The sequence below is a fragment of the Neobacillus sp. FW104-15D2 genome (assembly GCF_058790155.1).
This window is the reverse complement of sequence record NZ_JBYTCJ010000002.1, coordinates 1-115,343: the sequence shown is the minus strand read 5'-3', so window position 1 is coordinate 115,343 and position 115,343 is coordinate 1. Positions and strand designations below refer to the sequence as shown.

The 115,343-nt window shown below is 39.2% G+C and carries 112 protein-coding genes, 1 other RNA gene, 5 pseudogenes and 3 other annotated features (1 of these 121 running past the window's edge); of the genes and pseudogenes, 104 read left to right on the top strand and 14 right to left on the bottom strand.

The annotated features are described in order from the left end of the window. From hemL to ysxE, 3 genes are all read left to right on the top strand, one after another. Nucleotides 1-328 carry the 3' portion of a glutamate-1-semialdehyde 2,1-aminomutase gene (hemL, locus tag AC3WR0_RS02345; RefSeq protein ID WP_492550808.1) on the top strand. The gene continues 959 nt to the left of window position 1, outside the view, so only the last 328 of its 1,287 coding nucleotides appear in the window; its start codon lies off the left edge, out of view; it ends in the stop codon at nt 326-328. A gap of 408 nt (nt 329-736) precedes the next feature. Beyond that, the gene (spoVID, locus tag AC3WR0_RS02340; protein WP_492550807.1) at nt 737-1,870 is read left to right on the top strand and encodes a stage VI sporulation protein D; all 1,134 of its coding nucleotides are present in this window, start codon (nt 737-739) and stop codon (nt 1,868-1,870) included. A 235-nt stretch (nt 1,871-2,105) separates the two neighbouring features. After that, nucleotides 2,106-3,140, top strand: a complete 1,035-nt coding sequence (gene ysxE, locus AC3WR0_RS02335; protein ID WP_492550806.1) for a spore coat protein YsxE — start codon at nt 2,106-2,108, stop codon at nt 3,138-3,140. Nucleotides 3,141-3,154: 14 nt separating this feature from the next. On the opposite strand, the gene AC3WR0_RS02330 is transcribed toward ysxE, so the two are convergent. Continuing rightward, entirely contained in the window at nt 3,155-3,346 is a 192-nt protein-coding gene (locus AC3WR0_RS02330; protein WP_492550805.1) for a YszA family small membrane protein, read from the bottom strand. Nucleotides 3,347-3,517: 171 nt separating this feature from the next. Then, nucleotides 3,518-3,754 (top strand) — a binding site (T-box leader). Nucleotides 3,755-3,827: 73 nt separating this feature from the next. Here AC3WR0_RS02330 and AC3WR0_RS02325 point away from each other — a divergent pair. From AC3WR0_RS02325 to AC3WR0_RS02315, 3 genes are all read left to right on the top strand, one after another. Beyond that, nucleotides 3,828-6,449, top strand: a complete 2,622-nt coding sequence (locus AC3WR0_RS02325; RefSeq protein WP_492550977.1) for a valine--tRNA ligase — start codon at nt 3,828-3,830, stop codon at nt 6,447-6,449. A 69-nt stretch (nt 6,450-6,518) separates the two neighbouring features. Then, nucleotides 6,519-7,841 carry a bifunctional folylpolyglutamate synthase/dihydrofolate synthase gene (locus tag AC3WR0_RS02320; RefSeq protein ID WP_492550804.1) on the top strand — a complete coding sequence of 441 codons (1,323 nt, stop codon included), beginning with the start codon at nt 6,519-6,521 and terminating at the stop codon, nt 7,839-7,841. A 78-nt stretch (nt 7,842-7,919) separates the two neighbouring features. Next, entirely contained in the window at nt 7,920-9,638 is a 1,719-nt protein-coding gene (locus tag AC3WR0_RS02315) for a sensor domain-containing diguanylate cyclase (RefSeq protein WP_492550803.1), read from the top strand. Between the two features lie 250 nt (nt 9,639-9,888). Here AC3WR0_RS02315 and AC3WR0_RS02310 read toward each other — a convergent pair whose 3' ends face one another. The 3 genes from AC3WR0_RS02310 to AC3WR0_RS02300 all read right to left on the bottom strand — a co-directional run bounded on the left by AC3WR0_RS02310 (nt 9,889) and on the right by AC3WR0_RS02300 (nt 11,700). Beyond that, nucleotides 9,889-10,749: a hypothetical protein gene (locus tag AC3WR0_RS02310; protein WP_492550802.1), complete on the bottom strand. Its 861-nt coding sequence runs from the start codon at nt 10,747-10,749 to the stop codon at nt 9,889-9,891. 63 nt (nt 10,750-10,812) lie between these two features. Further along, complete coding sequence (locus AC3WR0_RS02305; RefSeq protein WP_492550801.1) at nt 10,813-11,271, bottom strand: PilW family protein; 459 nt, start codon at nt 11,269-11,271, stop codon at nt 10,813-10,815. Nucleotides 11,272-11,280: 9 nt separating this feature from the next. Continuing rightward, the gene (locus AC3WR0_RS02300) at nt 11,281-11,700 is read right to left on the bottom strand and encodes a type IV pilus modification PilV family protein (RefSeq protein ID WP_492550800.1); all 420 of its coding nucleotides are present in this window, start codon (nt 11,698-11,700) and stop codon (nt 11,281-11,283) included. A gap of 149 nt (nt 11,701-11,849) precedes the next feature. On the opposite strand from AC3WR0_RS02300, the gene AC3WR0_RS02295 reads away from it, so the two are divergent. From AC3WR0_RS02295 to pheA, 28 genes are all read left to right on the top strand, one after another. Continuing rightward, entirely contained in the window at nt 11,850-12,542 is a 693-nt protein-coding gene (locus tag AC3WR0_RS02295) for a hypothetical protein (RefSeq protein ID WP_492550799.1), read from the top strand. Between the two features lie 33 nt (nt 12,543-12,575). Continuing rightward, nucleotides 12,576-13,928: a G5 domain-containing protein gene (locus tag AC3WR0_RS02290; protein WP_492550798.1), complete on the top strand. Its 1,353-nt coding sequence runs from the start codon at nt 12,576-12,578 to the stop codon at nt 13,926-13,928. Between the two features lie 23 nt (nt 13,929-13,951). After that, nucleotides 13,952-15,610 (top strand): GspE/PulE family protein, encoded by a 1,659-nt coding sequence (locus AC3WR0_RS02285; protein ID WP_492550797.1) that lies wholly within the window; start codon nt 13,952-13,954, stop codon nt 15,608-15,610. Between the two features lie 12 nt (nt 15,611-15,622). Then, complete coding sequence (locus tag AC3WR0_RS02280) at nt 15,623-16,663, top strand: type IV pilus twitching motility protein PilT (protein WP_492550796.1); 1,041 nt, start codon at nt 15,623-15,625, stop codon at nt 16,661-16,663. Nucleotide 16,664: 1 nt separating this feature from the next. Then, nucleotides 16,665-17,879: a type II secretion system F family protein gene (locus tag AC3WR0_RS02275; protein WP_492550795.1), complete on the top strand. Its 1,215-nt coding sequence runs from the start codon at nt 16,665-16,667 to the stop codon at nt 17,877-17,879. A 137-nt stretch (nt 17,880-18,016) separates the two neighbouring features. Then, the gene (locus AC3WR0_RS02270; protein WP_492550794.1) at nt 18,017-18,448 is read left to right on the top strand and encodes a type II secretion system protein; all 432 of its coding nucleotides are present in this window, start codon (nt 18,017-18,019) and stop codon (nt 18,446-18,448) included. Continuing rightward, nucleotides 18,448-19,203, top strand: coding sequence for a prepilin peptidase (locus tag AC3WR0_RS02265; RefSeq protein ID WP_492550793.1), 756 nt, complete (start codon nt 18,448-18,450; stop codon nt 19,201-19,203). Before AC3WR0_RS02270 ends, AC3WR0_RS02265 begins: the two co-directional genes overlap by 1 nt. Nucleotides 19,204-19,283: 80 nt before the next feature. Beyond that, a complete protein-coding gene (gene pilM, locus AC3WR0_RS02260) occupies nt 19,284-20,279 on the top strand; it encodes a type IV pilus biogenesis protein PilM (protein ID WP_492550792.1) in 996 nt (331 codons plus the stop codon). Next, on the top strand, nt 20,280-20,939 hold the full coding sequence (locus AC3WR0_RS02255; RefSeq protein ID WP_492550791.1) for a hypothetical protein: 660 nt from the start codon (nt 20,280-20,282) through the stop codon (nt 20,937-20,939). Then, nucleotides 20,936-21,781, top strand: a complete 846-nt coding sequence (locus AC3WR0_RS02250; protein ID WP_492550790.1) for a hypothetical protein — start codon at nt 20,936-20,938, stop codon at nt 21,779-21,781. The genes AC3WR0_RS02255 and AC3WR0_RS02250 overlap by 4 nt, the downstream gene beginning before the upstream one ends. A gap of 108 nt (nt 21,782-21,889) precedes the next feature. Then, the gene (locus AC3WR0_RS02245; RefSeq protein ID WP_492550789.1) at nt 21,890-22,918 is read left to right on the top strand and encodes a hypothetical protein; all 1,029 of its coding nucleotides are present in this window, start codon (nt 21,890-21,892) and stop codon (nt 22,916-22,918) included. 304 nt (nt 22,919-23,222) lie between these two features. Next, entirely contained in the window at nt 23,223-23,795 is a 573-nt protein-coding gene (locus AC3WR0_RS02240; protein ID WP_492550788.1) for a Maf family protein, read from the top strand. A 42-nt stretch (nt 23,796-23,837) separates the two neighbouring features. Then, complete coding sequence (gene radC / locus AC3WR0_RS02235; RefSeq protein ID WP_027320153.1) at nt 23,838-24,527, top strand: RadC family protein; 690 nt, start codon at nt 23,838-23,840, stop codon at nt 24,525-24,527. Nucleotides 24,528-24,710: 183 nt separating this feature from the next. Then, nucleotides 24,711-25,733 (top strand): rod shape-determining protein, encoded by a 1,023-nt coding sequence (locus AC3WR0_RS02230; protein ID WP_492550787.1) that lies wholly within the window; start codon nt 24,711-24,713, stop codon nt 25,731-25,733. Between the two features lie 25 nt (nt 25,734-25,758). Continuing rightward, entirely contained in the window at nt 25,759-26,640 is an 882-nt protein-coding gene (gene mreC / locus AC3WR0_RS02225; RefSeq protein ID WP_492550786.1) for a rod shape-determining protein MreC, read from the top strand. After that, nucleotides 26,637-27,155 carry a rod shape-determining protein MreD gene (gene mreD / locus AC3WR0_RS02220; RefSeq protein ID WP_027320150.1) on the top strand — a complete coding sequence of 173 codons (519 nt, stop codon included), beginning with the start codon at nt 26,637-26,639 and terminating at the stop codon, nt 27,153-27,155. The genes mreC and mreD overlap by 4 nt, the downstream gene beginning before the upstream one ends. Before the next feature lie 62 nt (nt 27,156-27,217). After that, a complete protein-coding gene (minC, locus tag AC3WR0_RS02215; protein WP_492550785.1) occupies nt 27,218-27,892 on the top strand; it encodes a septum site-determining protein MinC in 675 nt (224 codons plus the stop codon). Between the two features lie 47 nt (nt 27,893-27,939). Continuing rightward, nucleotides 27,940-28,743, top strand: coding sequence for a septum site-determining protein MinD (gene minD, locus AC3WR0_RS02210; RefSeq protein ID WP_492550784.1), 804 nt, complete (start codon nt 27,940-27,942; stop codon nt 28,741-28,743). 214 nt (nt 28,744-28,957) lie between these two features. Further along, complete coding sequence (locus AC3WR0_RS02205; protein WP_492550783.1) at nt 28,958-29,743, top strand: peptidoglycan DD-metalloendopeptidase family protein; 786 nt, start codon at nt 28,958-28,960, stop codon at nt 29,741-29,743. After that, nucleotides 29,736-30,599, top strand: a complete 864-nt coding sequence (locus tag AC3WR0_RS02200; protein ID WP_492550782.1) for a M50 family metallopeptidase — start codon at nt 29,736-29,738, stop codon at nt 30,597-30,599. The genes AC3WR0_RS02205 and AC3WR0_RS02200 overlap by 8 nt, the downstream gene beginning before the upstream one ends. A 53-nt stretch (nt 30,600-30,652) precedes the next feature. After that, nucleotides 30,653-32,140 (top strand): Rne/Rng family ribonuclease, encoded by a 1,488-nt coding sequence (locus AC3WR0_RS02195; protein WP_492550781.1) that lies wholly within the window; start codon nt 30,653-30,655, stop codon nt 32,138-32,140. 47 nt (nt 32,141-32,187) lie between these two features. Next, nucleotides 32,188-32,267, top strand: a sequence feature (ribosomal protein L21 leader region). Between the two features lie 12 nt (nt 32,268-32,279). Further along, entirely contained in the window at nt 32,280-32,588 is a 309-nt protein-coding gene (rplU, locus tag AC3WR0_RS02190; protein WP_027320144.1) for a 50S ribosomal protein L21, read from the top strand. Between the two features lie 12 nt (nt 32,589-32,600). Continuing rightward, complete coding sequence (locus AC3WR0_RS02185; protein ID WP_492550780.1) at nt 32,601-32,936, top strand: ribosomal-processing cysteine protease Prp; 336 nt, start codon at nt 32,601-32,603, stop codon at nt 32,934-32,936. A gap of 12 nt (nt 32,937-32,948) precedes the next feature. Further along, the gene (rpmA, locus tag AC3WR0_RS02180) at nt 32,949-33,242 is read left to right on the top strand and encodes a 50S ribosomal protein L27 (RefSeq protein WP_027320142.1); all 294 of its coding nucleotides are present in this window, start codon (nt 32,949-32,951) and stop codon (nt 33,240-33,242) included. 179 nt (nt 33,243-33,421) lie between these two features. Further along, nucleotides 33,422-33,961 carry a Spo0B C-terminal domain-containing protein gene (locus AC3WR0_RS02175; RefSeq protein ID WP_492550779.1) on the top strand — a complete coding sequence of 180 codons (540 nt, stop codon included), beginning with the start codon at nt 33,422-33,424 and terminating at the stop codon, nt 33,959-33,961. 72 nt (nt 33,962-34,033) lie between these two features. Beyond that, complete coding sequence (obgE, locus tag AC3WR0_RS02170) at nt 34,034-35,326, top strand: GTPase ObgE (RefSeq protein ID WP_492550778.1); 1,293 nt, start codon at nt 34,034-34,036, stop codon at nt 35,324-35,326. Between the two features lie 26 nt (nt 35,327-35,352). Next, a complete protein-coding gene (locus tag AC3WR0_RS02165) occupies nt 35,353-35,808 on the top strand; it encodes an ACT domain-containing protein (RefSeq protein ID WP_492550777.1) in 456 nt (151 codons plus the stop codon). Nucleotides 35,809-36,052: 244 nt separating this feature from the next. After that, nucleotides 36,053-36,901: a prephenate dehydratase gene (gene pheA, locus AC3WR0_RS02160; protein WP_492550776.1), complete on the top strand. Its 849-nt coding sequence runs from the start codon at nt 36,053-36,055 to the stop codon at nt 36,899-36,901. A gap of 45 nt (nt 36,902-36,946) precedes the next feature. Here pheA and AC3WR0_RS02155 read toward each other — a convergent pair whose 3' ends face one another. Beyond that, complete coding sequence (locus AC3WR0_RS02155; RefSeq protein WP_492550775.1) at nt 36,947-37,483, bottom strand: transcription repressor NadR; 537 nt, start codon at nt 37,481-37,483, stop codon at nt 36,947-36,949. A 193-nt stretch (nt 37,484-37,676) separates the two neighbouring features. On the opposite strand from AC3WR0_RS02155, the gene safA reads away from it, so the two are divergent. The 4 genes from safA (at nt 37,677) to AC3WR0_RS02135 (ending at nt 42,174) form a co-directional block, all read left to right on the top strand. Then, entirely contained in the window at nt 37,677-39,593 is a 1,917-nt protein-coding gene (gene safA / locus AC3WR0_RS02150; protein ID WP_492550774.1) for a SafA/ExsA family spore coat assembly protein, read from the top strand. After that, nucleotides 39,583-40,563, top strand: coding sequence for a phosphotransferase (locus AC3WR0_RS02145; protein WP_492550773.1), 981 nt, complete (start codon nt 39,583-39,585; stop codon nt 40,561-40,563). The genes safA and AC3WR0_RS02145 overlap by 11 nt, the downstream gene beginning before the upstream one ends. A gap of 176 nt (nt 40,564-40,739) precedes the next feature. Beyond that, nucleotides 40,740-41,399: a YhcN/YlaJ family sporulation lipoprotein gene (locus tag AC3WR0_RS02140; protein WP_492550772.1), complete on the top strand. Its 660-nt coding sequence runs from the start codon at nt 40,740-40,742 to the stop codon at nt 41,397-41,399. A 214-nt stretch (nt 41,400-41,613) separates the two neighbouring features. Then, nucleotides 41,614-42,174 (top strand): BofC C-terminal domain-containing protein, encoded by a 561-nt coding sequence (locus tag AC3WR0_RS02135; RefSeq protein ID WP_492550771.1) that lies wholly within the window; start codon nt 41,614-41,616, stop codon nt 42,172-42,174. A 73-nt stretch (nt 42,175-42,247) separates the two neighbouring features. Here AC3WR0_RS02135 and AC3WR0_RS02130 read toward each other — a convergent pair whose 3' ends face one another. After that, on the bottom strand, nt 42,248-42,781 hold the full coding sequence (locus AC3WR0_RS02130) for an endonuclease (RefSeq protein ID WP_492550770.1): 534 nt from the start codon (nt 42,779-42,781) through the stop codon (nt 42,248-42,250). Nucleotides 42,782-42,916: 135 nt separating this feature from the next. Here AC3WR0_RS02130 and ruvA point away from each other — a divergent pair, with 135 nt between their 5' ends. From ruvA to yajC, 5 genes are read left to right on the top strand one after another with little or no spacing between them, the layout of a single operon-like run. Next, a complete protein-coding gene (gene ruvA, locus AC3WR0_RS02125) occupies nt 42,917-43,528 on the top strand; it encodes a Holliday junction branch migration protein RuvA (RefSeq protein WP_027320133.1) in 612 nt (203 codons plus the stop codon). Nucleotides 43,529-43,538: 10 nt separating this feature from the next. Continuing rightward, nucleotides 43,539-44,540, top strand: a complete 1,002-nt coding sequence (gene ruvB / locus AC3WR0_RS02120; RefSeq protein WP_027320132.1) for a Holliday junction branch migration DNA helicase RuvB — start codon at nt 43,539-43,541, stop codon at nt 44,538-44,540. Between the two features lie 39 nt (nt 44,541-44,579). Further along, entirely contained in the window at nt 44,580-45,608 is a 1,029-nt protein-coding gene (gene queA, locus AC3WR0_RS02115) for a tRNA preQ1(34) S-adenosylmethionine ribosyltransferase-isomerase QueA (protein WP_492550769.1), read from the top strand. Nucleotides 45,609-45,647: 39 nt separating this feature from the next. After that, the gene (tgt, locus tag AC3WR0_RS02110) at nt 45,648-46,787 is read left to right on the top strand and encodes a tRNA guanosine(34) transglycosylase Tgt (protein WP_492550768.1); all 1,140 of its coding nucleotides are present in this window, start codon (nt 45,648-45,650) and stop codon (nt 46,785-46,787) included. Nucleotides 46,788-46,823: 36 nt separating this feature from the next. Further along, nucleotides 46,824-47,099 carry a preprotein translocase subunit YajC gene (gene yajC, locus AC3WR0_RS02105; RefSeq protein ID WP_027320129.1) on the top strand — a complete coding sequence of 92 codons (276 nt, stop codon included), beginning with the start codon at nt 46,824-46,826 and terminating at the stop codon, nt 47,097-47,099. Between the two features lie 68 nt (nt 47,100-47,167). Here the strand turns inward: yajC and AC3WR0_RS02100 are convergent, their stop codons facing one another. Beyond that, the gene (locus tag AC3WR0_RS02100; protein WP_492550976.1) at nt 47,168-47,653 is read right to left on the bottom strand and encodes a TIGR04086 family membrane protein; all 486 of its coding nucleotides are present in this window, start codon (nt 47,651-47,653) and stop codon (nt 47,168-47,170) included. 125 nt (nt 47,654-47,778) lie between these two features. Here AC3WR0_RS02100 and AC3WR0_RS02095 point away from each other — a divergent pair, with 125 nt between their 5' ends. Further along, on the top strand, nt 47,779-48,426 hold the full coding sequence (locus tag AC3WR0_RS02095) for a DUF421 domain-containing protein (RefSeq protein ID WP_492550767.1): 648 nt from the start codon (nt 47,779-47,781) through the stop codon (nt 48,424-48,426). Nucleotides 48,427-48,785: 359 nt separating this feature from the next. Here AC3WR0_RS02095 and spoVB read toward each other — a convergent pair whose 3' ends face one another. Next, on the bottom strand, nt 48,786-50,348 hold the full coding sequence (gene spoVB / locus AC3WR0_RS02090) for a stage V sporulation protein B (protein WP_492550766.1): 1,563 nt from the start codon (nt 50,346-50,348) through the stop codon (nt 48,786-48,788). A 135-nt stretch (nt 50,349-50,483) separates the two neighbouring features. Here spoVB and AC3WR0_RS02085 point away from each other — a divergent pair, with 135 nt between their 5' ends. The 6 genes from AC3WR0_RS02085 (at nt 50,484) to dtd (ending at nt 59,335) form a co-directional block, all read left to right on the top strand. Then, nucleotides 50,484-50,780, top strand: coding sequence for a post-transcriptional regulator (locus tag AC3WR0_RS02085; protein ID WP_492550765.1), 297 nt, complete (start codon nt 50,484-50,486; stop codon nt 50,778-50,780). A 131-nt stretch (nt 50,781-50,911) separates the two neighbouring features. After that, complete coding sequence (secDF, locus tag AC3WR0_RS02080; protein ID WP_492550764.1) at nt 50,912-53,170, top strand: protein translocase subunit SecDF; 2,259 nt, start codon at nt 50,912-50,914, stop codon at nt 53,168-53,170. A 256-nt stretch (nt 53,171-53,426) separates the two neighbouring features. After that, nucleotides 53,427-55,790, top strand: a complete 2,364-nt coding sequence (gene recJ / locus AC3WR0_RS02075; RefSeq protein WP_492550763.1) for a single-stranded-DNA-specific exonuclease RecJ — start codon at nt 53,427-53,429, stop codon at nt 55,788-55,790. Further along, a complete protein-coding gene (locus AC3WR0_RS02070) occupies nt 55,781-56,293 on the top strand; it encodes an adenine phosphoribosyltransferase (protein WP_492550762.1) in 513 nt (170 codons plus the stop codon). Before recJ ends, AC3WR0_RS02070 begins: the two co-directional genes overlap by 10 nt. 381 nt (nt 56,294-56,674) lie before the next feature. Beyond that, entirely contained in the window at nt 56,675-58,873 is a 2,199-nt protein-coding gene (locus AC3WR0_RS02065) for a RelA/SpoT family protein (RefSeq protein ID WP_492550761.1), read from the top strand. Nucleotides 58,874-58,891: 18 nt separating this feature from the next. Continuing rightward, nucleotides 58,892-59,335 (top strand): D-aminoacyl-tRNA deacylase, encoded by a 444-nt coding sequence (dtd, locus tag AC3WR0_RS02060; RefSeq protein WP_492550760.1) that lies wholly within the window; start codon nt 58,892-58,894, stop codon nt 59,333-59,335. A gap of 66 nt (nt 59,336-59,401) precedes the next feature. Here the strand turns inward: dtd and AC3WR0_RS02055 are convergent, their stop codons facing one another. Next, the gene (locus AC3WR0_RS02055) at nt 59,402-61,156 is read right to left on the bottom strand and encodes an N-acetylmuramoyl-L-alanine amidase family protein (protein WP_492550759.1); all 1,755 of its coding nucleotides are present in this window, start codon (nt 61,154-61,156) and stop codon (nt 59,402-59,404) included. Between the two features lie 178 nt (nt 61,157-61,334). On the opposite strand from AC3WR0_RS02055, the gene AC3WR0_RS02050 reads away from it, so the two are divergent. From AC3WR0_RS02050 to AC3WR0_RS02020, 7 genes are all read left to right on the top strand, one after another. Then, a complete protein-coding gene (locus AC3WR0_RS02050) occupies nt 61,335-61,511 on the top strand; it encodes a hypothetical protein (protein WP_027319933.1) in 177 nt (58 codons plus the stop codon). Nucleotides 61,512-61,576: 65 nt separating this feature from the next. After that, nucleotides 61,577-61,810, top strand: a binding site (T-box leader). 103 nt (nt 61,811-61,913) lie between these two features. Beyond that, complete coding sequence (gene hisS / locus AC3WR0_RS02045; protein ID WP_492550758.1) at nt 61,914-63,197, top strand: histidine--tRNA ligase; 1,284 nt, start codon at nt 61,914-61,916, stop codon at nt 63,195-63,197. 2 nt (nt 63,198-63,199) lie between these two features. Beyond that, nucleotides 63,200-64,975 (top strand): aspartate--tRNA ligase, encoded by a 1,776-nt coding sequence (gene aspS / locus AC3WR0_RS02040; RefSeq protein WP_492550975.1) that lies wholly within the window; start codon nt 63,200-63,202, stop codon nt 64,973-64,975. A 61-nt stretch (nt 64,976-65,036) separates the two neighbouring features. After that, nucleotides 65,037-65,223: non-coding RNA, 6S RNA (gene ssrS / locus AC3WR0_RS02035), on the top strand. A 283-nt stretch (nt 65,224-65,506) separates the two neighbouring features. Beyond that, complete coding sequence (locus AC3WR0_RS02030; RefSeq protein WP_492550757.1) at nt 65,507-66,271, top strand: tRNA threonylcarbamoyladenosine dehydratase; 765 nt, start codon at nt 65,507-65,509, stop codon at nt 66,269-66,271. A gap of 580 nt (nt 66,272-66,851) precedes the next feature. Next, a complete protein-coding gene (locus tag AC3WR0_RS02025; RefSeq protein WP_492550756.1) occupies nt 66,852-67,778 on the top strand; it encodes an ABC transporter ATP-binding protein in 927 nt (308 codons plus the stop codon). Continuing rightward, nucleotides 67,771-68,715: an ABC transporter permease gene (locus AC3WR0_RS02020; protein WP_492550755.1), complete on the top strand. Its 945-nt coding sequence runs from the start codon at nt 67,771-67,773 to the stop codon at nt 68,713-68,715. Before AC3WR0_RS02025 ends, AC3WR0_RS02020 begins: the two co-directional genes overlap by 8 nt. A gap of 30 nt (nt 68,716-68,745) precedes the next feature. Here the strand turns inward: AC3WR0_RS02020 and AC3WR0_RS02015 are convergent, their stop codons facing one another. Continuing rightward, nucleotides 68,746-70,017, bottom strand: coding sequence for a replication-associated recombination protein A (locus AC3WR0_RS02015; RefSeq protein WP_492550974.1), 1,272 nt, complete (start codon nt 70,015-70,017; stop codon nt 68,746-68,748). Nucleotides 70,018-70,246: 229 nt separating this feature from the next. Here AC3WR0_RS02015 and AC3WR0_RS02010 point away from each other — a divergent pair, with 229 nt between their 5' ends. From AC3WR0_RS02010 to AC3WR0_RS01900, 23 genes are all read left to right on the top strand, one after another. Next, nucleotides 70,247-70,930 (top strand): YczE/YyaS/YitT family protein, encoded by a 684-nt coding sequence (locus AC3WR0_RS02010; RefSeq protein ID WP_492550754.1) that lies wholly within the window; start codon nt 70,247-70,249, stop codon nt 70,928-70,930. After that, entirely contained in the window at nt 70,927-71,346 is a 420-nt protein-coding gene (cymR, locus tag AC3WR0_RS02005; protein WP_027319941.1) for a cysteine metabolism transcriptional regulator CymR, read from the top strand. Before AC3WR0_RS02010 ends, cymR begins: the two co-directional genes overlap by 4 nt. Nucleotides 71,347-71,434: 88 nt before the next feature. Further along, on the top strand, nt 71,435-72,577 hold the full coding sequence (locus tag AC3WR0_RS02000; RefSeq protein WP_027319942.1) for a cysteine desulfurase family protein: 1,143 nt from the start codon (nt 71,435-71,437) through the stop codon (nt 72,575-72,577). A 36-nt stretch (nt 72,578-72,613) separates the two neighbouring features. Further along, nucleotides 72,614-73,732 (top strand): tRNA 2-thiouridine(34) synthase MnmA, encoded by a 1,119-nt coding sequence (gene mnmA, locus AC3WR0_RS01995; protein ID WP_027319943.1) that lies wholly within the window; start codon nt 72,614-72,616, stop codon nt 73,730-73,732. Nucleotides 73,733-74,033: 301 nt separating this feature from the next. Then, entirely contained in the window at nt 74,034-74,690 is a 657-nt protein-coding gene (locus AC3WR0_RS01990) for a tetratricopeptide repeat protein (RefSeq protein WP_492550973.1), read from the top strand. Nucleotides 74,691-74,724: 34 nt separating this feature from the next. Continuing rightward, complete coding sequence (gene recD2, locus AC3WR0_RS01985) at nt 74,725-77,136, top strand: SF1B family DNA helicase RecD2 (protein ID WP_492550753.1); 2,412 nt, start codon at nt 74,725-74,727, stop codon at nt 77,134-77,136. Between the two features lie 188 nt (nt 77,137-77,324). Beyond that, nucleotides 77,325-77,804 (top strand): HIT family protein, encoded by a 480-nt coding sequence (locus AC3WR0_RS01980; RefSeq protein ID WP_492550752.1) that lies wholly within the window; start codon nt 77,325-77,327, stop codon nt 77,802-77,804. Nucleotides 77,805-77,882: 78 nt separating this feature from the next. After that, nucleotides 77,883-78,356, top strand: coding sequence for a PRC-barrel domain-containing protein (locus AC3WR0_RS01975; RefSeq protein ID WP_492550751.1), 474 nt, complete (start codon nt 77,883-77,885; stop codon nt 78,354-78,356). Nucleotides 78,357-78,367: 11 nt separating this feature from the next. After that, the gene (locus AC3WR0_RS01970) at nt 78,368-78,559 is read left to right on the top strand and encodes a YrzR-like zinc ribbon domain (RefSeq protein WP_027319948.1); all 192 of its coding nucleotides are present in this window, start codon (nt 78,368-78,370) and stop codon (nt 78,557-78,559) included. A 47-nt stretch (nt 78,560-78,606) separates the two neighbouring features. Continuing rightward, complete coding sequence (locus tag AC3WR0_RS01965) at nt 78,607-78,741, top strand: YrzQ family protein (protein WP_492550750.1); 135 nt, start codon at nt 78,607-78,609, stop codon at nt 78,739-78,741. Nucleotides 78,742-78,847: 106 nt separating this feature from the next. After that, complete coding sequence (locus AC3WR0_RS01960) at nt 78,848-79,927, top strand: AI-2E family transporter (RefSeq protein WP_492550749.1); 1,080 nt, start codon at nt 78,848-78,850, stop codon at nt 79,925-79,927. Nucleotides 79,928-80,647: 720 nt separating this feature from the next. Further along, nucleotides 80,648-83,281, top strand: coding sequence for an alanine--tRNA ligase (gene alaS, locus AC3WR0_RS01955; protein ID WP_492550748.1), 2,634 nt, complete (start codon nt 80,648-80,650; stop codon nt 83,279-83,281). A gap of 67 nt (nt 83,282-83,348) precedes the next feature. Continuing rightward, entirely contained in the window at nt 83,349-83,615 is a 267-nt protein-coding gene (locus AC3WR0_RS01950; protein WP_027319951.1) for an IreB family regulatory phosphoprotein, read from the top strand. Nucleotide 83,616: 1 nt separating this feature from the next. Then, on the top strand, nt 83,617-84,033 hold the full coding sequence (gene ruvX / locus AC3WR0_RS01945; protein ID WP_492550747.1) for a Holliday junction resolvase RuvX: 417 nt from the start codon (nt 83,617-83,619) through the stop codon (nt 84,031-84,033). Nucleotides 84,034-84,045: 12 nt separating this feature from the next. Further along, the gene (locus tag AC3WR0_RS01940; RefSeq protein ID WP_027319953.1) at nt 84,046-84,336 is read left to right on the top strand and encodes a DUF1292 domain-containing protein; all 291 of its coding nucleotides are present in this window, start codon (nt 84,046-84,048) and stop codon (nt 84,334-84,336) included. Between the two features lie 268 nt (nt 84,337-84,604). Then, the gene (mltG, locus tag AC3WR0_RS01935; protein WP_492550746.1) at nt 84,605-85,726 is read left to right on the top strand and encodes an endolytic transglycosylase MltG; all 1,122 of its coding nucleotides are present in this window, start codon (nt 84,605-84,607) and stop codon (nt 85,724-85,726) included. A 281-nt stretch (nt 85,727-86,007) separates the two neighbouring features. Continuing rightward, nucleotides 86,008-86,652, top strand: coding sequence for an O-methyltransferase (locus tag AC3WR0_RS01930; RefSeq protein WP_492550745.1), 645 nt, complete (start codon nt 86,008-86,010; stop codon nt 86,650-86,652). Beyond that, complete coding sequence (locus AC3WR0_RS01925) at nt 86,652-87,581, top strand: peptidase U32 family protein (protein ID WP_492550744.1); 930 nt, start codon at nt 86,652-86,654, stop codon at nt 87,579-87,581. The genes AC3WR0_RS01930 and AC3WR0_RS01925 overlap by 1 nt, the downstream gene beginning before the upstream one ends. A 36-nt stretch (nt 87,582-87,617) precedes the next feature. Continuing rightward, on the top strand, nt 87,618-88,886 hold the full coding sequence (locus AC3WR0_RS01920; RefSeq protein WP_492550743.1) for a peptidase U32 family protein: 1,269 nt from the start codon (nt 87,618-87,620) through the stop codon (nt 88,884-88,886). A 3-nt stretch (nt 88,887-88,889) separates the two neighbouring features. Further along, nucleotides 88,890-89,525: a uridine kinase gene (gene udk / locus AC3WR0_RS01915; RefSeq protein WP_027319958.1), complete on the top strand. Its 636-nt coding sequence runs from the start codon at nt 88,890-88,892 to the stop codon at nt 89,523-89,525. Between the two features lie 161 nt (nt 89,526-89,686). After that, a complete protein-coding gene (greA, locus tag AC3WR0_RS01910) occupies nt 89,687-90,163 on the top strand; it encodes a transcription elongation factor GreA (protein WP_492550742.1) in 477 nt (158 codons plus the stop codon). A gap of 122 nt (nt 90,164-90,285) precedes the next feature. Further along, nucleotides 90,286-92,043 carry a peptidoglycan D,D-transpeptidase FtsI family protein gene (locus AC3WR0_RS01905; RefSeq protein ID WP_492550741.1) on the top strand — a complete coding sequence of 586 codons (1,758 nt, stop codon included), beginning with the start codon at nt 90,286-90,288 and terminating at the stop codon, nt 92,041-92,043. A gap of 88 nt (nt 92,044-92,131) precedes the next feature. Continuing rightward, nucleotides 92,132-92,827: a YrrS family protein gene (locus AC3WR0_RS01900; protein WP_492550740.1), complete on the top strand. Its 696-nt coding sequence runs from the start codon at nt 92,132-92,134 to the stop codon at nt 92,825-92,827. 53 nt (nt 92,828-92,880) lie between these two features. Here the strand turns inward: AC3WR0_RS01900 and AC3WR0_RS01895 are convergent, their stop codons facing one another. After that, nucleotides 92,881-93,087, bottom strand: coding sequence for a DUF2536 family protein (locus tag AC3WR0_RS01895; RefSeq protein WP_492550739.1), 207 nt, complete (start codon nt 93,085-93,087; stop codon nt 92,881-92,883). A 314-nt stretch (nt 93,088-93,401) separates the two neighbouring features. Between AC3WR0_RS01895 and mtnN the strand changes: the two genes are divergently transcribed. The 9 genes and pseudogenes from mtnN (at nt 93,402) to AC3WR0_RS01850 (ending at nt 100,895) form a co-directional block, all read left to right on the top strand. Further along, entirely contained in the window at nt 93,402-94,097 is a 696-nt protein-coding gene (gene mtnN / locus AC3WR0_RS01890; protein WP_492550738.1) for a 5'-methylthioadenosine/S-adenosylhomocysteine nucleosidase, read from the top strand. 485 nt (nt 94,098-94,582) lie between these two features. Further along, nucleotides 94,583-94,843, top strand: a complete 261-nt coding sequence (locus tag AC3WR0_RS01885; protein WP_492550737.1) for a YrhC family protein — start codon at nt 94,583-94,585, stop codon at nt 94,841-94,843. Between the two features lie 517 nt (nt 94,844-95,360). Beyond that, complete coding sequence (locus AC3WR0_RS01880; RefSeq protein WP_492550736.1) at nt 95,361-95,501, top strand: YrzI family small protein; 141 nt, start codon at nt 95,361-95,363, stop codon at nt 95,499-95,501. Nucleotides 95,502-96,075: 574 nt separating this feature from the next. Next, nucleotides 96,076-96,276 (top strand): annotated as a pseudogene (locus AC3WR0_RS01875) (RNA polymerase subunit sigma-70); the annotation flags it as partial. Between the two features lie 240 nt (nt 96,277-96,516). Next, entirely contained in the window at nt 96,517-96,789 is a 273-nt protein-coding gene (locus tag AC3WR0_RS01870; protein ID WP_492550735.1) for a hypothetical protein, read from the top strand. 102 nt (nt 96,790-96,891) lie between these two features. Beyond that, nucleotides 96,892-97,227: a hypothetical protein gene (locus AC3WR0_RS01865; RefSeq protein WP_492550734.1), complete on the top strand. Its 336-nt coding sequence runs from the start codon at nt 96,892-96,894 to the stop codon at nt 97,225-97,227. A 901-nt stretch (nt 97,228-98,128) separates the two neighbouring features. Next, complete coding sequence (locus AC3WR0_RS01860) at nt 98,129-98,830, top strand: hypothetical protein (RefSeq protein WP_492550733.1); 702 nt, start codon at nt 98,129-98,131, stop codon at nt 98,828-98,830. 176 nt (nt 98,831-99,006) lie between these two features. Further along, entirely contained in the window at nt 99,007-100,347 is a 1,341-nt protein-coding gene (locus AC3WR0_RS01855) for an amidohydrolase family protein (RefSeq protein WP_492550732.1), read from the top strand. A 224-nt stretch (nt 100,348-100,571) separates the two neighbouring features. Beyond that, nucleotides 100,572-100,895, top strand: a complete 324-nt coding sequence (locus tag AC3WR0_RS01850) for a hypothetical protein (RefSeq protein WP_492550731.1) — start codon at nt 100,572-100,574, stop codon at nt 100,893-100,895. A gap of 447 nt (nt 100,896-101,342) precedes the next feature. On the opposite strand, the gene AC3WR0_RS01845 is transcribed toward AC3WR0_RS01850, so the two are convergent. After that, nucleotides 101,343-101,645 (bottom strand): hypothetical protein, encoded by a 303-nt coding sequence (locus tag AC3WR0_RS01845; RefSeq protein WP_492550730.1) that lies wholly within the window; start codon nt 101,643-101,645, stop codon nt 101,343-101,345. A gap of 331 nt (nt 101,646-101,976) precedes the next feature. Here AC3WR0_RS01845 and AC3WR0_RS01840 point away from each other — a divergent pair, with 331 nt between their 5' ends. The 3 genes from AC3WR0_RS01840 to AC3WR0_RS01830 all read left to right on the top strand — a co-directional run bounded on the left by AC3WR0_RS01840 (nt 101,977) and on the right by AC3WR0_RS01830 (nt 104,819). Next, a complete protein-coding gene (locus tag AC3WR0_RS01840; RefSeq protein WP_492550729.1) occupies nt 101,977-103,257 on the top strand; it encodes a hypothetical protein in 1,281 nt (426 codons plus the stop codon). Between the two features lie 13 nt (nt 103,258-103,270). Beyond that, complete coding sequence (locus AC3WR0_RS01835) at nt 103,271-103,432, top strand: hypothetical protein (protein ID WP_492550728.1); 162 nt, start codon at nt 103,271-103,273, stop codon at nt 103,430-103,432. 763 nt (nt 103,433-104,195) lie between these two features. Further along, complete coding sequence (locus AC3WR0_RS01830) at nt 104,196-104,819, top strand: hypothetical protein (protein WP_492550727.1); 624 nt, start codon at nt 104,196-104,198, stop codon at nt 104,817-104,819. A gap of 520 nt (nt 104,820-105,339) precedes the next feature. Here the strand turns inward: AC3WR0_RS01830 and AC3WR0_RS01825 are convergent. Then, the gene (locus AC3WR0_RS01825) at nt 105,340-105,483 is read right to left on the bottom strand and encodes a hypothetical protein (RefSeq protein ID WP_492550726.1); all 144 of its coding nucleotides are present in this window, start codon (nt 105,481-105,483) and stop codon (nt 105,340-105,342) included. 125 nt (nt 105,484-105,608) lie between these two features. On the opposite strand from AC3WR0_RS01825, the gene AC3WR0_RS01820 reads away from it, so the two are divergent. The 9 genes and pseudogenes from AC3WR0_RS01820 to AC3WR0_RS01780 all read left to right on the top strand — a co-directional run bounded on the left by AC3WR0_RS01820 (nt 105,609) and on the right by AC3WR0_RS01780 (nt 113,657). Further along, nucleotides 105,609-106,304, top strand: a complete 696-nt coding sequence (locus AC3WR0_RS01820; protein ID WP_492550725.1) for a hypothetical protein — start codon at nt 105,609-105,611, stop codon at nt 106,302-106,304. 258 nt (nt 106,305-106,562) lie between these two features. Further along, nucleotides 106,563-106,694: pseudogene (locus AC3WR0_RS01815) on the top strand (FMN-binding negative transcriptional regulator); the annotation flags it as partial. A 314-nt stretch (nt 106,695-107,008) separates the two neighbouring features. Next, nucleotides 107,009-107,536 carry a hypothetical protein gene (locus AC3WR0_RS01810; protein WP_492550724.1) on the top strand — a complete coding sequence of 176 codons (528 nt, stop codon included), beginning with the start codon at nt 107,009-107,011 and terminating at the stop codon, nt 107,534-107,536. A 638-nt stretch (nt 107,537-108,174) separates the two neighbouring features. Then, nucleotides 108,175-108,567: a hypothetical protein gene (locus tag AC3WR0_RS01805; protein ID WP_492550723.1), complete on the top strand. Its 393-nt coding sequence runs from the start codon at nt 108,175-108,177 to the stop codon at nt 108,565-108,567. A gap of 229 nt (nt 108,568-108,796) precedes the next feature. After that, nucleotides 108,797-109,327 carry a hypothetical protein gene (locus AC3WR0_RS01800; RefSeq protein WP_492550722.1) on the top strand — a complete coding sequence of 177 codons (531 nt, stop codon included), beginning with the start codon at nt 108,797-108,799 and terminating at the stop codon, nt 109,325-109,327. 133 nt (nt 109,328-109,460) lie between these two features. Beyond that, nucleotides 109,461-110,918 carry an HIRAN domain-containing protein gene (locus AC3WR0_RS01795; RefSeq protein WP_492550721.1) on the top strand — a complete coding sequence of 486 codons (1,458 nt, stop codon included), beginning with the start codon at nt 109,461-109,463 and terminating at the stop codon, nt 110,916-110,918. Between the two features lie 417 nt (nt 110,919-111,335). Then, nucleotides 111,336-111,578 (top strand): hypothetical protein, encoded by a 243-nt coding sequence (locus tag AC3WR0_RS01790; protein WP_492550720.1) that lies wholly within the window; start codon nt 111,336-111,338, stop codon nt 111,576-111,578. 415 nt (nt 111,579-111,993) lie between these two features. Further along, a complete protein-coding gene (locus AC3WR0_RS01785; RefSeq protein ID WP_492550719.1) occupies nt 111,994-112,833 on the top strand; it encodes a hypothetical protein in 840 nt (279 codons plus the stop codon). A gap of 200 nt (nt 112,834-113,033) precedes the next feature. Then, the gene (locus AC3WR0_RS01780; RefSeq protein ID WP_492550718.1) at nt 113,034-113,657 is read left to right on the top strand and encodes a DUF2441 domain-containing protein; all 624 of its coding nucleotides are present in this window, start codon (nt 113,034-113,036) and stop codon (nt 113,655-113,657) included. A 41-nt stretch (nt 113,658-113,698) separates the two neighbouring features. Here the strand turns inward: AC3WR0_RS01780 and AC3WR0_RS01775 are convergent. Further along, nucleotides 113,699-114,009: pseudogene (locus AC3WR0_RS01775) on the bottom strand (IS1595 family transposase); the annotation flags it as partial. Nucleotides 114,010-114,194: 185 nt separating this feature from the next. On the opposite strand from AC3WR0_RS01775, the pseudogene AC3WR0_RS01770 reads away from it, so the two are divergent. From AC3WR0_RS01770 to AC3WR0_RS01760, 3 genes and pseudogenes are all read left to right on the top strand, one after another. Further along, a pseudogene (locus AC3WR0_RS01770) lies at nt 114,195-114,670 on the top strand (DinB family protein). 225 nt (nt 114,671-114,895) lie between these two features. Beyond that, the gene (locus AC3WR0_RS01765; RefSeq protein WP_492550717.1) at nt 114,896-115,024 is read left to right on the top strand and encodes a hypothetical protein; all 129 of its coding nucleotides are present in this window, start codon (nt 114,896-114,898) and stop codon (nt 115,022-115,024) included. Nucleotides 115,025-115,161: 137 nt separating this feature from the next. After that, nucleotides 115,162-115,343: pseudogene (locus tag AC3WR0_RS01760) on the top strand (class I SAM-dependent methyltransferase); the annotation flags it as partial.

Here is a 115,343-nt window from a genome sequence, read left to right as displayed (position 1 = left end):
TGATGATTATAAAGAGTTTATTCGCAAAGCAGATAGGCTTGAAAAAGGAATCAGTGCTGCGGCTGAAAAGTATGAAATCCCACTTACTTTCAACCGTGCTGGGTCCATGATTGGCTTCTTCTTCACAAATGAAGATGTAATCAATTATGAAAAGGCTAAAACAGCTAACTTGGACTTTTTTGCCTCTTATTACAAGGAAATGGCAGACCAGGGTGTTTTTCTGCCGCCATCCCAGTTTGAGGGCTTATTCCTTTCAACAGCGCACTCTGATGAAGATATTGAAAAGACAATTCAGGCAACAACCACTGCCTTCTCAAAGCTTAAGTAAGTAAAAGAGCACTCGTACAAAAAGTACGGGTGCTTTTTTGATTTAAAAACCTATTCTTAAGTCCCTTAAACTTTTAGCCCAATATTGTTCTTGAACCGTTTGAAAGTGGATATTTTCTTGTGGCTCAATCGAAATCAGGTATTCATAACAAAGTTTTCTGTGTTCGGACCTTCATAACCGGATGAAAATCGTTTTTCTTGTGGCCCTGTCCCAGTTTGTTTTTTTAGAACCAAGAACTGTCCCTGCGAGGTTTTTCAATTATCTAACTAGAAATTTGAATGCTATTTTCCTAGTGGTGCGAAATTTTCTGCCCTCTATATGGCTTTTTTATCATAAAAAAAAGGAAATGTTCATAGAGTGTAAGTGACATAGTGATTTTACGTGAAGGAAACGAAAGGAGGAGTCGCTTTGTCTCAGGAGAATCAATCATGCCTTCGATTTTCTTTGGAGGAGTCTTTATGGTTCCGAAAAGGACAGGAAGTCACTGAGCTAGTTTCCATCTCGCTTGATCCTGATATTACAATTCAGGAAAATGACCAGTATGTTACGATACGAGGATCATTAGAATTAACAGGTGAGTATGTGTGCAATAATGAAAATTCAGAAGAGGAAGAGGGGGCAAACCCCGGACACAAATATGTCCAAATCGTACAGGACCGAGAAAGCGGCACTTGCCAATTCTCACACAGGTTTCCTGTGGACATCACCATACCCAATAACCGAATTAAAAGCATCTATGATATTGATGTAGTAGTAGAATCATTCGACTATTCTTTTCCTGAAAGGAGCTGCATGAAGCTTACTTCTGATTTAACCATCAGCGGATTATACGGCGAACAGCAGCATGAGAGGGAAGAGGAGAAGGTTGAAGAGTTGGCTCGCGGCCAGGAAGAACAAGCAGAGGAAGAACAAGCAGAGGAAGAACAGGAAGCTTTTGAAGAAGAGACTGCCTTAGTTCATGAGGAGGAGGCTTATCCAGTTCTTGAGGAAGAAGATACTTTTCAGGCAGAAGCTAGAAAACAAGTTACAGAAGAAGCTCCAGTGGAAGTAACTGAAATCCCTTCATTCGCGTATCAAGCATTAAAGGAAAACTTTCACCAAGACTTTCTTGCTCAATTTGCAAGAGGAGAAGAAAAGCAGGAACCAGAAACTGCAAGGAGCGAGGTAAAGCAGGAAGTAGTAGTACAAGAGCAAGCACAGCCTGAAATGATAACCGTGATTGAAGAAGAGCCTGATAAAGCAGAACTAGAGCCAGAAAGTTCATCCAGCCCTCAAATGGTTCAGGAACCAGAACCGAAAAAGAAAAAACAGGGCAAAAAGAAAAGCATGAGTCTCACTGAGTTTTTTGCAAGGAGAGAAGAAACAAACGATAGTGCAAAGCTTAAGGTATGCATTGTTCAAAAGGGAGATACTTTAAATCTTCTTTCAGAAAGATATGATATTCCCGTTCAAAGTCTTGTACGTGTAAATCATTTGGAAATAAATAAGGATGTTTATGAAGGCCAGGTGCTTTACATTCCAGTAACGATGGCAAAAAAATAACATAGAAAAGACATGATGAGCGGGTCTTCGTGCCTGCTCAACTGTTTTTTTAGGCTAATCAGAATTTATATCCATAAATTCTGAACGCATAAGCAAAACTAAGGCATCCGCCAAAAAGGACTTGGCGAATGCCAAGTTTTTCTAATGTATTACTGTGCGTGATATTCAGGTATTCATGCTGCTGTTGAATTTAACGTCTGTTTACGGTTTTTTAATGAAAGTGAGCTGAGTTTCGGTGAATAAACCAAATCGAATTGCAGCGGTCGCCCCTATTTTAAATAGTTATAATATTGAGCCTTATTTTGTTGAAGATTTTGGGAAAATCCAAAAAATTTATTCCAATAAAGGCACCTTTGGCCTTAAAAAAATTCCTCCTCAAAGAGGAACAGATTTTATTCGGCATGTCCATGAGCTTTACCAAAAAGGATTTAATAGGATTGTTCCTGTATATCCTACCCTGGATGGCCGTTATGCTGTTCTAAATGATCAAAGCTTGTATTACTTAATGCCATGGCTACCCAATGAAGAAAGGGAGGACAGGAAGGAAAAAAATCAGCAGCTTTTTCGTGAACTGGCCAGACTTCATACCTTGTCCGCCAAAGAAGTAACTGTAAAAAAGGAAGACCGTACTGAGCATTATGAAAAAACCATACAGCAGTTAGAAAAAAATCAGGAATTACTTGACGGTATGATTGAACAATGTGAAAAAAGATCCTATATGTCGCCATTCGAATTGCTTTTTTCGATGTATTACTCGGAAACAAGTCAGGCTATCCGTTTTTCAAAGGAAAAATTTGAAGAGTGGTATGAGAAAACAAAAGATCAGGAAAAGGCAAGAATGGTGATCACACACGGAAAAATATCATCTGACCATTTTTTATATGATGAAAGAGGATATGGGTATTTTATTAACTTTGAAGAGGCCGGTTATGGATCGCCTATTCATGATATGCTTCCTTTTTTAGCCAGAACCCTAAAAACCCAGCCTAAACGAAATGAAGAGGCAATTGACTGGGTTTATTATTATTTTAAGTACTTTCCCTACAAGCCAGATGAAAAGTTATTGTTTTTAAGTTACTTGGCCCACCCAGCCCCTATTCTGCAAGTCACAGAAAGATATCTTCAAAAAAAGAGAACTTCTAATGAGATGAAATTTGTTCAGCAGCTGCAGCGGAAATATTGGCACTTAAAAAATACAGAATATGTAGTCATGCGGATTAGTGAAATAGACAGTCAGGAACAAGCGGCAAAAGAAACAGGAGCCCAGTAGCAAAAGCCGGGCTCCTAAATGTATTCCGTTTGGATGGCAATAAACAGGCCAATAAAAATGATTAGAAGCAAAACATCGAAAATCGTAGGAATAAGGATGGTACGCACTGCCTGAAAAATGCAAAAAGGAATAATAAATTGAGCGCATACGGCCCTTACCTTCCTTAACCATGGCGGCATAGAGTATTTATTAAACATCCTTTTCATCAGAACACTCTCCCCCCTCAGTTCTTTCTCCTCATATTATGTATATTCCACACAATAAGTGTTTAAGCTAAAAGGAACTATTTTGCTTCAAATGTATAATATATAAAAAAGTTGGCTATCATTGTTGACTACAATCCCCTTTTTTAGGTAGTATATCTTATATAATTAAATGAAAAGGCAACGATAGGGAAGAGTACAATTTGATACTGTTTCAAAGAGAGGGATCCATTTGCTGAAAGGCTCCCAGACAGTCAGTTGGAAAGTCACCCTTGAGCTTCTTCCGCCAAAGGATATTAATTCAAGTAGTGGAAGACGGATCGAATCCGTTATCCTGTTAAGAGCCAGCCTCTTTTATATTAAGGCTGGAAAAAAGGTGGTACCGCGAAGCAAACTCCATTCGTCCTTTTATGACGGATGGGGTTTTTTTGTATTTATTTTTTAAAACTAAGGAGGAATTTCAGTGGAGACAAATGACATACAGATGCCGACAAAATATGATCCAGCCTCGATTGAACAGGGACGTTATGATTGGTGGGTAAAAGGAAAGTTTTTTGAGGCGAAAGATGATCAGGAAAAACAGCCTTACACAGTAGTAATTCCACCGCCAAATGTAACTGGGAGGCTGCACTTAGGGCATGCCTGGGATACTACCCTGCAAGATATTATGACAAGAATGAAAAGGATGCAGGGATATGATGTACTTTGGCTTCCGGGAATGGACCATGCAGGAATCGCGACTCAGGCGAAGGTTGAAGCAAAGCTACGTGAAGAAGGAAAAAGCAGATACGACTTGGGCCGTGAAAAGTTTGTTGAAGAAACTTGGAGCTGGAAGGAAGAATATGCAGCCCATATTCGCCAGCAGTGGGCCAAGCTGGGGCTTGGACTTGATTACAGCCGTGAACGCTTCACTCTTGATGAGGGACTCTCAGATGCCGTTAATGAAGTATTTGTAACTCTTTTTAATAAAGGTTTAATTTATCGCGGCGAGTACATTATCAACTGGGATCCATCCACCAAAACAGCATTATCAGATATTGAGGTAATTTATAAAGACATACAAGGTGCCTTTTACCATATGAATTACCCACTTGCTGACGGAAGCGGGCATATTGAAATAGCCACAACACGCCCAGAAACGATGCTTGGTGATACGGCTGTAGCGGTACATCCGGAAGATGACCGGTATAAGCATTTAATCGGCAAAACCGTTACTCTTCCAATTACTGGACGTGAGATCCCAATTGTAGGTGATGATTACGTTGAAATGGAGTTCGGTTCCGGCGCAGTTAAAATAACTCCAGCCCATGATCCTAATGACTTTGAAATAGGAAACCGCCACAATCTTGAGCGCATTCTAGTTATGAATGAAGACGGCACCATGAATGACAGGGCAGGAAAGTATAAAGGCTTGGACCGTTTTGAATGCCGCAAGCAAATTGTAAAAGACCTTCAGGAGCTTGGCGTTTTATTTAAAATTGAAGATCATATGCACTCCGTTGGCCACTCTGAACGGAGCGGAGCAGTAGTTGAGCCTTATCTTTCAACACAGTGGTTTGTTAAGATGGCGCCTCTTGCCCAGGAGGCTATTGAGCTTCAGCAAAAGGAAGACAAAGTAAATTTTGTTCCTGGACGCTTTGAAAATACCTACCTTCGATGGATGGAGAATATCCGCGACTGGTGTATTTCCAGACAGCTTTGGTGGGGCCACCGCATCCCGGCCTGGTACCATAATGAGACAGGAGAGGTTTATGTAGGACTTGAGGCTCCTTCAGACGCTGAGAAATGGACTCAGGATAAGGATGTTCTTGATACATGGTTTAGTTCAGCACTGTGGCCATTTTCTACAATGGGCTGGCCTGATAAGGAAGCAGCTGATTTTAAACGTTACTTCCCTACTGATGCTCTTGTTACAGGGTATGATATTATCTTCTTCTGGGTATCAAGAATGATTTTCCAAAGTCTTGAGTTTACCGGAGAGCGTCCATTCAAGGATGTTTTAATTCATGGATTGGTTAGAGACTCTCAAGGCCGTAAAATGAGTAAATCACTTGGCAATGGTGTTGACCCAATGGAAGTAATTGACCAGTATGGAGCTGATTCCCTGCGCTACTTCCTTTCTACAGGAAGCTCACCTGGCCAGGATCTTCGCTATATTCCTGAAAAGGTTGAAGCAACATGGAATTTTGCTAATAAGATTTGGAATGCATCCCGATTTGCTCTTATGAATATGAATGGAATGTCTTTTGAAGAAATTGATCTTAGTGGTGAAAAGTCCGTTGCAGACAAATGGATTCTAAATCAATTAAATGAAACAATTGAAACGGTTACGCGCTTATCTGAAAGATACGAGTTTGGAGAGGTTGGCCGTGCTCTCTATAACTTCATTTGGGATGATTTGTGCGATTGGTATATTGAAATGGCAAAGCTTCCTCTTTATGGTGATGACGAGGCTTCTAAAAAGACAACACGTTCAGTTTTGGCACATGTCCTAGATCAAACAATGAGACTTCTTCATCCGTTCATGCCATTTATTACAGAAGAAATCTGGCAAAACCTTCCGCACTCCGGAGAGTCAATTACAATTGCTAAATGGCCTGAAGTAAATCCAGAATTTACGGATGAGCAGGCAGCATCAGAAATGAAAATGCTTATGGAAACCATTCGCGCCGTTCGTAATATCCGTGCGGAAGTTAATACACCAATGAGCAAGAAAATCAAAATGCTTGTTAAAGCAAAGGATGAAACCATTCTTGCTTCGCTTGAAAGAAACAGTGGTTATATTGAACGTTTCTGCAACCCAGAGGAATTAGAAATGGGAACCGAGATGGATACACCTGATAAAGCCATGACAGCCGTGATTACCGGCTTGGAAATCATTCTGCCGCTTGAAGGCCTGATTAACATCGATGAAGAAATCGCCCGTCTTGAAAAAGAATGGGAAAAATTGAATAAAGAAGTAGAAAGAGTTCAAAAGAAACTTGGCAACGAAGGCTTTATGAAAAAAGCGCCAGAAAATGTAATTGCAGAGGAACGTGCAAAAGAACAGGATTACACGGAAAAGAGAAATGCAGTGGAAGCCCGTATGAAAGAATTAAGAGGCTAAAATGGGTGGAGGCGAATCCGGACAGGTGGATTCGTCTTTGTCTGTATGAACCTGGAATAGAGGTGCAAGATGTTTAATACTTACGAAGAGGCGCTTGATTGGATTCATGCCAGATTAAGACTTGGTATTAAGCCAGGATTAAAAAGGATGCAATGGATGATGGAAAAGCTGGACCATCCGGAAACAAAAATTAAAACGGTTCATATTGGCGGAACTAACGGAAAGGGATCCACTGTCACTTTTCTACGTTCGATTCTTGAGGCGGCAGGCTATAGAGTCGGGACCTTTACTTCCCCTTACATAGAGCATTTTAATGAGCGGATTAGTGTTAATGGCAAGCCTGTTAGCGATGAAGACCTAGTGGAGCTAACAAATGCAATTAAGCCTCTGGCAGATGAACTGGAAGAAACTGATCTAGGCGGACCTACAGAGTTTGAAGTGATAACAGCTATGTCCCTGCTGTACTTTGTTAAACTGGCAAAGGTGGACATTGTTCTGTATGAAGTCGGGCTTGGCGGGCGATTTGATTCAACCAATATCATTTATCCCTATCTTTCTGTGATTACAAATATTGGCTTGGACCATACAGCTATACTTGGAGATACCCATGAACAGATTGCTTTTGAAAAGGCCGGGATTATAAAAAAACACACTGCAGTTGTAACTGGAGTTAAAAGAGAGGACGCACTGAAGGTTATTACGGCAAAGGCAGAAGAGGAGAAATCGGCTCTGTTTCGGATAGGCAAAGATTTCTCTATTTCGGAGCATGCCTCTCTTTCAAATGGAGAGGAATTCAGCCTTAGCTCTCCATTTGGAATTCTGGATAATTTAAAAATTGGAATGATTGGGCAGCATCAGACAGAGAATGCCTCGTTAGCAGTTTTAGCTGCTCAGTACCTTAAGGAAAATCATGGATACCGTATAGGCGAACTTGCGATTCGGGAGGGGCTTAGGGAAGCCTTTTGGCCAGGCAGGTTTGAAGTGATATCTGAAAAACCGCTTGTTATTTTGGACGGTGCCCATAATGATGAAGGCATTCAGGCCTTGGCAAATGAACTTAAAAATAGGTTTAAAGAAAAAAAGGTACATGTGGTCTTTACTGCATTAAAAGATAAAAAGCTAGACAAAATGATAGCCCAGTTGGACGAGACAGCAGATAAGCTTATTTTTGTGTCCTTTGATTTTCCGCGTGCCTCTTCTGCAGCTGACTTAATGGCACTCTCCAAGTCGGAAAATAAGTCCTTTAATGAGGACTGGAAAACCGCAATAATAGCAGAAATAGATGAATTGGGAGAAGAAGATGTTCTTATTATTACAGGCTCTCTTTACTTTATTTCTGAAGCAAAACCAACTTTAAGGGAATTTTTTAAAAAATGTGACGATTTACTGTGACAAACCGTTAAAGGAGTGCTAAAATTATTGTAAAATCGTGACTATTTTACTAACAAATCTGCGGGAGGAGGCTGTCCTGTGAATATTAAGCCCATTGTAAAAAGATACATTTTACTAATATGGATTTTGTTAGTCCCGGCAGGACTTTGGTATTCCCTTCAGGCATATCCCCCGCATCTTTCAGGACATATTCCTGACCTGACGGCATTCTTATTGTTGACATGTATTGTGTCTATAATGCCTATGGTTATTAACAATAACCCTGTTTTTTTAGTGCAGTGGGTGTTATTGGCTGTATTTTTAAACTACGGACTTTTCGTTGAAACGGTTCTTTCTCAGGCTGCTTTTATCGTGGTACTTCTTAGGTTAAGAGTAGGAAGGGAAGGCTGGTTCCGTTATCTGCTTAACTCTTTAATGTTTTTCTCCGTATCCTTTGGGAGTGGAATCATTTATTATTCCATTGGCGGGGAAACCGGTATAGATATTCTTAATGGACCACTTTCCTTTATTCTAGCAGCCGTTTATGCTGTTTTAAGTTATCTGATAAATCAAATAGTTCTTTTTGTTTACTTTAAAGTTGTATATAAATATACCGAGAAATTTTTTGATAAAAGCTTATTGTGGGAAACAGTAACAGCCATTATCATCTTCCCAATCGGTTTTGTCCTGTATACCTTATACAGGGAAGTTGGAGTCTCGGCTTTATTCTTTGTTGGAATTCCATTTGCCAGCTTGTCTATTATTCTAAATCTCTACTATTCCAGTCAAAATGTTAATGAGTATCTTCAGAAAGCTGCTGAAATTGGTCACCAGCTGGCAGAACGTGTTCATGTAAATGATGTAATGGATCTGTTTGTCCAGAAGTTAATTGAAATGCTTCCTGTGGATAATGCGTATGTCCTGGATGTTGTTGATCGGGAAGAGCTTGTACTCATCAGAAGGATTGAGAACGGTAAGGTCAAGCCTAATGACCTGCCGCCATTACGAAAAAATCAGGGCATCAGCGGGATAGTCTGGTCATCAAAAAAATCATATCTTTTTTCTACAAAAAAAGAGTGGTGGCACTATGAAATTGGTTATCTTCCTACTTCTGTTGAAAGTGTAATGGGTGTTCCAATTGTTCGAAACAATGAAGTAGTAGGCGTGCTGATCCTCGCTTCACGAAAAAAACGTGCATTTGAAAAAATGCAGCTTATGATTGTCGATATCCTTTGTTCCCATTTTGCTGTTGCCATTGAAAATGCTAAGCATTATGAGATAACAAAAGAATACAGTGAACGCTGTCCGCTTACCAAACTGTATAACTACAGATACTTTGAAAGTATGCTTTCTGCAGAGTTTACAAAGCTTCATCAGTTTGAACGAAATCTGTTGTCATTGATTATTCTGGATATTGACCATTTCAAAAAAGTTAATGACACTTATGGACACCAAAGCGGAAATGAGATCCTGTGTGAGTTGGCCCGACGACTTGAAGGGCTAGCTGGCGGCAGGGGAACAGTTGCACGGTACGGCGGGGAAGAATTTGTCATCTTATTGCCTGATATGGAGAAAGAAGATGCCTATGATATGGCAGAGAGAATCAGGAAGGCAATTGCAGACAAGCCATTTACTTTAAAAGAGCATCTCGAAGAAGAAAAACTCCCTCTCCTTGTTAACATCACAGCATCTATTGGTGTTGCCACAGCCCCTCAGGATGCAGACGATTCACTAGCTTTAATAAGGCATGCCGACAGGGCTCTCTATGTAGGTGCGAAACGAGCGGGCCGTAATAGAGTTGCAGAATACGTTAAATAAAATGAAAGCCGATTCCTCTTTTGGAATCGGCTTTCCGTTTTTCCAGGCTAATCAGAATTTATATCCATAAATGCTGAACGCACGACGGACAGGAAGTCCTAGTCAGGCGAAAGGCACAGGACAAGGAAAGGTACGTCAGCTTTGCCTCGCACGAAGAAAAAGCATAGCTTTTTTGAGGAGGTGCCGATTTGAGCGTGATAAGAAAATCTAAGGCATCCGCCAAAAAGGACTTGGCGAATGCCGGGTTTTTCTAATAATCTACGGATAAACCATTTTCTGCATCAATATACCAATCAGCATTAGAATTAACACAAGTGTTGGTAAAGTAGTTCGAGAAATCGGTGTACTCCCTGATTTGGCTGTTAACAACTTTATATATATTACCTTTTATGCAGATGGCGGGATGGCCTACAAATTTTTCGATAATAGGGGTGTCTTGGAAAAATGCATCTCCCTCCACCATTAAGAGGGTATTTCCATTCATAGAAGTTATTTGCTGAAACACAGCATTTCCTCCGATTAAAACCTCAGCATTTCCATCAAGTGTAAGGCTTGTAAAATAAGCGTTCTTTTCTATCTTTAAAGAACGGCCCCCATTTATTTTAAAATTATTGGCTGTAAAGTTAACTGGACCTGTTAAAGATAAATCTTTATTTAATTTATCGTCCTCATATTTCTCATAAGTAGAATTGTCCGGTCTTACAGAAGCTTTTCTTTTTGATATTTTTAAATGGCCAATAATAGCTTTTTCCTCCTTTCCTGTTTTCCCTGTACTTATAAAATTAAGGAGAACCTCGTTTGGATTACCTATGCATGGTGGAAAGGCAGGAGAACTAATTTGGTATTTGTTACTGTCTTCAACAGTCTTGGTGTCATAAATCCCCACCTGTCTGTCGTGCAGGCTTTTTAACTCCTGACAAAAGGTAGTCTTGTTAGTTCTTGCTGCCGCAACAGCAGATGGGATTAGACTGTTAATTGCCGTTTTATAATAAGTTGCCCCCATTTCTGCAAGATCCGTAGCACGGTTGAGGTGGTCTGTTTTATGAAATTGTTTATTTGCTGTGAGGGCCATTGCGCTTAAGGCAAGCCCGAAAACAATCACTAGGGTCATCACGACCATCACTAAAACCAGTGTATAACCTTTTTCGTTTTTAATGGCCTTCGCCCTCCACTCTTAATATCTTTTGACACTTGTATTTACTTCGTAGGTTTGTCCCTGTTCGTTTTTTAATTTAATACAGATAAACAACTGTTTTTGTGATGGAGGTATAACAGTGAGATTGCCTATATCTAAGATACTGTTATCATTGCATTCAAAATAGTTGTTTCCTGCTTTAAAACTGATAACAGTTATATCATTTCTGTGAAGGGGCAGATTAGCATCAGATTTTCCAATAAAGGCTTTGTTCTTAGAAGAATCATAGCTAAGCAGGTAACTATCTTCCTTTTGTTGATAATTTTTTATAGTCGTAATCATCAAATTAGCTTCCTGCTGTAAGCTTGATTTGTCCGAAAACCGGCTGTAATTTTTCTTAGTGTCAAAAAATACCCCATATATAAGTAAAGAAACAACCATCATAATTGAAAGTACAGCAAGCAGTTCTATTAAAGTAATTCCTTTTTCGTCCCTCATAGATACAGCTCACTTTCTTATATATGTATAGGTAACAGACTTATTTTTTGTATCGCTTGGATCCTGAACGATAATTTTAAACTGAGTAAGCCCTTTGGGCGTGTCAGTAGTTATAAATCCGTTTATTCTAAATGAAGTACTGTCAATGGATTTATTAGTAGTCTTTAATATCAGCTGATCAATAGCCTTCTTATCAATCTCTGTTCCTATTGGAATATTGTTTAGGTCAGAAAGTCCTACATTTCCCTCTATTAAATTAATATATTTCTGGGCAATTTGCATGGTTCCTAGCTTTTTCTCATTTGAATGAATAAACATTGCAGACTGGGAAAAAAAGCTTAGAAAAGAAGTCAAAATAATAAAAAGCAGTATAATTGAAACCAGTACCTCAACTAAAGTAAACCCTTCTTCTTTCAGGCTTTTCCACATAATCTTTTTTCCGCCTTCTTTTAAAATCCATGTAATTATTATACAATATTAGATAGTATATCATGTCAAAAATTCCAATAATTGCTCATATTAATATAGAATTTGTATGAAAAATTTACCGGTACGTTCGGCTTATGGAGAGTGAGTAAATGGAAAATGTTGTTTTGGCCGTTCTATCATTAGTTATTTTGGCTCCCATTCTATTTTTTTTACAGCTTGGGATTACTGTTAAAGGAAAAATATCAATCATAATTTTAGCTCTTTTAATTTCTTTTATATCTGAGGCAGCAGGAAAAACATTTAATCTGCTTTTTGCCATTCCTGTGCTGATTATTCTTGTTTTCCTGTCTGTATACATAATAGACAAACGGCTTTCTTCTTCTTTATATAAAAAGGGTTTATCGCAAAAAAACCTTGATAAAGAAATACATATTGATTTTCAGTCCCGTCCCATCAACGCAATTATTGAGACTCCTGCTTATGAAAGGGAAGCCGAAGAGGGTGAGAGAGTTATTTCGCTCCATTCACCTTTGGAGAAATATGAATCTATACAAGTGAAAGAGACAGTTCAGCTGACCGAAGATTCGCTGGAGGATTTATCTTTTTTATTTGATCGCAGCATAGAACAGGATGACAAAGGCAAAGTACCGAATCACTATATGAAAACCCCATCTCAACAAGAAACGGGGCTTTCGCCAGAGGTATGGGCCCAAATGGAGGAACTTGAAGTCCTTACCACCTATGCTTCATCTCCTGCCTTACTGGAGGCTGCTGCTGGAAAGCAGGAAACAAGTTTCGAATGGGAGACACTTGAGCCTTTAGATGAAAAGAAAGTTAGATAGCCAAAATCATGGCTCGTTTAAGGAGGCGTCAATGTGAAGAAAAACAACCAGACTATAAAGCTATTTTTCGTATTACTGTTATGCACAGCATATATCTTTGCTTTTTCACATTTTGGCGTTCTAGCTTTTGAAAAGTATTATAAACAGCCAGGTGTTTTTTCTGTTGGAACGGAAATTGGACCTGTAAGCGTTGGGGGAAAAAACCGAAATGAGACGCTTACATTGATTAATCAGCAATATTCAGACTGGATGAAAAACACAAAAATAATTATTCATTATAAAGAAAAAGAAGCTGCAATTGACCTTAATCAATTCCAATTTAATTTGGAGGACTCTGTTTCAACAGCCAAAGATGGGCTGCATAATCCTCTTATGGCAGGGATTGGGAAGGACCACGCTGAAGGAATTGCCGCACTTGCGTTCCCAGGTATTGATATAAATGTGAATGCTTTTACAAAGAAACTTAACATCGTCGCTTCTTCTTTATCAAAAGGAGAGAATGTTATTAATTTAAAGGAGTTTATTAAAAACAGTGACGAGTCATCCACAATTAGCGAGTCGGTATTAACACCCAAAACAGCCCCGGATGAAGTAGTAAGGGCAGTGGGACAGTTGGCAAAGATACAGGTCCACGCCAACTCCACCTTTTCTTTTAATGATTTATTAAAGAAAGAAAGGCTAAACAATTTATCTGGAAAAGCTCTTAGTTTTATTGCCTCGGGAATATACAAAGCCATTCTTCCAACAAACTTTTCGATTATTGAGAGAAACATCGGCCGAGAATTGCCGGAATATGCAGAATTAGGTTATGAAGCAAAAATTGATCCTGCCCAAAATGATGATTTCGTTTTTTCTAATCCTAATGAATCTGACTTTAACATTGAGATAAGTTGGGATGGCAAACATCTTAAAACAAGCCTGCTCGGACAAAAACTTTATTACGAGTACCAATTAACTGAAACTGACAAACAGCAATTTAAGCCGAAAACCATACTTCAATACAGCCCACTTCTTGCAGACAACCAAAAGGAGGTACTGCAGGAGGGCTCTGAAGGATATTTGATTAGAATTACGAGGGAAATCTATGAAAATGCAAATCTTAAAAAATCAGTTCTTCTTTCAGAGGACTATTATGCCCCGGTACCTAAAATTACTGTAAAAGCTATCACTGGTGTAGTGGAGCCTGCGACAGATATTTCCCAACAAGGAACAGACGAAACTACGATAGATCAAACAAATAAGAATGCAAATACTACAGGTATAAATGCAGGGCTGGGAAATTCCGACCCACAAAGCAAGACTGAATTGCCGTCAAACCAACAAAAATCTGGCCAAGTGGAATCAACTGAAAATTTATGGGGTAAGCCAAACGAGCAGCCAAAATAATCTTTAGAACAGGGAGGAAGATCATGCTTTTACGAAAACGGCTGGGTGATTTACTGGTTGAATCAGGATTAATTAGCATGGAACAGCTTCAGACAGCTTTAAAGGAGAAAGGGAGCAGTCAAAGGCTTGGTGATGCCCTGCTCCAAAGAGGATACATTACTGAACAGCAATTAATCGAAGTTCTTGAATACCAATTAGGAATTCCCCATATTAGCTTGTACCGTTACCCGTTTGATACTAATTTATTTACACTTATCCCAAAAGAAATGGCTAGAAGGAACCTGATTATTCCTTTAAAAAAAAATGGAGAAAAGCTATTTGTTGCAATGGCAGACCCAATGGACTTTATAGTTATAGACGATTTACGCCTTTCAACAGGATTTCAAATTGAAACAGCCATTGCAACCAAAGATGACATTCTGCGGGCCATTAATAAATTTTACAACATTGATGAGGGCTTTGAAGAACTTATTGGAGACACTCTTCAAAGAGAAAACGCAAGAGAAGAGGATGTAACGGATCAAAACTCACCGGTTGTCCGCCTTGTCAATCAGATACTCTCCAATGCAGCAGTCCAAAGGGCTAGTGATATCCATATCGACCCTCAGGAGACAAAGGTGGTTATTCGCTACCGAATAGATGGTTTTCTTCGAAGCGAGCGTGTTTTACCAAGGCATATGCAAAGTGTACTGACAGCGCGAATTAAGATTATGGCCAATATGGACATAACTGAACATCGGGTGCCTCAGGACGGAAGAATTAGAATAAACCTGGATTTTCAGCCTATTGACCTGCGCGTTTCGACCCTACCAACCGTCTTTGGTGAAAAAATAGTAATGCGGCTTCTCGATATGAGCGCCAATTTAAATGATATTTCAAAACTTGGTTTCAACCAGTTAAATTTAAATAGATTCAAAGAAATGATAGAAAAGCCCACCGGTATTGTTCTGATTACAGGGCCAACCGGTTCTGGAAAATCGTCCACGCTTTATGCAGCCTTAAATAAGCTGAACAGTGAAGAAGTAAATATTATAACGATTGAGGACCCGGTTGAATATCAGCTAGAAGGAATCAATCAAATTCAGGTAAACCAGAATGTTGGCATGACCTTTGCGGCTGGCCTTCGTTCTATCCTCCGGCAGGATCCGAATATCATTATGGTTGGGGAAATCAGGGATAAGGAAACAGCAGAAGTGGCGATTAGGGCATCACTAACAGGCCATCTGGTACTCAGCACGCTTCATACAAATGATTCAATCGGTACGGTAACTAGATTGCTTGATATGGGGGTTGAGCCCTTCCTTCTGGCATCATCCCTGAGTGGAATTGTATCTCAGCGCCTTGTCAGAAGGGGATGCCGGGATTGTATGGAAGTCCATGAACCATCAAAGCGGGAACAGGAGATTTTTTTGCGAAGAGGAATAAAAATTGACAGGATTAGCCGGGGCAGAGGCTGTTCTTCCTGCAATATGACGGGCTATAAGGGAAGAATTGCCCTTCATGAGGTTCTGATTTTAAATGATGAAATTAGACGGGTTATTATGAACGGGGATTCACTACAAACCCTTCGAGAGCTTGCTGTGAAAAATCAAACCATTTTTCTTATCGATGATGGCTTGTTAAAAGTCAAGCAGGGTTTAACAACAACAGAAGAAGTGCTTAGGGTTGCAACCCTGGAGTAGGAGTAGGGAAAAATGAAAGAAAAAATAGACTTAATCTTGAGAGCGGCATTTGAATTTAAGGCATCCGATATTCATCTGACAGTTGGGGTGCCTCCAATCATGCGTATTAACGGGGAACTGAAGCGCTATGGGCAGGAGGCTCTCAAGCCGGCAGATACCGAAGAGATGGCCCGTGCAATCGTTCCAGCTAATATGTGGGAGGTATTTAAGGAGAAGGGGGAACTAGACTTTTCATATGGCCTGCCTGGGGTTTCCCGTTATCGTGTGAATACGTACCATCAGAGGTCTTGTGTATCGATGGCACTGAGAATTGTGCCTTCTACAATCCCAACCATTGAAGATTTGAATATGCCAGAAACGTTGAAAAAAATTGTGGAAAAGCCACAGGGCCTGCTTTTAGTAACAGGACCAACGGGCAGTGGAAAATCAACCACACTAGCAGCAATGATTAATTATATGAATCAGTCAATGCGTAAGCATATCATCACACTTGAAGATCCGATAGAGTACCTGCATAAACATGGACAATGTATTATAGACCAGCGGGAAGTGGGATTTGATACGAAAAATTTTGCCAATGGCCTAAGGGCGGCTCTAAGGCAGGACCCGGATGTCATCCTTGTCGGAGAAATGAGAGACCTTGAAACCATCCAAACAGCCATAACGGCAGCAGAGACAGGCCATTTGGTTCTTGGAACACTTCATACTTCAAGCGCTCCTGCAACAATTAATAGAATTATAGACGTCTTTCCGCCAGCACAGCAGCCGCAAATCCGGATTCAGCTTGCAACAGTACTTGTAGGCATTATCTCTCAAAGGCTATTTCAAACAGCGGACAGGCAGGGAAGAAGAGCTGCAACGGAGATTATGATCAATAATCCAGCCATTTCCAACCTGATTCGGAATGAAAAAAATCATCAGATTCCAAGCATCATGCAAACATCCCGAGCCCAGGGAATGCATACACTTGATACAAGCATTAAAGATCTAGTGGAAAACGGAATTGTTACCAGGGATGCTGCACTGCCATTTCTTCAGGAGAAGATGAGCTAATATGGCCAGGTTTAAGTATTCCGGTAGAGATAAAAGGGGAAAACGCCAGGGAACGATTAACTCAAGCTCAAGACGCGAAGCGCTTCTAAAGCTGAAAGAGGAAGGCATTAGGGTTAGTGACATCACCGAAATTCCTGAATCGATCTTAACAAAGGATATAACTTTCGGTAATCCAGTAAAGCTAGAACACTTTGTTATTTATCTAAGACAATTTTCAACTCTCCTTAAAGCGGGAGTAACTGTGGTTGATGCTACTGCTATCTTGGCTGAGCAGACAGAAAGCAAGGCTCTTAAGAAAGCATCAATAGGCATCGAGCAGGACCTGAGAGAAGGAAACCCGCTTTCTGAGGCAGTAAGAAGACATAAAAAAATATTTTCACCGATATTTGTGAGTATGATTAAAGCTGGTGAAGCAGGCGGAAACATGGACGAAACACTGGAACGTTTGGCCGGGCATTTTGAAAAACAGCATCATACACGCCAAAAAATTATTTCTGCCTTGACTTATCCGCTTGTCATTGGATTTATTGCCATTGCAGTTGTCATTTTTCTTCTCGTTTCAATTGTCCCGACCTTTGTGAAAATGTTTGCGGATATGGGGGGAGAGCTTCCTGCCATTACAAAGTTTGTTCTAAATGCAAGTGGCTTTATGCAAAAGTTTTGGTGGCTGCTTGCCCTCTTAATGGTTCTGTTTTCAGTGCTCATCGTCTACATGAGAAAAAGCAAGGAAACTAAGTTTTATCTGGATTACGCAGCGTTGAGGATACCTATTTTCGGAAAAATGCTTCAAAAGGCTGTTCTTGCGAGGATGACGAGGACACTAAGCTCCCTGTTTTCAAGCTCGGTCCCCATTCTTCAGGCAATGGCAATCGTTGAGGAGGTTGTCGAGAATGAAGTGATTGCAAGAGTGATTCGAGATTCAAGGGACTCATTGGAAAAGGGACTGTCGATGACCCTTCCGATGAAGCGCCATTGGGCCTTTCCTCCCCTTGTTACCCAAATGATATCCATTGGAGAAGAATCAGGTTCACTGGACAGTATGCTGGATAAGATAGCAGACTTTTACGAAAAAGAAGTGGATATTGGAACCGATCGATTAAAATCATTGATTGAACCTATTATGATTGTGGTCCTAGCAGGTCTTGTCGGCTTAATTGTGACATCCATCATGGTGCCAATGTTTGATATGTTCAACCAATTTGACAAGAAATATTAAAACAGTATATTTTATAGCAAATTTTAATAAAAACAGACAATATTTAGCATATTGAAGTTCCCTTTATACTGACAAATTTAGTATAATCAAAGGGTACATACTAATAGGTTAAAAGAACCATAGGGAGAGTGATAAATTTGTTGATAAGCTTGCAAAAGAAAATGAAAGAACAAAAAGGTTTTACACTTGTTGAACTATTGGCCGTTATTGTTATTTTGGGAATTATCGCTGCAATTGCAGTGCCGTCGATTGGGAATGTAATTAACAGATCTAAAGATAAAGCAACGGTACAAGAAGGACTTCAAATCGTAAACGCGGCAAAAATGTATGTCGCAAATAATGGTACTTTAACTTTTGATATTAATGGTAATACGACAATAACTCAGACTAATCTTACTCAATACCTAGATCATGTAAAGGCAGCTGCTTTTACGGTTACAGTAAACAAAGATGCAAATGGAAAGTTGAGTTATTCATTGAGCGGTGGACATCCTGCCATTCCAATCGCAAACACTACTGCAGGTCAGACTTCAGCATCGGAACAACAGCTAATTAGTGCAGCTGAATAATGATTTATTTTCTAGTTAGTTTATACGGTCTCCTCTTCGGCTCTTTCTTTAATGTAGTGGGCCTAAGGGTGCCGTTAAACCAGTCAATTATCAAACCACGTTCTGCTTGTCCGAAATGCGGACATCAGCTTCGCTCATGGGAATTGATTCCGGTAGTTTCATATGTAATCCAGAGGGGGAAATGCCGCGGCTGTGGGTCGCGAATTTCCCCCATTTATCCGATTACAGAGTTAATAACCGGAATCCTTTTTGCTCTTGCTCCCTTTTTCGTAGGCTGGGGAAGTGAGCTTATTGTTGCCTGGACGTTTATCTCCCTATTTATGATTATATTTGTCTCAGACATTCACTATATGCTGATACCCGATAAAATTCTGCTTTTCTTTGCAGGAGTTTTTTTATTAGAGCGCTTTATTTGGCCTCTTACTCCCTGGTGGGATTCTCTGCTCGGAGCGGCTGCCGGTTTCTTACTCTTGGCTTTAATTTCGTTTATAAGTAAAGGCGGTATGGGCTTTGGGGATGTTAAACTGTTTGGCTTGATTGGCTTGGTGGTTGGCACCAAACTGATGCTGCTTTCCTTTTTTCTCGCCACATTATTCGGTGCTGTGTTTGGGATTTTAGCCCTCCTCCTTAAGCTAGTAAAGAAAAGGGAGCCTATTCCATTTGGTCCGTTTATAGCAATCGGAACACTAACTGCTTATTTTTACGGAAACCAGCTTATAGAGATGTATTTACAATTTATTACTAATGGATTGTAAAGAAATACTGTTAAGCTTTCTAGATTCAGAAACGCAATTCGAGGGAAATATCTGATTTGCAAAATTAAGGGGTAGTCATTATGCATTTTTCACTCCAATTACGAAAAAATCGTATAGCTAACATTATATTAAATGACCATTCCATTCGTTATGTAGAATTGAAGCAATCCCATCCTCCAGCTGCCCAAAGGTGGGGAGAACGATTTCTTCCGCCGGGCATTATTTCAGACGGTAAAATTACTGATCTGGACGCACTTGAAAACATTCTGGATGAGTGTATAGAAGACTGGAAACTCCACAAGCGTCAGGTCCGATTCCTAGTCCCTGATTCTCTTGTTATTATCAGAAAAGTAGCTATACCTGCAGATGTGGAAGAAGACGAGTATAGAAGCTATCTTTATTTGGAGCTAGGGTCAAGCATTCACCTTCCCTTTGAAGATCCGGTTTTTGATATTTTCCCACTTTCAAACGAGGGGCAGCAAAAAGAAATTTTGCTTTTTGCATCTCCTGAAAAATCTGTGATGGAGTATGCCGATCTGTTTTCATCTCTTAAACTGAAACCCATTGCTGCAGACATTTCGCCATTGGCTGTATACAGAATCTATCACTCGCTCGACCTTGCAAGAAACGGGGAAAGGCTTTTCCAGGTCCAATTCTCGCTAACACAGGTGACGATGAGCATTTTTGCAGATCAAATTCCACAGTTTATGCGGCATTTCCCTTTGGATTTTGATTGGGAAAAGTGGTCTATTCAAATGGATTCTGAAGAAACCAGCAGTTATAAATATAACGGGGATCTAGAGGTATTAAAGCTTCAGTTAGAGGAAATCTTCAGGGAAATGACTAAATTGATGGATTACTATCGTTATTCTCTTCACAATGGCAAGGAAGAAGTCACAAAAATCCTTTTGACAGGAGACCATCCTATGCTGGATTTAATAATTGAGGAGATGAATCATCGTTATGAGATTCCTGTACAAACTCTTGCTGCAGAATCCTTATCAACTAACAGGACTAAGAGCTTACCATCATCCCAATTTCTGGGTTTGGGTCTTGCATTAAAAGAGGTGGAATAAATGCTTGTCGAAATCAACCTGCTTCCAAGGAAGGAAAAAAGGAACTCAGCTTTTATTCTAGCTGTATCAATTTTAGCCAGTTTCTTTTTGATAGCTGCTTGTTTGTTTATCTGGAAGGTCTACACTATTGATCAACAAGCCAGCCAAATTAGCAGAGAAACAGCACGCACTGAGCAAATAACTACAAAGCAGCAAAAGTCAGTCTCTGCTTTTGAATCCTCTAATTCTATTACAAAGCTGGAAACCTCTGCTGACTGGGTAAAAAAATATCCAATAAAAACAGTTCCATTATTGAGAATTTTGACCGCTATGCTTCCTGATAGAGGATTTATCCAAAATTTCGCCTATGATGAAACAGGAATTCTCTCTCTTACTATCCAGTTTGATACAAGCCAGGAGGCAGCTTACTATCTTGCCAGAATGAATGGTGCGGAATGGATTAAAGAGGCAAATCTCAAGTCACTGTCTGCGCAGGACACTTCCACTCAGCAAACGGCAGGTTCTGCTGTTTCAGACACTCAAAATGACACTGAAATAGAATCGTACTTGCCTCGTTTTCTTGGAGTTTATGAAATTAAATTGGATAGGGAAGCAGCCAAAAAGAATGATGTCATCAAATGGGAAGGTACGCCAGCATCAGAAGGAGACAGCAGCAAATGAAATTTTATTTCTCAAAAAAAGAAAAAATGATAATGTCTGCTCTCTTTATATTGCTAATAGCTTTTGTGACTTTTGGGTATATATTGTTTATTCAGCCAGCAAAGGCGGATCTTCAAATAAAACAGCAATCGCAGCAAACACAAAAGCAGCTATTAAACGTCGTATTGGAAAAAAGGGCAAGCGTGAAAAATAATACAGTTAAAAGCACTACTGAGCTGCAGAAATTGCTGCCTGTAAAGCCTTTTGAGGAACAGCTTGTTTTGGATCTGGGAAAAGCTGAGGTCGTTTCGAACAGCACAATAAAAACAATGGCCTTTAGCGAAGGATCAGGGGCTCTAAGTCAGGGTAATAGTGGACAGGAAACAGCAACAAATAGTACTGCTGACCCTGCATCAAATAATGCGAGCACCACACAGTCAACTACTGTATCCGGCAATCTGGTAGTGGCGCCAAATACAACCGTACAAGGTCATTCATCTAATCAACAGCAATCAAACACTTCTCTTCCAGATGGAATTAAAAAGATAACTGTTGATATGAATATAGAATCTCCTACTTACGAAGACCTTGAGAAATTCCTGACAACCCTGGAAAATCAAAAAAGGATCATCGTTATTGAAAAAATCAATTTCACTGGCACAAAAGAAATTACTAGTCTTGAGGATACAGAGGGGCCCTTAAATTATAATGTAACGTTTTCTGCCTTTTATATGCCCGGGTTAAAAGACCTGGGGGACGGGATTCCAAAATTTGATATTCCTCCCCAGTCAAACAAACGAAATCCTCTCAGCAAGTTTGCAGATACGCATAACCCGGAACAGAAAGGTTCGCAGAATAACTAATAATATGACGAAATCATTCGATAACAGGACGACAAAAGTCTTGTTATTTTTTTTTGCCCTTATGGTAGGATGAAACAAAACTAGCCGGTTAGAAGAGGGGGGATAAGAATGGACAAGCCGAAAAATAACAGGATTATCATTAAATTAAATGGCAATGAGCAAAGCTACATAGAAAATAAAAAAGAACCAGACGAGGATTCCATTGAAACGGGCAGTCCTGAACCCGGTTATCTGGAAACTGCAGCTGGGGAAGCAGCAGAAGAAAGCTTTGATTGGATTCTTCCAGAGATAAACCAAAATGATATAGAAGAAATAAAAACGGTTAAACCAGAAAAGAAAAAAGATCACAATTTTAATCAGTTGATATTCAATCCCGGCAAAAAAAATAAGGGCTTTCTAAAATCAATTCTATTGGCATCAATTTTCGCCGTTCTTCTTGGGACAAGTTTTGGTATTGTGATGCTTAAATTGGTTCTGACAAATCACAGCAATCCAAATGGTACGGAGACGATTGAAGCGGTAGCACAGCCAAACACAGTTGAAAACCCAGCACCTGCTAAAAATGTATACATATTCAGCCCGATATCACTATTTGTTGTTCAGGAAGGTGTCTACTCTTCCAAGGAAACTGCCAACAATGCCGCTGATCTAGCAGAGCAAAAAGGGGTTGCTTCCATTGTGGATGTGTTGAATGGAAAAACTTATCTGTTTCTAGGAGTGGCTGGAAGCATTGAAGATGCTAAAAAACTTGGAGGCTTATACCAGGAAAAGGGTGTAGATTTTTATGCAAAAACATTGGAAACTCCGGAAAAAGAGTTAAAGAATTTGTCTTCAGATGAAAAGACTTTTCTAAAATCAGTACCTGTCCTCTTTAACGGTTTATCAGCAGCTTCCTCAAGCGTGCTAATTAATCAATCTTTATCCAAAGAAGCGGCAGCTAATCTTGAAGGAATTCAAAAAGTAACAGAAAAAGCTGCAGAACTAAAAATTGATGGTGAGGCTATTAAGCAGTTAAGAAAAGAATTGACAGCAGCTTCAGAAAAAATGAAGTCTTTTCAAAAGGACGGGGAGAATAAACAGGCTGCAAGCGCACAACAGCATTTATTGAACTCACTTGCAATAATCTCTTCAATATAAGTAGGTTTCGACAAATTATTTTCCGGGGAATGATGGCCGTCTTTAATAGGACGGTCTTTTTATGTTTAAAGAATAATATGGATACCTTATCAATACTGCCTAGCCTTTTAAAAAGTAGAGTAAAGTTCACTTATCATTGGATTTCTTAACGATTAATTCTCTTCTGTTTAGACAATGGAAGAAGATGTTTGGCATAATTCGACATTATTTTACCAACTTTAATTGATATAAATTGTTTGATGAGTGAAAGTCTGATACGATTAAAATGTATCTCCCTAAAACGAATAAAAGGTATGGTGATGGAATGCATAACCTCATTTTAGCCTCTTCTTCTCCCCGGCGAAAAGAGCTCCTAGAAAATCTCCAATTACAGTTTATTACCTCCAGCAGTGAAGTGGATGAAAGTTTTGAACCAGGCCTACCGCCGGAAAAAGTAGTTGTAGAATTGGCCCAACGGAAGGCAACTGTTGTTTTCCGAGAGTATCCTGATTCGTATGTAATAGGTTCCGACACCATTGTTTCAGCCGATGGAAAAATTCTTGGCAAACCAAAGGATAAAGCCGAAGCCTTTCAAATGCTAAGGCAATTATCCGGAAAAAGCCATAATGTTTACACAGGGGTTTCGATTATTGCTCCTGAAAAGTCTGTTGCTTTTTATGAAAAAACGGAAGTTATATTTTGGGAGCTGAGTGATGAAGAAATAAACTGGTATGTGCAGAGTGGGGAACCGTTTGATAAAGCTGGCTCCTATGGCATTCAGGGTCTAGGCAGCATGTTTGTTAAGCAAATTTCAGGTGACTACTTTGCGGTGGTGGGGCTTCCTGTTTCCAGGACCATTCGTGAATTGAAAAAAGCCGGTTTTCAGCTGCCATACTAACTATTTGTACATTTAATGGCTCCCGTAAAGGGAGGAAAAAAAATGAATGCAAATACGCTTATGATCCGCGACTTCCCCCAGGATGAGAGACCTAGAGAAAGATTTATTCAGCACGGCCCTTCTAGCCTTTCAAACAATGAGTTAATTGCCCTTCTGCTTAGGACTGGAACAAAGGATGAGTCTGTCCTTCAATTGTCGAATCGCCTGTTGACCCAATTTGAAGGCTTGCGTCTTTTGAAATCCGCCACCCTTGAAGAAATAACAGAAATCAAAGGAATAGGAATGGCTAAGGCAATTCAGCTTTTGGCGGCTGTAGAATTGGGCCGAAGAGTAGCGAATTTATCGTATAACGATCGATTTGTTATCCGTTCCCCTGAAGATGGAGCCAAGTATGTCATGAATGATATGCGTTTCCTATCACAGGAGCATTTTGTCTGTCTTTATTTGAACACCAAAAACCAGGTCCTTCATAAACAAACCATCTTTATTGGAAGCTTAAATGCCTCGATTGTTCATCCTCGCGAGGTTTATAAAGAGGCAATTCGGCGGTCTGCTGCCTCCATTATCTGTATCCATAATCATCCTTCAGGAGATCCCGCTCCGAGCAGAGAGGATATTGAGGTTACCAAGAGGCTAGCCGAATCAGGGAAAATTATCGGGATTGATTTACTTGATCATTTAATAATAGGTGAGAACAAATTTGTAAGTCTTAAAGAAAAAGGCTATTTATAATGCTATGTTTTTGATTGATGTTGCGTTATAATATTGTTTATGATTTTTCGGGGATATTACACACCGGATTAACTTATTTTATACAAAATTAACGTTCCGCTTCCGTGAGTGGAGAAATGGACTAATTTATCATTAAACCTTATCGCAAATAATGCATTCGTATCAGAAAGGGAGATACAATTTATGTTTGGAATTGGAACTAGAGATCTGGGTATTGACTTAGGCACAGCCAATACTCTCGTATATGTAAAAGGAAAAGGGATTGTTTTAAGGGAACCGTCAGTGGTGGCACTTCAAACAGATAACAAAAACATCGTAGCAGTTGGAAACGATGCTAAAAATATGATTGGCCGTACTCCAGGAAATATAGTCGCTTTAAGGCCGATGAAGGATGGAGTCATTGCAGATTATGAAACTACTGCTACAATGATGAAGTATTACATTCGCCAGGCTACCAAAAACAAAGGATTGTTTGCAGGTAAGCCTTATGTAATGGTTTGTGTTCCATCAGGAATTACTGCAGTTGAAGAAAGAGCAGTTATTGATGCAACCAGACAGGCTGGAGCTAGAGATGCATTTACTATTGAAGAACCGTTTGCCGCAGCAATTGGTGCAAATCTTCCTGTTTGGGAACCAACTGGCAGCATGGTTGTTGATATTGGCGGAGGTACAACTGAAGTAGCAATCATTTCTCTTGGCGGCATTGTAACCAGCCAGTCTATTCGGATAGCCGGAGATGAAATGGATGATGCTATCGTCCATTATATCCGTAAAAATTATAATCTCATGATTGGTGACAGAACTGCTGAAACCATTAAGGTTGAAGTGGGCTCTGCCGGAGATGCTGAGGGTATTCCAAATATGGATATACGCGGGCGCGACCTATTGACGGGACTTCCAAAAACAATTGAGATTACAGCAAAAGAAATTGCGGCTGCTCTTCGTGATACTGTATATGCAATTGTGGACGCGGTTAAAAACACATTGGAAAAGACTCCGCCTGAACTTGCTTCTGATATTATGGACCGAGGCATTGTTCTGACTGGCGGTGGTGCGCTTTTGCGGAATTTGGACAAGATTATTGCTGACGAAACAAAAATGCCTGTCCTGATTGCCGAAAATCCATTGGATTGTGTAGCCATTGGAACAGGAAAGGCACTTGACCATATCAACTTATTTAAAACAAAAGCGAAAGACTCTCGATAAAAGACAAAATTTAGAGGTGTAGATCATGCCACAATTCATTTTGAATAAACGCCTGATTGTTTTGCTTGTCAGCATCATTATTCTCGTGGCATTGATTGGGTTTTCTTTGAGGGAACGTTCTGAATTGACCTGGCCGGAAAAGTTTGTAAAGGATACAACCGGCTGGGTTGAGTCCCTCGTTTCCAAGCCTGCCCACTTTTTTTCAGGCTTTTTTCAAAATCTCGAGGACTTGCAAAATACATATCATGAAAATAAAGAGTTAAAAACACGCGTAGAAAAAATTGCAGAGCTTGAGAAGCAGGTTCAAATTCTTGAAAAAGACAATAAAGAACTGCGTGTGATTCTTGATAAAAAGAAAACACTGAGAGATTTTAAACCATTACAGGCTACGGTAATTGGCAGAAACCCTGATCGCTGGCAAGAGATGATCATCATTGATAAAGGAAAAACAAGCGGATTAAAACAAAACATGGCTGTTATTGGATCCAACGGCAGCCTTCTTGGAAAAATAAAGCATGTGAATCAATTTAGTTCTACCGTTCAGCTTTTAAGTGCAGCTGATCCTAAAAACCAGATATCGACTATTATTCTAGGGGATACAAGTTCTTATGGTCTTGTTGATGGCTATGATAAAGAAAAAAGGCTTATGGTTAAAAGGATACCAGCAGATGCAAAAATTAAGAAAGGCCAACTGGTAGTAACCTCAGGTTTGGGCGGGGTCTTTCCAAAAGGACTATTGATTGGAAAAGTAGTAGAGGTCAAGCCGGATCAATATGGTTTAAATCAAACTGCTTATGTTAAACCTGGAGCCAATTTTTATGATATCGAAAATGTTATGGTCGTTAAGAAGACAATGAGAGTGCCAGAGGCCTCGGACTACATGGAAAGTAAGGGGGAGGGACAGTGAGCCGACTCCTGCTTCCCATTCTATTTGGTGCTTTGTTTATTGTGGAGAGCCTGTTTGTCCAATATACCCCTGCGGATTTATTTGGAGACGGGAAAGTATCCTCTCCGCACTTTTTGCTTGCCGGCATTATTTTTCTAAGTGTCTTTGGCAGCAAAAAGCATGGTATTATTTACGGATTTGTTTTTGGAGCATTATTTGATATCGTCTATACGGAAATTCTCGGAGTTTATTTATTCCTATTTCCATTGACTGCTTATTTTGCTTCAAAAACTATGAGGGTTATCCATGCAAACCTGTTTACAGCTTCGGGTGTTTCCCTAATTGCGATTGCTCTTGTGGAAATAGCCGTTTACTGGATAAACTTACTTATTAACGTTACAGATCTCAGCTTTGTCAACTATTTAGAGATCCGTTTTTACCCTACTATTTTGCTGAATCTTGCCTTTGTTATTTTGGCGGCCTTCCCCCTTAAATGGCAATTTGAAAAATTTGCAGAAGAGCTGGGGAACGATTAATTGCAAAAAAGGAATTTTGACTTTTATGTCGAATTCCTTCCTTATTGAGGTGAAATTTCTCCATGAAAAAAAGGCAAAACGTAATTATAAAAGGAACCAAGGACGGATTAACCCTCCATCTTGACGATTCCTGTTCCTATCAGGACCTGAAAAGGGAGCTGGACCTGAAACTTGCCGCTAATACCAGGGCCAGTGGTCAGAATCAGCTTATCCCTGTTCATGTCCAATTAGGAAACCGCTATCTTTCTGAAGAACAGAAAGAGGAAATAAAGGCACTTATCCGCCAGAAAAAGAATTTAGTAGTGGATAAAATTGATTCCAATGTTCTTACTAAAGAGGAAGCGGAATCAATTCGGGGCAAGGCTGAAGTGTCGACGGTAGCCAGAATAATCCGCTCAGGCCAGATTCTCGAGGTTACTGGCGATTTGCTTCTTGTTGGTGATGTGAATCCGGGAGGTACGGTAAGAGCCGGAGGAAATATTTTTATTATGGGTGCCTTAAAAGGAATCGCCCATGCTGGGTGCGAAGGAAATGAACAAGCTATTATAGCTGCTTCGAGCATGAAGCCTTCACAGCTGCGAATCAGCGATTGCATCAATCGGTCACCTGATATCGTGGAATCAGAAGAGAAGCACGAAATGGAATGTGCATACATAGATGATAACCGGCAAATAGTTGTTGATAGATTACAGGGTTTAATCCATCTTAGGCCTAATTTAACTAGATTAGAAGATTAGAAGATTAGAAGATTAGAAGATTAGAAGATTAGAAGGGGGACATTAGCGTGGGAGAAGCAATTGTAATTACATCCGGTAAAGGCGGCGTCGGGAAAACAACCACTTCGGCTAATTTAGGAACGGCTCTGGCTCTCCAGGGAAAAAAAGTCTGCCTGGTTGATACAGACATTGGCCTGCGCAATCTTGATGTGGTAATGGGGCTCGAAAACCGTATTATCTATGATTTAGTCGATGTGGTAGAGGGAAGATGTAAAATCCATCAGGCTCTTGTTAAGGATAAGCGTTTCGAGGATTTATTGTATCTGCTTCCTGCAGCCCAAACAACCGATAAATCAGCTGTGACCCCTGAACAGATGAAAAAGCTGATTGACCAATTAAAACAGGATTATGATTATATTGTCATTGACTGTCCTGCGGGAATTGAGCAAGGCTTTAAAAATGCAGTTGCGGGTGCAGACAGGGCAATTGTGGTAACGACACCTGAAGTATCTGCTGTAAGAGATGCAGACCGGATTATCGGTCTTCTTGAAAAAGAGGAAAATATCGAGCCGCCAAAATTAATCATCAACAGAATTCGTAATCATTTAATGAAAAACGGAGACATGCTGGATGTGGATGAAATCACAACACACTTATCCATTGATTTAATTGGGATTGTAGCTGATGATGATGAGGTTATTAAGGCGTCAAACCATGGTGAACCTATTGCCTTAAACCCAAACAGCAAGGCTTCGGTTGCTTACCGCAATATAGCCAGGAGAATTCTCGGTGAATCCATTCCTCTTCAGCCTTTAGAAGATAGCGGAAAAGGAATGTTCTCTAAAATTAAAAAATTCTTTGGTGTTAGATAAATAAAAACGGGTGCTGCAATTGTGCAGCATCCGTTTTTATTTTGCAATATTTTTCCTTGCCCACTCGGAGAGCCGCTGTTCTGCTGCCGATATGCTGGGAAGTATATCTTCAGAAGGCCATGATCATGTGCACTTCACTTTTGCTTTTCTTGGTAATACTCCTATTGGACAACTCATAAACTTTTAGAAAAAGGAATAAGGGCTGGTGGGTGCAGTGAATTCAAGATCGGATGATATCCGCAAAAGAATAGCAAAAAGGAAGAAGGAAAAAGAACGTAAGGAGAAGTTCAGTCCTAGTCGGGTTAAGTGGGCAGCAGATGAAGAGAAATACGGATTTGGCAGCCAGGTAGCTTCCTTTGATGCCGGAAGGCAGGAAGAGAATCATCCATTATTTAAAAAGGAAGTATTTTTATTTAAAATATTGGCTTCAGCCTTCCTCTTTTTACTCGTAGCAATTCTTTTTAAAAATCATAACAGCATGTTTGATACAGCAAAGTCTACAATAAGAAAATCAATGAATGAAGAATTTCAATTTGCAGCTGTATCGGATTGGTATGAACAGAAATTCGGGAAACCTCTGGCGCTGCTTCCAGTACCCGGAAAAAAAGAAAATAAGGATACTGCTTTGAATGAACCGGAATATGCCCTTCCTGCAGCGGGGAAAATCCTTGATAAGTTTGAGAAGAATGGACAGGGTATCATGATTGAGACAGGTAAAGGGGACCCTGTTAAAGCCATGAATGAAGGTATTGTTCGGTTTGCCGGTGTTAAAGAGGGCATTGGCAAAACAGTTATTATTCAGCATTCAGATAAAACAGAGTCGTGGTACGGAAATCTGGAAAATATTAAGGTAAGTCTCTATGAATATATAGAAAAGGGTAAGGAAGTTGGTACAGTCTCTCCTTCTAAGGGAGAGGATTCAACAAAAGGAGAGTTTTACTTTGCGATCAAAAAGGGAGAAGACTTTATAGATCCTATCCAGGTGATCCGTTTTGAATAAAGCAAAAAACTTAATCAGCAAGATTCACTTTCATCCCCTTCTATGGATTGTGATAGCGGCGGCAGTGGCAACAGCGCGGTTTCTGGAGGTATGTCTGCTTCTTGGCATTATTTTTATTCATGAAATGGGTCATGCTGCCGCAGCTTCATGTTTTAACTGGAGAATCAAGAAAATATCTCTGCTTCCTTTTGGAGGGGTGGCAGAGATGGATGAGCATGGAAACCGTCCTTTAAAAGAAGAAGCGATTGTAGTACTAGCAGGACCCGCCCAGCATTTATGGATGATCGGACTGGCATACTTATTTTCCAATTTATCTATACTGCCTGAAAGTGCAATCAATTTATTTATTCAATATAACATTATGATACTTATCTTTAATCTTTTCCCTGTCTGGCCTCTTGATGGAGGTAAATTGGTATTTATGCTATTTTCTTTAAAAATGCCGTTTCTTAAAGCGCATTTGTGGGCCCTCAGAATCTCTTTCATCTATTTGACTGCTTTCCTTCTGCTTTTTTTAATAAGGTATCCGCTGAATTTAAATATCTGGATTGTTTCAGGATTTTTATACTTTTCTCTTTATCACGAATGGAAACAAAGGCATTATGTTTTTATCCGCTTTTTGCTGGAACGATATTATGGGAGAAAAGAGAGTATTGGCTTGTTAAAACCCTTGATTGCTGGGGATGATGAATTACTACTGGATGTTTTAACAAGGTTTCAGCGTGGATGCAAACATCCTGTTAAGGTAAAGGGGTCTGAAGAGAATTTGTTTTTAGATGAAAATGAATTGCTGCATGCCTATTTTACTGAAAAAAGAGTAACCGATAAAATAGGGGACCTCTTTTATATGTACTGAAGTTTTTTTCGGTATAATAGAAGAAATTACTCAGAAAAAGTAGGGATACTTCTTTGCAAAGACTAATTGTAAATTATGAATCAAGAGAAAAAAGATATGCATTGCTTAGCGGTAAGACTGTTGACAAGTTAATGATTGACCAGCCGGATCAGATATCCCTGGTAGGAAATATATATTTGGGAATAGTGACTAAGGTATTGCCTGGGCTGAATGCTGCTTTTATTGATATTGGTGAGGAAAAAAGCGGGTTTTTGCCAAGAAATAAAGTGGCTGCGTTTATCCATTCTGCCGATCCAAAAAAAGAATTGAAAGGAATATCTTCTTTTTTACATCAAGGGGAAAAGCTTCTGGTGCAAGTAGAAAAGGACGCAACTGGAACGAAGGGGCCCCGTGTTTCAGGAATACTTGAATTTTCCGGCACAAATGTAGTTTATATGCCGGAAGGACGATATATTGCAGTGTCAAAAAAAATAGATGATGAAGCAGAAAGGGAGCTTCTCAGAAAGCTTGGTGCCACCGCAAAAGATGAACACGAAGGAATTATCTTTCGTACATCTGCAGCGATGATGACAGAGTCTTCGCTCCTCAGTGAAATTGAAGCTTTAAGAAAAGAGAGCAGAGAGCTTTCTGAAAAAGCTTCTGGCCTAAAAAGAACAGAACTGCTTTCGCGAAAAGATCTATTTTGGGAGACTCTTCTTGATGAAATCAGAAAAATGGATGCAGGAGAAGTCGTGATTGATAATCTCGCGCTAAAACTGAGACTTGAAGCCCAAGGATCAAAAGAAAATAAAGAGGAGCTTCATTTTGCTTTTTATAACGGAAAAGAAAATGTTTTTTCATTTTATAAAATCGAACAAGAAATAGATAAAGCATTAAAGAGAATTGTCTGGCTGGAAAATGGAGCATATTTGATCTTTGATGAAGCAGAAGCCTTGACGATTATTGATGTAAATACCGGGAAATTCTCTGGGAATTCCAGCCTTCGTGAAACGGTTAAAGAGACCAATATGATGGCAGCACGAGAAATTGCCCGGCAGCTAAGTCTCAGGGATCTTGGAGGTATTATCCTAATTGATTTTATTGATATGAAGTTTGAAGAGGACAGGCAGGCCATTCTGGAACGAGTAAAATCAGCAATGGCGGGCAGCGGAAGACAAACTAAAGTAATAGGGTTTACTCCACTCGGCATCCTTCAGCTGACAAGAAAAAAAACAAAAGTAAGTCTGTCTGAGGCACTTACAGAAAGATGCCAGACATGTGAAGGTACAGGGCGAATCCTTAGTGCTGAGACAATTGCTTTTCGTCTCGAGAGAGAGCTATGGGAACATCGGAACTCGGAATATGAAGCGGTTCTGATCGAAACCACAGAGGAAGTAAAAAAGATGTTTACTGGTGGGCATTCCAGCCATCAAGCTGTTCTTGAAGAAGCAGCAGGGTTTAAAATATTCTTTGTTATTCGTCCATCCTGCCATCACTTCTATTCAATCAAGCAATTTGGAGATCTAGATGCAATAGAGCATAAAACAAAGGAATTGTATTGACACTATCATGCAAATTATGATAGTATTTTCATGTTATGTTTGTAGCACCCGTGCTACAACCGCTCAGAACAGGTACTAAGATTTTGCCATGAGCAAAACGCCTGGGTTGGCGAGTCTGAGTTTATAAGGAGGTGCAGTTATGTACGCAATTATCGAAACTGGCGGTAAGCAAATCCGTGTAGAAGAAGGCCAAGCCATCTACATCGAAAAACTTAACGCAGAAGCAGGCGAAACGGTTACTTTTGACAAGGTTCTTTTCGTTGGCGGAGAAAATGTAAAGGTAGGCAGCCCTGTTGTTGAAGGCGCGTCTGTTACAGCTACTGTTGAAAAACAAGGCCGTCAAAAGAAAATTATCGTTTTCAAGTACAAAGCAAAGAAAAACAACCGTAAAAAGCAAGGTCATCGTCAGCCGTACACTAAAGTTGTTATTGGCAAAATCAACGCGTAAGGCGTAGATAAAATGATTGATGTTGTTATTAATCGAACGAACTCCGGGTCTATTCAATCTTTTGAAATCAGCGGGCATGCATTTTTCGCAAACAAGGGAAATGATATTGTCTGTGCAGGTGTTTCAGCTGTTTCCGTTGGGACTGTTAATGCCATTCACATGCTGACCGGCATTACTCCTGAAATTGAGCATAATTCAGGCTTGCTTGAATGTGTTATCCCGGAAAACATTCCGGAGCAGCACATGGAGAAAGTTCAGATTCTTCTCGAGGGAATGGTTGTATCACTTCAGACGATTGAAGAAGAGTACGGAAAGCACATAAGAATAAGAATTACCTTCAAAAAATAGGAGGTGGAATACATGTTATTAAAATTGGATCTTCAGTTGTTTGCTTCCAAAAAGGGAGTAGGTTCAACTAAAAACGGACGTGACTCAATCTCTAAGCGCCTTGGTGCTAAGCGTGCAGACGGTCAATTCGTATCTGGTGGTTCTATTCTTTACCGCCAGCGCGGAACAAAGATTTACCCAGGTGAAAACGTTGGCCGCGGAGGAGACGACACTCTATTTGCAAAAGTAGACGGCGTTGTAAAATTCGAACGCTTCGGTCGTGACCGTAAAAAAGTGAGCGTTTATCCAGTAGTTCAAGAAGCTTAAGCTATTGCATAAGAACTCTAACCTGACTTGGTTAGGGTTCTTTTTTTTCAAATAAGAGGGTTCCTATATTCTCCCTTATTGGCCAAACTTATCATTTCTGCATAAATTTGCTTACTATGGGTTGCTTTTTTGTTATACTTACAGCAAAAGCTTTCCGACTTTTATAACAGGAGTTAAGTATGGAAAAAGAATGGGATATAATAGAAGTGCTAAGGCACTCACGCCACGATTGGCTTAATAAGCTTCAGTTAATTAAAGGGAATATGGACTTAAACAGAATAGAACGGGTAAAAGAAATTGTTGAAGAGATTATTATTGAAGCACAGCAGGAATCAAAGCTTTCAAATATTAAGCTTCCCCTGTTCGCTTCTTTATTATTAACAGCTAACTGGGAAAGCCACCAATTTCAGCTCGAATATGAAGTTCTTGGCGAAGGCGGTTTACCAGCTCTTAATGAAGATCTTCTTACCTATTGGACAAAATCCTTCTTTGCCTGCCTGGATACCTCCGTGGAACCATTTCAGGAGAATCATTTGTCAGTGGGCATTGAAAAGCAGGATGAAGGTGCCCGATTCTTTTTTGATTTTAGAGGAATAATAAAACAAGTTAAACTGATTGAACAATTCCTGGCAGATTCGAATAATCAGGAGATGGAAATCGTTGTCGAGGAATTCTCCGAGAATGAGTTTGCCCTGGAAATTTTTATGCCAGTTGTTTAGAAGAGGTATAAAAACAGCGATTCTCGTCGCCAAATCAGTTTATGCTGCAGAAAGCAGACGGGAGGAACAAAAATGTTTGTCGATCAAGTCAAGATATATGTAAAGGGTGGAGACGGCGGTAATGGAATGGTCGCATTCCGCCGTGAAAAGTATGTACCAATGGGCGGCCCTGCAGGCGGAGATGGCGGTAGTGGAGCAGATGTCATATTTGAAGTCGAAGAAGGTTTGCGAACCCTTATGGACTTCCGGTATCAGCGCCATTTTAAAGCCCCTCGGGGTGAACATGGCATGTCTAAAAACCAGCATGGCAGAAATGCAAAAGATATGGTGGTTAAAGTGCCGCCTGGTACAGTAGTTATGGATGATAAAACAAAAGAAGTTATTGCTGACCTGGTTGAACATGGGCAGCAGGCCGTGATTGCCAGAGGCGGGCGCGGAGGACGAGGAAATTCACGTTTTGCCACTGCTGCGAATCCAGCGCCTGAACTTTCGGAAAACGGAGAGCCAGGACAGGAGCGGGATGTTATCCTTGAATTAAAACTTCTTGCCGACGTAGGGCTTGTAGGTTTCCCGAGTGTTGGAAAGTCAACTCTTTTATCGGTTGTATCATCTGCCAGACCCAAGATTGCAGAATACCACTTTACAACCATTGTCCCAAATCTGGGGATGGTTGAAACAGAGGATGGCAGAAGTTTTGTTATGGCTGATCTTCCAGGATTAATTGAAGGAGCCCATCAGGGGGTAGGTTTAGGTCATCAGTTTCTCCGTCATATTGAAAGAACAAGGGTTATTGTTCACGTGATTGATATGGCGTCAATGGAAGGCCGAGACCCTTATGAGGATTATCTTACAATTAATAAAGAATTACAGGAATACAATTTGCGTCTTACTGAACGTCCACAAATTATTGTAGCCAATAAAATGGACATGCCTGAAGCAGAAGAAAATTTAAAAGCCTTTAAAGAAAAGCTAAACGGGGAACATCCAATTTTCCCTATTTCAGCTGTAACACGTACAGGATTAAGGGATCTTCTTTTTACAATTGCTGATACAATTGAAAGAACACCTGAATTCCCACTTGAACATGAAGAAGAAGAAGAGACTGGTGTACACCGTGTCCTATATAAACATGAAGCAGATCCCGATGCCTTTAAAATTACAAGAGATCCAGATGGTGCTTATGTAGTTTCCGGTGAAAAGGTTGAAAAGCTGTTTAAGATGACTGATTTCTCAAGAGAAGAGTCTGTTCGACGTTTTGCAAGGCAGCTTCGTGGGTTTGGTGTGGATGAGGCACTGAGACAAAGGGGCGCCAAAGATGGCGACACTGTAAGACTATTGGAATTTGAATTCGAATTTGTGGAGTAAACCATAGAAGTAAATGGGTGAGAGAGATGAGAGCCAATAAATCCGATAAAAAGTTTTATTTAGTCAGGGAAGATGTCCTTCCGGAAGCTATGAAGAAAACACTTGAAGTAAAAGAAATGATTGACCGTGGTAAAGCTGAGTCCGTGTGGGAAGCTGTACACAAGGTAGACTTAAGCAGAAGTGCTTTTTATAAGTACCGGGATACCGTGTTTCCCTTTTCAACTGTCAGCAAAGAACGGTTAATCACACTTTTCTTTCATCTGGAAGACCGGTCTGGAACGCTTTCCCATTTGCTTAGTGTGGTTGCATCTTCAGGCTGCAATCTTCTTACTATTCATCAAACTATTCCTTTACAGGGAAGGGCTAATGTTACCCTTTCATTAAACACAGCTGGAATAGTAATGGAGATTGATGATCTTCTGACTCAATTAAGAAGGCTGGAATTTGTGGAAAAGGTTGAGGTGCTGGGTACGGGCGCATAATGCTCGGAGGCCAGGCCTAGTTTTTCCTTGGAAAATTGAAACTCGGCAAACGCCGGGTTTTCTTCTTTATTTCTATATAATTCGTTATGATCTCATACAAAGATTAATCCATGAGACAATTTCTCGAAGCTATTTCAATTCGTCAAAAATCATTCATACGGGTTTTATCGGAAAAAGATACAAAAGATCAAGAGAAGTGTAGATAGGCCAAGGGAGAATAATGGTTGTTAAAGGGGGATATAGGATGAGAATTGGGTTTTTAGGTCCGAGGGCTACATTTACAGAGATAGCAGCAAGAAGCTTATTTCCGGGAGAGGATCTTCTGCCTTATCAATCTATACCAGATTGTATGGATGCTGTTTCTGACGGAAGTGTTGATATTGGAATAGTACCACTTGAAAACGCCATTGAGGGGTCTGTTAATATTACACTGGATTATTTAATACATGAAACCGATTTGCCAATTGCAGGAGAAATGACTTTGCCCATCAGGCAGCATATGATGGTTAACAGACAAAATCGAGGTAAAAAAAACGAGATCACACAAATCTTTAGCCATCCTCATGCCCTTGCACAATGCCATAAGTTTTTGCATACATACTTTAATGGAGTAGTGCTGGAGAGCGCTGCATCCACAGCTGCGGCAGCAAAAAAGGTACAAGAGAATCCTGACCTAGTAATTGCTGCTATAGCAAATGAGTTGGCAGCAGAGGAATATGGACTTGAAATTGTCGCTGAAAATATACATGACTATGAATTTAATCATACGAGATTTGTAGTACTCACAAGACAAGGTGAGGCAAAGCTGAAGGTGAATAGGGGATTCGAAGGATTTAAAACCAAAATAATGGTGACATTGCCATCTGACCAGGCCGGAGCTCTTCACCAGGTTCTTGCAGCCTTCGCCTGGAGGAAGCTTAATCTTTCCAAAATAGAATCCAGACCAATGAAGACTGGAATTGGCAATTATTTTTTTATAATTGATATTGAAATGAAAATAGATGAGGTTTTAATACCAGGAGCCATTGCCGAACTAGAAGCACTTGGCTGTTCGATAAAGATCCTTGGAAGTTATCCCTCCTATAGATATTAGTAAGAAAAAGGATGCCCGCAAGCTGCGGAGCATCCTTTTCTTACCTTAAGACTCAATTAAAAATCCTGCCTTCAATAGAACCTGTTCCGCACGAACTAAATTAGCTTCTGATGAAGCAGTTAATGTATGTAAGTGATATCCGCCGGTTAATTCAGACAGGAATGCTGCCTTGGTTGATTTTATTTTTGCCATAAACTCGTGAACCTCAAAACGGTTAGAAACCATTATAGAAGCTGTTAAATCACCATAAACGGGATGCTCTATTTTTACATCTTTTACTGTCACTCCATTTTCAACTAATAGAGTAAGTTCTTCCTCTGTTTTGTCTGGCGAATGGAAACAGGCGATTATTTTTTCAAAAGAAGGGATTGCGTTATTAGGGTTAAAATACATGTATCCCTGACTCGTGGCAATGATAGGTTCATTCTTAGCCTTTAAAAGGGTGATATCCCCGACGATGACCTGCCTGCTGACGTTTGTTCTTGCAGCTAATTCGCTGCCCTTAATAGGCACTGCACTGTCTTTGAGGAGCTGCAAAATCAGTGACCGTCTTTCGTCACCCAGTATTTTTTTATCATCCATTTCTCTTTACTCCCCTTAAAAACCAGTTTTCAACCAATTTTATCATACAAGCACTAAGAGGAAAAAGGACTTACCCTTGGAAAGGGGTAAACATATTTTTTTGGATGAAAGCATAAGTTTTTATGTAGATTATTAGCACTTTGCCCATTTTGACATACAATGTATGGACTTATGCCATAGGAGGGAAATCAGAGTGAAAATCCATATCGTACAGAAAGGGGATACTCTTTGGAAAATCGCCAAGAAGTACGGCGTGAATTTTGAAGAGCTGAAAAAAATGAATGCCCAGCTCAGCAACCCTGATATGATTATGCCCGGTATGAAAGTGAAAGTTCCTACTTCAGGAGGGATGGTAAAGAAAGCAAACCCTAAGGTGGGATCAAATCCAGGTACAATCAATGCGGGCACAAAGAAAGAAATGCCCATTGCTGAGCAACACCCAATAAAAGAGCAGCCAGTACCGCATCCAATTGCAGTAACACCTGTAAAGGAGGCACCAATGCCGCCAATCGTAAAAGAAGCTCCAATTGCGCCCGTTCCGCCAATGCCACAGCCAGTGGTCCCTGAAATTGATATTAACAACTACTACATGCTGAACATGGCTAATATGTCTGTACAGCAGCCGCAGCAGCCACCGCTCCAGCCAGCTCCAGCACCTATTCTTCCAGCGAAAGAAATGCCAAAAGAGGTATACCCGGAGTCACCTGTTCAAATGCCAATTCAAGCACCAATTCAACCACCAATTCAAGTACCGATTCAAATGCCCTGTGAAGGAGGAGTCGAACAGCCAATGTGTCCAGAATTTTGCGTACCCGTTACACCAGTTATGCCAGGGCCTGGCTTTAATTATCCATGGGGGTATCCTCAACAGCCAATGCCATATGCACCAGTTCAGGGGGCGATGATGCCGCCGGTCAGTCAAGGAATGTATCCTGCTAATCCTGGGGTAATGGGAGCTGCACCAATGCCTGCACAAGTTAGTCCGGGTATGGTTCAGGGTGGAGCACCTTATATGCCATATTATCAAAGTGATGAATCTTCATCATTTATGCCGCAAATGCCAATGGGCCAAATGGGTCAAATGGGTCAAATGCCAATGGGCCAGATGCCGATGGGCCAAATGGGTCAAATGGGTCAAATGCCAATGGGCCAAATGCCAATGGGCCAAATGGGTCAAATGCCGATGGGCCAGATGCCAATGGGCCAAATGGGTCAAATGCCGATGGGCCAGATGCCAATGGGTCAAATGGGTCAAATGCCGATGGGCCAGATGCCAATGGGTCAAATGGGTCAAATGCCGATGGGTCAGATGCCAATGGGTCGAATGAGTCAAATGCCGATGGATCAGATGCAAATGGGTCAGATGCAAATGGGTCAAATGCCGATGGACCAGATGCCAATGGGTCAAATGGGTCAAATGCCGATGGATCAGATGCCAATGGGTCAAATGGGTCAAATGCCCATGTACCAAAGACTTGAAAAGGAAGCTCCATTTGTTCAGCAGCCAATCTTACAGCCAGCTCCAGCTCCAGTCCCACCACCTGCGCCTGTTATGCAGACACAAGTACCAGCTCCAGTAATGCCGGAGCAACAGGTTGCTCAAATGCCGGTATATCCTGAAGCCCCTATGGCACCATTAGCACCCGTTGGAGAGGAGTGTTATCCTGTTTCTCCGGTTATGCCTGGGCCAGGTTTCACAGGGCCAGGTTACGCAGGGCCAGGTTACGCGGGGCCAGGTTACGCAGGACCAGCGATGGAAAATCCTTACACACCAATGAGCTATGGTTATCCTCAAATGGGTCAGGTACCTCAGGGGACCGTAATGAACCCAGGAGAATCGTCTGATATGATGGGAATGAATCCAGGAATGCAAATGCCGATGGAAGGGTATCCTTCAGGAATGCAAATGCCCTCACCGATGATGGCGAATCCACAGGCCGGAGGAATGCAGTCACCAATGGTAATGCAGGGTAATCCGCAAGTGTATTCAGCTCCATACGGAGGACAAATGTATCAGGCTCCCTATATGAGCCCATATGGAATGTCTCCAATGGGAACTACTCCTTACGCAATGCCACGCCTAGAGGAAGGCAGTGAATATGACGATTAATAAAAGGGGAGACGATGGTTATTTTAATCGTCTCTTCTCCTATTTCCAAGAACAATTCCAAGGCCAAATTAAACATATCACTCCAATCCGAAAAAAAGTTTATTTAGTTGAAACATCAAAGAAAAAGTATATTTTAAAGGGATATTCAAGCTATAAAAAACTAAAGCTTCAGGAAACGTTTACTTCGACTCTCCGAAAGGAAGGCTTTCTGGACACCTATGTTTTTGAATATCCAGCGGGCACAAAACCCTTTGCGCATGAGGGTCTGTACTTCGGATGCATAGAATATCTTGAGCCACATCGTGTTTCCTTTTCCTATAAAACACAAGGTGAACGAAAGGAAGGCCTCCAGCTATTGCGCGAGTTCCATCAGGTTACTTCTGGTTTTGAAAAAAGGTACAGGACACTTATCCCGAACGCGGACCTTCTTGGAAAGTGGAAGGATCGGGCTCAATACTTTTCCCACCAGCGTCCTATATTGGAATCCTTTTTAAAAAGAGACGTAATTGACGAATTAATGGAATGGGCGTATTGGAGTATGGAAGGCATGGAGAAAAATAAAGAATACTTCACAAAAAAACCACATGTTATCCTGCATGGGGACGTAGCACATCATAACTTTTTGCGCAGTTCTTCTGGGAAATTAATGCTGATTGATTTTGATTTAATTGGAATAGGTCCTGATTCTCTCGATCTTTTACAGTATGCAAACAGAATACTCCCCTTTATGCAATGGTCTTATGGGGATTTAAGGAAGTATCCGTTCTTTAAAAACAAAATGGAAAGTCCTGCTTTTCTTTATTCACTGGCTTACCCTGCGGATATTTTCAGGGAATGGAATAGGATTATAAAGGACCAAACCTATATTCATTCCAGTCAATCAAGACAGGTGTACGATCTTACAGTTGGACAATGGAGCTTAAGGAAGCAATTTTTTAAGATCTTAAAAAAGCGAATAAGCAGCGATTAAATTTTGAACCTTTGGTGATCTCAATATTGCGTAATTTATTACGCCTACTAAAGGCGGTGCGGCGGAAAGGGAGCTCATCAGGCTGGCAGCACTTTCCGGAATGAAAAGTCCCCCATGATACACGCTAAGAATGGGCATATAGTTGCCTATTCTTTATAAAGCGAGGGGATGTTCGCTTGAAAAAAATAGTAATAATGGCAGTCATTATTTCATTGTCAGCTACTTTGGGTGGCTGTACGGGCAATGAAAGACAGGGTGCCAAAAGTACAAATAGAAATAATGCAAGCCCAATGGGATATTATTCAAATGAAAACGATCAGGGCGGAAATGCAAGACTCCTGGACGAAAATGATGGGCCAATAACAGAAATGATGGACCACACCCTTGGCGGAGAGGGAAAACGGGCTCAGGAACAACAGCAAAGAATGCTGCAGGTAAGGGATGAGAATGGTAACCCGCCAAATCCTACTGTCCCTTTGGCTAAAAGCGACAAAAATTTTTATGAAAAAGATAATCAATTTAGCACAGGTGATACTAATTACCACGGCCATCTGAACAACCACTTGCAAAAAGGTGGTTCAAATGCAGCGAATATTGAACGCGCTGCGGCCTCAGTTGGAAATGTAAAAGATGTACATTCGGTTGCCTATGGTACTTCAGTTGTTATAACAGTCGACCTGAAGGATGAAAGTAAGGCTAAAGATACAAAGAGGAAAATACAAAAGGCAGTAAGGCCTTATCTTGGCAAAAAATCATGTACAGTTATAACAGACGAAGGAACTTTTACACGAAACCGAAACAGGCATAATGATATACGTGAAGGCGGAGCCAGATAGTGCAGTGCGTCTTCAGAAAAGGACAAAGCGGCTGCTTTGTCCTTTTGTCGTGTGTTTATTGGTGCGTTCTCTGCTTTGTGTTATTTCGCATTTTCATATAAGGATAAATCTAGTTAAAAAGGACAGAATAAAGTTAAGAACAAGTAAAAGTCTTGCTCCAGCTTTGGGGCCAGTAATATTAAAACATGATTCAGAACAAAAGAGGTGGCCATGGATGAGTGACAATTGGAGAGCAACGATTAAGTCTGGTATTGGAGCAGCCGTAGTATTTTTCATCATACAATCAGGGTATGCCGGCACCGTTCATGGGCAAGTTGATTTGGGACCTCCATTAACTCAGGAAGTAGGGAAACACCCTGATAGGTTGACTGTCATCCTTGAACGGATCTATCTTGATGGAGAAATTAGTGAAGAAGTAGTGAAGGAAAAGGTATGGTCAATGGCAGAATTTTGGGCAAAATATGACCAATGGCAGCTTGCAGACAGGGATGGCGCTAAATTTGTTTTTAAAAAACAAGTTGATGATATTTCCCCATTGTTAAAGGTTAATGGATACTTTGGTATTAACGGAAAAGGGATATTGACCATTTATTTTGGGAAACCTGATGAGTCAAAAATCATACAATCTTTTTTTCAGATTGATATGAAAAAGCTGGAGAGTACGAAGCAGGCGGAATTGCGGAAAGGGATACCGATAAAAACAAAAGACCGGTATGTTGAAGTGCTTGAAACCTTTAAAGCTTATTCCGTGAACGAAGGTAAATTAGATAAGTAAGCAGTATAGACTGCTAGTTAAGAATACATTAAAAAGGCAAAGCTGAATGAATCAGCCTTGCCTTTTTTGTTGATTATTTTTCGTAACCAGTCACAATATAGTTACCGTCTTTTTGTTCAACAGTATATGTACCGTGATCAGTTGTTTTTAGAGTGCCTTTATTTGCATCTCCTTCAAATGTTACATCTGCCTGTTTAGTTTCAAGGAAAGATGGATTAAAGAAAGGATCAGCCTTTACAACAATTTGGCCCTCTTTAGTTTTTTGTCCAGTTGTATAAGAAGCAACAATTTTCTTTGCAAGATCTGCGGAGTAATACTTAGATAAGAAAGATTCAGCAGCTGCTTCATCAGCAAAGCTAGCATTTAATACTGGAGTCGTACCATCTGTACCTACATCATGAGCAAATACCTGAGCAACCTTCAATTCACCCATGCGGACCGCATTGTACATCTTTGCTTTCACTTCATCAGTTAAAGCATTTTTGTCTTCTTTTTTCTCTGTTTTTTCTGTTGTTCCCTTGTCTGCTTTATCTTCATTTGCAGAAGAGCAGCCTGCTACTGAAAAAATCAGTGTCAAAACAGCAAGAAGTGCTAATAATTTTTTCATTTTGAAACCCCCTTGGTCAGAAAATTTGAACCTTTCCCATTATAAGGAATTAGTCATATGTTGGCAACTATTTTCTTAAACATAACAAAAAATGTATGATAAAATGAGGTACACAAAGAAGAGGAGAGAAATACGTTGTTTGAATTTATTAAAGGTACGGTTGACTATATCAGCCCGGAATACATAGTAGTTGAAAATAATGGGGTAGGTTTTCAAATCTCCACCCCGAATCCTTTCATATACTCTGGCAAAATTGGCAGCCAAATTACAATATATACATTCCATTATGTCCGTGAAGACGCAATGGCATTGTTCGGATTTAACAGCAGAGAAGAAAAAACCTTGTTTACGAAACTTTTAAATGTCACTGGAATTGGTCCAAAGGGTGCTTTAGCTATTCTTGCTTCAGGGGAGCCGGAGCAGGTAGTACAGGCAATTGAAAATGAAGATGAAGCTTTTCTGGTAAAATTCCCGGGAGTGGGGAAAAAGACAGCAAGGCAAATGATTCTTGATTTGAAAGGCAAACTGCAAAATATTGTTCCTGACTTTTTCCCTAATCTATTTAATGCGGAGGATAATAAATTTCAAAAGGCTGGTCAGCCTTCACCTTTTGATGAAGCTGTTTTGGCTCTCCAGGCACTTGGCTATTCCGAGAAAGAAATCAAGAAAATTTCGCCGGAATTGAAGAAGGAACAAATGACAACGGACCAATATATTAAGAAAGCCTTACAGCGGCTTTTAAAATAAGGTGGTAAAAATGGAAGAACGTATAATTTCAAATGAAGCAAACCTTCAGGATATGTCTTTTGAACAAAGCCTGCGGCCGCAAACTCTCAGACAATATATTGGGCAGGATAAGGTAAAGGAAAACCTAGGGATTTTCATTGAAGCAGCAAAACAGCGGCAGGAGACTCTCGACCATGTTCTTCTTTATGGGCCGCCGGGGCTTGGAAAAACAACTCTCGCTACTATTATTGCAAATGAGATGGGGGTAAATATCCGTACAACGTCTGGACCGGCGATTGAACGGCCGGGGGATCTTGCCGCTATTCTTACAGCGCTTGAGCCAGGAGATGTTTTGTTTATCGATGAGATTCATAGGCTTCCAAGATCAATTGAAGAAGTACTATATCCTGCCATGGAGGATTTTTGTATTGACATTGTAATTGGAAAAGGACCTGGAGCTAGGTCAGTACGTCTTGATTTACCTCCGTTCACTCTAGTTGGAGCCACTACCAGGGCCGGGGCTCTTTCAGCGCCATTACGGGACAGATTTGGAGTTTTAAGCAGGCTCGAGTATTATAAGGAAGAACAGTTACAAAGCATTGTTTCAAGAACCGCAGACCTGCTTGATACAGTCATAGATCATGCAGCGGCCGGAGAAATTGCACGAAGATCAAGGGGAACTCCCAGGATTGCTAACCGGCTTCTTCGAAGGGTAAGAGATTATGCCCAGGTACGGGGGGATGGCACGGTGGATCTTTATTTTGCAAACGAGGCTCTCGAGCTTTTACAGGTTGACAGACGCGGCCTTGATCATATTGACCACAAATTGCTCCTCGGAATCATTGAAAAATACAGGGGCGGGCCAGTAGGGCTCGAAACCATTGCGGCCACTATTGGAGAAGAGGCTGATACAATTGAGGATGTTTATGAGCCTTATTTGCTTCAGATTGGCTTTTTACAAAGAACTCCAAGAGGCAGAATTGTAACGGAGCAGGTCTACCGCCATTTTCAAATGGAATTGCCTGCAGAATAACTTCCAGAGCAACAAAACTTAAAAATAGAAGGTGTCTTTATGAAAGTAGATTTATTTGATTTTTATTTACCGGAAGAATTAATTGCACAGGTACCTTTGGTTAATCGTACAGATAGCCGGCTGATGGTGCTTGATAAGCAGACTGGCGAAATAAAAAATGAAACTTTTCCGAATATCAAAACGTATTTAAATTCTGGAGACTGTCTTGTATTAAATGATACAAGGGTTCTTCCTGCACGTTTATTTGGCGTTAAAGAAGATACAGGTGCAAATATTGAAGTCCTTCTTTTAAAACAGCTGGAGGATGATTCCTGGGAAACACTTATCAAACCAGCCAAAAGAGTAAAACAAGGAACCCGTATTAATTTTGGGGATGGAGTTTTAACTGCTGATTGTACTGGAACCTCTGAACATGGAGGGAGAACATTAAAATTCAGTTATGAAGGGATTTTCTATGAAATTCTGGAGCAGCTTGGTGAAATGCCGCTGCCGCCTTATATAAAAGAACAGCTTGATGACCGTGAGCGATACCAGACTGTTTACGCAAAGGAACCTGGATCTGCGGCTGCGCCGACTGCAGGCCTTCATTTTACAGAGGAATTATTAGAAGAAATAAGGGAAATGGGAGTACATGTAACCTTTATTACTCTTCATGTTGGGTTGGGAACTTTCAGGCCAGTGAACGTGGATGATGTTCTCGAACATGAAATGCACTCCGAATTTTATATGATGTCTGAAGGAACCGCCCGCCTTCTAAATGAAGTCAAAAGCCAGGGCGGTAAGATTGTTTCTGTTGGGACAACTTCTACAAGAACTCTTGAAACCATTGCAACTCAGCATAATGGTGAGTTTAAAGAGGGCAGTGGATGGACAGATATTTTTATTTATCCGGGCTATCAATTCCAAGCAATAGACGGAATGATAACAAATTTCCACCTGCCAAAATCAACATTAATCATGCTTGTCAGCGCGCTCGCAGGCAGAGAGAATATACTGAATGCATACAACACAGCTGTTAAGGAAAGATACCGCTTTTTTAGCTTTGGTGACGCAATGCTCATCATCTAGCAGGCGAAGTCACCTGATACAATGGAAGGAGAAAGAGTTTTGACAGCCATTCGCTATGAATTAATTAAAACATGTAAGCAGACAGGAGCCCGCCTGGGACGGGTTCATACTCCACATGGATCTTTTGAAACTCCTGTTTTTATGCCGGTAGGAACCCTGGCAACAGTTAAGACCATGTCACCCGAGGACTTAAAACAGATAGGTGCCAATATTATCTTGAGCAATACCTATCATCTATGGCTTCGCCCTGGGCATGAAATTGTCAAAGAAGCCGGCGGGCTCCATAAATTTATGAACTGGGATCGGGCCATTCTTACTGATTCAGGCGGTTTTCAGGTTTTTAGTTTGAGTGAATTCCGTAAAATTGAAGAGGAAGGCGTACATTTCCGCAATCATCTAAATGGCGATAAGTTATTCTTGTCTCCAGAAAAAGCAATGGAAATACAAAATGCTCTCGGATCAGATATAATGATGGCTTTTGATGAGTGTCCGCCATTTCCAGCTACATATGAATACATGCAAAAATCGGTTGAACGGACTTCCCGCTGGGCAGAACGCTGCTTAAATGCCCATCAGCGTCCAAATGATCAGGGGCTGTTTGGAATTGTTCAAGGTGGGGAGTTTGAGGAACTGCGGAAGCAAAGCGCCAAGGATCTTGTTTCTCTTGATTTTCCAGGATACGCAGTTGGAGGTTTATCTGTAGGCGAACCAAAGGATGTAATGAATCGGGTTCTTGAATTCACCACACCATTACTTCCTTCCAATAAGCCTAGATATCTTATGGGTGTAGGTTCTCCAGACTCTCTTATTGACGGAGCCATTAGAGGAATTGACATGTTCGATTGCGTGCTGCCTACAAGGATTGCGAGAAATGGTACATTGATGACGAGTGAAGGCAGGCTTGTTGTGAAAAACGCCAAATTCGCGCGTGATTTCGGGCCGCTGGATCCCAACTGTGACTGCTACACATGCCGTAATTACAGCAGGGCTTATATCCGTCACCTTATTCGCTGTGAGGAAACGTTTGGCATTCGTTTAACAACTTACCATAATCTTTATTTTCTGGTAAACTTAATGGAGCAGGTCAGACAGGCAATTAGAGAAGACCGGCTTGGTGATTTTAGAGAAGAATTTTTTGAACGTTACGGTTTCAATAAGCCTGACGCGAAAAACTTCTAATAGATATGATTTAGTAGGAAGGAGGGACATGCAAGTATGTTAACTACAGTAGGACCATTAATTTTAATGTTTGTTCTGTTTTATTTTCTGTTAATCCGTCCGCAGCAAAAGCGTCAAAAATCGGTTCAGAACATGCAGAGCGAGCTCAAAAAGGGTGACCGGGTCGTTACGATTGGGGGCCTTCACGGTTTCGTAGATGCAATTGACGAAAGTACAGTTGTCATTAAATGTGGTGACGGCAGCCGTCTTACATATGACCGCTCTGCTATTCGTGAAGTAACAGCACAAGCAGAAGACAAACTGGCAAAATAAGAAAAATAAAAGGAAGCCGACAAGGGCTTCCTTTTTTCATTGTCTTCATTACCTGCAAATGGCGGCGGCTATATTGCCTTTCTTGAATTAGAAGACATATTCACCCCGAGAATACCGCCCATCATGGCTATAAGAATATAGCAAACATGGTAAACTACCTGTTCTCCGGAAAATAGGCGGTCAAAGCCCAGCCATTGAGATAAAAAGACTAGTAAGGAATATACAAACCCTGTAAGACCCCCGAGAAGCCATCCTTTATGCTTTCCTTTCCCGCCAGATAAAAAACCTCCCCCAAAAAGACCAATGAAAGATGCTGCAGTTATATAATACTGCAATGAAATTTCCCTGACAGAAGTAAATCTAAGGAGCAATGAAAAAATAAGACTGCTTGCAACTGCAAAAACTAAGATAAAAATTAAGCCATACAAAAGAGAAGTCCCAATACTTTTTGATTCGATTTTCTTCCCCTCCCAACACAAGCCAATAGGCTGACTATTTTGCCTGCCGGAGCTGACTAAGAGTCGTCTGCAGCAAGGTATCCCTAGTACAAGCATATTCCTGACTGTTAAAAATAGAATTAAAAAATGCATGGACAACTGTTCTTTGGAAATTAGTTCCGTTCATAAAGTCCAGACAAAGAGTTAATACTACAGGTTGACTTAGTTAGGGGGAAATATAGTTGGAAGAATACTTGGTAATTATTTCTCGTACAATTCTTTTTTACATTCTTATTTTAGTTATCTTCAGGTTTATGGGTAAAAGAGAAATCGGTGAGCTAAGCATTCTGGATCTTGTTGTATTTATCATGATTGCCGAAATGGCTGTCGTAGCAATCGAGGATTTAAAACTCCCGGTCATGCACACAGTTATTCCCATGGTAATTTTAATGATGATTCAACTGACTCTTGCAATCATTTCCCTTAAAAGCAAAAGATTCAGGGATTTAATCGATGGAAGGCCTACTGTTATCATTAAAAATGGAAAGATTGACGAAGGAGCAATGAGAAAGCAGCGTTATAATTTCGATGACCTTCTCCTGCAATTAAGAGAAAAAAATATAAGAAGTATAGCAGACGTAGAGTTTGCCATTTTAGAGCCCTCTGGGAAGTTGTCTGTTTTGGAAAAAGATCCTAAAAAAGATGGTGATATGACAATTCCCCTAATTGTCGATGGTGCTGTTCAGGAGGAAAACCTTAAAAGGATAGACAAGACCAACTTTTGGCTCCGACAGGAACTCAAGAAAAAAGGTTACCCAGATGTAAAAAGAATATCATTTTGCAGTTTCGAAGGCGGACAGTTTTTTGTAGACAAAAAAGATGAAGAGTAAAAAGGCGCAGTTTGAGCTACTGCGCTTTTTTAATTGTTAAGGAAGTATGAAGTTTTACCTTTTAATTTGTCTAGCTCCAGCGCCCAGCGAGTTTTCAACCTTGAAAAGCATCTTTGAATATCTTGCATCAAGTATGACCGAAGGTGATACTTGGTGCAGCTAGTGTCCATCCCGCTTCTCCCTACGATAAGTCAACATCGAACTCCAGTGCTCCTGCGCCACAGCTTTTTCAAAGAAGCTTATGTTCAGCTCGTCGCAAAGCTGCATGTCGTCTATTCAGAGAAGCAGTTACAGGAAGTTTACTCAAGTAGTTGCTTCGCTGAACGGGCGCTTGCGCTTTTCTTACATACCTTCATTATTCACCTATATAACCATCTGGAAAGGGGTTTGCCAACCCATGGAAGGTAGCGGAGTTCATCTTTGCTTATTAATCCAAAAAGCAGTGTCAGCACGGAATAAATGGCGGACATGATACAGGTGGAGGTTAAAACTCTTATTACAAGTTTTTCTTCCAGCATGACACCGCCAAAAAACAAATAGCCAGCCCAACCTGAGACTAATATAATTACAAAGCATTTTACATACTCCCAAACATAGAAGGAAAAGCTAATCTTTTTTAAGACAGTAGCAAAATGAAGAAGTGTTACAAGCACAAAACCAGTTATGATTCCTAATGCAGCCCCGTTGATTCCAAATGAGGGCTGGGAGGCGAGCAGAAAAATGACTGCTGTTTTTACAACCGCCCCAATTAGGCTGTTAATCATTGCTGCCCTTGCTAAGTTAAGTGCCTGGAGAACTGCCTGCAAGGGTCCCTGGTAGTAATAAAGCAAAAAGAATGGAGCCATAAGCCGAATAAAATGGGAACCGCTTGTGGAGCCGTACATGAGTTCCATTAAAGGATCTGCTAAAACATAAAGTATGATGACTGCAAGTCCTCCGGTTAAAAAAGAAAATTTCAGTGCCTGCTGGAGTCTGTATTCTATCAGCTTGCTGTTATTCTGTGAATTGGCTTCACTAATGGCAGGAACAAGTGATGTAGATAATGAATTTGTGACGAATGATGGCAAAAATAGAAGGGGCAGTGCAAATCCCGTCAGCGCACCATATTGCCTTGTTGCAGCAACTGCAGCAATACCAGCCAGACCCAGGCTGTGTGAGACTACAATTGGCTCAAAAAACCAGGCAATTGATCCAATCATTCTGCTTCCGGTAGTTGGTAGAGCAATGCTCATTAAGTCGCCAAAGGTGTTTTTGCCGGTTTTGACAAAATTGAAAAAGTTCTTCCTGAGTTTAAAGCGTTTTTTTAATTTAAAAGCGGTCATTAAATAGATAAGGGAAACTACTTCGCCTATGACAGAAGAAAACATGGCCGCAGCGGCAGCATATTCTACCCCATAAGGCAGGAAAGTCTTTGTAAGCAAGGCAATCAATGCTATACGAACCACTTGTTCCAGTATTTGCGAGTTCGCCGCTGGCCTCATATTCTGCCTTCCCTGAAAATATCCCCTTAAGACCGAAGAAACGGCTATCACCGGGACGACCGGTGCTATAGCCATTAAAGGATAATAAGTCCTCGGGTCTGTAAAAAGAGTTTTTGAAAGAATTGGGGCAAGAAGAAGAAGTGCCGGAGTAAAAATAAGCGATAAACCGATTGTCGTAGCAAGAGATACAACCAAAATACGTTTTATCTCAGCATAATCTCCTCTTGACTCCGCCTCAGCAACATTTTTTGATATTGCAACAGGCAGGCCTAGCTGTGTAATCGTAATAACAAGTATAAAAGTAGGAAAGGCCATCATATATAAACCTACACCTTCTTCGCCTATAAACCTGGCGATAACGATGCGGTTAATGAATCCCAGCACCCTTGTGATCAAACCTGCTATAAGCAGGATGATTGTCCCCTTTAAAAACTTTGACATTCCTTTTCCCACCTTCTCAAAATAGTGGATTTCATATACAATTAACTATATGCACAGAGGTGGACAAAGCATGACAAGGAGGATTACTTTTTAAATAGATTATAAAAAAGGGAACAATGGCGGGAGGCTGTTAATATGGGAATTGGCCATATGTATGATTATTATCGAAATGGAGTCAAACCTGCTTTAGAAAGCAAACTGGAGGAATTTCGTCTGCTTGGATATGAAACCGTTACCGAGGACGAGCTGTGGAATTTTCTAACCAGGAAAAGATGGAAGAAGCCAGCAGAGGAAAAAAAATTGTACGAAATTGTTCAAGAAATTCTTGCTGTAAAAGTCAGTGATTATATGAGCTTTGCAGCCATTGAGGCTTATAAAAACCCTGAGTTTTCCCTCAAAGATGAACAGGATTGGAAAGAACTCCTTAAATAAACTCGCCATACTTCTACTTTTTGGGAAATTGACAGCTTTACCATCTTATTTCATAATAAAAACAATGACTTTTTTAGCATTTTCAGAAAAGTGATCGTGCTTTGCTCAAGCTTAAGGAGGAACTACATATAATGGTAAAACGCAGTAGAATTATCGCTTTCCTGCTGGTCGTCCTGCTAATTGGGGGCACAATGGGAGCCACTACCAAGAACATTCTAAACAATATTAAGCTGGGATTAGATCTTCAGGGCGGATTTGAAGTCCTATATGAAGTCAAGCCAGCGAAAAAGGGACAAGTTATCGATAAAAAGGCCCTTGCAAGTACAGCAGAAGCACTTGACCGCCGGATTAACGTGCTGGGGGTTAGTGAGCCAAGCATCCAAATTGAGGGCAAAAACAGGATCCGCGTCCAGCTTGCCGGAGTAGAGGATCAGAATGAAGCTCGGAAAATCTTATCAACACAGGCAAATCTGTCATTCCGGGATGCCAATGACCGCCTGATGATGGACGGAACAGATCTGGCCCAAAATGGTGCAAAACAAACCTTTGATGAAAACGGAAAGCCAAGTGTTTCCCTGAAATTGAAGAGTGCTGATAAGTTCCGAAAAGTTACCCAGGAAATCGTTAATATGAATCCAAATAACTTTCTTGTTATTTGGCTCGATTACAAAAAAGGTCAATCCTTTAAAAATGAAGTAGGTAAGGAAAAACCAAAATACCTGTCTGCTCCAACTGTTAAACAAGTATTTAACCAGGATACGGTTTCAATTGTCGGCAGCTTTACAGCTAAAGAAGCTCAAACCCTTGCCAACCTTTTAAATGCGGGTGCCCTTCCTGTTCAACTCAAGGAAATTTACTCAACGTCTGTTGGTGCTAAATTTGGTACACAGGCAATGCATGATACCGTTACAGCAGGTATAATTGGCGTCATCCTAATTTTTGCGTTTATGATTTTCTATTACCGTTTCCCAGGCTTTATCGCAACCATTTCTTTAAGCATCTATATATTCCTGGTAATGCTGATCTTTGACTGGATGAACGGAGTATTGACCCTGCCGGGAATTGCCGCGATTATACTCGGGGTCGGTATGGCCGTTGATGCGAATATCATTACCTACGAGCGGATTAGAGAAGAACTAAAAGTAGGAAAATCCATTAAGTCCGCGTTCCAGGCTGGGGAAAAGAATGCCTTTTCATCCATTTTGGACTCCAACCTGACAACCATTCTTACAGCTGCTGTGCTGTTCTTCTATGGTACAAGCTCAGTAAAAGGCTTTGCGACCATGCTCATTTTGAGCATCCTGCTCAGCTTCCTGACTGCCGTTTATGGTTCTCGTTTGCTGCTTGGATTATGGGTTCACAGCCGTGCTTTGAAAAAGCCAAGCTGGTTTGGTGTAAAAGAATCTGAAATTAAAGATATCAAAGAGAACTTTGATACTTTAGATCTGCCAACTAGATTTGACCGTTTTGATTTTATGAAAAACAGAAAGAAATTTTTCATCCTTTCAGGTATTCTGTTAGCTGCCGGATTAGTTATCCTTCTTGTATTCAGACTGAATCTTGCTATTGATTTCTCCAGCGGTACCCGTGTTGAGGTCTTATCCAACAAGCCGCTAACAGTCGAGAAGGTACAATCAGCGTTAAAGGATCATAACCTTACAACGGATGATGTAGTTATTTCCGGAGATAAAAAGCAAATTGCTGCAGCCAGATTTATCGGGGTTCTCAAGAAAGAGGAAATCGCTGATTTAAAATCAGATTTCAAAAAGGAGTTTGGCTCTGAGCCAAACGTTAGCACAGTTTCACCTACCGTTGGAAAAGAACTTGCAAAAAATGCTTTCTATGCAATTCTGATTGCTTCCATAGGTATCATTATCTATGTATCCATTCGTTTTGAATTATGGATGGCAATAGCGGCAATTGCTTCTCTGCTCCATGATGCATTCTTTATGGTTGCATTCTTTAGTATCACAAGACTTGAAGTAGACTTAACGTTTATTGCAGCAGTACTGACAATTGTCGGTTATTCCATTAACGATACGATTGTGACCTTTGACCGTATGCGGGAAAATATGCAAAAGAAAAAGCGTCTTAAAACATTCCAGGATATTCTCGATGTTGTTAACATCAGTATCCGCCAAACTCTGTCCCGATCAGTTAACACAGTAATGACAGTTCTAATTACAGTTATCGCGATGCTAATTTTCGGCAGTGAGGCAATTCGTAACTTCTCCATTGCCCTGCTTGTAGGTTTATTAGTGGGTGTGTATTCTTCTATCTTTATTGCTGCTTCCCTTTGGGTAGTTCTAAAAGGAAGAGAGCTTAAGAAAAAAGGAACTATCAAAACAGTAAAAGAGAAAAGAAAGTATTCCGACCAGCCACAAGTATAATTTTTAAAGAGGCTGTCCCAATGGGGCAGCCTCTTTTTGTAGGAGTTTTGTATATGCGAAGAGGTAATTCTGAGTGAAACCATCCAGTCGATGTTTTTTTGTGTTCCCACTAATCAGGCATTTACCGCTCACCTGTTTCTAACCCAATAAAACTGCAAAAAATAATTCTGGGACTATAGCAACGGAATAACCATTTTTCTTTCATTGAAAGCCGTATCTGCCTCCTGTATAATAAGAAAGGCTGAGGGGTGAACGTATGTTAAAGTCGAAGACAAGATGGATTGTTCGCCAATCCGATCGACAGAAGATGAAAGAGCTGGCAAATGAATTAAAAATTACGCCGATTGTGGCATCTATGCTTGTAAATCGTGGATTAGATACCGTCGATGCGGCACGGTATTTTTTGTTTGCCCAGAACGATTTTCATGATCCATTCTTATTGAAGGATATGGACATCGCCGTCTCCAGAATTAAGACAGCCATTGAAAAGCGGGAACAGATTCTTGTTTATGGGGATTATGATGCAGACGGTGTAAGCAGCACTTCAGTTTTAATGCTCACACTTCGCGACTTGGGGGCGGATGTGCAATATTACATACCGAACCGTTTTACTGAAGGTTACGGTCCGAATGAAGCGGCATTCCGTCATGCTGCTGAAATGGGAATTAATTTAATTATTACTGTTGATACTGGGATAGCAGCGCTTCATGAAGCGGCTGTTGCAAAAGACCTTGGAATAGATTTAATCATAACAGACCACCATGAACCAGGCCCGGAATTGCCTGAAGCGCTGGCCATTATTCATCCTAAATTGGAGGACAGTCCTTATCCATTTAGGGAACTTGCCGGCGTTGGTGTAGCTTTTAAGCTTGCCCATGCTTTATATGGCAAGGTACCAGAACATTTACTGGAAATTGCTGTTATCGGAACCATTGCCGATTTAGTTTCCTTAACAGGAGAAAATCGACTTATCGCAAAAAAGGGTCTTGATAAGCTGAAATTTACACAAAACATTGGATTAAAGGCTATTTTTAAGATTGCGGGAGTAGAACCTGTTTCTATAAACGAAGAAACGATTGGGTTTACACTCGCCCCAAGAATCAATGCAGTCGGCAGGCTTGGAACGGCGGACTTAGCGGTAGATTTATTGCTTACAGATGATCCTGATGAGGCTGAATCCCTTGCTGGGGAAATGGATGCTTTAAACAAGGAAAGACAGAGAATTGTAAATAAAATTACAGAGGAAGCAATTGAGGAAGTAGAACAGCGTTTTCCTCCGGAATCCAACAAAGTACTTGTAATCGGAAGGGAAGGCTGGAATGCTGGTGTAATCGGTATTGTAGCTTCCAGGCTTGTTGAAAAGTTTTACCGGCCGACAATAGTCCTTAGTTTTGATCCTGAAAAAGGGCTGGCAAAAGGATCGGCGAGAAGTATTAAAGGCTTTGATTTATTTAAAAATCTATCAACTTGCCGGGACATATTGCCACACTTTGGAGGACATCCGATGGCTGCCGGTATGACTTTGAAGCTTGATGATGTGGCTGATCTTAGGTCTCGATTGAATGCACTTGCCGAAAGTGAGTTGACCGAGGAAGACTTTATCCCAGTTACAATGCTTGACAGAGAAGTAGATTTGCAGGAAATCAACATGCATACACTGGAGGAAATGAATCTTCTTTCACCATTTGGGGTAGATAATCCAAAGCCCAAAATCCTCCTGGATAAGGTTGGGATTGGGTCTCTTAAAAAAATTGGAAGTGAAAAGAACCATTTGAAAATCCTTCTTGCTAGAGAGGGAGCATCCCTGGATGGAATTGGTTTTGGTCTTGGTCCTCTTGCGGACCATATCTCTCCCGCATCCAATGTTTCGATTATCGGTGAATTATCTATTAATGAGTGGAATAATATTCGCAAGCCTCAAATTTTTGTGCAGGATATTGCTGTTAATGACTGGCAGCTTTTTGATTTTCGTGGATTGAAGAGACTTAATAAACTGGAGGAAGTACTTCCTTTGGAAGACCGCAAATCTGTGATTTTTGATCCTTCTTTATATGAGAAATTGTCAGGTGCACTTAATGGCAACATTATTCACATTGAAAATGCCGAGAAAGCAGAGGCTGAAGATATAGCAAACTCTTATCTTGCACTGGTAGACATGCCTCCTTCTAAAGATATGTTGGAAAAGCTGTTAAAGGGCAAAAAGCCCTCAAGAATCTATGCCATGTTTTATAAAGAGACTAGTGATTTTTTCAGTACTTTGCCTACCCGGGAGCACTTCAAGTGGTTTTATGGTTTCTTATTAAAGAATGGCTCATTTGATTTAAAACACAAGGGTGACGATCTGGCAAAATACCGAGGATGGTCCCGTGAGACAATTGATTTTATGTCACAGGTGTTTTTTGAACTTGATTTTGTTACAATAAACAATGGATTTATTACATTAAAAAAGCAAACGCAGAAGCGTGACTTATCCGACTCCGTTACATTCCAATCTAAACAGGCACAATTTAAACTGGAAAATGAATTGCTTTATTCTTCTTTCCAGCAATTAAAGGGCTGGTTTGACCAGGTAATTCAAGAGTCGGCTGAAGTTGAGGAGGTAGTAAAAGAATGGATTTAAAACAATTCGTTACAATCGTACCCGACTGGCCAAAACCAGGCATTAAATTTAAAGATATTACCACTTTAATGGATAATGGCGAAGCATATAGATATGCAACTGACCAGATTGTTGAGTATGCAAAAGAAAAGGAAATTGATCTTGTTGTTGGACCAGAGGCACGCGGCTTTATTATTGGCTGTCCAGTGGCATACTCGATGGGAGTTGGCTTTGCACCTGTACGTAAGGAAGGAAAGCTCCCGCGCGAGACTGTGAAAGTTACTTATGGACTTGAATATGGAAGTGATGTTTTAACTATTCATCGAGATGCTATTAAACCTGGCCAGCGTGTTTTGATTACCGATGACCTTCTCGCAACTGGCGGAACAATAGAGGCAACCATTAAGCTTGTTGAAGAGCTTGGCGGTGTAGTTGCCGGTATTGCATTCTTAATCGAGCTTTCTTACTTAAACGGAAGAGACAAGCTTAAGGATTATGATATCATGGCATTAATGGAATTTTAATAAGTAGTTTTAAGCGAAGCATTCATTAAAACGGAGCTCGTTATCTAAGTTTAATTTATTTTTCTTTTGTTTAAAAAAAGGAGCACTTTCAGACAGGTGCTCCTTTCGTTTATATCATTTTAGGCGAATTTCGACATTTTTTTTGTTAATCCAAGAAAAAACATTGGTAATCCCTTTACATCTTGACTTTTTTTTTCGATAATAGTAACAATCATTCTATTTTTAAATTTACCCGACCGGGTAACAAGTTTATGGGGAATGACATTTAATAGATAACAAATTCGGAATTATTTATTTTTTGGACGTAAACCTGACGCTAATGGCCTTTTCTTTGGCGGAAAGTTAAGATTGGTAAAATGAAATGAAGCAAAGGTGATTTTAATGGCGAATGATCAGGTGTTGACCGCCGAGCAAGTCATCGACAAAACCAAGGCCTACCTCAATGAGGAAAATGTGGCCATGGTGATAAAAGCATACGAGTTTGCCAGCCATGCCCATCGTGAGCAATATAGAAAATCGGGTGAACCTTATATCATCCATCCAATTCAGGTTGCCGGAATTCTGGCTGATCTGGAAATGGACCCAGCTACAGTAGCTGCCGGTTTTCTGCATGATGTGGTCGAGGATACACAAGTTTCGTTAAAGGATATTGAGGTAGCCTTTAACGAAGAAGTGGCCATGCTTGTCGACGGAGTAACCAAATTAGGAAAAATTAAATATAAATCTCATGAAGAGCAGCAGGCCGAGAATCACAGAAAAATGTTTGTTGCAATGGCACAGGATATCCGTGTCATTTTGATCAAGCTGGCGGACCGCCTTCATAATATGAGGACTCTTAAGCATCTTCCTCTTGAGAAACAGCGCAGAATTTCCAATGAAACTTTAGAAATCTTTGCACCACTCGCCCACAGGCTGGGTATTTCTAAAATTAAGTGGGAACTTGAAGACACAGCGCTAAGGTATCTAAATCCACAGCAGTACTACCGGATTGTGAACCTGATGAAAAAGAAACGTGCAGAACGTGAGCAATACCTCGATGATGTTATTGATGAAGTGAAGGATAGACTTCAGGAAGTAACTATTAAAGCCGATCTTTCTGGAAGACCCAAGCATATCTACAGTATTTACCGTAAAATGGTCCTTCAGAATAAACAATTTAGTGAAATCTATGATTTGCTTGCAGTAAGGATTGTAGTAAATAGCATTAAGGATTGCTATGCGGTACTCGGTATTATTCATACCTGCTGGAAGCCAATGCCTGGCCGTTTTAAGGATTATATCGCCATGCCTAAGCCAAATATGTATCAATCGCTGCATACTACGGTCATTGGCCCCAAAGGGGATCCTCTGGAGGTTCAAATTCGTACAATAGAAATGCACAGAATTGCTGAATTCGGGGTTGCGGCCCACTGGGCATATAAAGAGGGCAAAGAACTTAATGACAGTTCTACTTTTGAGCAGAAATTAACCTGGTTCAGGGAAATTCTTGATTTCCAAAATGATACAGCAAATGCTGAAGAATTTATGGAATCACTTAAAATAGACCTATTCTCGGATATGGTTTTCGTATTTACTCCAAAGGGTGATGTCATTGAACTGCCGTCCGGTTCTGTACCTATTGATTTTGCTTATCGTATCCACTCAGAAATTGGCAATAAAACAATAGGCGCAAAAGTGAACGGCAAAATGGTAACTCTTGATTATAAGCTGAAGACAGGGGATATAGTTGAAATTTTAACCTCCAAGCATTCTTATGGACCAAGCCAGGACTGGTTGAAGCTTGCCCAGACGTCTCAGGCCAAAAATAAAATCCGCCAATTTTTCAAGAAGCAAAGACGTGATGAAAATCTCGAAAAGGGTAAAGAGCTTGTTGAAAAGGAAATCCGCGCAATGGAATTTGAGTTAAAAGAAATCATAACTCCTGAGAATCTTAAGCGGGTAGCGGAAAAATTTAATTTTACTAATGAAGAAGATATGTATGCAGCTGTCGGCTATAACGGAATAACTGCTTTGCAAGTAGCAAACCGGCTTACAGAGAAGTGGCGCAAAAAACGTGATCAGGAACAGGAAGCTAATATTTCAAAGGCCGTAACTGATCTTAAGCCATCATTTACAGCTGTTAAAAAGCGGGAATCGGGAGTTCGTGTTGCCGGTATTGATAATCTCCTTATCCGTCTTTCAAAATGCTGCAACCCGGTTCCAGGTGACGAAATTGTTGGCTTTATCACAAAAGGAAGAGGCGTTTCCGTCCACCGTGCTGATTGCCCGAATATTGATTCGAATGATGTGCAGTCCAGGCTGATTCCTGTTGAATGGGAAACGTCACTTAGCGACCGCAAGGAGTATAACGTTGATATTGAAATCAGCGGATATGACCGTCGCGGGCTGCTGAATGAAGTCCTACAGGCAGTAAATGAAACGAAAACCAATATTACTGCTGTTACAGGAAAATCAGACAGAAATAAAATGGCCACGATTATTATGTCAATCGCCATTCAAAATGTAAATCATCTGCAGCGGGTGGTAGACCGTATCAAACAAATTCCAGATATTTATTCTGTCCGCAGGATTATGAACTAAGGGTAAGGGGTTAAAAAAATGAAAGTTGTTATACAGCGGAGCAAGACGGCCAGTGTTGCGGTAGACGGGGAAATAACCGGACAAATTGAAAAAGGACTGGTTTTGTTAGTGGGAGTAACACATGGTGACGGAGAAGAAGATGCTGCATTTCTTGCCGATAAAGTCGCTAATCTGCGTATCTTCGAAGATGAATCCGGAAAAATGAATTACTCACTGCTTGAAGCTGGAGGGGACATTCTTTCCATTTCCCAGTTCACTTTGTATGGTGACTGCCGCAAGGGAAGGCGTCCCAATTTCATGAATGCTGCACGGCCTGAAGTGGCGGAAGGATTATATGAGTCCTTTAATGAACGTCTTCGTGAAAAAGGTCTGAACGTACAGACTGGGCGTTTTGGAGCTATGATGGATGTTTCCCTGATTAATGACGGACCTGTGACCCTCATAGTTGAAAGTAAAGGCTAATTCACAATATAGTTAAGATTAAAAAATCCATGCATCTTCATGCATGGATTTTTTTGCTTTCACATTTTAGTTTTCCTTAAAGTATCTTGCCAAGCCATTATAAATTCCGGAAGAAGCGGATTCCTGGAACTGTATCGAGTTGGCGAGCATCTCATCTTCCGGATTACTCAGATAGCCCAGCTCCAGAAGAGTGGAATGGCGCTTGTTTTCACGCAAAACATGATAATCCCCGAACCTTACTCCCCGTTCTTTTAATCCGGTCTGCTCTTCAACCGCTGAATAAAGATAGGAAGCCAGCGGTTTTTGATAGTCATGATAATAGTAACCTGTCAGGCCACGTGCATTTCTGCTCATATTGCTGTCAAAATGAATACTGACGAAAGCATCTGCTCCCTGGTAATGAGAAACGCTAACCCTTGAACGAAGGGATATATATGTATCATTTCTGCGTGTCATAATAACATTGGCTCCTGCGGCTTTTAACTTATCATATAAAAGGCTGGCAGTTCTTAACGTTACATTTTTTTCGAGTGTTCCATTTGCCCCAATTGTTCCGCCATCCTCTCCGCCATGGCCTGGATCTAGAACAATAATTTTATTTTTTAAATGTACCTCTGCACCGGCTTTTTCAATCCGCGGTGCAGAACCGCTTACAGAGACCAGCCATCCGGCAATATAAGCGCTTGTCCCATTTTTTAGGGTAATTTCATACCAGCTTCCTTTAATACTTTTAACAGGGAAAACATTCCCCGCATTTGCTCTTACTAGGACATCAGATTCCAAATCAGGGGATTTACGAATATTGGTTCCATTTTGCAGGACAGTAATTGTGCTTTCTTTGACAGATTGTCCTGCCTGTGTACCATCTCCAGCGGAAGACTTGTCCAAATACCAGCCTGCAATCCACCCGAATTTCCCTTTTTTATATTCAATTTTCGCCCAGTTATTTACCTCTTCAAGGATTGAAAATTTCTCCCCTTTTGTTACTGTACCTATTATTCCTGCATTAAGGGCTGAACTCTGTCTTACATATAAGCTCGTGGCAGTTATTGTTCCTATAATGCCGCCAGCAGGCTGTTTGTTGGTTGAGTTCCCTGAATTTGAATTTGAAGTTTTGACAAACTCAGAAGTTACCCAGCCCCTTTTTCCTGAAAAAGAGATCTCCAGCCAGCTTTGTTGGCTTGATAAAATCTTTACCTCTGCTCCATTCAAAAGCCTTCCAATAATTTCTCCGTTTAACGAAGGCGTATTTCTAATATTTAGGGAATCAGCTGTAACCTTTCCGGTTTCGTTTGTGCTGTTGCCAGATTTAGTGGCCTCTTTCGCTAAAGGATTTAGAAATTCCCTGGACACCCAGCCTGATCCAAAAGAACCAGAGATTTTGTTCCAGCTTTCATTGGTTTCAAGTATGGTAACCTTTTCGCCCTTGTCCAAGTAGTCAGTAATTTGAAAGCTTGTACCAGGTCCTTTTCTTACTCTAAGCCCATTTGTATTTACTTCTGCATTAGAACCCGAAGGGAATTTTGATACAGAAGCTTCAGGCTGAGGGCCTTTTGATGCAAACCAGTTGGCGACCCAGCCTATTTTTCCGTAGCCAAGATCAATTTGATACCATTGGTCTTCTTCTTTAATAAGAGTAAATTGGTCACCAAGCTTAACCTGTTTAACAACAGGATAGCTGAGGCCGGGGCCTCCCCGGACGTTTAATTTGTCGGCAGTAATCCTGATTGAACTTTTTGCTGCAATTATTTTCTGCTCAGGAAAAATAATGGCTGAGAACAAAGCAGCCGAAATAAGTACTATTGCAAGTTTCTTAAGCATGTGCCCCTCCTTATTGTGCCTGCTTTTTATTTTAACGAAAAACAGCACGAAATTCATTCCTTTTTTGTTAAATACGGCCATTCCCTTTTTAAAAATAAAAACTTTCTAGTTTTGATATTTTTTTCAATGCGCTGGTAACACTAAGAAGGAAACTAAAGATGGACGGCAGGTGATGGAAATGAGGGCAAGTGAAAAAGGATTTCATTCACAAACAGGGGAAGGCAGGCTTTTTGGAGTCGATTTCCACGATTTTATCCAAAGGGAACAATCATCTGGCACAATTGAACTTGCGTCGGAATTCGGCCTTACCATCCGTGATGTTCGCAAGCTAAAAAAACAATTAGAAAGATCGTAAAGAATTGCTCTTGACAATTGAATTGCCGCTACGTATGATTATATAAATAAAATGAACAGAAATAAAAACAACCAGTGATGGAGCATAGTAGTTAAGAATCACATGACCAGAGAGGAAATGCCAGGGCTGAAAGCATTTCTGCATGCTGACTTAATGAATGAACACTCCTTAGGCTTCTATCTGAAACGGATTCCGGAATAGGATGGAACGTGAACAGGCGTTAACTGTATTCGAGCGGGAGGCATTGTTTGCCTTCAACTAGGGTGGCACCACGGGAACTTCAAACTCTCGTCCCTTGTATTACACAAGGGATGGGAGTTTTTTTGTTTTTTGTTCCGAAGGTTTGCCGGCCCTTTTTATTTTATATGTACATAAAAAATTGTTTTATGAGGAGGAACTGCATTGTCAATTAATATTCCGAGAGGGACCCAGGATATACTGCCTGGAGAAGTGGAAAAGTGGCAGTTAATTGAGCAGAAAGCTCGTGAGTTATGTGAACGATATCAATATCAGGAAATTCGGACACCTATTTTCGAACATACAGAACTATTCCACCGTGGAGTTGGAGATACAACTGACATCGTTCAGAAAGAAATGTATAACTTCAAGGACAGAGGAGAACGTGATCTTACTCTTAGGCCTGAAGGTACAGCATCAACTGTACGTGCTTATGTAGAGAAAAAAATGTTTGGTCTGGCCAACCAGCCTGTAAAGCTTTATTATATGGGGCCGATGTTCCGATATGAACGTCCGCAGGCGGGAAGATTCCGCCAGTTCGTTCAATTTGGGATCGAGGCACTCGGAAGCAGTGACCCTGCAATTGATGCGGAAGTCATTTCTCTGGCTATGAATCTTTATAAAGAGCTAGGCCTTAAAAAGCTTCGTCTGGTGATTAACAGTCTTGGAGACAAGGAAAGCCGTAATGCCCACCGGGAAGCGTTGATTAATCACTTTAAGCCAAGCATTGGGGAGTTTTGCTCAGACTGTCAGACAAGACTAGAAAAAAACCCTTTAAGAATACTTGATTGTAAACAGGATCGGGAACATCCTTTAATGAAAACAGCACCCGCAATCACTGATTTCTTAAATGACGATTCCAGAGCATACTTTGAAAAACTTCAAAAATATTTAACCCTGCTTGATATTCCATTTGTTGTGGATCCCAATCTTGTAAGAGGCCTGGATTATTATAACCATACGGCTTTTGAGATTATGAGTGAAGCAGAGGGCTTCGGAGCCATTACCACTCTTTGTGGAGGCGGAAGATATAATGGCCTTGCTGAGGATATAGGCGGACCGGAAACACCGGGAATCGGTTTTGCCCTAAGTATAGAACGCTTTATCGCCGCTCTTGATGCAGAGGGAATTGAGTTGAATCTTAATGAGGGAATAGATTGCTATTTGGTTTCCCTTGGTGAAGAGGCAAAAGATTATACTGTTGGTTTACTGCAGCAGTTACGGCAGGCTGGATTTTCAGCTGAACGTGATTATCTGGACAGAAAAATTAAAGGACAATTTAAGGCTGCTGACCGGGTGAAAGCAAAGTTTGTGGCGGTTCTGGGTGATGACGAGCTGAAAAATGAAGTCATTAATTTAAAGGACATGACATCTGGTGAACAAAAAGAAATCAAGCTTGATTCATTTATTACTGTATTTCAGGAATTGCAAGATAGAGGGGGATTATAATGATGTTTGGGAGAACGTATTTTTGCGGAGAAGTAACGGAAAAAGCAATTGGTGAAAAGGTTACCTTAAAGGGCTGGGTGCAAAAGCGACGTGACCTGGGCGGGCTGATTTTTATTGATCTTCGCGACAGGACAGGTATTGTTCAAGTTGTATTTAATCCCGATACATCAAAAGAAGCGCTTGCTGCTGCTGAAAAAATCAGAAATGAATATGTACTAGATATAGAAGGTACGGTTGTAGAAAGAGCTGAAGGAACAATCAATAATAATCTAAAAACAGGCAGAATTGAAGTGCAGGCTGAAACGGTCTCCATTATAAATGAAGCCAAAACTCCTCCTTTTGTTATTTCTGACAAAACAGAGGCCTCAGAAGACGTTAGATTGAAATATCGTTATCTGGATTTCCGCCGCCCTGTTATTTTTGAAACCTTAAAGATGCGTCACAAAACAACAAAATCTATCAGAGACTTTTTGGACAGCGAAGGATTTCTTGATATTGAAACACCAATTTTAACGAAAAGTACTCCAGAGGGGGCAAGGGATTATCTTGTGCCCAGCCGAGTACATCCCAGTGAATTTTATGCCCTTCCGCAATCTCCACAGCTGTTTAAGCAGCTGCTGATGGTTGGAGGAGTAGAGCGGTACTATCAGATAGCCCGCTGTTTCAGAGATGAGGACCTTCGTGCAGACCGACAGCCGGAATTTACTCAGATTGATATTGAAACCAGCTTTTTGAGCCAGGAAGACATCATTACCATGATGGAGAGAATGATGGGAAAAGTCATGAAAGAGGTTAAGGGAATTGAACTGAATGCCGCATTCCCTCGAATGACATATGATGAAGCAATGTCCCGTTATGGTTCTGATAAGCCGGATACTCGTTTTGGCTTGGAACTAGTAGATTTATCTGAATCAGTTAAATCCTCTGGTTTTAAGGTTTTTGCTGATGCTGTTTCAAACGGCGGACAGGTAAAAGCTATTAATGTTAGCGGAGCAGCTGAAAAGTATTCCCGTAAAGATATTGACGCTTTAACAGAGTTTGTTAAAGTTTATGGAGCAAAAGGTCTTGCCTGGCTTAAGGTTGAAGAAGATGGACTTAAAGGGCCGATTGCAAAGTTCTTTTCAGAGGAAGAGGGACAATCTCTACAAGCAGTATTGGAGGCAAAAGCTGGCGACTTGCTGCTGTTTGTAGCAGATAAGAAAAGCGTCGTTGCTGACTCCCTTGGCGCATTAAGGGTGAAACTTGGCAAGGAGCTTGGATTAATCGACCAGAGCTTGTTTAACTTCTTGTGGGTTACGGATTGGCCACTATTGGAGTATTCTGAGGAGGACGGACGATACTATGCCGCCCACCATCCTTTTACAATGCCATTTAGGGAAGATTTAGAACTGCTGGACAGTGACCCAGGCAGCGTAAGAGCTCAGGCATATGACCTTGTTCTGAACGGCTATGAGCTTGGCGGCGGATCTTTGCGGATATTTGAACGGCATATACAGGAAAAAATGTTTAGCATACTTGGCTTTTCTCCTGAGGAAGCAAAGGAACAGTTTGGTTTCCTTCTTGAAGCTTTTGAATACGGAACACCTCCGCATGGCGGTATTGCGCTAGGTCTTGACCGTCTGGTAATGCTTCTTGCAGGGAGCACAAATCTCAGAGATACTATTGCATTTCCTAAAACAGCAAGTGCAAGCGACCTGTTAACAAATGCTCCAAGTCCGGTAAGTGAATCACAGTTAAAAGATCTAAATTTGTCGCTAAATGTTAGAAAAAGTCAATAATTTCCTATAGGCTCTTCCTTGAAAGGGTACTAAAATCTATGGTAAGATGAAATCAATTAAAAGAGTCCTGAAGTGTTCGTTGATTTACCTAAAGTTTTGACCAACATTATTTATCCGGGAGTCCGGAGTTCTCCATCTGCGTACATGCCTCCTTCACGAGGACTTGCAAGGAATGGGGACAGGAAACCCACCTGCTGTGTGCGGGATCAAAACTGGGGCAGACTCGCAACGGCACAATCGGGGCTCTTTCCATTTGTTAACTAAAACCTCTGAGATTCAGAGGTTTTTTATTTAGTTAAATACATAAACCCCTGATAAATGAAAAATAAAACTCAGTGGCAAACCGCGCAAAAGTTTTTCATCGGTCTATGAAGGACGTAAATGGGCAGACTGACATAAAAAGGTCTTTTCATCCTTTTAATATAATTAAACCAATAGATTTGCTTGTTTTTATCTAGAGGTATGATATATTCTTTTACGGGTAAAAGATAATAAAATATGATAATGGAATTTTAAAATGGAGTGAACAATATGCTGCATCAATTTTCCCGTAATGAATTAGCAATTGGTAAGGAAGGCCTTGAACTATTAAAAAACAGCACTGTTGCTGTACTTGGAATAGGGGGAGTTGGCTCATTTGCTGCTGAGGCTCTGGCCAGGTCCGGTGTTGGCCGATTGATTCTGATTGATAAAGACGTCGTTGATATTACGAATGTAAACCGCCAAGTTATAGCACTTTTATCGACCGTTGGAAAGCCAAAGGCTGATCTGATGAAGGAACGCATAGCTGATATTAATCCAGAATGTGATGTTACGGCTCTTAAGATGTTTTATACAGAAGAAACGTATGAGGAGGTATTTAGCTACAATCTGGATTTTGTGATTGATGCTTCAGATACGATTGTTTACAAAATTCACCTTATGAAAGAATGTTTAAATAGAAATATCCCGATTATCTCCAGCATGGGAGCTGCTAATAAAATGGATCCGACAAGATTCCAAATTGCCGATATTTCCAAAACACATACGGACCCCATTGCAAAAGTAATCAGAACAAAGCTTCGCAAGGAAAGAATTAGTAAAGGAATTCCGGTCGTATTTTCAGATGAAAGCCCGATCGTCATTCGTGAAGATATCCGTAAAGAAGTGGGGAATGATGAGGCTGAAATTCGTAAAGCTCAAATGCCTCCCTCATCTAACGCCTTTGTACCTTCAGTTGCAGGTTTAATCATGGCAAGTTATACAGTACAAAAATTGCTAGGGTCCATTGACATTAAGCGTGTTTCCGATAAATAGGATAAGCTGCACTCTCTTTTAAAAGGGAGTGTTTTTTCTTTTGGTCCTGTTACACGATGCTTGATCGCAATCGAATCTGTGACACTTCTCGAAAATGGATTCGTATTTCCTTCGTACACACTTTCAACGAGAATGTGGTTAAATATCCTTCTGAAATATCGGCTCACAAGACTCTTCAGCAAGGCGCGACAAGGAGGTTTAGCGGTTTGTTGTTCCCATTTCTTTTAACGCGAGACTCCGGCGGGACCTGCAGATGGACAGCGCCGAGGAGATAGAAGAACGGATGCGCCTTGTTCAGCCCCCGACAAGCGCTGGCCGGCTAAAATTGCCAGGCCTTGCGGCGACGCCTCATTAGCACTTCCTGAGAGTCGAAGGGCGAGACGACGAAGTTGTTCTTTACTTCAGCGTCAGGACTATAGCGGCTTCGAGTAGCTAGGCACTGATGTTTGACAGGCTCCCGAACCGCCGGAAAGCGAGTTCCTAAGCGGAGAAAATAAAAAAGGGGAAGATTTTATAAATAATATAAGGTAAACTATTTATGGTATGAATTGGAAACAACTTTTTTGAGAGGAGAAATAGATTGGAAGCAATTGTAGAGCTGAAAAATGTTACAAAAGTAATTAAAAACAGAAAAATTATTGATGATATTAGTTTTCGTGTTAATAAAGGAGAGGTTTTTGGATTTCTTGGACCCAATGGAGCAGGTAAAACAACCACAATCCGCATGATTGTTGGATTGATTAGAATCACATCAGGAGATATTCTAATTGGCGGGACAAGCATAAAAACCGATTTTGAAAAGGCAGTAAGTCATATTGGAGCAATTGTTGAAAATCCTGAAATGTACAAGTTTATGAGTGGATATGATAATTTGGTCCATTACGCTAGGATGTCTAAAGGAATCACAATAGAAAAAATTAATGAAACGGTGGATCTGGTAGGATTAACTGAAAGAATTCATGACAAGGTTAAAACTTATTCACTAGGAATGCGTCAAAGACTTGGTCTTGCCCAATGTCTTTTGCATGATCCCAAGGTGCTGATTCTTGATGAGCCAACAAATGGATTGGACCCTGCAGGCATTAGGGAGATTCGGGATTACTTGAGGCAGCTGGCCAGAGAAAAAAATATGGCCGTGATAGTTTCTAGTCACTTACTTTCTGAGATGGAAATGATGTGCGATAGAATTGGGATTATTCAAAATGGAAAATTGATTGACGTCCAGTCAGTTCATGACTTTGTACAAGGAACTGAAACGGTGTTTGAGTTTGAGATTCAGCCTGCTGATGAGGCTATATTACTTATTAACGCCAGTTATCCGGAAGCTGCTTCCAAACGGTCGCGTAATGGAATTTCAGCCAGCCTTGAAAAGGAAGATATTCCAACAGTTGTTCAAATGATGGTAGAGGCAGGAATCCAGGTCTATGGAATAAAAGAAGTTCCTAAAACTCTGGAAGATCGATTCCTTGAACTTACCTCGGAAAAGGGGGAAGCAGTTCATGTTTAATTTAGTGAGAAATGAACTTATGAAAATATTTCACCGTCCAGGTACATATGTAATGATAGGCATTCTAATTCTTATTACATCCATTGCTGCTGGTTTTATCAAGTATCAGGAAATCGACCATATCGGTAATCCAAGGTGGGAGCAGGCCTTAAAGGAAGAAACGGCGGCATCAAAACAGCAGATGGCGGTAAGTAACTCGAAACCGGAAAAGGACTATTTGCAACGGCAGATAGCCATCAATGAATATCGTTTAAAACATCATCTTGCCCCCGAAGAAAAATATTCTATCTGGGGATTTGTAACTGATTCGTCCCAAATAATATCACTGGCCGGTTTATTTGTCATTATTATTTCCGGTGGGATTGTTGCTAGTGAATTTAATTGGGGAACTATTAAACTATTACTAATTAGGCCAATCAAAAGGAGCAAAATCCTTCTGGCAAAATATTTATCCATATTGCTTTTTGGACTTTTTTTACTTGCCATTCTCTTTATTTATTCTTCTGCACTGGGCGCAGTCCTGTTTGGTGTTCCGGATAAAACGGCTCCATACCTAAATTACTACGATGGAAAAGTAACAGAACAAAACATAGTAATCCACTTAATCAAATACTACGGAATGAATTCTATTGGCATGCTAATGCTCTCTACAATGGCATTTATGATTTCAGCAGTTTTCCGAAACAGTTCTCTTGCTATTGGTTTATCTGTATTCTTAATGTTTACAGGAGGCCAGATTACCAATCTTATTGCAATGAAATTTTCATGGGCAAAATACATTCTGTTTGCTAATACAGATCTAATGCAATACTTTGAAGGATCTCCTCTTATTAATGGAATGAGCCTTTCCTTCTCTTTTAGTGTACTTACAATCTATTTTCTTGTATTCCATTTCCTTGCTTTTTATATTTTTAACAAAAGAGATGTTGCCGCATAAAAAAGAAAACCCTCGGAAAAATTCCGGGGGTTATTTGCTTCTCTTTAACTTTTCATGAACAGAGGCGAGCGCCAGTTCAAATTTCCCGGTCTTTTTTGGAGCATAATACTGTTTATGCTTTAATTTATCCGGTAGGTACTGCTGCTTTACCCAGCCAGATTCATAGTTATGAGGATAGAGATAATCAATTCCTCTTCCAAGCTCTTTTGCCCCTTTGTAATGGGCATCCTTTAAATGATCAGGAACTTCACCTATATTACCATTACGAATATCCGATAGAGCAGCATCTATTGCGGAGATGGCTGAATTGGACTTAGGTGATAAACAAAGCTCAATTACTGCATTTGCAAAGGGAATACGGGCTTCCGGAAATCCTACTCTTTCTGCTGTTTCGATTGCAGCCAAAGTTCTTGCACCTGCTTGGGGATTGGCAAGGCCAATGTCTTCGTAGGCAATTACCAGGAGCCTGCGGCTGATGCTGGGGAGGTCACCTGCTTCAATCAGTCTCCCCATATAGTGCAGGGCAGCATCTACATCGCTTCCTCGGATAGATTTCTGAAATCCTGAAAGAACATCATAGTGGGCATCCCCATCTTTGTCATGCGAAAAACTTTTCTTTTGAAGGCATTCCTCGGAAGTACTTAAATCAATATGAATTATTCCGCTTTCATCCTCATCAGTCGAGAGAACAGCAAGTTCAAGGGCATTTAAAGAACTTCTGACATCCCCGTTTCCTGCCGCAGCAAAATGGCTCAATGCATCTTCGTCGATTTGGATAGTCTTTTTTCCAAAACCCCTGTCTTCATCTGCAATTGCTCTTAAAAGAGCAATCTTAACTTCTTCAGGTGTTGGGGGTTTTAACTCAAATATCTGGCATCTGCTCCGTATAGCTGGATTAATGGCATGGTAAGGGTTGCTTGTCGTAGCACCTATCAAAACAATCATTCCATTTTCCAAAAAGGGCAGCAAAAAATCCTGTTTTCCTTTATCCAAACGGTGTACCTCATCAAGAAGTAAAACAACTTTACCTGACATTTTCGCTTCAGCAGCAACAACTTCCATATCTTTTTTATTACTAGTTACAGCATTTAGCGTACGGAAAGCATATTTTGTACTGCCTGCAATTGCACTGGCAATTGATGTTTTTCCAATTCCGGGAGGACCGTATAATATCATGGACGTTAGCTGCTTGACTTTTACCATTCTGGCTATAATTTTATCGCTGCCTACCAGGTGCTGCTGTCCAACTATCTCTTCAATTGTCCTGGGACGCATACGAAAAGCAAGTGGTTTTTGCTGCATCATTTATCTCTCCATTTGGTCATTAATTACTTTTAACCATACCATTTATTTATCAAAAATCCTATGAAATAAGCCCTGATCTTACTTTCCAACAGAGCAGAAGTTTACCTGCCCATGTATTTCCTGGGGTTAATTGTGCTATAATTTCTAAAGCCTATAAAAATACTATGTATTTTTGGTAAAATGGAAATGGTTTATTTTATCTTAGATCAGAGAGCTGGTTGAAATATTGGAAAAAAGAAGAGGGCAGGCTGGATATAGATTTTTGGTATTTATCATTGGATTGCTGATTATGTCTCTTGGGATTGTATTTTTTATTAAAAGCAATCTTGGAGCTACTCCTTGGGACGTCCTGCATGTAGGGCTTTTTTATCATCTGGGACTGACTATTGGCAGCTGGTCCATAATTATGGGAATCCTAGTTCTGACGGCTGCTGCTCTGATATCCAGAGAAATTCCGCATATTGGTGCTTTTTTGAATATGATTCTAATCGGTGTATTTATTGACTTTTATATAGCTCTTCCATTTATGAAAACGCCTGACTCTTTTTTTGGTCAGCTGGCCATGTTTACTGCTGGGATTTTCCTCAGTGCTTACGGAATGGGAATATACATTTCAGCAAGTCTGGGCACTGGTCCACGGGACAGTTTAATGATGGCACTCAATGCTAAAACAGGCTGGAAAATAAAGAATGTTAAGGCTGGAATTGAAATAATCGTTTTAATCATTGGCTGGAGGCTTGGAGGTCCTGTTAACTGGGGAACCATTTTATATTGTCTTGTAATTGGACCGCTGACAGGACTTGCCCTGCCGCAATGTTACAGCTTAATTAATTTTGTTTTGGCAAAACTGCCTAATAAGAAAAATCTTTTAGTAACAGATGAAAATTCAAAAGGGGATGTGAGTATATGAAAATCTCAACTAAAGGACGGTACGGTTTAACCATCATGATTGAACTTGCGAAAAAGTATGGAGAAGGCCCCATTTCTCTAAAGGCCATTGCCCAGGCAAATGACTTATCAGAGCATTATTTAGAGCAGCTGATTGCTCCGCTTCGTAATGCAGGGCTTGTAAAAAGCATAAGGGGAGCATATGGAGGATATATCCTCGCTGATCTTCCTTCGAAAATTACATCCGGTGACGTAATCCGGGTTCTTGAAGGCCCAATTACTCCTGTCGAGGGAATAGAAGATGAAGAGCCTGCTAAAAGGGAACTTTGGATACGCATTCGTGATGCAATTAAGGATGTTCTTGATAATACAACTCTTGAAGACTTGGCAAACCATAGCAGCGATAACGAATCAGATGCGTATATGTTTTATATTTAAGCGGTATAAGCAGAAAATTATCTTCTAATTGAAAGCTATTAAGTTAATAGGGAAAAATAAATGAAGAACTGAAATGAAGGTGAATTACATGGAACGCATTTATATGGATCATGCTGCCACATCGCCAATACATTCAAAAGTAATAGAAGAAATGGTTGAGGTAATGAACGCTCAGTTCGGTAATCCCTCAAGTATTCACTCATTTGGTCGGGAAGCCCGTAATATTCTGGATACATCAAGGTTTACTATGGCGAAAAGTATCGGGGCCAAGGAAAACGAGATTATATTTACAAGCGGCGGTACAGAAGCGGACAATCTTGCTCTTTTTGGAGTGGCAGAAGCTTATCAGGGACAGGGTAAACATATTATTACCACTCAAATTGAGCACCATGCTGTTCTGCTCGCTTGCCAAAAGCTTGAAAAAATGGGATATGAGGTAACGTACCTCCCGGTGGATGATACAGGGAGAATTTCAATCGATGCTTTAAAAGGGGCCCTAAGGGATGATACCATTCTTGTTTCCATTATGTATGGAAACAATGAAGTCGGAACCCTTCAGCCAATAAAGGAAGCAGGGGAACTTTTAAAAGATCATCCGGCTAAATTCCATACGGATGCAGTACAAGCATACGGGCTGGAAAAAATAGATGTAAATGAGATCCAAGTTGACCTTTTATCTGTATCAGCTCATAAAATAAATGGCCCAAAAGGGATAGGGTTTCTTTATGCAAGAGAAAATGTGAAATTAGCACAGAGATCCATTGGCGGTGACCAGGAAAGAAAAAGAAGGGCTGGTACTGAAAATACGGCGTCTATTGCGGGTTTCAGGGAAGCTGTTTTAATTGTTCAGCAAGAGCAAAATGCTAAAAGGGAATTATATCAGAACTTCAAAAGCATTTTTATGAAGACACTTGAGGACCAGCAGGTTGATTTTGAGATAAACGGAATACTTGAATATTCCCTGCCCCATGTAATAAACTTAAGCTTTCCCGGAACAAATGTTGAAGCCATGCTTGTCAATCTTGATTTGGCAGGAGTGGCGGTTTCAAGCGGATCTGCTTGTACTGCAGGATCCATTGAACCTTCACATGTCCTTGTCGCAATGTTTGGCAAAGGCTCGGAACGGCTTGTGAATTCAATACGATTTAGCTTTGGACTAGGGAATACAAAGGAACAGATACTTAAAGCGGCTGAGGAAACAGCAAGAACGGTTCAGCGCTTAAGAAAATAAATAGATTCGGACTTTACCGAAAAGCGGGGTGAAAAAATGGAAAAGAAAGAACCTAAAGATACAAGGGTAGTCATCGGAATGTCAGGAGGTGTCGATTCTTCAGTAGCAGCGCTGCTTCTTAAGGAACAGGGCTATGATGTTATCGGCATTTTTATGAAAAATTGGGACGACACCGATGAAAACGGTGTTTGTACGGCTACCGAGGATTACAATGATGTGATTCGTGTTTGTAATCAAATAGGAATCCCATACTATGCCGTCAATTTTGAAAAACAATATTGGGACAAGGTATTCACCTATTTTCTTGAAGAATATAAAGCAGGGAGAACACCAAATCCTGACGTAATGTGCAATAAAGAAATTAAGTTCAAAGCTTTCCTTGAGCATGCAATGAATCTTGGAGCAGATTATCTTGCGACAGGGCATTATGCCCAAGTGGAATTCCGGGATGGAGAATATAAAATGCTTCGTGGCCTTGATGAAAATAAGGATCAAACCTATTTTCTCAATCAGCTGTCCCAGGATCAGATTAGCAAGGTAATGTTTCCAATTGGAAACCTCGAAAAGCCGCGAGTAAGGGAACTTGCAAAGGAAGCAGGATTGGCAACTGCAACTAAGAAGGACAGCACAGGTATTTGTTTTATCGGTGAAAGGAATTTTAAAGAGTTTCTTGGCCAATACCTTCCGGCCCAGCCAGGTAATATGGAAACACTGGATGGGAAGGTAATGGGAAGGCATGATGGCCTGATGTACTATACCATTGGGCAGCGCCATGGATTGGGTATCGGCGGTTCCGGAGATCCCTGGTTTGCCATTGGCAAGGATCTTGACCGGAATGTTCTTTATGTCGGCCAAGGCTTCCATAATGAAAACTTATATTCAGACTCAATCAATGCGGTAAAATTAAGCTGGGTATCAGACCGTGACAAGCCAGAAACATTTGACTGCACAGCTAAATTCCGTTATCGCCAGGAAGACCATAAGGTAACAGTTAAAATTCTTGATGGCGATAGAGCTGAGGTAATCTTTGCAGAGCCAATTAGGGCTGTTACTCCGGGTCAAGCAGTCGTTTTTTATAAAGGCGGCGAATGCCTGGGCGGCGGCACCATTGATGATGTATTCAAAAATAGCAAACGCCTGACTTATGTCGGCTAAATAGTTTTACCCCGCCCTCCAGAAAAAGGCGGGGTATTTTTTTTCTCCGAAACTGGGTAAAAGGAGTCCAGCCCTCTAATCTGCCCCAAATCGCTCTTAAGAGATATAATGGGTCACCAAAAACCCATATTAATTTACCTCATGAATTTCAGGTTCCCTAAAGGGTATCTAATCAGCGTAAAGTTAACTAATTGCAAAAGCTTTATCACGCCTCCTATACAGGAGGTGTCTTTGCCATATGGTCGTTAACGCATTTCAGCAAGAATATGCTATACTTTTTTCTAGAAAAGGAAGTGTTACTGTGGATAAAAACCAATTAGGTATTCAATATATGCAAGATGGAAAGTGGGAAGAAGCAGCAAAGGCCTTCAATGAAGCTATTGAAGAAGATCCAAATAATCCAGTGGGATATATTAATTTTGGTAATGTCCTGACTGCGGTTGGTGAAGAAGATAAAGCATTAAAATTTTATCTAAAAGCGATAGAGCTTGACGAGAATGCAGCAGCAGCCTATTATAGCACCGGGAATCTTTATTTTAACCAGGAACGTTACCAGGAAGCATCAAAGATGTTTCAAACAGCCATGGAAAAAGGGCTTCAGACGGCAGATAACTTTTTTATGCTTGGAATGTCCCTGATTCAGCTTGAGCAGTATCGACTGGCTCTTCCCTTTATGCAGAGAAGTGTCGAATTGGAACCGTCTGATGCTGAGGCACATTTTCACTATGGAATGTGTCTTGCCCGACTTGAGCTTCTTGATGATGCTAAAGATCAATTTGAGCAATGCATAAAACTAGATCCAGGTCACTCGGATGCATTTTATAATTTAGGTGTTGCTTATGGGCTTAAGGATGAAACAGAAAAGGCTATGGAAATGTTTAATAATGCACTGGAAATTCAGCCAGACCATGTCCTTGCAGCTTATGCAAAAAAAGTATTTGAGCAAGGCGCAGAATAATATCAATTTTACATAAAAGAAGGGAGGGGAGCATATGGACAAGCAGGATTCCCTGGACTTATTTGGCGAGCAGAGACGTTATGTGAAGGGCAGGCACTTGGTAACCATTTTTCATAATGAACAAAATCTCTATACTGTTATGAGAATTCGCGTAGATGAAACAAATGATACCTATGAGGATAAAGAGGCAGTTATTACTGGCTATTTTCCAAAGATACATGAGCAGGAAACCTACGTTTTCTACGGTGAATTTAAAGAGCATCCGCGATTTGGCCTCCAGTTTCATGCCAGCCACTACCAGAAAGAAATGCCGCAGACAAAGCAAGGAGTTATCGCTTATCTATCAGGCGAGCTTTTTAAAGGTATAGGAAAAAAAACAGCCGAAAACATTGTTGAGACACTAGGAGAGGAAGCAATCTCAAAGATAATAAAACAGCCGTCCCTGCTTGATTCGGTACCTAAGCTGCCCCCTGACAAAGCAAAATTATTATACGATACGTTAATGGAACATCAAGGCCTTGAACAGGTAATGGTCGCCTTAAATTCCTTTGGATTTGGCCCGCAGCTTGCCATGAGGATTTATCAGGTTTATAAAGAGGAAACGATTGACGTTATCCGAAAAAACCCTTACCAGCTTGTTGAAACGATTGAGGGCATAGGATTTGGGAGGGCCGACGAGCTTGGGTATCAGCTTGGCATAACAGGCAGCCATCCGGACCGCATAAAGGCTGCCTGTTTATATACCCTTGAGGCTGAAAGTCTGCAGTCTGGCCATGTTTACGTTCATGCAAAAGAGATTTTGGAAAAAGTAAAATCTCTCCTTGAGGAAAATAAACGTGATGAAATTGAATTCATTGAGATTTCAAATCAACTTATTAGCCTAGAAGAAGAAGGAAAAATAATAGTGGAGGATAAACGAATTTATCTTCCTTCTCTTTATTTTTCGGAAAAAGGACTTGTAACGAACATTAAGAGAATTCTCCAGCAAACAGAATATGCTGAGCAATTCCCGGAATCTGAATTTCTTCTTGCCCTTGGAGAGCTGGAGGACAGGCTTGGAGTTCAATATGCACAAAGCCAAAGAGAAGCGATTCAGAAGGCCCTTATGTCACCTATGCTCATCTTGACTGGAGGACCTGGAACAGGAAAAACAACAGTTATTAAGGGAATAGTTGAGCTATATGGTGAGCTTCATGGCTGTTCGCTTGATCCAAAGGATTATCAGAAAAAAGATGAATCCTTCCCATTTCTGCTTGCTGCTCCAACTGGAAGAGCTGCTAAAAGGATGAGTGAATCGACAGGTATTCCAGCGGTAACCATTCACAGACTGCTTGGGTTTAATGGGACAGAAGGATTTGATCATGGAGAGGCAAGCCCTCTAGATGGGAAAATACTTATCGTTGATGAAACCTCTATGGTGGATATATGGCTGGCCAATCAGCTTTTTAAAGCCCTTCCAGAGAATATTCAGGTTATCATGGTTGGGGATGAAGACCAGCTGCCATCTGTTGGTCCCGGACAGGTTTTGAAAGACCTTTTGCAGTCCGAACGGGTGCCCACGGTGCGTCTGACTGATATTTACCGGCAAGCCGAAGGTTCTTCTATTATTCAGATGGCCCATGCTATAAAAAAGGGTCAGCTGCCAAATGACTTTTCTACACAAAGCAAGGATAGATCTTTCATTAAATGCTCTGCTGGACAAATTGCACAGGTAGTCGAAAAGGTTGCCCTTAATGCCAAAAATAAAGGGTATACCGCTAAGGATATCCAGGTGCTTGCACCAATGTATAAAGGGCCAGCAGGAATTGACCGGCTTAATCTTCTCCTGCAGGAAATTTTTAATCCTAACCCTGATGGAACACGTAAGGAATTAGCCTTCGGAGAGGTAAAGTATAGGATAGGAGACAAGGTTCTTCAGCTTGTGAACCAGCCGGATAGTAATGTTTTCAACGGAGACATTGGGGAAATCGTATCCATATTTTACGCAAAAGAAAATACTGAAAAACAGGATATGGTTATCATTTCTTTTGAAGGAATTGAGGTAACGTATACACGCAGTGATCTAAATCAGATCACTCACGCCTATTGCTGTTCCGTTCATAAATCACAGGGAAGTGAATTCCCTATTGTCATCTTACCTGTTACCAGAAGTTATTACCGAATGCTAAGACGAAATTTAATCTATACAGCTATTACAAGAAGCAAGCAATTCCTCATACTTTGCGGAGAAGAAGAAGCCCTTAAGATTGGTGTTGAACGGGCAGATGAACAAAACAGACAAACAACACTGTGTGCCAAGCTTCAGGATGCAATAGAGAACGAGGGAGTCTCTCCTCAAAAGAAGGAAGATGAAGAACCTGATTCAGACATTCCATATGCAGAAGTGCTAATGAATGCCGATCCAATGATTGGGATGGAAAATGTCACACCTTATGATTTTATGTAATCAATTAAGCCGTCAACTGACGGCTTTTTCTTAGGTAATCAGAATTTATATCCGTAAATTCTGAACGCATAAGCAAAACTAAGGCATCCGCCAAAAAGGACTTGGCGAATGCCAAGTTTTTCTAATATCTCAAAAGGGTTTTTAAGGGGTGTATAGAAATAATTATTAATATACACAGGGAGGTAATTATGAATACTCAATTAAATGGGGACTGGAAACAAGATAGGATTGGTGCAGCCCACCGCGGTGAAAACCCAATGGTATTGGCAAAAACAAGGAGCGGCTTTGCCGTTTTAGGCGATACTCAATTTATGCCCGGGTATTGTGTCCTGCTGCCATATAAGAATGTAAATGCCTTAAATGAGCTGGATTTTAAAGAAAGAAGTGAATACCTGCTTGATATGAGTCTTATTGGAGATGCCATTCAGGAGGTATGCTGCCCAAGAAGGATCAATTATTCCATTTATGGGAATTCTGATGCATTTTTGCATGCCCACATATTCCCGCGTTACGAATGGGAACCGGAGGAGAGAAGAAATATGCCGGTATGGCAGTATCCAAAAGAAATGTGGTCCGAAGAGAAATATCAATATGTTTTTGAAAAACACGGAGAAATGAAGGCAAAAATAGCTGAAAAGCTGCATGAATACATAAACAAAGCTTATTAGCCGGATGGAAAACGTTTCACATTATGTTTTCGGCAAAAATAGCGGAAACTAGGAGTGTTCGGAAAGGCGGGGAATTCTTTGCGGACATTCACATTCATAAAGGATATGCCTGTTTTTGAAAAAGAAAGCGGGACAATCGTTGGGCATGTTTGTGATATTAGCATTTCTGCAAGTGGTAAAGTAACTGGGCTTTTAGTCAAGAAAAACAAACTGTTTCATCCTCTTTTCTTTCTTGATATAAATGATTTACATTGTTCAGAGGATGGAATTTTGATTGAAAATATTAACAGTCTGAAGAAACCATTAGAACCGTCTGTAAATACCTTTTTGCACCAAAATTCACTCACAGGAAAATGGATTAAGAACCAAAAAGGTGAGACGGTAGGATTATTGAAGGACGTATATTTTTTGGAAGAAATGGGCACAATCGTAGGGTATGAATATACGGATGGATTCTTTTCCGACCTGTCGGAAGGAACCCGAATACTGCAATCCGTTATCCCGCCGGCGATTGGAAAGGACGCTATTATCGTCGACGCAAATCCGATGTGAGGTGTCTTTTCATGTTAAAGTGTCCCAACTGCCAGAGTAAGGATATAGGGAAGATTGGCATTAACCAGTATTATTGCTGGAACTGTTTTATTGAGCTTTCTTTATCTAAAGGGGTAATAAATACCCATCAAGTAGAGGAAGACGGAACTTTGAGCTCCCTTGATGATTTGTTTGAAGAAGACGAACGCCGTTACACTATGTAAGGTATAGTTCTTTTGTAAGAGGACAATTCATGAAGAGGTGAAAAAGAATGAATAAAGTAATAACCTCATTAATTGCCTTTGGAGCAGGTATGGCCGCTTATAACTATGCTCAAAAAAATGACATGATGTCTGGCCGTAAAGTGAAAAAAATGCAAAGGAAATTAAGCAGGGCTCTATTTTAAATCCTAAAGCTGCCTCTAAATCGGGGCAGCTTATTCATTGCTGTTTGGACTTTGAATATTTCTGCCAGTTAACTCCCAAAATAAGGCTAAAGGGAGGCATTTACTTTTGGATATTCGAATGAAGTGGTATTACCGAATTGGTTTTTTGCTATTGCTTTTGGCTGCGGTATATCTTATTTTAAAAATCCGTTTTGTTTGGATTCCAATCCTGAAAATTGTATCGCTTGTGCTTTTGCCCTTTATTATCTCAGCTTTTATAACCTATTTACTGCATCCTGTAGTGGAGAAGCTTCATAAAAAAGGGCTTCACAGAGGGATGGCCATTTTTTTAATTTATTTCGCTTTTTTTGGCAGTGCGGGTTTTATTTTATATAAAGGAATCCCAGTCTTTATTAATCAATTAAGAGAGCTATCGGAAAGTGCACCAGTGCTTGCAGGGCAATACCGGCAATGGATCCATTCCATCCAATCGCACACTGCTGCATGGCCGGATGGGCTGCAGGGGAAAATGAATGATGGTATTGATGCTTTCGAAAAAAAACTTGATAGTTTATTGGCTATCGCAATCGGCATTTTAGTCAGCTTTTTTAACTCGGTTTTAGTAATTGCACTTATTCCTTTCATTGCTTTTTATATGCTGAAGGATTTTGATGCGATTAAAAAAACAATTTGGTACCTCACACCTAAAAAATGGAGGGAGCAAGGTAACCTTTTTTTAAAGGATGTTGATGAATCACTTGGTAATTATATAAGAGGCCAATTCCTCGTTTGCACCATAATAGGAGGGATATCGGCTTTTCTTTTTTGGATTTTTCATTTGAAGTATCCTCTTTTGCTGGGTTCAATTATTGGAGTGACAAATGTAATTCCATACTTTGGCCCAATTATTGGTGCAGTTCCGGCTGTTATTATTGCAGCAACGATTTCAACAAAACTTGTGATTACTACGCTGGTGATTGTTTTCGGCCTTCAATTTCTTGAAGGTAATGTGCTTTCACCATTTATTGTAGGGAGAAGCCTGCATATGCATCCCCTTTTAATCATGTTTGCTCTTACCGCTGGAGGAGAAATTGGCGGTATTCTGGGACTTCTCTTAGCTGTTCCTGCACTTGTAGTACTCAAGGTGGGAATTATTCATGCAAGGAATCACTTTATGCACAGGAAAGATAAACAGCCAACAAGTTAATGCCAAGGTAGATACTACTCTGTCCGAATGGGCTAATGGTTCAGACAGAACCAAGGAATTTAGGATCTGCTCCGTCCGAATGGGCCAGTGATTCAGACAGGACCAAGGAATTTAGGACCCGCTCTGTCCGTATGGGATAGTGATTCAGACAGGGCCAAGGAATTTAAGACTCCAGGCTTTGCTGCAAGCATCAGCTCTTTTGCTGAATTTTGTCAGGATCATACCCGCAATATTGACAAATGGAGAGGGTCTGGCTAAAATCTCTATATAAGATAAATTGAAAATGTAGATGGATCGAGTATGTTATAGTCCGCCTGAACGTATATTTCGTGCAAGAGAGGAGTTTCCTAGGCTGAAAGAAACTCCAGGCGAAGGATGACAGAAAGCTATTCCGGAGTGCAGCTAATCACTGCCGTTCGGCCGCGTTAAGGTTTAGTTGAGAGGTGGATGTATTTTTATTGCATCCATAATCAGGGTGGTACCGCGAGCATGCTCTCGTCCCTGTCAGGGATGAGGGCTTTTTTGTGTTTATTTTTAAGCGTCGTTCACCCTTCAAAGACAAATCTAATTTTAAAAAATTAGGCTGTGTTAAACTTCATTGTTGAATTTAAACTATGCTGAGTGGAGCGAAAGGCGGGGGACTCCCGCGGAAAGTGAGTGCCGAGAGCGGTAATCAACAGGTAGTTTACAGAGCCCCAAAAATAAAAGGAGGAACAAACAATGAAAGAATTAACTGGTTCACAAATACGCAGGATGTTTTTAGACTTTTTTCAAGAAAAAGGGCATGCTGTTGAGCCAAGTGCGTCACTAGTTCCACATGATGATCCAACTTTATTGTGGATTAACAGTGGTGTTGCAACATTAAAGAAATATTTTGACGGCCGTGTTATCCCTGAAAACCCTCGGATTACTAATGCTCAAAAATCAATCCGTACAAATGATATCGAGAACGTAGGAAAAACCGCACGACATCATACATTTTTTGAAATGCTAGGGAACTTCTCGATTGGTGATTATTTCAAGGAGGAGGCAATCATTTGGGCATGGGAGTTTTTAACTGACCCTAAATGGATTGGTTTTGAAAAAGAACGATTGTCAGTTACCATTCACCCTGAGGATCAGGAAGCTTTTGATATTTGGAGTAAAAAAATTGGCATACCAGAAGAAAGAATTATCCGTCTTGAGGGGAATTTCTGGGATATTGGTGAGGGCCCAAGCGGACCAAATTCAGAGATATTCTATGACCGAGGAACAGAATATGGAAATGATGAAAATGATCCAGAATTATATCCAGGCGGGGAAAATGATCGATATTTAGAGGTTTGGAACCTTGTATTTTCTCAATTCAACCATAATCCGGATGGTACTTACACATTACTCCCGAAAAGAAATATAGATACGGGAATGGGTCTCGAAAGAATGGCTTCTGTCGTTCAAAACGTTCCTACAAACTTTGAGACTGACCTGTTTATGCCGATTATCCGGGCTACTGAAGAAATTTCAGGCATTAAGTATGGGGAAAGTAAAGAATTGGATGAGGCTTTTAAAGTTATTGCAGACCATATCAGAACAGTGGCTTTTGCTGTTGGAGATGGGGCACTTCCTTCAAATGAAGGCCGCGGCTATGTCCTTCGCCGTTTACTCCGCCGTGCTGTAAGATATGCCAAAAAAATCAATATTAACCGTCCTTTTATGTTCGAACTTGTACCGGTTGTCGGGGAAATCATGAACGACTTCTATTCGGAGGTTAAAGATAAAACTGAATTTATCCAGAAGGTAATTAAAAACGAGGAAGAGCGATTCCATGAAACTCTTCATGAAGGGCTTGCTATACTAGAAACTGTTATCAAAAAGGAAAAAGATAAAGGGTCAGAAACAATCGCCGGAGAAGATGTATTCCGATTATATGATACCTATGGCTTCCCGGTTGAACTAACGGAAGAATATGCTGAAGAAGAAGGCATGAAGATAGACCACAAAGGATTTGAAACAGAGATGGAGCTTCAGCGTGATCGTGCACGTGCAGCCCGTCAAGATGTAGATTCCATGCAGGTTCAGAGCGGTGTACTTGGCGATTTAAAAGTAGAAAGTAAATTTGTAGGCTACGGCCAGCTTCAAACTAATTCTGCTATTGCTGCACTTGTGAAGGATGGCCAGCTTATTGAGGAAGCTGTATCAGGTGAAGAGATTCAGTTTATATTGGACGTGACTCCTTTCTATGCAGAAAGCGGAGGCCAGATTGCAGACCATGGAACACTCGTGGCTGATGGAATAAAGGTTTTTGTTAAGGATGTTCAGAAAGCACCAAACGGACAAAACCTCCATCGCGGAATCGTTGAGGAAGGAACTTTAAAAACCGGTCAAAGTGTATCAGCAGCTGTTGACCAGGAAAACCGTAACAAAATTATTAAAAACCATACTGCAACACACTTGCTTCACCAGGCCTTAAAGGACGTATTAGGAACACATGTTAATCAGGCAGGTTCTCTTGTAGAACCAGACAGATTGCGTTTTGACTTTTCTCATTTCGGCCAGGTAAAACCGGAAGAGCTTGAAATAGTTGAGAAGATTGTAAATGAGCAAATCTGGAGAAATATAGAGGTCAACATTAACACAATGCCGATTGCTGAAGCCAAGCAAATGGGTGCCATGGCTCTGTTTGGAGAAAAATATGGTGATGTTGTCCGTGTTGTTAAAGTGGGCGATTACAGCCTAGAACTGTGCGGTGGCTGCCATGTTCCAAATACATCCGTGATCGGGCTGTTTAAAATTGTTTCTGAAACTGGTATTGGGGCTGGAACACGCCGAATTGAAGCCGTTACTGGTGAGGGTGCATATACTCTCTTAAATGATCAAGTAGGTTTGCTGAAAGAAGCAGCTGAAAAAATGAAAACCAATATTAAAGAGGTTCCAAACCGTCTTGACAGCTTATTAGCAGAAATGAAACAAATGCAGAGGGAAAATGAATCTTTATCGGCTAAACTAGGTAATATTGAAGCTCGAAGCCTTGTATCCAATGCACAGGAAATAAACGGAGTAACTGTTCTTTCTGCAAAAGTAAATGCAGGAGATATGAACAATCTGCGTAATATGGCGGATGATATAAAACAAAAATTAGGTTCAGCTGTCATTGTTTTAGGAAGTGTAGATGAAGACAAAGTTAATATTATTGCCGGTGTAACCAAGGATCTAATCGAAAAAGGTTTCCACGCAGGAAAGCTTGTTAAAGAGGTTGCTTCCAGATGCGGCGGCGGCGGCGGCGGACGTCCTGATATGGCCCAGGCTGGCGGAAAAGATCCTGAAAAACTTGAGGGTGCTCTCCAATTTGTCTATGAGTGGGTAAAATCGGTTTGATATTAAAATAAAGTAGTGTAGAATAAGAGTAATTGAAACGGTTTCAAAAGATTGCGAGGTGCATGCAATGAGCTCATTTGACAAGACGATGAGATTCAATTTTCCGGAAGAGCCTTTTGAACATGATATAAACGAAGTATTATTTCAGGTGTATGAGGCTCTCCAGGAAAAGGGATACAATCCCATCAATCAAATTGTGGGGTATCTTTTATCCGGAGACCCTGCATACATCCCGCGCCACCGGGATGCCAGAAATATCATCCGCAAGCTAGAACGTGATGAGATTATTGAGGAACTGGTAAAATCATATCTAAAACAGCGGCGAGAGGGTTAGAATGCGGATTATAGGTTTGGATGTTGGCTCCAAAACAATTGGAGTTGCCTTGAGCGATGAGCTTGGATGGACCGCACAAGGCCTTAAAACTCTTAAAATTGATGAAGAAAAAAATGAGTTTGGTTTTGAGGAATTAGGTAAAATAATAAAAGAGTATCAGGTTAGCAAAGCTGTAATTGGTTTGCCAAAAAATATGAATGGTACAATCGGGCCGCGCGGAGAAGCAAGTCAAAGGTTTGCTTCTGAAGTGGAAGAACGTTTTTCTATTCCTGCCGTGCTTTGGGACGAGCGCCTCACAACTATGCAGGCTGAACGGGTTCTTCTTGAAGCAGATGTAAGCAGAAAGAAAAGAAAAAAGGTCATTGATAAAATGGCAGCCATGATGATTTTACAAAGCTATATGGATAGCAAAAATTAATGAGGTGACAGTATGAATCACGGAGAAAACAATATTACTGTAGTAGATGAAAACGGTAATGAACAATTATGCGAGGTACTTTTTACATTTGATTCAGAAGAATTTGGCAAGTCATATGTTCTCTATTATCCACTTGGTGCTGATGAGGATGACGACGAAGAAATTGAAATCCATGCTTCTGCCTTCACTCCAACTGAAGATGGACAAGACGGCGAGCTAATGCCGATTGAAACTGATGAAGAGTGGGACATGATTGAAGAAATGCTAAACACCTTCCTTGAAGAGCAGGAAGACGGAGAATAATATAGTTTACCCTCCCGGCCTTTTCACAGGCCGGGCTTTTTTTTAGCGTTAAGGAAAGTCTTTTTCCGCTTACGCAGAGTTAAAAGCCGCGAAACAGCAAAATAATGTTTTGTCTGTTAGTATGTTGATACCCCATTGCATAAATTGACATTTTTCGCGCTGTATGCTCAAATTAGAGCGTATAAACTAATTAGAAAGTAATTTATTTAGGGGAAGTTGCTGCTGTAAGACAAGGTTGTCTCAGCTCTGCCTATCAGGGAGGTTTCAAATGGCATCTGGTTATAAAAATGATAGTAGAAAAAATAGCTTCAAAAATTTTAGAGAAGCTGGAAAAGTGAAACGGCCTGTTCTTTACATAGGGACTGCTGTCCTTCTCTTATTGTTGATTGCTGGGGGTGTCTTTCTCTATGTTAAATCTGCACTTAACCCTCTCGATCCTGGAAGCAAGGTTAAAACCAAAGTGGAAATCCCAATGGGTTCATCGGCTGCAGTAATAGGGCACTCTTTGGAGAAGGAAGGAATAATAAAGGATGCAAATGTTTTTAGGTATTATGTAAGACTTAAACATGAATCAGGATTTATGGCAGGAAACTATGAATTCAGTCCTTCCATGGGGGTTCCTGAAATTGTGAATCGGTTAAAAAACGGAAAAATTTATCAAACTGTAGCTTTTAGGATTACAATTCCAGAAGGAAAACAGCTTAAGGAAATTGCCTTAATCATAGCCAATGCCTCTAAAACTCCGGAAAAGGACGTTTTTAATAAACTTAACGACCGGACTTTCATTACGGGGCTAATGAAAAAGTATCCTGATGTACTTACTCAGGATATACTAAATAAAAATGTACTTTACCCGCTGGAAGGATATCTTTACCCGGCCACTTATCCTTTCTATAAGGATAAGCCTACAATTGATGAAATGGTTGAGGCAATGCTCGGAAAAACAAAGAAAGAACTAGATATTTACAGAAGCGAGATGAAGACAAAAAGCATCAGACCTCATCAGCTTCTTACAATGGCCTCACTGATCGAAGAAGAAGCAACTCAGAAGGCAGACAGACACAAAATATCAAGTGTTTTTTATAACCGGATCCAAAAAGGGATGCCTCTGCAGACAGACCCTACAGTTCTTTACGCTCAGGGTAAGCATAAGGATAGAGTTTATTATAAGGATTTGGAAGTAAATTCCCCCTATAATACATATAAAAATGCTGGATTGCCCCCAGGCCCCATTGCCAACGCAGGTAAAATGTCAATCGAGGCCGCCTTACACCCAGATAAAACCGGCTTTTATTACTTTTTAGCGGCATCTGATGGGACAGTTATTTTTACAAAAACGCTTGATGAGCATAACAGGGAAAAAGCTAAACATATTTCCAGTAAAAAATAATGTCGGATTATGGGGGGATAAATAGCTTTCCCCCAATTTTTATGTTAAAATAGTTCAAGTGTTTTAGTAATGTCTAGTTACAGCGCCGGGAAACGGGCGCTTGTACTTTTCGTATAAGCATTCAATAGCGTAACTCACAGGCAGGTAAAGGAATGCAGGTTGCTGCTCCGTGCATAAATTGTAAAAATTTATGCTGATTCTTTCTGTGAACGCTATTTTTTCATGTTTAAAAAACACACTAAAAGCCGATTGCTTTTATAAAAGAATAGAGGTGAAGCAGCTTGAACGATAAGCTGCATTCTTATATAGAAACTCTCATTCCTGCAAGGAATGATTTGCTCGAGGAAATGGAGAAATTTGCGGGTGATCATGGTGTTCCGATTATGGAATTAACCGGTATAGAATCTCTGCTTCAAATTCTTCGTATTCAAAATCCCTCTGCTATCCTTGAAATTGGCACAGCCATTGGCTATTCTGCCTTGAGAATGGCATTTGCACTGCCTGAGGCCAAAATTGTAACGATTGAGCGGGATGAGGAAAGATTCCTTCTTGCAGAACAATATATTGACCGCTCCGGAAAAGAAAAAAACATCGTCCTTATCAAAGGAGATGCGCTTGAATCAGAGAGCGAAGTCAGAGCTCATGGTCCTTTCAACGCTATTTTTGTTGATGCGGCCAAAGGGCAGTATCAGAAGTTCTTTGAGATTTATTCCCGTTTTCTTGCCGATGATGGCATTATCATAACAGATAATGTCTTATTTAAAGGCCTTGTCTGTGAAGATGAGATAGAAAATAAACGAATTCGTAATCTCGTTAAAAAAATAGATCATTTCAACAAATGGCTTATGGCCCATCCTGATTATCACACGGTAATTTTGCCTGTTGGGGATGGAGTTGCGATTAGTAAAAAAAGAGGTGAAAGTTAATGGAAAAAACAGAATTATTGGTTACTCCCATTACATCCGAAGATATTCTTCCTCTTGCTGAAGCAGGGGCAGATGCATTTATTATTGGAGAACAGCGATATGGATTGCGTCTGGCAGGGGAATTTAACCGTGATGAAGTAAAGAAATCTATCGAATTGGCTCATTCAAAAGGCAAAAAGGTCTATGTTGCTATGAATGCCATTTTCCATAATGAAAAATTAGAAGAGCTTAAAGATTACTTAAAGTTTGCTTCTGATGCAGGAGCAGATGCAATTGTGTTTGGAGATCCCGCTGTTCTTATGACAGCTAAGGAAACAGTACCTGAAATGAAGCTTCACTGGAACACAGAAACTACTGCGACTAACTGGTATACATGTAACTACTGGGGACGCAAGGGTGCTAAAAGGTCAGTTCTTGCGCGCGAAATCAGCATGGAAGCTGTTGTAGGAATAAAAGAGAAGGCTGAAGTGGAAATTGAGGTCCAGGTTCATGGCATGACTTGCATGTTTCAATCAAAACGCTCACTGCTTGGTAATTACTTTTTATACCAAGACAAAGTAATGGAAATTGAAAATCGCAAGCAGCAAAAGAATATGTTCCTTCATGATAATGAAAGAGGTAATAAATATCCTATCTTTGAAGATGAAAATGGAACTCATATTATGAGTCCAAATGATATCTGCATCATTGACGAGCTTCAGGATATGCTGGAGGCTGGAGTCGATTCGTTTAAAATCGATGGCATTTTAAAAAGCCCTGAGTACATTCTTGCTGTGACAAAAGCTTATCGAAAAGCAATTGATTTATACTTTGAAGACCCTGAAAGCTATGAAGACCAAAAGGATTCATTACTTGAAGAACTAGAAGCGATTCAGCCAGAAAACAGACCATTAGATACAGGCTTCTTTTTCAAAGAGACAGTTTACTAAACACATAAATTTATAAAATATAGGAGGTATTTGACCGTGAACGCACTTCAGGATAAGATTTCACAAATGGTTGACGGCAAGCGTGTTATTACGAAAAAACCAGAACTTCTTGCGCCTGCCGGAAATCTTGAAAAACTAAAGATTGCCGTGCAATATGGTGCAGATGCCGTATTTATTGGCGGCCAGGAGTATGGCCTGCGTTCCAATGCAGATAACTTTACGTTTGAAGAAATGAAAGAGGGCGTAGAGTTTGCCAAAAGATTCGGTGCAAATATTTATGTAACAACCAATATATATGCCCATAACGAAAATATGGACGGACTCGAAGAATATTTACTTGGATTAAAGGATGCAGGAGTTGCGGGAATTATCGTGGCTGATCCATTAATCATTGAAACATGCCGCCGTTTAGCGCCAGAAATAGAAGTGCATTTAAGCACACAGCAGTCCCTTACCAACTGGAAGGCAATCCAATTCTGGAAAGAGGAAGGACTTGAGCGTGTTGTTTTGGCCCGTGAGACAAGTGCTGAGGAAATTCGTGAAATGAAGGAAAAGGTTGATATTGAAATTGAAACCTTTATCCATGGTGCAATGTGTATTGCCTACTCAGGCCGCTGCACACTAAGTAACCATATGACAGCCCGTGATTCAAACCGTGGCGGCTGCTGTCAATCCTGCCGCTGGGATTATGATCTATACCAGCAGGAGGGAAGCTCCGAGACACCATTATTTGCTGAAAATGATTCACCTTTTGCAATGAGCCCTAAGGATTTAAATCTGATTGAATCTATTCCGAAAATGATTGAATTGGGTATTGACAGTCTTAAAATTGAAGGAAGAATGAAATCAATTCACTATATCGCTACAGTTGTAAGTGTCTATAGAAAAGTAATTGATGCTTATTGTGCAGATCCTGAAAATTTTGTTATTCAGCAGGAATGGCTGGATGAACTTGATAAATGTGCGAATCGGGAAACAGCAACAGCCTTTTTTGAAGGTGTACCAGGGTATAAAGAGCAAATGTTTGGCAATCATAGCAAAAAGACAACCTTTGATTTTGCTGGATTGGTTCTTGATTATGATGCAGAAACCCAAATGGTTACACTTCAGCAGAGAAATAATTTTAAGCCAGGCCAGGAAGTAGAGTTTTTTGGTCCGGAAATTGAGAACTTTACTCATGTTATTGATAAAATTTGGGACGAGAAAGGCAACGAGCTGGATGCAGCACGCCATCCTCTGCAAATTGTACGCTTTAAACTGGATAAACCTGTTTACCCTAACAACATGATGCGGAAGGAGAAATAAAACATGTCGCATAAACCTGTTGTGATTGGTGTAGCTGGAGGTTCTGGCTCAGGGAAGACAAGTGTCACTAAAGCAATTTATGAAAGCTTTAAGGGACATTCAATTTTAATTTTGGAACAGGATTACTACTATAAGGATCAAAGTATTCTCCCTTTTGAGGAACGTCTCAAAACAAATTATGACCATCCGCTTGCATTTGATAACGACCTGCTGATTGATCATATTAAGCAGCTGCTGCGCTACGAGCCAATTGAAAAACCAGTATATGATTACTCAATCCATACTCGTTCTGATGATGTTATCCCGGTAGAACCAAAGGATGTTATAATTCTTGAAGGGATTTTAATTCTTGAAGACGAACGTCTTCGTGACCTGATGGATATAAAACTTTTTGTTGATACAGATGCCGACTTAAGAATAGTTCGGCGTTTAATTAGGGATATAAAAGAACGCGGCCGATCTCTGGACTCCGTAATTGAACAATATGTGAACGTGGTTCGCCCAATGCACAACCAATTCATTGAACCTACAAAGCGCTATGCGGACATAATTATTCCCGAAGGTGGGCATAATCATGTTGCTATCGATATAATGGTGACAAAAATTCAAACAATTCTTGAACAAAAATCAATTTTATGAAACAATAGCAGATGAAAAGAACTAAATTTTAGTTCTAACGAATAAGTTTTTGTATGCGCGCCCTTTAATAGGACGCGCTCCTATGTATTTATGCCAATGATAGGGCTACATAATTAACACAGTCTGCTGGGGGATTGTGAAGACTAGAAGGAGTGAATAGTTTGGCTGCAGAGAAAGTATTTCCAATGACACAGGCAGGAAAAGAAAAGCTTGAACAGGAGCTTGAGCATTTAAAATCTGTAAAACGTAAAGAGGTTGTAGAAAGAATTAAAATCGCCCGAAGCTTTGGTGATTTATCCGAAAACTCGGAATATGATTCTGCAAAAGAAGAGCAGGCTTTTGTTGAGGGACGTATTACAACTCTTGAAAATATGATTAGAAATGCAAAGATTATCGAAGAAGGCGAAATGAGCAGTGATACTGTTACACTTGGCCGTTCCGTTACTTTTGTTGAATTGCCAAATGGTGACGAAGAAACCTATACGATCGTGGGCAGCGCTGAAGCAGATCCATTTGAAGGCAAAATTTCAAATGATTCTCCGATTGCAAAAAGTCTGATTGGCAAAAGAGTCGGCGATGAAGTTTCCGTTCAGACTCCAGGCGGAGAAATGAGCGTCCGTATCATTTCAATTAAATAATAATGATTTAAAGGCACTCATAGATTTTGGGTGCCTTTATTTTTGTCCAAGCCAGCCATTGAAGAAGCCCTCCAATGTTTGAAAACCCCCATCCTCGTCAACACTTTTGACGAGGTGTTTTTATGTGGCAAAAAAGGGCAAATGGATTCCTGATCTTATATTTAATTATCTTCTCACTATTATTGGTGAGGCTGATGCAGGTTCAATTATTTGAAACGGAAACCTTTACATCAAGGAACATTAACCTTCTTGAAGAAAGCGTAAAGCAACGGGCTCAAGAGCTTGTAATTGACAATGGCAGAGGTGAATTCCTCGACCGTAATGGAAAATTAATGACAGAACAAAAGACGAATGTACTGGTTTTGTTTCCGTTTTTAAAAAAGATAGCCTGGGATGTTGAAACGGTATCCTCTATAACTGGAATCTCAAAGAATAATTTGATGTATGCCATTAATAAAGCCAAAAAACCTTTTTCTTATGGAGACCCCCTGCCAATCTCTTTAAGTTCTAAACAAATGAAGAAAATAAATGAACTTAAAATACCGGGAGTTTTTGCAGTTGAAAGGAAATTTCCGATTAAAAACATTCCCGCAGAGCAATTGATTGGTCTGGCTGCAGAAAATCCTACAGAAATTAAAAAACGCTATCCTGATAAAAGTCTTTCAAGCCAAACACCCATTGGAATATCAGGACTTGAAGAAAGCTTTGATGAATTCCTTCTTCCTGAGGGAAAGTCGAGTCTTATTTATCATGTTGACGGTGATGGAGCCCCTCTCTTTGGGCTAAATGTCCGCTATACAGATCCAGCCAACCCCTTTTATCCGGTTAATATTAAAACAACTGTAGACATGGATATTCAAGAAAAGGCTGAAGAATTAGCTAGTACCTATGGTATTAAAAAGGGAGGTCTAGTGCTCCTTGACATACAGGACAACAGTGTCCTTGCTATGGTATCAAGACCATCCATTAATAAAAAAAATCCGTACAGCGGAAGCGGTATGTCCAATATGATGCTAAAACAGCAGATAATGGGATCTGTTTTTAAAACAGTAGTCGCCGCGGCTGCTATTGATCATAATCTCGACAGCCCAGCCAAGACATTTGACTGCAGCAAAAAAATTAATGGCAAGCTAGATGAGCAGCACCAATATGGAAACTTGGATTTTTCAACTAGCTTTGCCGTGAGCTGCAACAGAGCTTTTGGACAGCTGGCAGTGGAATTAAAAAATATAAATCCTAAAATATTAGAAGATTATGCTGGAAGACTGTCCCTCACAGGTCCTGTAGGCTGGGAAGGGGATGTTTATCACACAAGCAATTTCAAGCAGATGAAGGAAGAGGAAAAGGGGAGGGTTTTCCGATCCGATGAAGACCGTTTAGACTCAAACTTTGTGGCCATGTCTGGAATCGGCCAGCATGAGGTAAGGGCAACCCCTTTAGGAGTAGCCAGCATGATGGCTACAATTGCTAGGGGCGGGGATAAAAAAATGATTAAAGTGGTTTCAGCGATAGAATATAAAAATCACTCCCAATTGATTCGGTTTCCTGATAAAGCTATTGCAGGGGATACCATTGCTCCCTATACGGCCATGGAGCTTCAGAAACTTCTTAGGGAAGTAATTACAAATGAGCGTGGGACAGGACGCTGGTTTAAAAGTCTTCCTTATGAAGTAGCCGGAAAATCAGGAACAGCTGAAACAGGAAGGTATGTAGATGGAAAACAGCTGCATAATAAATGGTTTGCGGGATATTTTCCTTATCAAAATCCAAGATATGCTCTAGTGGTTGTTAATCTGGATGTTTATGAAAATGAGGGCGGAATTAATCCTTTATTTTCAGATATGGTAAAATGGTTGTATGAAAATAAGAGCAGCCAGTAGGACGTCTTGAGGAAAATCAAGATATTCCTTCATGTTTTCATGAACTCATGTTAGAATGTTGACATCCTTATTTTTTGGAGGGATAGAATTGGATAACGATTTTCAAACAGGTTCCCGGTCCGGTAATCGGGCAAAAAGAAAGAAAACAAACTTGGTGTTAAACAGCTTGATTGCCATTGTCCTGCTTTTAATCATATTCGTTGCGTATGCAATTTTTTCAGGCGGCAAAGATAAAGCGGCAACCAAGAATGCTGATAAATCCGCAGAATCAAAGCAAACTCTTCAGCATAAAAAAAGCAACGAAAAAAAAGCAAGTAAAGATGAAAAGGCTGAAACTGACCAAAATCAGGGGAAAGACGAAGATACTTCGTCCGATGAGCCAGATGACAATGCTGGTGGCCAATCAGGGGAGTCAGATGCCCAGGCGGTGGTCACTGAGGGCGGCAGCACCTCCAATGTAAAACAGACTATTGAGAACCCTGAGTGGAAGCCAGTAGGCACTACTCAGTCCGGAGAACATGCTGCAGTTTACGATCAAAGCTCTGCTGACTGGCAGGAAATGCTTAACGCGGTTTCATATGCTACCGGTATTGACCAAAGCAATATGACGGTATGGCGTCTTGGAAGCAATAATCATGACCCAAATCGCTCTATAGCCACCATTTCATCCAAGGACACTAAAGAAGCCTATAGAGTTTATATTGATTGGGTGGACGGAGAAGGATGGAAGCCTTCAAAGGTGGAAGAATTATCCGAAAATGATAGAGGGAATATGGGCCAATAAAAGCGGCTGATTAAATCAAAAAGTAAGGATGGTCCCTCGAAGAGGTTCCATCCTTACTTTTTTGCTTTAAAATGTACTACAGCTGAGTAAAAAGTCTGGCTATTTTCGTTAACATGCATTTGATGTGAAACAGAATGGACGGAAAGCATGATCACTCTGTTAATATCGATTTGTCCTTCAATCTTCTTTTGCAGCGTCTTTAAATCTGCTGCCTCAAAGAATTCCACTTTATCTTCGATTAAATCTAGTTGAAAACTCATACTATACACTCCCTCTTATTTATTATTGTAATGGGAGAGAACCTCCCAGGCAAACAATTGTGAAAGACTTTTATCTTTTGGCTTTGTTGAAGTTAAAGACGTAGACTCCTACGGGAAAAGCGCGCAGTACCTTTATAGCAAAATCATCGCAAAAGATGGTAAAATAGTGTTCGCGGATACAAACTGCGAATCCGAAGAAGATTATATATAAAAAACGTCAAGGAAAGCTTTCTCAAGCTTACAAAGGGTAATTCGGGATATAAAGTTTACTCTTATTACAGAGGGAGCAAAATTACAAAGAAAGAGGTCTGAAAATGAAAATCGCCATCATTGGAGCAATGGAAGAAGAGGTTACACTGTTAAGAGAAAATATTGAAGGAAAGACACAGGAAACTATTGCTGGTTGTGAGTTTACTTTTGGGAACATGCACGGTGCAGAAGTTATCCTCCTTCGCTCTGGGATAGGCAAAGTTAATGCGGCTATGTCTACTACAATCCTTCTGGAAAAGTATAAACCTGACTATATTATCAATACGGGATCAGCAGGTGGTTTTCATTCTGAACTGAACGTAGGGGATGCTGTAATTTCCTCAGAAGTTCGCCATCATGATGTGGATGTAACTGCTTTTGGTTATGAATACGGACAAGTTCCTCAGCTTCCAGCTGCATTTTTGGCAGACAGCAGACTTGTAGCGATTGCAGAAGCTGCAGCAAAGGAAATTGAGGATATTCAGATTGTAAAAGGCCTTATTGCTACAGGAGATTCCTTTATGCAGGATCCTGTAAGAGTTGACTTTGTAAGAACCAAGTTTGAGGACCTCCAGGCTGTTGAGATGGAAGCTGCAGCAATTGCTCAGGTTGCCCATCAATTCCAGGTGCCGTTTGTAATCATTCGTTCATTGTCTGATATTGCCGGTAAGGAATCCAATGTATCCTTTGATCAATACCTAGAAAAAGCAGCAGTTAATTCTGCTACCCTTGTAATGAAGATGGTATCCAAGCTGGTTTAATTATTGGAAGTAAATTAATAATTTTTCAAAGCCTGCCTTTTAAGGTGGGCTTATTCTTTTGTTCGCTAATCAGAATATATATCCCTAAATTCTGAACGCACGACGGACAGGATAAGGAAGGCTTCGTCAGCATTATCATCGCACGAAGGAAAAGCACCTGCTTTTCCGAGGAAGTCCTAATCAAGTAAAATAGAGTGTGCTGATTTCCTTTGGATAGAGTTTGTTCAATTGCTACAACTGATATTCAGTTGTAGGGGAGGGCTCCACCACTTTCTTATTGGCCATTTACCATGCCAGATGGTTAAAGTGTTCTTTGGTAATTTCGCAGCTATATTGATTGAACCGAGCTCCTGAAGCTCAAATTAAACTCAAAATATATGGTACTGTTCTATTGGCTAAATAATTTACTAATATTTACATTCGCGAAAAACGCCTATTTTATGTTAAAGTTAAATAGTAGATTTATAGAAAAGCAGGTGATTTGAATGAAAAACCAGGCAAAAGCCCTTTTTGATAAAATGACTGATTTTAAACGATTTGCGATTACTTTGTTGGCTGTTGGCTCGTTTCTTTATCTAGGCTTAATTATTCCTTCGGCTGTTAAATCCGATAGAAGTTTAAATATAATCATACTCTCTTCATTAGTATTTTTAACTCTTTCTGTTTTCTTTTTTATTCAATCCAGTACTTGCCGCGAAAGGCTCCTGGAGATGGAAGAAGCAGATGAATATTTAACACGCAAATAGCGTCTTTTAGCGAGGCGTTATTTTTTTATGGAATAAATTAGAAAAAAAGGTTTACAATCATCACTTATGTGGATATAATTACCATAGTTAGTGAAAAATTCCGTTTAGGAGGTCGTAATGATGAAAAAGTCAGTCGTCTGGTTAAATAAAACAACAACAACTGAATATTTCTTTAGCAAGCATTCGACCCAAAAGGAATGGATCGCATAACAGTCAATGACTAAAACGAATCTATCCATGCCGCAGGGAGAATTGCGCCCTGTGGTATTTTTATGCGTAAAAGACTAGAAGCCGCAGGGGAATAATTCCTTGCGGCTTTTTTTTGGCTAGGCAGAATATATATGCTTAAATTCTGAACGCACGACGAACAGGACAAGGAAGGCTAAGTCAGCTTTGCCTCGCACGCTTTTCGAGGGGTCCCGTTTTGAGCGTGATAAGAGCAACTGCGGCTCTTCCTTCGCCAAAAGTCTCGGTCAGGGCCGAGTTTTCTAATGGATAAAAAAGGAGGTGGAAAACCATGACATTAAACATTTTATTTATGACAATCACCATTAAAAAAAGAGTGATGGACCTTGAAGAAATTCAAAATGAAGAATTTATCGAAAAGCTTCGCGATGAACTTCGTGACCGAAGATTTTCTTTGCACCGTCCTCTATAAGCAAGGAGTAAAATTCTAATGGAAAGGTGGTTTTTAAAATGATTTTTCATATTCAAAATCGCAGAGCAAGCTTATGGGTGATGAAGGACACCACTTAACGGGAAATAATAATGGGAGGGTGACCTATGTATTTGCATATCTTATTATTAACCCTTTTTCTCCCTAAAAAGAAAAAGAATTAGGTTTAACAAAATGTTCACATTCTTTTCTGATTGGTACTGTGATAATATGATAAATTCATTATAGGTACAGAACTATCTAAAGGGGTGCTTAACATGTTTTTGATGGTAATGGCTTTTGTAATTACTGGTACTATTGGCTGTGTGATTTCTGCAGAGGTAACTGCAGCGGATGAAATATAATATTATTTTTATAAAAAGCATTAGCTTGAAGAGCTGATGCTTTTTATAATTATAGCGGCCTTTCCAGGCCCTGAAATTGCTGCAGACTTGATTATGACCTTTTTGGAATTTTTTACATAAAAATATCGCAACTCGGACAGACACATTCCCTTGTCACTTTTCATAGGAATTAGTTATAGGCTATAGTCCATATGAAGACGGGGGTGAAGTTCATGTCCGGAATTTTGGCGGCACTTGGTTATTTGGTTAAGGAGTTTTTATTCCTTGTTTCATATGTTAAAAACAATGCCTTTCCCCAGCCACTGTCAGCAGCAGAAGAACGGAAATACTTACGTTTAATGGCTGAAGGTGATTCACATGCACGTAATATGCTGATTGAGCATAACTTGCGCCTGGTGGCTCACATTGTGAAAACATTATAAACACGAAACAAAGTCACTCTGTTATCCGAAAGTACTTAATTTCCCGCAGTTTCAAGTTAGTTAAAATCAAACGTAAGTTCCAAATTATTGAAGTGGACAAGCACTCTTAATGGTTTACTGAATTAGTTTAATACAGGGCCATAAACAAATCCTCTAACTTCAACAAAAAAATCTCATTCCCTTCCCCCTTAGAATTTTGAATAAATAAATGGTAGAAGCAGGGGGGATACAGTGGGAATTTATATAAGCATTTATTCAATCAAGCATACTGGTACTGAGAAATATGCAAAGCATTTTTTTGATTTAATGAACAAGTATGGACTGAAGATAGATAAAATTGGTTTATTTGAACCTGTCAGAAAGCCATTTACAGTTGAAGATTTTATTAATATGTGGGCGAAGGAAGAACCTGGTATATATAATCTTGAAACCAACAAAATGATCGGAATATCAGGAGGTATGCTTGGAAAGGGTAAAGGATACTGGTTCCAAACTCATTGGTGATTGCACCCTACCGAATTAAGTCTTAACTATCTGACCATCAATTTGGATAAAAAAGTATATAATCAAATAAAGAACGATATTTTGCCATTGTTCGAAGGTTTAGTGAACTGTTTTGATGCTATTTTTGGCTATGTAACAGATGAAGAGGCTGAGGAAAGGCAGCATATAACAGGAACATTAAAAGAAAGAATTCCAGGTGTCTTTTGGCTTAAATACTATTCTCAGGTCTTTGTAGATTACTTAAATAAAGAGAATTCTTTTTATGACTTTCCTTGGCATCGAATAAAGGAATTGAGTAAAAAGGGAATTATTACTGAATTGGCGGATAATCCCTTCGACCAAACAATTGCTGATTTGGAAAAAAAGGCACGAGAAGTAATTGGGGCAAGTAAATTCAACGCAACTGCAAAAGATTACCCAAAAATTCTTATGCCGTGATTCTTATTAAGCTAACGGGGGCTAGAGCTACGGATCCTGCTGCCAACAAAGGTGGCTTTTTTGTTATTCAACAAACGGGGCAGTTTAGTTCCAGAAGGAATACAATTTGCCTATATAGAAGATTATTAAAAACTTACAAATTTCGGTAAAACAGTACAAGGAATTCGAAGAAGGAAAGGGGAATACTATACGATAAAACCAATTTATCCAAAGGGGATTTAGAAATGAACCTGACTAATGGACAGCTAGTATTTTTTTCTGTTTTATATACTTATAATGTTTTTTTCGGAATGTTGGTCTTGGATAGATGGTTTCCTACGAAAGACATAGGATTTTATCTTGTGAACTTTATATCGGCTTTCCTATTGGTCTTCATAGTCTTAAAGATTGATAAAAAAAGCAATTGGATGAAACAAAATGCTTCGGCATTAAGCTGGGTGATTACAATTATTTTATTTGTAAGTGGGTTTGTCGTTCCATTAATAGTTAACACAGTAAAGTGAAAAACCAGGATAAACAAACGGGTCCTATAGTTGTAGAAAAGGCTGTTGAGACAACCTTTAACTATTGATAATTTTATGAATAAATGTACTTAAACTATAGGGGGCTTATGTTGAGTATGGGTGTTGCTGCGGCAACTCCTTTTTTGGTTATTCAGTTAAAGGGACAGATGGGTTTTATTTGATGGAGAGTGAGGAGAACTTTCTTTTAAAGAAGTTAGGATATAAAAAAAGACACTGGGGGGAACCAGTGCTGAAGAAATTACCTTTTTATAAACTAAATGTATCATTGAATTTAAAGTTTGTCTGTGAAAGTTCTGTGAACCTGGTTTCTTTAACAAACGGGGCAGGATAGTTGAATAAGAAATCATCTCAGGGAACAATAAAATGAGGTGTATTCTATGAAAACATACGTTATCTTAGTGTCAATATTTATTCTCTTTGTTGTTCCCAAAAGTGTAAGTGCAACAAACGAAGGATATGAAGTGGTATCGAAGCTGACTAAAGAAGATATAGTCTTGTATGCTAAGGAAGTAAACGGCTTATATCGAGACTTTAAAATTGATTTCAAAGGAGAAGTTTACTCAAGACCTTTTTGGTTAAGCGTTGCAAATAACCCCACTTATGCACCACAAATTTATTACGAAGACATAAACGAAGATGGAAAAAAAGAATTAATCATAACTTTAACAAAAGGATATGGTTCTGGTGCATTAGATGAAGATGTTTATGTCTATAGATATACAAATGGATTAATTGATGTCCTAGTTGATAATCCTTTAGCAATTATCAATAAAAACGTAAAAACAAAATTAACTACTAAAAAAGCCGAAATCATTTTGGGGGACAAATTATCCATTATCGATACTAAGTCAATAGATCCATCGCATTTATTTGAGGATATAGGATTTGGCAGCATTATTGATTATGAAGTAATTAACAAAAATCTAATGGTCAGAGTAAGTGGTCAAATAACACCAGCGATGTTTGTTGGAGATATTATCATTACTTATGAATACCGTGATAAAATGTATCAAGCGAAAGCAATTGAATTCATAACGGATATGAATAAAAATCCCTTTTATGGTCCAGTAAAACATTAAGCGATATTCAACTAACGGGGGCTTTACTTCAATAGGGAGTAGAGCCTTTTTTCTGTTGTTCGACTAACGTGGCAGGTTACTTGAATAAGGACACTTTGATTTATTGGAAAAAATATAAAGGTTTTGTGTATCAATTAATAGAATGAAATATTTATTACTTTATTTAGGAGGTCTAAATGGTGGCAGATAAAAGCAGTGTATTATTAACAGACGCAAACTTAGTTGATGTTATCACAGGGACAGTTTTTACAGCATCAATTTTAATCACAGACGGTTTTATAGCTGAAATTTTTAAAGATGACATATTGGAAATTCAATCTGAATTTGAAGTCTTGAAGATTGATGCAAAAAATAAGTGGGTCATTCCAGGATTGATAGATATGCACGTACATATAAATGAAGGATTTGCACCACTATTTGTCGCATCTGGAGTCACAACGGTCCGAAACACGGGTGGAAATGTATTGGAATTAAAAAAATTAATAGATGCTCCAAATGACGCTCCTACCCCAAGAATTTATTCAGCAGACAGAGTGATTGATGGTCCTCCGGGACTTTGGGGAGAAACTAGTCCTTGGAATATAAATATTGATGAATCCGATGCAGCTCGTGAAGAGGTAAACAGACAGATTAGAGCAGGGGCAGATTTCATTAAAGTTTATGGCTGGCTTTCTAAAGAAATAATGACCACCGTGGTTCAAGAAGCAAAACTTTTCAATAAAGAGGTAAGCTGTGATTTAATCCATTCAACAAAAGTTAATGCAGTTGACGCTGGAAACATAGGCGTAAAGTGGAATGAACACGCATCAGGTATAATACAGGCAATGTACCCAGAGTGGAATATGGAGGCAGACCAACATATATGGAATAAAATCAATTGGGAAGAGCCTGAACTTGAAAAGATAGTAAAGATATGTTCCCAACTAGTTAAACTGGGTATAATTATATGCCCAACAATGACACTATTTGACCAGATAAGCCGATTGAAAGCATATTGGAAACCAGATAACCTGGTAACTAAGAAAATGTATGAGAATAACTCTTTGATTAGTCAGTGGGAAGGTCTTTCCCAATATGAAGATGGTCTAAAACAACTGGGAATTCAAAATAAAATAAATAAGGCGATTGCAAAAACATATTTTGATTTAGGCGGAACAGTGGTTGCTGGTACTGATACCCCTGCTGGGATATGGACATTACCAGGGATGGCTCTTCACCGAGAATTAGAGTTATTTGTTGAAGCAGGATTTAGTGAAATCGATACTATAAGGGCTGCTACTTGTGTTGCAGCTGAAGCAATTAATCAGTCTGACATAGGTGTTATTAAGGTAGGAGCGATAGCTGATATTGTCGTTCTGAATAGCAATCCTTTAGCGGACATAAAGAATACAAAGGATATTGATTTTGTAATAAAGGGTGGGAAAGTCCTTTCTCAAAGAGAAATATTAGAAAGCGTTCCTAATGAAGAGTATACCAAGAGAACACAGGAAGAATTTATAGAAAGCTTTAATGGCTGAATCGTAAGATAACATTGTTATTGAACTAACGGGTGCTAATCTTCAATAACACACTAATATTAAGAAAGCTCAGGCCTTTTATGGCTCTGAACTTTTTTTATAGGCTAATTTAACTGCTAAAGTACCTGCTAATTCAGTTACGAATTACTGTGTAAAATCCGCTTGGAGTTTATTCTTTCCATTTAAAACCAAATGCTTTATCCTTTAATTAGGAGGTGATTATTATGAGTTTTAGAATGAAAGGCTTCGATAAATTACAAAAGGAATTAAAGAAGATTGAAAGAAATGCTCGGGAGTTGGACGGTCAACATTCCATACCGTTAAATGAATTACTTAACGACCAATTTATGGTGAAGTTCTCTAACTTTGCTAGCTTCCAAGAAATGCTTGATAAATCTCCGTTTAAAGCTGAAACTCCCGAAGACTTCGCTGCTATCCCAGACAATGAATGGGATACTTATGTAAATTCCAATACAAAATTTTCTTCTTGGCAAGAAATGCAAGAGAAAGCAGTTGATGAATGGACAATTAAAAAGTTGGGTTTATAAGGAGATGATTTATCATCTCTTTTTTTAATTTCTGTAATCGTTATACATACAACCAGCAAGCGTCACCTAATTCATCCTCTCGTGAAAGTAAAACTCATTCCCCTTCTTAAACAAACCTGCCCAGATAGTTCAATAACAATAAAGGGGATCGCCGCAGCAATCGCATCTTAAACATAAGCCCCCGTTAGTTTAGTAAGAAATCACTTGAGAAAGCAACCTTTAAACTAACTAGGAGAGTCCTTTTTATATAAATTTGACGTTTCCATTCCTGGTATTTTCCAATTACTTTTTTATACTCTTTTTCTTTTGGGACAATCACTTCGACAAGAGGTAGTATGTCTAGTAAGGTTTTCTCATAAAAGATGTGTGATGTTATTTTCCTATACAAATGGTAGCATAAAGCAAATTAAGTTTCTTTGCCTCGCTGAATCTTCTACGACCCTAGATTCACCTTTTCTTATGTAATATTTTAAAGCCCTTCCTAGTTGTATAATATTCAGCAATTGCTATAGCCTGCATTACATCCCAGGTATCAAATTCGGTATATAAGAATACATACAAATCTAAAGCGTCATCTAAGCCCCCAATATTAATTTGAAACGGCTCCGAAAACGGACTATTGTTAAGGAATTCGTCCAAAGACATAAAATCGGTATACCGAGTCATAAAGTTCTCATTCATAAGTGCATTAACCGAAACTAAATCATAATCAGACCGGTTATTTTTGGAACTGGCAATAAAAATGGCCACTGATTGTCTTCACTCTTAAGCACATCTTTCCCTCCCCATTTATGAGGTGAGGAAAATTCTGTGAGTTATATCTATTGAAATTATAACGTAGCTAGAGGTTAAAGGTTGCAGACTTTCTTTCACTTTTTGAACAAAAAATGTCATTTTATATCTTAATTTTCATCTCTTGTCTAATTATCAAAAGTTTGGGCTGTGATAAAAGCAAAGTGACGAGCGTAGTTTCACAGAGAATACCCTCAAAAATATCTGGATATTTTTACAATTAAAAGAAGGATTTTGAAGGAAAATGCAGAAATACAACTAAAAAAAGGAAATTTAAAGGGTGAGGGATATGACAGCACAAATAGCCATATTAAATAAAAACGGCATAGCACTGGCAACGGACAGTGCCGTAACAATTGCAGGGAACAATAATCAAAAGGTTTACAACTCGGCTAATAAGCTTTTCTCTCTTTCAAATAAATACCCGGTTGGAATTATGATATACGGATCTGCACAATTTATGGGAGTACCGTGGGAAACGATTATAAAATCCTATAGAAGAGAACTTGGAGATAGATCGTTTCACACCCTAAGTGAGTATTGTGAAGATTTTATATTATTTATTAAACAGAACTCAATACTTAGTGCTAATTTTGCTTTTCAAAGTACACTTATAGATACTTTGACAACTTATTTAACTGTAGTATTAAATCAAGTTAATACCTTAATTCAAGAATATCCGGAACAGGAACGTACCCCTGAATTTATTGCTGATATTATTGTGAATGAAGCCATTAGAATTTCGAATGATATTATAAGCATAATTCCTTTTAATGAAGGATTTGATGAGACATTTATTGAATTAAATAGTGTTGAATTAGACTCCACACTCGAAGACATAATAACAGAAAATATTTTTGTAGAAATTGCTCAAGAGGGAAAAACTCATATCAAGAAGTTGTTGTTATCATTGCTTGCTAAGGATTTCTATACAAATGCAACAACAGGAATAGTAATTTCGGGTTATGGGGAACAAGAGATCTTTCCTTCTTTATATGAGTATAAGTTTGAGGGAATATTTAAAGGGATATTAAAATATAAATTGGAATCAAAAGAAACTATATCGGCAGAACCTACAGAATTCTCAGTTACGGCTTCCATAAAAGCATTTGCACAAAAAGAAATGGTCAGTACGTTTATGGAAGGAATGGATCCGAGCCTAAAAGACCAAATATTTAGTTCCATATATTCTATCCTCCTTGAAGAGTATCCTAAAATTTTAACTGAGAATCTTGGCTTAGAGTTAACGGAAGAAGATGAACAACGACTTGTTATTTTATCTAATAAAATTTTTAATGAAGTGTTTGAAAACGTCCAGGGAATTCAAAATGAAAAATACACTTGGCCTATAATTGAAACCATACAATTGATGCCTAAAGAAGAAATTGCATCGGTGGCGGAAACATTACTTAACCTGGCATCATTAAAGAAGAGAGTAACAATGGATACAGAATCTGTTGGAGGACCAATTGATGTTGCTATTATTTCAAGAACGGATGGACTAATTTGGATTAAACGGAAACACTACTTCACACCTGAGTTAAATTCTCGATATTTCAATAATTTATAATAGGAGGAGCACTATGGCAATGGCCGCATACAATGATTTTTTTAATATTGACAATCAAATAAAGGGTACATCAATCCTACCTAATAAAGATGCTAAAGTTTTGAAAAAAAGAATATTAAATAGTGTAAAGACTATAATAGAAAATGATAAAAATAAGGAAAGCAATAATAAATAACAACAATCCCACTCTCCGAGTGGGATTGTTGTTTATTGAGAATGGTGTCTGCTTATTAATATAATTTTGTACTTTCAACAATTAATAAGAGCTTAGCTGCCGTTTCAAAATTCTAAAAACATATGCTAATTTTATTTCTTATTCCTTGCTAATTCGCTGGTTGTTGGTAAGTAAAGAGTTATAAACGTGCACTCTTAATCATTTCCGGTAAAGAAACAAACACCCGAATTAGCCCGAATCGCACCTGATAGAGTTTATAGTCACCAATCACTATCTTCTCAAAATTAGGGAAAAAGATGTTCATATTACCGAGCTGTGTCATATATACAAAACGCTTATACCCATTAGGTTGAAAAATGCATTTTGGAATCGCTCAAGTCAATTTTTCGGCCCTTAATCAAAATTTACAAAAAAACTTCACTTCCGTATTAATGAAGTATCCGATTACTATAGCTAAGACCACCATTATATTGGTAACTGAAAGAAATATAGTTGATGCTGTAAAGTTCTATGAGTCAGCAGGTATAGTTCCCAAACTCATTTAGGTTTTAAAAAGAAAATGAATTAAAAGGGTTCTTATGTTGCAGAAAAAGCTGTCAACAAAGGTAGACTTTCTTATTCAGCTAACGGGTGCTTATGTTGAGTATGGGTGTTGCTGCGGCAGCTCCTTTTCTTTTTGTGCTAGCGATGCAGTTTTCTCGAAGAAGGAATGATACAAAGTTTTGTCGAACTTCATTCAAAGGAAAATTATGGGGAGGCTGTTATGGCGGACTTTAAAAGTATTAACGTAGAGAATTTAAATATAGTGGATAAAGACGGGAAAGTAAGGTTGAGACTATTTAATACCGATAATATACCGCCTTTGATAATGGATGGGAAAGATATTCTTCCTGGCCACAGGCAGAATGATCCAATGTCTGGATTGATGTTTTACAACGGAGACGGTGAGGAATGTGGGGGATTAATCTTTGGAAGTAAAAAAGATGAAAATGGAAATTATGAGTCTGCTGCCTCAATAACCTTTGACCAATATAAACAAGATCAGGTTGTTCAAATGCATTACATTGAGGATAATGGTGAAAAGCATTATGGCTTTTCAATATATGATCGTCCTAGTACCCCTTTGTCTAAACTTATAGAAAAAGATGGGGAAATCCAAAACTCCAATTTATCGGAAGATGAAAAAGAAAAAGAACTAAATGCTGTTTGGGAAGGGAATACTCGTCGGGCATTTATGGGGAAAAATACAAAAGGCGAGGTTTCTGTTCAATTATTTGATACAAAAGGGGCTCCAAGGATTCGAATGGTTGTTGATGAAAAAGATATACCGAGAATGGAATTTCTGGATAGCCAAGGTAATGTAACTTACAAGTTGCCTCCAGAATAGTAGTTATTCCAAGTCAGTTTATAGGACAAAGAGCTAAGTTGTGCTGCCAATCAAGGTGGCACTTTTGTTATTCCACTAACGGGCAGGTTACTTAAAGAAGGAAGCCCGAACTTTTTGTAGAAACTTATATTAAAAATGATTGGATGAAGGGGATTTGGATAAATGGACCTAGAAATCTTAAATAAAGCATTAGAAGGACGTGGTGTAGAGGAAGTAGAAAAAATTTTAGAGGAAGTAGGATAAATAAATACGAAAATGCTGTTCCCCTTCTTATTGAATACTTAAAAAGCACGGATAATCATAGGCGGAGGCTTCGGGGTATCCAGGTACATTGTTATATGCATTGAAACCTTTTGATTGTGTTTTTACTCTTTTTACAGAAAGCCCCACGGATTGCATCAACGGTGGAAATTTTGGAGAAGGTTATTACCATAATGGTATGATCAGGACTACAACAAAATATTTTATGAAGAATAAGCTAAGACTTGGCCAGCAGTCCAACCAAGTCTTTTTTTTACATTCAATCCTTATTATTTTCATCATCCTGGTTTGAATCTTTTTCTTGCCTCGATTCAAGATCTAAGATTAGACCTCCTAAAGCCAATACAGCAGGAGCCAATACGATTTGAAACAATTTCCCCCAAAAACGCGGATTCTTTAACATTTTATAAATCCTCCTTTCGAGTTATAATATAATTACAACTCGTTTTAATAATTATATAATACCATATGGTTGTAAAAAATCAACAACGATGTTTTAATTATTTTAAAACAAGAAGGAGAAGCAAAATGAATAATCCATATTCTTTGTTACTAAAGGAGTATATTGCTCAATCTGGATTGAGTTTAACCGAAATAGAAAATAAAATGAGAAAAAGAGGGTTAAATAAGAATAAAGCATATTTAAGTAGCCTTCAAAATGGAAAAATGCCACCACCACCTTTAAATGTAACCCAAGCATTGTGTGATATTACAGGTGGAGATCCTTTGCGATTATCTCTAACAGGGGTTCTAATGGAAATTTCTGAACAGGATTTCTTTTTAATAAATAAGGATACAAATAAACTTACTGCTCTAGATGCGATTAAAGAAATTATTGTAACAACAATCGCAACATTAACCGATATTAACAAATATAAATTACACCAGCAGATTAGGGATTTTTTTAATGATATTGGTATGGTGTTCACTAAAGAAGAAGTGTTAGAAGTGTTAGCATACAAGGACATAAAAGAAATCTTAGATCAGGTTTTCGAAATGATACCCATCAAGGAAGCATTTAAAAAAGGAGTAAGTGCTAGTTCACCAGAGGAAGCAAAAGAGATAATGATAGAGGCAACTAGGAACATTGATTTTAAATTTGAGGAAAAAAGTAAATTGGAAGCGAATTATATAGATGGTAAAATAACAGATGAGGAATTTGATTATTTAATGCATTGTCTAGTGGTTTATCGTAAGCTTAACTTAAAACCGTTTAATAGTTAATAAGCAGAGTAGCCTAATAAGTGGCTACTCTGCTTATTATATTTTTAAAAACAAAAACTCAACTACGAAGCATTTGAATAAGTAGAGAAGGTGCCTTTAAATTAACCTATATTAGTTATCCGATAAAAAATGCAACCTGTACAAATACATTTCTCCGTACTTGTTCGGTTTTTTTGACTATTTTGCTGCTGTTATAAAAGGTGACTTCCCATACCATCAACATATAAAAGTTGGTTTGAAAGTAACTTGTACTGTACCAAGATTAAAGTTGCAGAAATCCAGGCTGCTTATAAATTAAGCCAGAATCGTAATTAAACAGATTATATTAACATTTTTAATAATCTACGAAATGAAGGAAATCCAAATTCGAAACAAATGGCAGAACTAATAGGAAAGAGCCTACTTTTATTCACCACTCAGATGGAAGAATTAAAGAACGGACGGAGCTGTCATATTGGTAGCTTCTTTTCAGATTGTGAAGGAATGTACTTACGCTAACGGGGGCTTTACTTCAATAAGGAGTAGAGCCTTTTTCCCGTTGTTCGACTAACGGGCAGGTTAGCTTAAGAGTAATAAAATAACACTTGAGGATTTTGATGAAAAAGATTTTTGTACACTAGGAAATTGTAATGCTTAGTTTTACAATTATTTTTTATAAAACAGTAATGGAATATTATGTTAAAGTATAAAAAAGGGGGTTGAATATGAAAATTAGGAAAATTTATTTTTTTTTACTATTGTTAGTATTTACATTTGCATTTTCTGCTTGTAGTAAAAGTGTTAATTTCAAGTTGTATGAAGGAAATCCATTACGAATAGCAGTGGTAGGAGATCCACCAAAAGTAAAAGAGGAACAAGTGAGGTTTACCGAAATATCATTTGATGATATGACAGGTGAGAAGTTGAAGTCTTTTGATGCCGTCTTTATTACAGAAAATAATCTTTTTGAAGCTGCTAAAGGTAAATATGCAGATGTTTACTTAAATTCAACCATTCCAATCTTTTTTATTGGAACTCATAATTATGTTCCTTTTACTGAAAAAGATTTGGAGTACGACAAGACTTGGAAGTGGTCTGAAGGTAAAAGTTATGCTGTTGGTGTTCTTGGAACCCAAGAGAAAGATACATTAAAATATTGGGGATTTGGATTGTATAACGACGAAAAGACCAAAGAACATATTGAAGATGTATATTCAAGAATTTTCAAACAAATTGATAATCTAAAGCTTTGAATAATATGGAGCATATAAAATATGGGACATTAGAAAATTTAGAGTGGCAAGCAGAAGATTAATGTTCATATTTAATGTAAAATTCCTTGCAGAAGTATGACTTTATGAACTAATACACTTAAACAAACGGTGACATTAGTTCAATATGGTAGGTCCTAGTATCTGGGATAAAGAAAACTCGCCTTTTCTTAAGCGAGTTTAGTTTTTTTATATTCCAGTTTCATTGTCAAACCTATTGCCATTTCAATCACATTTTATTAGAAAAGCTCCTCAAAATGGAACCCTTTAAGAGAAGGATGCTCTTTCCTTGCTATCAAAAAATGTTACCACTTATCAGATGGGGTATTAGTTGTTGAATTCAAATTTCCTTTCTTTAAAATCTTTTAATAATAGACTATGATATTATTAAAAAGCCAAAATCACGTAAATTATACAATTTTTGTAATCAGTCTGGAAGAAAAATGAACATTTTTGTTGTGTGGCATACTTTTTTATATTAAGTAAGCACGGGAAATGAATAAAGAAAACTTAGAAAACCAGGTAATAGATGAAAGATGATAACTATCGTTGAAATCTGCTTACATATATTAAAAATTGGATTAGATATTTCCATAAATGAAACGAAAGGTGTGTATAGTATGAACAAAGGCATCATAGAAGATAATTTTTACTTTGACCAACGTACCGTTTTTTTAATTGAACACAAAGAGAGAATGAAAATAATTCATTTTCTTTCTAAATCTTTTACTTTTGATCAACTCGTTGAAATAGCTGAAAAAACAGATGCGATTGATATTATTAATTATAATGGGTCTACTTTATTTAGGGTGAATGCTTCAACTAGGTTGTATATTAAGCAAAAAATTGCACTATTAAGCAGGAAAAAATTATTAAGTTTTCCAGTTAAACTGGTTACGGAACAAAAGATTAATTACTCAAATACAACTCCAGAAGAAAAAAAGAGTAACAGAACAAGGATTGCGAGAGAGCCAATAGGTAAAGCATATCCATCCAAAAAACAGGGAAAGTAAGATTAGGTTTCTTTTTCTTATGAACACAGAGGTTTACAGTGGAAAATCAAAGGTAGCATAGGTGGTTAGTAGAATAATTTACTACCGACGTTCGAGACTCTACACAAACTGTAATTGATCCCTCTTTTAACTAATGTATTATTTGTTCGAAAAGAGAACTTATGTGCCTATTTCATAAACAAATTCAATGGTATAATTGTTCAAAACCAAGTTTCAGGGGGAAGTATAAATGTCAGTAGGAAAGTTAGCCTTTAACGTTTTGTCTAGCCACTTTTTGGGTTCGTGGAAGTACGGGCTCAAACTTCTTATAGAACCTGAAAAAAGAGTGAAAAATACTGGTTTATTATTCAGTAGTCTTTTATTTAATGGGATAATATCTGACCTAATAGATACTTGTCTAGACGCTTCAGATGTCAACAATTCATTTTCGATTTCACCAATTGCATCAGCTGCTACTACTGCTTTCTATTTAAAACAACAGAATTTATTCGGGATGGACTCAATGACTTTGGTTTCTTCTACATATAATTCAATTTCGCTACCAACAAACATATTTGGGCTATATTCTGTTCCGACTACTCATCCCGTTCACCAAATATTCCCTCAGCAGCAAATAACCCTACCATACCTGCAACAGCAAAATCCTGTTTTTTTGGTTTCAAGTTTTTTACCTGTACTTAATTACGAATTAAAGTTAAAGCAACAACAACCATTAGATTTATCACATTTACAGGGAATGAATTTAATTATTTTTAGTTAATTCCGTAAAACAATAGTTCGAAGAACTTATAAAACATAAGTTATGTTTTATAATATTATTGATTTTTTCAAGGTGAATATAGCGGGAACCATAATTTTTATAAAGTAACCATTTTTGGTTTAAGGAGTAGTTTATGATTTGTGATATTTCTAAACAAAGAAAACAGTTTGAAGAATTAATGTTTAAATGTATTGGTAATAGTATTATTCCACAGAGTAAACAATTGATTAATAGTATTAAAGGCAAAATAATAAAACCTGAATATCTAAAAAAATACATAGAAACCTTAAAACATAACGACATTCCTTATAAAATTCGAAATGCAACAGAACATATCTACTTCGGTGATATATCAAATTTACATCCTAATGCTAAATTGTATTTTGATTTGCACCGAAATAATGATGGACCCAACTTTTATATTCAGGACGGCCAGATCGGGATTTGCTATTTGGAACAATACGAAATACACGATAAAAAAAGAGCCAAGATATTTGAAAAGAATTTACAAGATTTCTTTTGGGAAAATAGAGACGGTGAGGTTTCTGGTTGGCACTCAATGTCTGTTGGCCATCATAATGATTTTTTGTTTGACGAAGTAAAATATAGTGACAGATATTGTTATTTTATTACCGATCAAAAATACGAAGAGGATGTAAAGAATATATCTAGCTATATGTTAGGTTATGATGTGAATTTTAATCATTTAGATATTGTTAACCAAGAATATGAAATCGATGGTCTGATATGGTTTAAATTTAAGGATGAACAGTATCCACAGAAAGGTTCAAGTCTTTCATATAAATTACTTTGTTTATTAATGGACAGCAATATAAATCATTGTATATTTAGTGATTATGATGGAAAAATCACTATAGATACCCGAATAAAAGTTAAAGGCGACAACAGGATTTCCATAACAAAATTTAGGAAAGATTTAAACAAAGTATTAAAATCCTCTTGGGAAGCTAACTTTGCTAGAATTTTAGATTATTTAAATATTGAATGGGAATATGAAAAGACCTCATTTATGTTGGAGGATAGATACTATTTTCCGGATTTTTTCCTTCCTAATAATACGGTTGTAGAAATTAAAGGATTGTGGGATTCTGATAGTATAAAAAAAGTGAATTCATTTATGGATTTATACAGTGGCTATAAATTATACATAATTGATAAGGATATGATGTATTCATTGGAACAGTTATATAAAAACGATATTGAACATTGGGAAGAACGTTCAATTAGTAGTTTAAAAGCAGAAGTGCTGCCAGTAGTAGGTATAACTTTGCTTCAAAGAAAAAAGGTAGTATCAGCTTTGCAAATTGGTGAACAAGTATTTTTAAAAAGAGACTCTGAAAACCCTTATGATAAAAACGCCATACAAGTTTTAAATAGCGATGGTCAGCAGATAGGTTTTATCAGTAAACAATGGGCTTCAATATATGCTTCTAAGCTAGATGTAGGTATGGTATTTAAAGCCAAAATCAAATCAAAGCAGGAAAAAGTAATAAAAGTGGAAGTGGAAAGAACTAACATTTCTGAACACATAGTTTATGATTTTCTTTTCCCCCCATTATTACGCAAATAAATAATAAGAATACGGGATAGCAGCAGCTATCCCATTTTTAACATAAGCCCCGTTAGCTTAGTACATTTATTCACAAACTTAGCTTTAAATAATACAGGAACCTACCTATTTTATAGTAAAGGGTCTTAAAAGCCCGACCTTTTCATCCTAACGGGGCAGTTTACTTCAATAAGTGGATTGCTACGGGCGATCCTACTTTAATGGGGGCGTTAATTGAAGAACAAGTTCTAGGACCTTAATGGTCCTTCTTTTTTGGATTAATGAAATGAGAATTTTTTTTCTGTCTCTTATACACGGGGCAGGTTAGTTATAATGTTTGGCAAAAAATAATGGTTTAGGCGATATGTAATTCGGGTAGTAACAATTGATTATAAGTTGTTGTCCATTAACATAGTGCATCAATGGGGAGGCAGCATTATGGCTTACTTGTTAGGAAATCTAAAAGCATCTTTAGAGCAAACCAAGGAACGTTTAAACCTTCTCATAGAACGTGGTGTTGAAGCATTAAACATTCTTTATCCAGGACTAAATTATGGTGGAATGCTTTATTATCAGCTTTTAGAATCTTTACCTAAAGAAATTGAACGATTAGAGAAGAGAATTAAGGAATTAGAGAATAAAGAAATACTAAAAACTAAGCAGCTCTCCGATGTAATTTAAAATATCATAATTTAATTCAAAGTGCTTTAATCCAAAGAGGATTAAGGCCCTTTTTTGTTGAACCCTTATTTAACTAACTGGCAGTTTAGCTTAAGAAGGAGTATGGGAAAAAATGTAGAATTCTTAAGCATCACAGGGACAGGATGTTAAACATCGGAGGTCTAAATTATGTGGATTTTTATTGGCATAGTGGTAGCAGCAATAGCGATTATTTTGACAGCTAATAATTTAGAGGCCGGGAGATCAATTGGACTTGACCGAGGAGCAATGCTTAAAGCTGAGTCAAATACTGTAATGTGTACCAATTGTCAAACTAAAATGAAGAGGCAGCGAAACGGGCAACAATGCCCGAAATGTAAGAAAGTTTTTTGAAAATACAGGTGAGGACTTTTTGGGGAACAATGGAGGAGATTTTTTGAAAATCATTGATACAGTTCCGTATTTTTTGTTTAACTATCAACCTTCTATAAATTTCTTGCGGAGCTACTATAAGACGTTTCCAGAAATTTTTGATGAGTATTTTTCGTATCATTGCAAAGATACAGAAGAAAGACAAAATCAGTCGATATTAAAGTATCCTCAATTCTTTAATTCCATCCAGTTAATTCACGAAAATATTTTTTCCCTTATAAAAGAAATAGAGCATATGTATTTGAGTTTATACCAGGTTACTTTTCCTATCGATGTAAATTTAATCGTTGGAGGCTTTGGTTCAAATGCCTATACTTATAGGCAAATCATACCTAATGTAACTTTTGCGTTAGAAAAATTATCTACAGAATGCAGTCATTTAAAAACCATTATTGCTCACGAATTAGGACACGTTACTCATAATATTATTTCAGATAAAGCTGGAACTGACTGGTCAAGAGTAGAATGGAATAGCCCACTTACCTGGCTTTTTCAAGAAGGAGCAGCAACCCATTTTTCAAAAAGAACTTCACCTGGTCTTTCCCCTTCTATTTATTTTTCTTTTGATGATAACGGTAATGGATGGCTGGAATTTGCAGCATTACACAAACAAGAAATAAAATTTGCGTTTGCAAAAGATTTTAAAGAATGTACTCCTCAAGAAATTTTTCGTGAGTGGTTTTCCATTAATGGAGGAAATAAATTTGGCTATTCTCGATTAGCTTATTTTTTAGGAGATATGCTATTTCAAGAAAAAATTTTACAGTTAAGAGAAATGGACGTTATTGTAGCTTGGGAAGACCACGGTTTTGAAGAAATCGTTAATAGCTGGTTGAATTATTAGCAAGCAATCACTTATTCCAAATGGATATCAATCAACATTTGAAGGTTTGTACTTAAACAAACGGGTGCTTGAGTTCAAGAAGGGGTAGTAACGACAGCTCCTTTTCTTTTTTCTACGCTGTTTTCACAAAGATTGTTGCTTTTAACAATCATTTGATAAAGTTTAGTATAAATAAAGATAAAGCATTGGGGGGAAGGATTATGGATAAAAATGAGTTTTTTGTTTATCACATTGTTACTAGATCCAAAATGAACCTTGGACAGATAATTAATTTTGATAACAACCAAAGCAATACATTATATCGGTTCTTCTTTGAGAGGGAGCAATTAAATTCTAAAGGCGAAGACTTTATACGGATTTTGTATAACAACTATAAAAATGAAGGAATCTACTTGGACAAAGAAAATGCAGATGTAGCTATTAAGTATATTGACCAAACAATCAGAGCTATTAGAGAAGTGATAGTTGAAATGGTCAGGCTACAAGAGTATCCTCATTATCCTTCAAGATTGTCTTGCCTTTATGCTGCTAAAAATTATGAAGACGTTCTAAAATGGAAAGAATTATTTGACTCATACAACAGAAAGGTTTTACAGATAGTTAAACTTCGAGTAATAGGGAATTCTTTTGAGTGTGACGGCAACCTTCTGCCAAAAGAAGATGGGGCTCCATTCTCTCAAAAAATTGAACAAGCCAGAGAATATTGGAAGGGGAATTCTAAAAATGAACTTCCAGAGCTTTTGATTAATGGTAATATTGAAGTGGTAGAAATTATTGATGATTTTACATCGTTCTTATATGGAAGTCAGTGCAATAATCTTTAATGACCTCAAAAAGAGGTTATTTTTTATGCCTTTCTTAACATTTAAACGGTGTTATAACTTAATTTTTGGCACGCCGAAATAAGCATATGTTCTATCTGTTTTTCGAGAGACAAACGCTTTCCTTATTCTATCAAACGAAACCAGTAGAGATAGTTATCAAGAAACTTCGTAGCTAATCCCTGAAATATCCTCATCCAAGTTTTTAATCGGCTGTGGAAGTTATCATTGATGTGCTGGATATGATAAATGCCTTTCTTTACTCGTTCTTTTTTGCTGTCGTTAATTGGTTCGTGTTTTAACCCTTTAATCTTGGCGAATTTCTCTTATGGTTCTTGGCTGTATCCGTGTATAAAGTAGGAATGTAGCTGCGTTTTAGAAGAATGGCCCCTCGTTATTGAACAAACGGGGCAGGTTAGTTAAACAAGAAATGAAAATTTATCTTATAAATTAATATAAAATACACGAGAACATACGTTTGTTAAATGGAGCTTTTATGTTATAATATTCTAAAAATTAACTTTGAAAAGAGGAAATATAATGAGTGAGGCAAGTTACATAATAAGTAATTTCAAACAATATTCACCCTGGTTAAAGACATTAGTTGATTTAGACAACGCATTATGGTCTAAACAAATAGCCAAAGGTAAATGGTCTGTAAGCGAAATAATAGCCCATCTTATGAAGTGGGATAACCATCTATTATTAGGAGTCCTCCCATCGGTACGAAACGAAAAAGGGATGGAGTTTCCTGATTTTGATACCTACAATAAAAAGGCATCAGATTACGTAAAATTAGGTATATCACAATTAAAACTTATTATCAGCTTGTAAAAGAACTAAACGAGTTTCCTATTGAAAAATTAAATAAACCATTACCTGCCAACGGAATAACTCATTGCCCACATACAGGAACACCTTATTCTCTTATGTATATTATTAAGGAATTTACTGACCACGATAACCACCACAAGGGACAAATAACACAATTCTTAAAGGAAAACAACTTGGATTAATTCAAGTTGTTTTTTGAAGCTGTCACGCATAGGCAGGATATTACATCAAATAACAGATGAAATATTGTTTTAATTTAATTTGTGAAACAACACACTTAAAGTAACGGGGCAGTTTAGTGGAAGAAGGAACTTAAGGGGAGTACAAGGAATATAGAGGTATTACCAAATAAGTTCTACTTAATCATTACAGACAAATGGAGAAAACGGAAATTTGGAGGAGCTCTAGTGCTAATAATTGTTGGATGTATTGTATTAGTAGTTGCTATTGTATCAATAGAAGGGCACATAAGAAAAGGATATAAACAAAATGAAGAAATAATTGATTTATTAAAGCAAATAAAAGAGAAGCAATAATAATAAATCTATGTACCGAAATAGTACAAGTCAACCAAACTGTGCTGCCAATAAAGGCGGCATTTTTGTAATTGTGCTGACGGGGCAGGTTAGTGGAAGAATAATGTAGAATCATTAGGTAGAGTGGAGGGAATAATTTGAAGTTAGACATTCTTAAGCAAAATAAGAAAAGCTGGGATATAGTAGCACATCATTTTAATGGAAAAGATGCTTTACCAAGTTATGGCCCTTTTACTAAAACTGAAGAGGAATTAGGACTGTTTGAAGAAATGACAAATAAAAAAGTTCTTGATATTGGTTGTGGAAGCGGACATTCTTT

Bases quoted from the DNA above. Each gene is read 5' to 3' on its own strand.
- AC3WR0_RS02330 (WP_492550805.1), bottom strand. From the start codon at position 3,346: ATGAAAAGGATGTTTAATAAATACTCTATGCCGCCATGGTTAAGGAAG.
- AC3WR0_RS02325 (WP_492550977.1), top strand. From the start codon at position 3,828: ATGCCGACAAAATATGATCCAGCCTCGATTGAACAGGGACGTTATGAT.
- AC3WR0_RS02320 (WP_492550804.1), top strand. From the start codon at position 6,519: ATGTTTAATACTTACGAAGAGGCGCTTGATTGGATTCATGCCAGATTA.
- AC3WR0_RS02310 (WP_492550802.1), bottom strand. From the start codon at position 10,749: ATGACCCTAGTGATTGTTTTCGGGCTTGCCTTAAGCGCAATGGCCCTC.
- AC3WR0_RS02305 (WP_492550801.1), bottom strand. From the start codon at position 11,271: ATGAGGGACGAAAAAGGAATTACTTTAATAGAACTGCTTGCTGTACTT.
- AC3WR0_RS02300 (WP_492550800.1), bottom strand. From the start codon at position 11,700: ATGTGGAAAAGCCTGAAAGAAGAAGGGTTTACTTTAGTTGAGGTACTG.
- AC3WR0_RS02295 (WP_492550799.1), top strand. From the start codon at position 11,850: ATGGAAAATGTTGTTTTGGCCGTTCTATCATTAGTTATTTTGGCTCCC.
- AC3WR0_RS02285 (WP_492550797.1), top strand. From the start codon at position 13,952: ATGCTTTTACGAAAACGGCTGGGTGATTTACTGGTTGAATCAGGATTA.
- AC3WR0_RS02280 (WP_492550796.1), top strand. From the start codon at position 15,623: ATGAAAGAAAAAATAGACTTAATCTTGAGAGCGGCATTTGAATTTAAG.
- AC3WR0_RS02275 (WP_492550795.1), top strand. From the start codon at position 16,665: ATGGCCAGGTTTAAGTATTCCGGTAGAGATAAAAGGGGAAAACGCCAG.
- AC3WR0_RS02265 (WP_492550793.1), top strand. From the start codon at position 18,448: ATGATTTATTTTCTAGTTAGTTTATACGGTCTCCTCTTCGGCTCTTTC.
- pilM (WP_492550792.1), top strand. From the start codon at position 19,284: ATGCATTTTTCACTCCAATTACGAAAAAATCGTATAGCTAACATTATA.
- AC3WR0_RS02255 (WP_492550791.1), top strand. From the start codon at position 20,280: ATGCTTGTCGAAATCAACCTGCTTCCAAGGAAGGAAAAAAGGAACTCA.
- AC3WR0_RS02250 (WP_492550790.1), top strand. From the start codon at position 20,936: ATGAAATTTTATTTCTCAAAAAAAGAAAAAATGATAATGTCTGCTCTC.
- AC3WR0_RS02245 (WP_492550789.1), top strand. From the start codon at position 21,890: ATGGACAAGCCGAAAAATAACAGGATTATCATTAAATTAAATGGCAAT.
- AC3WR0_RS02240 (WP_492550788.1), top strand. From the start codon at position 23,223: ATGCATAACCTCATTTTAGCCTCTTCTTCTCCCCGGCGAAAAGAGCTC.
- radC (WP_027320153.1), top strand. From the start codon at position 23,838: ATGAATGCAAATACGCTTATGATCCGCGACTTCCCCCAGGATGAGAGA.
- AC3WR0_RS02230 (WP_492550787.1), top strand. From the start codon at position 24,711: ATGTTTGGAATTGGAACTAGAGATCTGGGTATTGACTTAGGCACAGCC.
- mreC (WP_492550786.1), top strand. From the start codon at position 25,759: ATGCCACAATTCATTTTGAATAAACGCCTGATTGTTTTGCTTGTCAGC.
- minC (WP_492550785.1), top strand. From the start codon at position 27,218: ATGAAAAAAAGGCAAAACGTAATTATAAAAGGAACCAAGGACGGATTA.
- rplU (WP_027320144.1), top strand. From the start codon at position 32,280: ATGTACGCAATTATCGAAACTGGCGGTAAGCAAATCCGTGTAGAAGAA.
- AC3WR0_RS02185 (WP_492550780.1), top strand. From the start codon at position 32,601: ATGATTGATGTTGTTATTAATCGAACGAACTCCGGGTCTATTCAATCT.
- rpmA (WP_027320142.1), top strand. From the start codon at position 32,949: ATGTTATTAAAATTGGATCTTCAGTTGTTTGCTTCCAAAAAGGGAGTA.
- AC3WR0_RS02175 (WP_492550779.1), top strand. From the start codon at position 33,422: ATGGAAAAAGAATGGGATATAATAGAAGTGCTAAGGCACTCACGCCAC.
- obgE (WP_492550778.1), top strand. From the start codon at position 34,034: ATGTTTGTCGATCAAGTCAAGATATATGTAAAGGGTGGAGACGGCGGT.
- AC3WR0_RS02165 (WP_492550777.1), top strand. From the start codon at position 35,353: ATGAGAGCCAATAAATCCGATAAAAAGTTTTATTTAGTCAGGGAAGAT.
- pheA (WP_492550776.1), top strand. From the start codon at position 36,053: ATGAGAATTGGGTTTTTAGGTCCGAGGGCTACATTTACAGAGATAGCA.
- AC3WR0_RS02155 (WP_492550775.1), bottom strand. From the start codon at position 37,483: ATGGATGATAAAAAAATACTGGGTGACGAAAGACGGTCACTGATTTTG.
- AC3WR0_RS02145 (WP_492550773.1), top strand. From the start codon at position 39,583: ATGACGATTAATAAAAGGGGAGACGATGGTTATTTTAATCGTCTCTTC.
- AC3WR0_RS02135 (WP_492550771.1), top strand. From the start codon at position 41,614: ATGAGTGACAATTGGAGAGCAACGATTAAGTCTGGTATTGGAGCAGCC.
- AC3WR0_RS02130 (WP_492550770.1), bottom strand. From the start codon at position 42,781: ATGAAAAAATTATTAGCACTTCTTGCTGTTTTGACACTGATTTTTTCA.
- ruvB (WP_027320132.1), top strand. From the start codon at position 43,539: ATGGAAGAACGTATAATTTCAAATGAAGCAAACCTTCAGGATATGTCT.
- queA (WP_492550769.1), top strand. From the start codon at position 44,580: ATGAAAGTAGATTTATTTGATTTTTATTTACCGGAAGAATTAATTGCA.
- yajC (WP_027320129.1), top strand. From the start codon at position 46,824: ATGTTAACTACAGTAGGACCATTAATTTTAATGTTTGTTCTGTTTTAT.
- AC3WR0_RS02100 (WP_492550976.1), bottom strand. From the start codon at position 47,653: ATGCTTGTACTAGGGATACCTTGCTGCAGACGACTCTTAGTCAGCTCC.
- spoVB (WP_492550766.1), bottom strand. From the start codon at position 50,348: ATGTCAAAGTTTTTAAAGGGGACAATCATCCTGCTTATAGCAGGTTTG.
- AC3WR0_RS02085 (WP_492550765.1), top strand. From the start codon at position 50,484: ATGGGAATTGGCCATATGTATGATTATTATCGAAATGGAGTCAAACCT.
- secDF (WP_492550764.1), top strand. From the start codon at position 50,912: ATGGTAAAACGCAGTAGAATTATCGCTTTCCTGCTGGTCGTCCTGCTA.
- recJ (WP_492550763.1), top strand. From the start codon at position 53,427: ATGTTAAAGTCGAAGACAAGATGGATTGTTCGCCAATCCGATCGACAG.
- AC3WR0_RS02070 (WP_492550762.1), top strand. From the start codon at position 55,781: ATGGATTTAAAACAATTCGTTACAATCGTACCCGACTGGCCAAAACCA.
- AC3WR0_RS02065 (WP_492550761.1), top strand. From the start codon at position 56,675: ATGGCGAATGATCAGGTGTTGACCGCCGAGCAAGTCATCGACAAAACC.
- dtd (WP_492550760.1), top strand. From the start codon at position 58,892: ATGAAAGTTGTTATACAGCGGAGCAAGACGGCCAGTGTTGCGGTAGAC.
- AC3WR0_RS02055 (WP_492550759.1), bottom strand. From the start codon at position 61,156: ATGCTTAAGAAACTTGCAATAGTACTTATTTCGGCTGCTTTGTTCTCA.
- AC3WR0_RS02050 (WP_027319933.1), top strand. From the start codon at position 61,335: ATGAGGGCAAGTGAAAAAGGATTTCATTCACAAACAGGGGAAGGCAGG.
- aspS (WP_492550975.1), top strand. From the start codon at position 63,200: ATGTTTGGGAGAACGTATTTTTGCGGAGAAGTAACGGAAAAAGCAATT.
- AC3WR0_RS02030 (WP_492550757.1), top strand. From the start codon at position 65,507: ATGCTGCATCAATTTTCCCGTAATGAATTAGCAATTGGTAAGGAAGGC.
- AC3WR0_RS02020 (WP_492550755.1), top strand. From the start codon at position 67,771: ATGTTTAATTTAGTGAGAAATGAACTTATGAAAATATTTCACCGTCCA.
- AC3WR0_RS02015 (WP_492550974.1), bottom strand. From the start codon at position 70,017: ATGCAGCAAAAACCACTTGCTTTTCGTATGCGTCCCAGGACAATTGAA.
- cymR (WP_027319941.1), top strand. From the start codon at position 70,927: ATGAAAATCTCAACTAAAGGACGGTACGGTTTAACCATCATGATTGAA.
- AC3WR0_RS02000 (WP_027319942.1), top strand. From the start codon at position 71,435: ATGGAACGCATTTATATGGATCATGCTGCCACATCGCCAATACATTCA.
- mnmA (WP_027319943.1), top strand. From the start codon at position 72,614: ATGGAAAAGAAAGAACCTAAAGATACAAGGGTAGTCATCGGAATGTCA.
- recD2 (WP_492550753.1), top strand. From the start codon at position 74,725: ATGGACAAGCAGGATTCCCTGGACTTATTTGGCGAGCAGAGACGTTAT.
- AC3WR0_RS01980 (WP_492550752.1), top strand. From the start codon at position 77,325: ATGAATACTCAATTAAATGGGGACTGGAAACAAGATAGGATTGGTGCA.
- AC3WR0_RS01970 (WP_027319948.1), top strand. From the start codon at position 78,368: ATGTTAAAGTGTCCCAACTGCCAGAGTAAGGATATAGGGAAGATTGGC.
- AC3WR0_RS01965 (WP_492550750.1), top strand. From the start codon at position 78,607: ATGAATAAAGTAATAACCTCATTAATTGCCTTTGGAGCAGGTATGGCC.
- alaS (WP_492550748.1), top strand. From the start codon at position 80,648: ATGAAAGAATTAACTGGTTCACAAATACGCAGGATGTTTTTAGACTTT.
- AC3WR0_RS01950 (WP_027319951.1), top strand. From the start codon at position 83,349: ATGAGCTCATTTGACAAGACGATGAGATTCAATTTTCCGGAAGAGCCT.
- ruvX (WP_492550747.1), top strand. From the start codon at position 83,617: ATGCGGATTATAGGTTTGGATGTTGGCTCCAAAACAATTGGAGTTGCC.
- AC3WR0_RS01940 (WP_027319953.1), top strand. From the start codon at position 84,046: ATGAATCACGGAGAAAACAATATTACTGTAGTAGATGAAAACGGTAAT.
- mltG (WP_492550746.1), top strand. From the start codon at position 84,605: ATGGCATCTGGTTATAAAAATGATAGTAGAAAAAATAGCTTCAAAAAT.
- AC3WR0_RS01925 (WP_492550744.1), top strand. From the start codon at position 86,652: ATGGAAAAAACAGAATTATTGGTTACTCCCATTACATCCGAAGATATT.
- udk (WP_027319958.1), top strand. From the start codon at position 88,890: ATGTCGCATAAACCTGTTGTGATTGGTGTAGCTGGAGGTTCTGGCTCA.
- AC3WR0_RS01905 (WP_492550741.1), top strand. From the start codon at position 90,286: ATGTGGCAAAAAAGGGCAAATGGATTCCTGATCTTATATTTAATTATC.
- AC3WR0_RS01895 (WP_492550739.1), bottom strand. From the start codon at position 93,087: ATGAGTTTTCAACTAGATTTAATCGAAGATAAAGTGGAATTCTTTGAG.
- mtnN (WP_492550738.1), top strand. From the start codon at position 93,402: ATGAAAATCGCCATCATTGGAGCAATGGAAGAAGAGGTTACACTGTTA.
- AC3WR0_RS01885 (WP_492550737.1), top strand. From the start codon at position 94,583: ATGAAAAACCAGGCAAAAGCCCTTTTTGATAAAATGACTGATTTTAAA.
- AC3WR0_RS01880 (WP_492550736.1), top strand. From the start codon at position 95,361: ATGACATTAAACATTTTATTTATGACAATCACCATTAAAAAAAGAGTG.
- AC3WR0_RS01860 (WP_492550733.1), top strand. From the start codon at position 98,129: ATGAAAACATACGTTATCTTAGTGTCAATATTTATTCTCTTTGTTGTT.
- AC3WR0_RS01855 (WP_492550732.1), top strand. From the start codon at position 99,007: ATGGTGGCAGATAAAAGCAGTGTATTATTAACAGACGCAAACTTAGTT.
- AC3WR0_RS01850 (WP_492550731.1), top strand. From the start codon at position 100,572: ATGAGTTTTAGAATGAAAGGCTTCGATAAATTACAAAAGGAATTAAAG.
- AC3WR0_RS01840 (WP_492550729.1), top strand. From the start codon at position 101,977: ATGACAGCACAAATAGCCATATTAAATAAAAACGGCATAGCACTGGCA.
- AC3WR0_RS01835 (WP_492550728.1), top strand. From the start codon at position 103,271: ATGGCAATGGCCGCATACAATGATTTTTTTAATATTGACAATCAAATA.
- AC3WR0_RS01830 (WP_492550727.1), top strand. From the start codon at position 104,196: ATGGCGGACTTTAAAAGTATTAACGTAGAGAATTTAAATATAGTGGAT.
- AC3WR0_RS01825 (WP_492550726.1), bottom strand. From the start codon at position 105,483: ATGTTAAAGAATCCGCGTTTTTGGGGGAAATTGTTTCAAATCGTATTG.
- AC3WR0_RS01820 (WP_492550725.1), top strand. From the start codon at position 105,609: ATGAATAATCCATATTCTTTGTTACTAAAGGAGTATATTGCTCAATCT.
- AC3WR0_RS01810 (WP_492550724.1), top strand. From the start codon at position 107,009: ATGAAAATTAGGAAAATTTATTTTTTTTTACTATTGTTAGTATTTACA.
- AC3WR0_RS01805 (WP_492550723.1), top strand. From the start codon at position 108,175: ATGAACAAAGGCATCATAGAAGATAATTTTTACTTTGACCAACGTACC.
- AC3WR0_RS01800 (WP_492550722.1), top strand. From the start codon at position 108,797: ATGTCAGTAGGAAAGTTAGCCTTTAACGTTTTGTCTAGCCACTTTTTG.
- AC3WR0_RS01795 (WP_492550721.1), top strand. From the start codon at position 109,461: ATGATTTGTGATATTTCTAAACAAAGAAAACAGTTTGAAGAATTAATG.
- AC3WR0_RS01790 (WP_492550720.1), top strand. From the start codon at position 111,336: ATGGCTTACTTGTTAGGAAATCTAAAAGCATCTTTAGAGCAAACCAAG.
- AC3WR0_RS01780 (WP_492550718.1), top strand. From the start codon at position 113,034: ATGGATAAAAATGAGTTTTTTGTTTATCACATTGTTACTAGATCCAAA.